Raw genomic sequence first — 114,936 nt, 5'->3', positions numbered from 1 at the left:
ACGGTGACGGCGCGGCTGGGGGAGTGGTTCCCGGGCCGGGTGCTCCCGGCCGGCCGCGACGGGGCCCGCGCCCGCAGCCTCGGCGGCGTACGGGCGGACGTGGCCGACCCGCACGAATTCCGGCGGCTACTGGCCGACATGGGTGACGTCACCGCGGTGGTGCTGTGCGTGGAGCCGCCGGACGCGGGTATCACGAGGATCTGCCTGGAACAGGGCATCCACGTGGTGGACGTGGGGGCCACGCCCCGCGTGCTGGAAGCGGCGGGCGCGCTGCACGAGGTGGCGCTCGGCACGGGGGCGACGGCCGTCCTGAGCGTGGGCGTGGCCCCGGGCCTGACGAACCTCCTCGCCCGCCGCGCCCACGAGGCGGTCGGCGGCGCCGCCCGCCTCGACGTCACCGTGCTCCTGGGCTCCGGCGCACGCCACGGCACGGACGCGGTGCGCTGGACGGTGGCGGGCCTGGCCGAGCAGGTGCCCGCCGGCGCGCGGCGAACGGGCCTGCCGGGCTACGGAGTACGCACCGCGCACCCGTTCCCGTTCTCCGACCAGCACACCCTGCGCCGTACGCTCGGCATCCCGGAGGCGACGACGCGCCTGTGCCTGGACTCCAGAACCCTCACCGCCCTCCTCTTCGCCCTGCGCCGCACGGGCGCACTGCGCGCCGCGCACCGCCCGGGGCTGGCGCGCCTGCTCACGGCGGCGTTCGGCAGGGTCCACCTGGGCGGCGACGGCTTCGCGCTACGGGCCGACGCCCACCGCGGCGACGCGCACGCGGCGCTCGCCCTCACCGGCAGCGAACAGAGCCACGTCACCGGCCTGGTGGCCGCGTACACCACCCGCGAACTGCTCACGGCCGGCCTGCCCGCGGGCGTGCACCACGTCGAGCAACTGCCGCCGCTGGCCGGTCTGCCGGAGCGGCTGGCGGGGGACGGGGTCAGGGTGTGGACGCGAGGCCGGAGATGAGCTGCCGGATGATCGACTTGATGACGGCGTCGTCGCGGGGCGAGTCCCCGCCGTGGGCGAGGTACTGGGCCGCTTCGTCCAGCGCCCCGACGAGGACGAGCGCCAGCGGCTGAACGGCCTCCGTACGGATCCGGCCGGCCGCGACGGCGACGGAGAGCGTCGACTCCAGCAGCCCGATGGTGTGCCGGAGTTCGATCTCCCGCCACCGCGCCCAGCCGAGCACGGCGGGCGCGTCGAGCAGCACGATGCGCTGCACCGCCGGATCCGCGGAGGCGTCGAGCCAGGCGAGGCAGCCGACGATCAGGTTGTCGATCGGATCGGTCGAACCCGAAGCGGAGACGGCCGCGCCGATCTCCACGACGAGCGCGCGCTCGGCGTCCTCGAAGACCGCCTCGAAGAGGTCCCGCTTGTCGGCGAACTGGTGGTACATCGCCCCCCGGCTCACCCCGGCGGCATCGGCGATCGCCACGGTGCTGACGGCTCCGTAGCCGAGCCGCCCGAAGAGTTCGCGCCCAGCCGCGACCAGCGCCTGCCGCGTCGCCACGGAGCGCTCTGCCTGGGTACGGCGATCACCGGCCATATCAGCGCCAGCCTATAAGGGCACGCGGCACCGTCCTTGACGGCCGCGCCGGCCCCCTGCCAAGCTAAAAACAAACAGCCTGTTTGTTTACGTCACGGAGGCCGGCCGATGGACACGAACGCCACCCGCGACCTGTTCGACCGCTACCACGCCTGCTGGGAAGCCCGCGACCCCGCCCGCATAGCGGCCCTCCACACCCCCGACTCGATCTTCCACCTCCACTCCAGCCAACCCCCCGCCCAGGGCCGAGAAGCCATCCGCACCGCAGCCGCCGAAACCTTCGCCCTCGTCCCCGACCTCACGTTCCACCTCCTCGCCCTGCGCGTGGGGGACGACTTCTGGGCAGCCCGCATGACGATGACCGGCACCTCCGCGGCGGGCAACGAGGTCGCAGTGGACCTGGCCGACTTCGTCCTGGTCCGCGACGGCGAGGTCCTCGAAAAGCACTCGTACGTAGACGGCCCGGCCATGACCGCAGCCCTCACACCCCCGTCGTAGGCCCCGCGGCCACAGACCGGCCCACTGGCCTCCGGGCGACGCTCTCAGCCGAGCGTGTGGCCACCGTTGACCTTGATGCGCTCGCCCGTGATGAAACCCGCCTCCGAAGAGGCGAGAAAGGACACGGCGGCGGCGACGTCCTCCGGCCGGCCCATGTGCCCCATGGGCACGTCGGCGGCGTACGCGGCCAGGGACGCGGGGGTCGCATCGGCGTGCCGCTCTACCGGGATCCAGCCCGGGGCAACGGTGTTGACGGTGATCCCGTGCGGCCCCAGAGCGCGGGCCCAGCACTCGGTCAGCGCATGCTGGGCGGCTTTGGCGGCCACGTACGCGGACATCTCCGGCAGGGCGCGCTCCAGCACGTCCGAGCCGATCTGAACGATCCTGCCACCACCGCGGTCCCGCATGGCCGGCAGCACGGCCTGCATCAGCAGCGTAGGACTCTTGACGAAGAAGGCGAGTTGGTCGAGGTGCGCCTCCCAGGCCACCTCGGTCGGATCCTGCTCGGGCTGCGGACCCGTCGCGTTGACGACAAGGGTGGCCACGGGCCCGAGGCCGACGGTGACGTCACGGACGAGATCCGCGACGGCCGTCTCGTCCGTGACGTCCGCGGGGAAAGCCTGGGCGATCCCGCCCGACGCACGGATGTCGGCCACCAACTGGCGAGCCGCCTCGGTGCCCGTCCGGCAGTTGACGGCGACCGGGTGCCCGTCGGCCGCGAGGCGGCGGGCGATGACGGCTCCCAGGCCCCGGGAGGCCCCGGTGATCAAGGCGGCGCCCGCACTCGCTGTAGGTGTCATGCGGATCAAGATAATTCGAGGGCGCATGTGCGACCAGATACGACGGCGGAGGTGCTGCCGCGCCGACTCGTGCGAGCACCGGGTTCGCCGCAGGTCTGGCAGGACTGGTCACCACGGCTGCCGGCCCGGCCGGCGGGCCACGGGCGAACCGTGGATCAGCGCTTGACGTCGTAGACCAGCTTCATGATCCCGTTCGAATAGCTCTCCGACTCCCGGAGCGTCAGCATCTGCTTGTCGCGGTCGGCCCGGCCGAACAGGCTCTTCCCGGCACCGAGCAGCACGGGGAAGACGAGCAGGTGGTACCGGTCGACCAGGCCCGCGTCCGACATCCGCCGGGCCAGCTCCGCGCTCCCGTGGATGAAGATCGCGCCGCCCTCGCCCTCCTTGAGCGCGGCGACGTCCTCGGTCGACCGCAGAATGGTCGTCGGCCCCCACCCGTCGACGAGGTCGTCGTCGGACAGGGTGGTCGACACCACATACTTGGGCAGCTCTTTGTAGTCGGCGTGGTCCTCCGAGGCGGGCCAGACCGGCGCGAACGCCTCGTAGCTGCGGCGACCGAACATCAACGCCGTCGTGTCGGCGAGTTCCTCGCCCTTCAGCGACCAGGCTTCCGGGACGAACTCGAGATCCTCGACCACCCAACCGCCGCTGCGGTGCTCTTCCCCCGGCCCGCCCCCGGGCGAGTCCACGACGCCGTCGAGCGATATGAAGGCGGTGTAGACCAGGTCACGCATGGCGCTGTCTCCTCATGATCGGGCGAGCTGCGGGGCCAGGCTAGATCGCGGCCGCAGCGGCCGTCTTGGACAGAAACGACAACACGCTCGGCGCAGGCGACCGGGTGCAGCGCGGCCCGGGCTGCCCGTCCTGGTGGGCGCAGTCCCACCCTCAGCCGCCCCAGCACCGGTCGAACGCAGCCAGTGACCGCGAAGTGGCCCTGGCGTCGAACGAGACCAACTGGTCAGCATCTGGAGCCATGCGTGCAGTTGTCTTCGATATGGACGGGACGCTCGTGGACAGCGTCCCCACGGTGTCCCGGGCCTACGCCGAAGCGATTCGATCGCTAGGCGGCCCGCCGGTCACGCCGGATGAGGTGGTGGCCGGCTGGCACGTCGGCCACACGGAACTGGTTCTGGCACACTTTCTCGGCCGCGCATGCGGCCCCGCCGAGGTGGAATGCTTCCACGCGCACCTGGACCCGGCGATCGCCGAGCTGCGCCCTTTCCCCGGCATCCCGGCCCTCCTCGACGACCTCACCGACGCGGGACTGCGGCTCGGCGTGTTCACCGCGGCCACGCGGCGAGTGGCGACGAGCATGCTCGCCGCCGCCGGGATCGACATGCGGTTCGAGGCGGTCGTCGCCGGCGATGAGGTAGACCGCCCCAAGCCTGCACCGGACGGGCTGTTGCTGGCACAGCGGCTGGACCCAGACCTGGTTCGGCTACGACGGTCTCGGCCGCGTCATCAAGGAGCAGCAGATCTCCGGCAACGGAGCCGACCACCCCCACCGGATCCTCGCCACCACGACCACCAGCTACCACGGCGACCGCACCACCGTCATCCCGCCGCAAGGCGGCACCGCCACCACCACGCTGACCGACGCCCGCGGCCAGACCACCGAACTGCGCCAGCACCACGCCCGCGCGGCCGAGGCCGCCTACGACACCACCCGCTACGCCTACACCCCCCGAGGCGAGCTGGCCACGTTCACCGACCCCGCCGGCAACGAATGGTCCTACAGCTACGACCAGCTCGGCCGGCAGACCACGACGAACGACCCCGACAAGGGCACCACCACCTCCACGTACGACGACCGCGGCCAGCTCACCACGACCACCGACGCCCGCGGGGTGAAACTCGCCCACATCTACGACGGTCTCGGCCGCAAGACCGAGCTGCGTAACGACTCACCGACGGGAACCCTGCGGTCCCAGTGGGTCTACGACACCATCGCCGGCGCCAAGGGACAGCTCGCCACCTCCACCCGCTACGAAGACGGCGCCGCCTACACCTCCCGGGTCACCGCCTACGACCACCTTTACCGGCCGTACAGAACCGCCGTCACCATCCCTGCCAAGGAAGGAGCCCTGGCAGGCACCTACCAGGCCGGCACCTCCTACCACCCCAACGGCCTCGTCCAGGGGGAAAGCTACTCCGCGGCCGGGTCACTGCCCGGCGGCGGCATGACTTTCGCGTACGACGACATCCTCCGGCCCACCAAGGCGTACGGGACCTGGGGCAGCTCGTCCATCACCGCCTACCGCAACACCGGTCAGCCGATGCAGTACGACCTGGCCGCCAGCGACGGCAGCCGGCGCGCCAGGATCACCAACACCTACGAGTGGGGCACCCAGCGCCTGAAGAACTCCCGCGTGGACCGGGAGAACGTCCCCGGTGTCGAGAAGTACGCCACCTACGCCTACGACGAGACCGGCAACATCACCTCGGTCTCGGACGTCAACCGCACCGGCACCGACAACCAGTGCTTCACCTACGACTACCTGCGCCGCATGACCGAAGCCTGGACCGAAGCCGACGAGAACTGCGAGACGGCACCGTCCCCGGGCATCGTGGGCGGCCCGGCGGCGTACTGGCAGTCCTTCACCTACGACAAGGCCGGCAACCGCACCACCCACACCGACCACACCGCACCCGGCGGCGCAGCCCAGGACACCGAGTACACCTACAGCTACCCCACCCCCGGCCAGCCGCAGCCCCACACCCTCACCGACGTGACCAGCACCGGCCCGTCGGGCACCAGCACCGACAGCTACACCTACGACGAAGCCGGCAACACGAAAACCCGCACCCTGGCCGGAAACACCCAGAACCTGACCTGGGACGCAGAGGGCCACCTGGCCTCGCTCTCCGAACCGGACGGTACCGGCGGCACGAAGAGCACCTCATACCTCTACGACGCCGACGGCAACCGCCTCATCGGCCGCACCCCCACCGAGACCACCCTCTACCTCGGCCACACCGAGGTCACCCTCCCCAAGGGCGCCACGAAGGCCCAGGCCACCCGCTATTACGAACTCGGCGACGGCCACCAAGCCGTCCAAGAAGACGACGGCAGCGTCTGGTTCACCATCGCCGACCACCACGGCACGGGCCAACTCGCCATCAACGCGGCGAATACGGACCTGCAACGCCGCCGGGAACTGCCCTTCGGCAACCCCCGCGGCCAGGAACCCGCCGACTGGCCCGGCAGCAAGGGCTTCGTCGGCGGCACCAACGACACCACCACCGGCCTGACCCACCTCGGCGCACGCGAATACGACCCGACAACCGGCAGATTCATCTCCGTCGACCCACTGATGGACCTCACCGACCCCCAGCAGTGGCACGGATACGCCTACGCCAACAACAACCCGATCACCCACGCCGACCCCACCGGCCTCTTCTGGAAAGGCATCATCGACCTCATCCAGGAGACGGTAGAACGCGCCGTCCAGCACAGGAACTCCAGCCGAAGCGGCGGTGGAGGCGGAAGCGGCGGAGGAGGCGGCACGCCCGCAGCCCAGGCAACCTTCACAGCCGCCCCGGCGTCGTGCGGGGGCGCCGACTGCATATCTCGAGCACTACCCGATTTCGGCCATTTCTTGGAGGAGCCACTAAGCGAGTTGTCCGACATGATCGAGCCGGATATTGGAGCTATAAAGCAATGTGCTAAAGATCTTGGGTTCAGCATGGCTTGCTTGGGTGCTGCCCTGGAGACTCCATGGACCAAGAGCTTCAAGGGCGTACTCAAATTCGGCAAGCAGATAACCGACAAGATTCGGGACGCGAAAAAGGCCAGGAAGGCCGACGAAGCGGACCCCAAAGCAGGCTCCAAGTCTCCTTCATGTGAAAGCAACATCTTTACCGCCGGCACACCGGTTCTGATGGCCGACGGCACCACGAAACCCATCGAAGACGTAAAGGTCGGAGACAAGGTACTCGCCACCGACCCGAAACCGGCGAGACCAGCATCGAAACCGTCACAGCAGAGATCATCGGCACCGGCTCCAAGAACCTGGTCGAGATCACCATCGACCTCGACGGAAAACAGGGGAAGAAAACCGCCACCGTCACCGCCACCGACGGCCACCCCTTCTGGGTACCCGAACTCGGCGAATGGATCGACGCCACCGACCTTGAGAACGGCCAGTGGCTGTGGACCAGCGCCGACACCCACATCCAGATCACAGCCATCAACCGCTGGACCACCCAGACCACCGTCTACAATCTGACCGTCAGCGACAAGCACACGTACTATGTGCTGGCGGGCGAGACGCCGGTCCTGGTGCACAATTCGAATGGCCTGTGTGGAACTGCGGCGCTGGAAAACGGCGACTGGCAGCACATCGTGGACCGTCACAGGCCTGGAGGTGCACTGGTGGACGATGCCGCTGGGATCTTCACCGGTAAGGCAAAGCACGTTCGCCAGCGAATAGCCGACACTATCAACCGGGGAACGCCGAAGCCCAATACGCCGGATCCTGTTACAGGCGAGGCGCGGCCTGGTCAAATCTACGAGTGGGATTTCGGAACCCCTGTCGGGAGGGCGGGCCCGGCGAATGGTGGAGGCGAGCTAACCGGTGTCCGCGTAATCGTTAACGACGGAAAAGTCGTGACGGCGTTTCCGTACTAAGTGAGTAGCAAGTGAGGAAAAGCGTGATTCAACTCTCCTTCTACCTCCCGGAGTCGGGTTCAGCCTGGACCAAGACCTGGGACGCTGCCAAGCAGGGCGATCCGGTCGCGATCAGCGAAATGGACCTCCGCTATAAGTGCTTCGGGGTGAATTTCGAACTGATGGTTGGCGACGTTGAGATCGTCTCAAAGAAGAGATTTGTGACTCTCGTCGATCTGGCCTTGTCTCTCTCTAGTGCGGTGAAGCGGATCTCGTCAGGTGAAGATGCCGCATTCGGTTTCACTGAAAGCGAAGAGGTGATTCATCTGCGTCAAGATGGCGATCTGGTTGCGGTGAGTTCATCGAAGCATCCAATGCACGGAGCCGTGGGACGTGAAGAGCTCGTGGGTGAAGTTCTTCGATTCCTTCGGGAAGCGCATTCGCGGTTGGTTGCAGAGATTCCTGAATTGTCGGAAAACCCAGTTATCCAGCGAATCTCGTCGGAGTAGGTAACCTGCCTTCGAAGGCGATAGGGATTGAAATGTAGAGGCCCCGCTGGAGTTTTCCAGCGGGGCCTCTACGGGCGTTTGACGGCAACGGTGACGGCAACGTCAGCGGACGACGGGTGGGAAGTCGGGGCCGTCGCTGCCAGGGCTGAGAGCTTCGCCGAGGCTGTCGATGGCTTGGCGCTGGAGGCGGAGTCGGACGTGGGCGTAGACGCCGGCCGTCACGCCGATGTGGGCGTGGCCGAGCAACTCCTTGATCACGAGAGGTCGATGCCCTGCTCCAGGAGGAGGGTGGCGGTCGAGTGCCGGAGGTCATGGAAGCGGATCACTCGAAGGCCGGCGCGTTCGAGGAGGTGGCGGAAGCGGCGTGTGAGGTTGGTGGGATCGAAGGGCCTGCCGACCGGGGTGGTGAAGACGAGACCGTTGTCCGCCCATCGTGATCCCGCAGCCTGACGATCTTCCTGCTGCCTCTCCTGGTGGATCTTGAGAGAGTTGATGCAGTCGGTGGGCAGTGCGATACGGCGTTCAGAGGCGCGGGTCTTGGTGTGCAGGATGGTCAGGCCGCCGGTGTGAGTGCGCTGGAGGGAGCGGTGGATGGCGGCGGTTCCCGCGTCGAGGTCGAGGTCTTCCCAGTGCAGGCCGAGGAGTTCGCCCTTGCGGAGGCCGGTGCGCAGGGCGAGTTCGTACAGCGCGTGAAGCCGGTCGCCGCTGGCGGCCTGGAGGAACTGCCGGGCCTCGCTCGCGGTGAAGGGCTTGAAGCGCCGGGGGCGGGGCGCGGGGGTCTTGATGTTTCGGGCGACGTTGCGGGGCAGGTCGTCTTCGCGGACGGCGTGCTCAAGTGCGGACTTGAGGACCGAGTGGACGTAGGTCACGGTCAGTGGCGAGAGCCTCTTGTCGCAGCATTGGCCGATGGCGCAGCAGGAGTGCCGGGCGGTGCCCCGTCCATGTACGCAGCACTGGCAGGCGACGCGGAGGTGGTCGAGGAAGGTGCGGACGTCGCGGGCGGTGAGCCGGGCGAGCTTCTTCGCGCCGAGGCCGGGGATGAGGTGGAGACGGATGCAGGCGGCGTAGCGGGTGTGGGTGTTCTCCCGGACCTGGTGGACGGCGATGCTGTTCAGCCAGTACGTCAGGTAGTCGCTCACGGTGCAGTCGGATACTGCGACGGGCAGCCCGAGGTTGCTCGCGGCGATCTTCTTGGTGAGCATGCCCAGGGCTTCCTTCCATGGACCTCACCGACTCCCTGCCAGGCACGGCCGTCCGCGAAGTCAAGGAAGAGAGCGGCCTCGACGTCGAGATCACCGGCCTGGTCGGCACCTACACCGACCCGAAACACATCATCGCCTACACCGACGGCGAGGTCCGCCGCCAGTTCAACGTCTGCTTCACCGCCCGCATCACCGGCGGCCGGCTGGCAATCTCCGACGAGTCCACCGAACTCCGGTTCGTACCGCCGGAAGAGATCGAGGAGTTGCCGATGCACCACACCCAACGACTCAGGCTCCAGCACTTCCTGGAACAGCGCGAGAAGCCGTACCTGGGCTGAACCGTCTGACGGCAGTAGCGACGGCAACAACCCCGGACAACCACGGACACCCACGCACTTCACCGGACCAGCAAACTGCGCTTGACCTGCATAAAAGCAGGTAGATGGAGCCACGCGGCACACGTACTATGTGCTGGCGGGGGCCACGCCGGTCCTCGTTCACAACAACAACTGCAATCTCTTTAATGGGGATGGGTGGCAACACGTGCTGGACGAGCACGTAGATGGAGGTCCAGGCGTGACACCGGGAAACACAACTTTCTCCAATTATGCGGATCTGGATGAAATTGGAGAGTTGATCGAGGATACTGCAAAAACGCCAGGACGGCGAAATACCCCCGATGCAGCCGGGCGCCCTCGCGACGGAACAATTCACACACGCGATTTCGGCTACCCTGTTGGATCCCGAGGTGAAGCTAGCGTCGAGGTTATCCTCAATCCAGACGGATCTCTACGTACCGCCTATCCTAGGTGATGGAAATGGAACAATTTTCTCTGCATTGGAAGATGGTGCGGACCGGCTCGGCCGACCTCGTTCTATGCTTTCCGCGAGAGACTATCGAAGTGCACACCACATACGTTGGAGATGGTCTCCGTTCTGTAATACAAGCGGCCGTCGACCTCCGACTGGGGTCAAGCTCGGCAACAGCCTTCCTTCCTGCCGAGCCCGCGGGTACCTTTCTGTTCCTTACGGGAGCAGACGAAGAGGCGTACTTGCAGGTCGTCCAATTCGCGGACATGGAATCAGAGTCTCGCCGCTGGAGCGGTGGCAGTCTGCGATGGCGCGGGCGGGTTGACGTCCGAGAATTTGTTCGCAGCGTCGTGGTCATGGCTGACGATGTGCTCGTTCGTTGTGGCAGCACTGCCGAATATTCAAAGGCTTGGGGTGGAATCGCCTTCCCGATTCGTGAACTGGAAACTCTCCGGCAAGGCTAGTGATCCTTGTACGCTCAGCAGCTAGATCTTAGAAGGGTCTGTGAGTGGGTGTTCTGAGAAAGTTCGGCATGCATTCGAGAGTGCGGTAGCGCTGCCCAGCTTCTAGATGTCGTGAGCGCAAATCTGAAGGCCCAACAGGTAGTGCCTGTTGGGCCTTCAGCAGATCTTGACGGCAGTAGTCGACGGCGACGTCAGCGGACGGGCGCGGCGCAACGGGGTGGCTCGTCGCCGTTGCCGGGTCGGGTGACGGACTCGGCGGGGCTGCGGAGGGAGTGACCGCTCTCGCAGGGTTCGAACCTGCGATCAGGAGCGGGTCGGTGCCCTCTGGGTGCGTATGCGCCTGGCCTGGGCTTTGTCGCGTACCTCAAGGGTGGGGCATTGCCTCGGGGCGTCATCCGTATGCGCCGTAGGCAGTGAGGCTTCCCTGCGCAGAGCCGTGCCGGGCTGCGGGTTCATGCGTCGCAGGTTGGTGCCCCCGGCAGGATTCGAACCTGCGACACCCGCTTTAGGAGAGCGGTGCTCTATCCCCTGAGCTACGGAGGCGGGGCGGGCCCGAAGGGTTGGGCCACCCGCGTCAGTGTAGCGGGTGGTGGGGTGGGGGCGGTTGCGGTGGGGAGGGGGGTGTGCGGGCTTCGGGTGGCGGTCCCGAGTGTGGCGGGTCGGAGGGTCCTTCGCCTGCCGGGGTGCGGGGCGCGTGCGTGCTGCGACGTGGTGTCTTTTCCGGGGTGGGTTGAACGCGTACGGTCAAGTTGTAGACCGCAACGAACCGGAGGACTCCTGCATGCGCCCACGCCGTGCCCTGCTCGTCCCCCTCTCCGCCGCGCTCGCCGCCCTGCTCGCCCTCCCCCTCACCGCCCACGCCGCCGCATCCCAGCCCACCCAGCGGATCGACATCGACGTGCTCTCCGGCCGCGCCGACTCCGTCACCGGCGGCGACGCGCTGCTCCGCGTCGAGGCTCCCGACCCGGGCGCCGTCCGGGTCCGGCTCAACGGCCGTGACGTCACCCCGCTCTTCGCCCCCGACGGACCCGGCGCCCCCCGCGCCGTCTCCGGCCTGGTCGGCGGCGTACGCGACGGGCGCAACACCGTCACCGCCTCCGCCCCCGGCCACCGCACCGCCCGGCTCACGCTCACCGGCCACCCCGCGCAGGGCCCCGTCTTCTCCGGTCCGCACCAGCAGCCGTTCGTCTGCGAGACCGACACCTTCCGGCTGCCCGTCGTCGGCGGCACCCTCGGCGCCCCGCTCGACGCCGACTGCTCCGTGCGGACCCGCGTCGACTACTTCTACCGGAACACCGCCGGCGTCTACACCGACTGGCCCGCCGGCGCCACCGCCTACCCGGCCGACCTCTCCCGGACCACCACCTCCACCGGCCGCACCGTCCCGTTCATCGTGCGCATGGAGACCGGCACCGCCAACCGCGGCATCTACCAGTCCACGATCCTCCACGACCCCCTCGCCGAGCCCGCCCCCGATCCCCGCACCCGCCCCGCCGGCTGGAACGGCCGCGCCGTCTACACCCTCGGCGGCGGCTGCATCGGCGGCTGGTACCGGCAGGGCAACACCACCGGCGGCGTCACCGACCCCTTCATGCTCGGCCGGGGGTACGCCGTCATGTCGTCGTCCCTCAACGTCTTCGGCGCCAACTGCCACGACCTCACCGCCGCCGAGACCGCCATGACCGTCAAGGAGCGCTTCACCGAGGCGTACGGGCCCGTCGACCACACCATCGGCTTCGGCTGCTCCGGCGGTTCGTACCAGGCGTACCAGATCGTCGACAACTACCCGGGCATCCTCGACGGCATCCTGCCCGCCTGCTCCTTCCCCGACGTCGGCTTCGCGATGACGAACCGCGTCACCGACACCCGCCTGCTCACCGAGTACTTCGCCGGGGACACCGGCCTGGCCTGGACCGAGGAGCAGAAGCGCGCCGTCACCGGCTTCGCCTCGTACGCCGTCGCCACCGGCACCCAGGGCGACGCCGCGCGCATCGACCCGCGCGGCAACTGCGGCGTGCTGCCCGAGGAACTGCGCTACGACCCCGAGACCAACCCCCGCGGCGCGCGCTGCGACCTCTACGACCACGCGATCAACGTCTACGGCCCCGACCCCCGCACCGGCTTCGCCCGCCGCCCGCTCGACAACGTCGGCGTGCAGTACGGCCTCGGCGCCCTCGCCGTCGGGACGATCGACAAGCGGCAGTTCCTGGAGCTCAACGAGCGGATCGGCGGCTACGACCACGACGCCCGCATCGTCGACGCCCGCACCACCGCCGACCCGGCCGCCACCCGCATCGCGTACCGCACCGGGCGGCTCACCAACGGCGGCGGCGGCCTCGCGGACGTGCCGATCATCGAGTACCGCGCCTACGTGGACGACGCCCCCCCGCGGCGACACCCACCTGCGCTACTACTCCCTGTCCATGCGCGAGCGGCTGGTGAAGGCCAACGGCACCGCCGCCAACATGGTCAGCCTGCTGGAGGACAACCGCTACGGCGGCCAGAGCACCGCCAGCCCGCTCGTCCGGCACTCCCTCACGATGATGGACCGCTGGCTCACCGACCTCGCCGCCGACACCTCCGCCGCCCCGCGCATCGACAAGATCACGGCAGCCCGGCCCGCGGACCTGCGCGAGGGCTGCCTGACCCGCGACGCCGAGCCCCGCTTCGTCGCCGAGGCGCTGGACCGCGACCCGGACAGCACCTGCGAGCGGCTCTACCCGTCGCACTCCTTCCCGCGCGAGGTCGCGGGCGAGGACATCGCCACGGACGTGATCAAGTGCCGTACGCAGCCGCCGCGGCGGCACGCGTACGCGAGCGAGTACGGCGTGACGTGGACCGACGCCGAGTGGCGGCGGCTGCGGGACGTCTTCGACCGGGGCGTCTGCGACTACTCCCGGGCGGGGGTGGGGCAGCAGGGCCTGGCCGGGACCTGGCTCTCCTTCTGACCTCCGCCTCCGCCTCCGCCCTATGCTTCCGGCCTTCGCCTGCGGCCTCCGCCCGGGTCTTCTTCTGAGGGTTTGAGCAGTTGGACGGGCAGAAGGTTCAGACCGCTCTCATCCGCTTCTCAGGGAGCCTCGATAACCTGCCTACATGACTGGATTGGCACCTGAAGGGTGGTATCCCGACCCGGACCGCAGCGACGCCGAGTCGCCGAGGGAGCGGAGGTGGGACGGTGAACGCTGGACGGACGAGGTCAGGCCCGCTGCTGTCGCCGCAGATGTCCCTGCGCAGACCCCCGAAGGGGCCACCGGAGCCGACGGGTCCGCCGGCGGGGCCAAGGGTCCGGACGGGCCCGCGGTCCCCGCGGCGCCCCCGGTCCCCGGGGCGCCCCCGCAGGACGCTCCGCCCGGCGGCATGCACGGGGCGCCCACGGAGGTCATATCCGGCGGCGCCGTAGGACCGCTCGGTGCCGAGGGTCCGGACGGCAGGAAGCGCTGGGCCGGGCGGCGACCGCTCGCGCTCGGCATCGCCATCGGTGTGGCCGCCGCGGCCCTCGTCGGCGGCGGCATAGCCGGCGGGTACGCGCTGTGGGGCGACGACGACGACGGCGACCGGGCAGGCGGGGGCGGGCCGGTGGTCTACGGACCGGACGGCGAGCGCCGTTCCCCCGGCCCCAGCGAGGGGCCCGACGGGGGCTCCGGCGGGGGCTCGGGCGGCGGGCCCGGCGAGTCGCCCCGGCCGCAGGACCCCGAGGACGGCGAGCAGGACCCCGGCAACCCCGACGGCGGCCAGCCGCCGATGGAGGTCCCCACCGAGGACGGCTTCGCCACCGACCTGGCCAGCGGCATCAAGATCCCGGTGCCGGACGGCTGGAAGGGGCAGTCCGGGCAGATCGGCGCCTCGGTGTCGGTGGGCGAGTACAAGTGCCCGACGTCGCCGAAGGACACCTGCGTACGCGGCGGGGTGAACTCCGCGCCCGCCCTCGCCCTCGGCATCGACGCGACCAGCCCGAAGAGCATCGCCGAGAAGGACATCGAGCCCAACGCGGAGGCGTCCTACGGCGACGAGGCGTACGGCGGCATCACCTCGCACGACGAGGTGGAGTCCGGCGAGGTCGAGGTCGCCGGCGAGAAGGGCTACCTGGTGCGCTGGAAGGTCGTGACGAAGGAGGGCGACGACGGCTACGTGCAGTCGCTCGCGTTCCCGTCCCCGGCCAACCCGGACACCCTCGTCCTCCTACGCGCCGGGTTCGACATCGGCGACAAGGCGCCGGCGCTGGACGAGCTGGAGGAGATCACCGAGGGCATCGAGGAGTCCGAGGGCGGCGCGGGCCTGCCCGGCGGGGGCGGCCAGCCGGCGAGCTTCGCCCGGCGGTGACCCGCGGCGGTCACCCGAACCGCGGTCGGGCCGCGGCGGTTGACCCGCCGCGGCCGACCCTGTCACGGTCGGGATACCGCGGCTCGGACGCCGCGACCGGGACCACGGCGGACACCTCCGGACCGCCGTGCGGCGCGCCCGGGGTCGTGCACGCACGACCCCGGGCACCGTCCGCGCCGGCGGCGCCGACGGGCCGTCCGCGCCGGCTTCATACGGCCCGGGCACCCTTCCACGAGCGCGCCCCCGCCGCACGTCCTACGAGCGCGCCCCCGCCGCGCCGCAACGCCGGGCCCGCGTCCCCGGCGCCCCGCCACCGGCCCCGCGCCCCGTCCCGCGCCGTCCCTTGGCCTCCCGCCGCCGGCCCCGCCGCCGCCCCCCTCACCCCTCGTACAGCCCTTCGATCTCCGCCCCGTACGCCCCCGCCACCGCGTGCCGCTTCACCTTCAGCGACGGCGTCAGCATCCCGTTCTCCTCCGTGAACTCCCCGGCCACGATCGCGAACCGGCGGATCGACTCCGCCCGCGACACCGCCTCGTTCGCGTAGTCCACCGCCCGCTGCACCTCCGCCCGCAGCTCCGGGTCGTCCCGCAGCTCCGCGACCGGGGTGTCCCGGGGCCGCTTGCGCACCGCCAGCCAGTGCTCCACCGCCGCCGGCTCCAGCGTCACCAGCGCCGCCACGTACGGCCGCTTGTCGCCGACGACCAGCACCTGCCCCACCGGCGGCCGGCTGCGCAGCCGGTCCTCCAGCACCGCGGGCGAGACGTTCTTGCCGCCGGTGGTGATGAGGATGTCCTTCTTCCGCCCGGTGATCGTGAGGTAGCCGTCGTCGTCCAGCGCGCCGAGGTCGCCGGTCGCGAACCAGTCGTCGGCCAGCACCTCCCCGGTCGCCGCCGCGTTCCGCCAGTACTCGCCGAAGACGATGCCGCCCTTGATCAGCACCTCCCCGTCGTCCGCGATCCGTATTGCCGTCCCCGGCAGCGGCCGGCCCACGGTGCCGGGGCGGGGGCGCAGCGGCGGGGTGATGGTGGCGGCGGCGGTGGTCTCGGTGAGGCCGTAGCCCTCGTAGATGACGATGCCCGCGGCGTAGAAGAAGAGGTTGAGGTTGCGGTCGAGCGGGGAGCCGCCGCTGATGGCGTAGTTGAGCTTTCCGCCCAGCTCCTTGCGGATGCGACGGTAGACCAGTAGCTCGTACAGGCCCCACGCCAGGGAGAGTCCGAGGCCGGGGCCCTTGCCGGCGCCGAGGAACCTGTTCAGGTGCGCCTCGCCGAAGCGCACCCCGATGCGGTCCGCGCGGTCGAAGGACGAGCCGCGGCCGAGCTTCTCGGCCATCTCCCGGCCGGTGTCGTGGATCTTCTCGAAGAGGTACGGGACGCCGACGAGGAACGTCGGCTTGAAGACCTTGAACTCCGGGCGCAGCTCGTCGGGTTTGATCGAGGGCCAGTGGCCGACCTCGATGCGCGCGGACAGGCAGGCGATCTGGATCGTACGGCCGAGGATGTGGGCCAGCGGCAGGAAGAGGAGCGTGGACGCGGTCCGCCCGGTGACCTCTTTGAAGATGGGGTGCAGCAGCTCGACGCTGTTGGCGGCCTCGGCGTGCAGGTTGCCGTGGGTGAGGACGCAGCCCTTGGGGCGGCCGGTGGTGCCGGAGGTGTAGCAGAGGGTGGCGATGGTGCCGGGGGTGAGGGCGGCGCGGCGCGCGGCCACCTCGCCGTCCGGTACGTCCCGGCCGAGCGCCTTCAGCTCGTCGAGCCCGCCCGCGTCGAGCTGCCAGACGCGCGTCTGGCCGGCGGCGGCGGTGCGTACGGTCTGCTCGTTGGCGGCGGTCTCGGCGACGAGGAAGCGGGTGCCGGAGTCGCGCAGGATCCACTCGACCTGGTCGGCCGAGGAGGTCGGGTACACGGGTACGGACTGGCCGCCGGCGGCCCAGACGGCGAAGTCCAGCACGCACCACTCGTAGCGCGTACGGGACATGATCGCGACCCGGCCGCCGGGTTCGAGCCCGGCGGCGACGAGGCCCTTGGCCACCGCCGTGACCTCGTCGGCGAACGCGCCGGCGGTGACCGGGACCCAACGCCCGCCGGTCTTGCGGCGGATGACGGCCGCGCCGGGGTCCTCGGCGGCGTTGGTGTACGGGATGTCGGCGATGGCGCTGCCGCGGGCGGGGGGCGGCGCGGCGAGCCGCGGGACGGCGGCCTGGCGGACGACGCCGTCCTCGGTGGTCACGTCGACGGGGGCGCGCTCGGCGAGGTCCGAGCGCTTCTGCGCGGTCCTGAGATCCTTTCGTACGCCCACTTTCGCTCCTTCTGGTAGCGGAGGTTCAGGCTTCGAGCAGGGCCGTGACGCCCTGGCCGCCGGCGGCGCAGACGGAGATCAGGCCGCGTACGGGCGCGGTGGCGCCGTCCGTACGCGCCGCCGCCCGCTCGTGCAGCAGCTTCGCCAGCGTCGCGACGATCCGGCCGCCGGTGGCGGCGAAGGGGTGCCCGGTGGCGAGCGAGGAGCCGGCGACGTTCAGCCGGTCCCGGTCGACGGCGCCGAGCGGTCCGTCCTGGCCCAGGCGCTCCTTGCAGAACGTGGGGTCCTCCCACGCGGCGAGGGTCGCGAGCACCTGGGAGGCGAACGCCTCGTGGATCTCGTACAGGTCGAGGTCCGCCAGCTCCAGCCCGGCGTCGGCCAGCAGCCGCGGCACGACGTACGCGGGCGCCATCAGCAGCCCGTCCGGGCCGTCGACGAAGTCGACCGCGCCGGTGCGCGCGTGCGTGAGGTACGCCAGCACGGGCAGCCCGCGCGCGGCGGCCCACTCCTCGCTCGCCAGCAGCACGGTGGCCGCGCCGTCGGTCAGCGGGGTGGAGTTGCCGGCGGTCATGGTGGCGTCGGGGTCCGCGGCGCCGAACACCGGCCCCAGCCGGGCCAGTTTCTCGGGGGTGGAGTCGGGGCGCATGTTCTGGTCGCGGTCCAGCCCCCGGAAGGGTGTGAGCAGGTCGGCGAAGAAGCCCGCGTCGTACGCCGCGGCGAGCCGGCGGTGGCTGGTGGCGGCCAGCTCGTCCTGCGCGGCGCGCGGCACCCGCCACTCGCGGGCGGTGCGGGCGGCGTGCTCGCCCATGGAAAGCCCGGTGCGCGGCTCGGCGTTGCGCGGGATGTCGGGGACGACGTGCCGCGGGCGGAGCCCGGCGAGGGCGGCGACGCGCCGGCCGAGGGTCTTCTGCCGCCGGGCGTGGAGCAGCACGCGGCGCAGGTCGTCGTGGAGGCCGAGGGGCGCGTCGCTCGCGGTGTCGACGCCGCCGGCGACGCCGGCGTCGATCTGGCCGAGGGCGATCTTGTTGGCGACGAGGATCACGGCCTCCAGGCCGGTGCCGCACGCCTGCTGGACGTCGTACGCAGGGGTGCGGTGGTCGAGCCTGCTGCCGAGCACGACCTCGCGGGCGAGGTTGAAGTCGCGGCTGTGCTTGAGCACGGCGCCGGCGACGAACTCGTCGAGCAGGGCGCCGCCGAGGCCGTACCGCTCGACCAGGCCGTCGAGGGCGGCGGAGAGCATCTCCTGGTTGGCCGCGGTGGCGTACGCGCCGTCCGCGCGGGCGAAGGGGATCCGGTTGCCGCCGACGATCGCGACGCGGCGCGCGCCCGCCCGGCCGCCACCGCCACCGCCGCCACTGGCACCGCCGCTGCCATCGCCGCCGCTGCCATCGCCACCGCGCCCGCCCGGCTTCGCTGGTGTCGTCATCGCTGCGCTCCATCCCCGGCTTCCCCGCGGCTTCTTGTGCTGCGGGGGGCTCAGTTCCTAGGCTTCCTTACTCCGGAGTAAACTTACTCAGGCGTAGGGAGAAATCCAATGGCCGATCGCTACCAGAAATTCACGAGCCGCGGCCCCGGGGCCTTCGTCGCCAGGCGGCTCGGCCTCCCGCGGCCCGCGCCGCTGGAGCGCTACCGGCCCGGGCAGCCCGCGGTGCGCGGGCCCGTCGTGCTCGGCGGCGCGGCGGGCGGCCGGATGCACAAGACCCTGCGGGAGCTGCTGGACGCGGCGGGCGCACAGGTGGTGGCCGAGGCGCCCGGACGTACCGGGGCGCTCGTCTTCGACGCCACCGGCATCCACTCCTCCGCCGGACTGCGCGCGCTCCACGACTTCTTCCACCCCCGGATACGCGAACTCGCCCCCTGCGGGCGCGTCGTGGTCACCGGCACGCCGCCGGAGGACACCGCCGCCCCCGGGGAGGCGGCGGCGCAGCAGGCGCTGGAGGGGTTCGTCAGATCGCTGGGCAAGGAGCTGCGGAACGGGGCGACGGCGCACCTGCTGCTGGTCGCGCCGGGCGCCGAGGGCGGGGCGGAGTCGACGCTGCGCTTCGCGCTGTCGGCGCGCTCGGCGTACGTCTCGGGGCAGGCGCTACGGGTCACGGGCACGGCGCCGGTGCCCGCGACGGCGGACTGGCAGCGGCCGCTGGCCGGGAGGACGGCGCTGGTCACGGGCGCGTCGCGGGGGATCGGCGCGGTGGTCGCCGAGACGCTGCACCGCGACGGGGCGCGGGTGGTCTGCCTGGACGTCCCCGCGCAGAGCGCGGAGTTGGCGCGCGTGGCGGCCCGGGTCGCCGGCGGGGCGCTGGAGCTGAACATCACCGCCCCGGACGCCGGGGACCGGCTCGCCGCGTACCTGGACGAGCACCACGGCGGCGTCGACGTCGTCGTGCACAACGCGGGCATCACCCGCGACAAGACGCTCGGGCGGATGGGCGCCGACCAGTGGGCGGCGGTCCTCGACGTCAACCTCACCGCCGTCGAGACCCTCACCGCCCGCCTCCTCGGCGACGGCCTGCTGCGCGCGGACGGCCGCGTCGTGTGCACCTCCTCGATCAGCGGCATCGCGGGCAACGTCGGCCAGACCAACTACGCCGCCGGCAAGGCGGGTCTCATCGGCTACGTCCGGGCCGCGGCCCCCGCGGCGGCCGAGCGCGGCGTGACGGTCAACGCGGTCGCACCCGGCTTCATCGAGACGCAGATGACCGCGGCGGTCCCGCTGGTCGTCCGGGAGGCGGGCCGCCGCATGAACAGCCTGAAGCAGGGCGGCCTGCCGGTGGACGTGGCGGAGGCGGTGGCGTACTTCGCGGCGCCCGGGAGCGGCGCGGTGACCGGACAGGTGCTGCGGGTGTGCGGCCAGTCGCTGCTGGGGGCGTGAGGTGGAGACCCGGGAGTTGAGCAGGGCGCCGCGGCTGCTGCCGCTGTACGCGCGGGCCGTGGTGCCGAAGCGGCGGGGGAGGGCGGCGTACGAACGGCGCCTCGTCCTGCCGGGCGTACGCCCCGACGCCGCGCGCCTGCGCCGCTACGCCGCCGTCTGCGGTTTCCCCGACGACGGGCGGCTCCCGGCCACGTACCCGCACGTCGTGGCCTTTCCGCTCGCCATGTCCCTCATGGCCGCCCGCGACTTCCCCTTCCCGCTGCTCGGCCTGGTCCACCTCGCCAACCGCGTCGAGCACCTGCGCCCCGTCGGCGCCGGCGAGCGGCTGACGTACGTCGTCGCGACGGGACCGGCGCAGTCGCACCCCAAGGGCACCGTGTTCACGGTCGCCGCCCACGCGCGGCTCGGCGGCGAGACGGTGTGGCGCTCCACGAGCACGTACCTGAGCCGCGGCCCCGGCACCGCGCAGCCGACCGCAGAGGACCCCGGGCCGCCCGGGCCCACGGTCGCGGCGCGGCGGGAGAGCTGGCACCTGCCGGGCTCGCTGGGCCGTTCGTACGCCGCCGCCTCCGGCGACCGCAACCCCATCCACCTGCACCCGCTGGCCGCCCGGCCGTTCGGCTTCCGGCGCGCGATCGCGCACGGGATGTGGACCAAGGCGCGCTGCCTGGCGGGGCTGGCGGACGAGCTGCCCGAGGCGTACGCGGTGGACGTGTCGTTCCGCGCGCCGGTGCTGCTGCCGGCGGAGGTCGGCTTCCGGGCGGAACGGCTAGAAGCGGCGGAACAGGCTGCACGGGCGGGCGGCGGCTGGGCGTTCGACGTACGCGGCGCGGACGGCGTCCGCGAGCATCTGCGCGGCGCCGTCTCACCCCTCGCCGGCTGACGGGTCCGGCGGCGTCCACGTCTCGCCGCCGAGCACGTTGCGCATGCCCACCCAGATCATGTTCATCAGCCGGCGCGTCATGCCCTCCGGGGACTCGGCGGGGTGCTCCGCCATCCAGTCGGTCAGCGCGTCCGCCGCGCCCACGATGGCGTGCGCGACGAACTCGGCGTCCTCGTCCCCCAGGAGGGCCGGCCCGCCGTTCTCCTCGATCCCCGTCCGCACCAGCGCGGTGACCTCCGCCATCACCGCCCGCCTGGCCTGCGCCGACTCCGCGGCGATGGCCGCGCTCAACTCGGCGGCGTGCCGGTGCAGTACGACCCAGCCGTCGCGGTGCTCGGAGACGAACGAGAAGAACGCCCGCAGCCCCGCGCGCAGCCGCAGCTCCGGTGTGAGCACCCCCTCGGCCGCCCCCTGGAACGCGGCCACCAGCCGCTCCGCCTCGCGCCGCAGGCAGGCGACGAAGAGCCCTTCCTTGGACTCCAGATAGAGGTAGACCATCGGCTTGGAGATGCCGGCCAGCTCAGCGATCTCGTCCACGGAGGCAGCGTGGTAGCCGCGCTTGGAGAAGACCCGTACGGCCACGTCGATGATCTGCTGCTCCCGCACCTGGCGGGGGAGCCGCTGCCTGCGCTTTTCGGTCACAGTTGCGAGCGTACTCTGCCGACTCCTATATTTAACTAGTCAGTAAGTCTACTGCTTGGTAAGAAAGATGGGGTGTGCAGATGGCCGACGACACGTCGGGTCTTCGGGACCTGAACCTCGCCGCGGTGTCTCCCGAGGAGTACGCGCGCATCGTCAGAGGGCTCTCGTCGCGGGAGATCGAGGAGCTGGCCCGGGACGAGGCGCTGCGCGCCAGGGTCGTCGGGGAGGTCTTCGGGCGGATGGCGCAGCAGTTCCAGCCGGAGAAGGCCGGGGAGCTGGAGGCGGTCATCCGGTGGAAGATCGAGGGCGTGACCGAGGTGGTGTACGAGGTCTTTGTCGCGGGCGGCGCCTGCTCGGTGCGGGAGGGGCGGGGCGACGCCCAGCCGCGCGTGACGCTGGAGATGGGCGACGAGGAGTTCCTGAAGGTCACCTCCGGCAACGCCGGGCCCGTCAAGCTGTTCATGACGCGGAAGCTGAAGGTCACCGGCGACGTGGCGCTCGCGCTCAAGCTGACGAGCATGTTCGACATCCCCAAGGCCGACTGAGCGCGGCGACCCCCGTCGCCCGCCCGTCCCGGCCCGGCGCCCTGCCCGGCGTGCCCCGGCCCGGCCCGCCGTCAGCCCGGCGGTTTGGTCGTACGTCCCGTGATCGGGCCGGTCGACGGCAGGTCCGCCTGGTCGCGCAGCCACAGCGCGCGCAGCGTCGCCTCCAGCGCGAACCGCCGGTCGGGCTCGGACAGTTGCGAGCCGAAGTGCTGCCCGAGCGACCGCATCCGGTAGCGCACGGTCTGCGGGTGGACGTGCAGTTGCTCGGCGATACGCCCCGCCGTGCCGCGCGTGGTCAGCCAGATCCGCAGCGTCTCCACCAGCCGTTCGCGCCGGCCGGTCGACACGGCGGCCAGCGGCTGGAGCTGGCGGCCGGCCATCTGCTCCACGAGGGCGGGGTCGGTCAGCAGCCACAGCGTGAGCAGGTGGTCCTCGACACGTACCGGCGAAGGCGCCCGGATCGCGCCCGACTCGACCATGTCGAGGGCCTGCCGCGCCCAGCGCAGCGAGTCCGCGGTCTTGTGCAGCGGCACGGTCAGGCCCACGGCCACGCCCACGGGGCCCAGCGCGACGTTCAGCGCCTCCCGGCGCTCCTCGTCGAACGGGCCGGGGATGAGCAGGTACGGGTGCGCGCCCGCCGTGTCCGCCAGGATGTCGTCGGGGAGCGCGGTCAGCGACGAGAGCCGCTCCGCGGGCATCAACGCGGCCGGCGTCACCTCGTCCGGCAGGTGCCAGCGGGCCTGCGCGGCGATGTCCTCGATCGTGTCGCGCGGCACCGGCGGCTCGGCGACCAGCGTCCGCAGCAGCCGCCGGCGCAGGCTCTTTTGCCGCTCCGCCGAGTCGGCCTCCGCCTGGAGGTAGCCCTCGCGGGCCAGCTCCGACAGCTCGTCGATGTAGGCGAAGAGCGCGTCGGCGAAGGCGTTCATGACGGGCGAGGCGAGGTGGTTGCGCTCGCCGACGACCATCGCGCGCCGCCACGCCAGCCGGCCGCCGATGCGGTACGCCGACTGGAGGGCGTCGAGGCTGCGGCCCTCCTGCGCCTCGTACCGGCCGAGTCTTCGGTGCACCTCGGCGAGGTTGACGGCCCGTTTGCGGGGCGTCGCGACGCGGTCGGTGAAGGTGTTCAGCGACTGGCGGACGCCGAGCCTGAGGGCGCGGTCGTACGCGTCGCCCTGCTGGAGCCCGTACTCGGGCACCGCGCGGCGGATGGCCGCGACGATCTCCCGGTAGAGGCTCGGTAACTCGGGCCGGATCAGCGCGGCCAGCTCCCGCGGCAGCGGCTCGGGCGGCTCGGCCAGTGCGATCGCCTGCACTTCGGACGGCATACGTCTACCCCTCACGCCGCCGGCGAGGCAGAGGACACCGACCCGGTGGGGGGTGTGCAAGTCAGATGCCCTCCGGTACGGGTGGTGCCGGCGGCTCACTGTTCGGATGAAGATCCGCGGGCGCCCGGGAGCGCGCCGGTGACCGCGGTGTTGCGCGTGGCGTGTCTCGTAACCGGAAACAACGTTGTAGCCCACACAGAGTGGATGCGGCACTACTCACCCGGCAAGCGCTTGTACGCATCTTTTGTACGGCGGTGATAGTTCCCCGGCCCCGCCCCGGGCGGCTCGCGCGGCGCTCAGGAGTCGTCGGCCCGCTGCCGCAGGTGCAGCGTCCGTACCGCGACCTCCACCGCGAACCGCTCGTCGTGGTCGTCCAGTTGCGCGCCGAAGAGCTGGTGGAGGCTGCGCAGCCGGTAGCGCACCGTCTGCGGGTGCACGTGCAGCAGCCGCGCCATCCGCGCCGCCGTGCCGCGGGTCGTCAGCCAGACCCGCAACGTGTCGACCAGCCGGTCCCGGCGGACCGGCGTGTGGCCGGCGAGCGGTGCCAACTGGCGGCGTGCCAGCTCCTCGGCGAGCGGCGGGTCGGCCATGAGCCACAGGGTCACCAGATGGTCGTCGCAGGCGAACACCGGCCCGTCGCGGACGATGCCGGTCTCCGCGTGCGCGAGCGCCTGCCGGGCCCAGCGCAGCGAGTCCGCGGACCTGCCGAGCGGCACCGTCACGCCGATGGCGGCCCGGCAGCCGGCCAGCGCCGCGTCGAGCACGGTCCTGCGCTGCTCGGTCAGGCGCCCAGGGACGAGCAGGTGCGGCTGCGGGTCGGAGAGTTCGACCAGCACGTCGGGCGGGAGCGACGCCGGGTCCGGGCGGCGGTCCGCGGCCACCGCCACGGGCGTCGCCACCTCCGGCAGCGGCCAGCCGACGCCCTCGGCGAGTTCGGTGACCGCGGGGTGGGCCAGGGGCGGCGTGCCGCCGGCGAGCAGCAGCCGCAGCAGCCGCCGCCGGCGCGCCTCGGCGTCCTCGGGCCCCGACTGCGCCTCCAGATAGCCCTCGCGGCACAGCTCCTCGATCGAGTCGACGTGGGCGAAGACGGCGTCCGCGAACATCGCCATCAGCGTGGGGGACATGTTGTAGCGGGCGCCCACCGACTTGGCGCGGCGCAGCGCCACCCGCGCGCCGATGCGCAGCGCCGAGCGCAGGTACTGGAAGCTGCGGCCCTCGTACGCCTCGAACCGGCCCAGCCTTCTGCACATGTCGTCCCTGCGGGACGTCGAAGATTTCGGGTTCGCCACCTGCTCGACGAATGTGGAGAGATTCTGTTCGACGCCCTGCTGCAATACCTCGCCGTACGGGCCGACCAACAACTGGTCGTATTCCGGGATGGCTCTCCTGATCTCCTGCGAGATTTCCTCGACAAGGCTCGGCAGTTCCGGTCGCATGATCGCGGCGAACTCGGGCGGCAGCGGCTCGGGCGGCTCGACGAGTCCGGCGGCGGGTCCTGCGTCTGGCATCTGCATGACTCCTCCCACCCCGGGGCGGAGCGCCGGTCGGCCGGGCTCCGTTGCGGGCGGTGCGTGAGACGGGGTGGTGCGACAAGTGGCGCGTCGGGGCGGTGCGGCAGGGCGGTGGAACGCGGGCGTAGCGACGGGGCGTTGGGGCGGTGCCGTGCCACGCGCGCGGCCGGGGTCGCCGGACGGCGCTGGTCAGCGGGCTGCCGGCGGGACGGCGTCCGGGATCGGCGCGGCCTGCGCGGGGTGCGGGAGGCGGTCGGCCCGGGGGCGCGGCGCTCGGCGGGGCGGGACCGGTCGGCGGCGCACACGTGCCGCGCACCAGCATGCGGGGCGGGGCGGCCGGGCGGGAGGGGAACGGCCGCGATTGCGCACTCGGCGACAAACTCCGGTGGCCCGATGCTGCGTAGCTGACAAGAAAATACGCTGCCGTAACAAAGTTCCCCGATTCCCGAGCCGAGGTATTGCGTTCACTTGTTACTCGTGCGTAGCGTACCCATCTGCAAGGCGCTGGTCGGGGCATCCTTTGTGGTCCGCAAGCCGGGCCGGATCGCTCCACGGTTTCGATTTGCCGCGCGCCGTCCGCTCCCGGGAGGCGGATGGCACAGCGGCGCAGAACCGTCACTTCAACTCACGAGGGGAATCGCAGTGCGAAGACTCACGAGAAGCGCCGCAGTCGCAGCAACAGCCGTCGTGGCCGCTGCCGGCTTCACCGTCAGCTCCGCCTCCGCGACCGCGCAGGCGACCTGGACGGTCGCTCCGGGAGGGCCGTTCACCGCCCACTCGGGCAACACGCAGCTCGCCGTGCCCAACGCCGTTCTCACGTGCAGCGACTCGGACGCGGTCGGCACGCTGAAGAGCGGGTCGGGGCTCGACGGCGCCGGTATCGGCGACATCGACAACCTGACGTTCACGAACTGCTCCGTGGCCGGCATCCTGTTCACGGTCGACACGTCGAGCGCACTTCCCTGGAAGCTGAACGTCACGGGCGTCGACCCCAACAACTCCAACCGGGTGCTGGGGTCGATCTCCGGGATCGTCGCGAAGATCGCCGACCCGGACGGCATCTGCACGGCGACCTTCGCCGGACCCTCCGGGCCCACGGCCCCGGGGACGGTCACCGGGTACTACGACAACGGGACCGACCAGCTCGTGATCCAGGACGGCAACCTCACCGCCCACAACGCGAACTGCCTCGGCATCATCAACAACGGCGACCACGCCGCGTTCACCGGCAACTACGACGTCTCGCCGGCCCAGAACATCACGCAGGACTGACGCCCGTCCGGCCTGCCGGCCCGGGGCAGCGGCCGACCGGAGTTCCCGGTCGGCCGCCGCCCCGGGCCCACGGCGTTCCCCTCCACGTCAGAAGGAGTCCGATGAGTCCACGTACCGGGCGGCTCACCGTGATCGCTGCCGGTGCACTCGTCGCCGGGCTGCTCCCGGCCGCCGGCTCGGCGGCGCAGGAGGGGACCGTCACGGTCTCCGTCGGCTACGTGTGCGAGCCGGCCGGTGGCGCGGCCGCCGACCTCCCGGTCGAGTTCACGGGCTCCTTCCCGGCGTCCGTACGCTCCGGAGAGGCCATCCGCCCCGGCGACCTGACGATGTCGGCGACGCTGGGCGGCGGCCTGCTGGACGGGCTGCCGGCCGACGAGGGCGCGACCGTCGCCGGCTCCGCGGCGGTCGCCATGAGCGTGGCCCAGGGGCAGGAGTCCGCCGACTACCCGTGGGCGGGAGCGACCGCGGAGCCCGCGGAGGTGGCGGCCGACGGCACGGCCACCGTGTCGTTCTCCGGCGGGATGTCGTCGGCGACGGCCGGCGGCTCCGGCGATGTGGTCTTCACCCTGGGCTCGTTGACGCTGGAACTCCAGGTGACCCCGCCGGCGCCGGACGACACCTCCCCGCCGCCCGCCGATCCCGCGTCCCCGCCGGACAGCACGGGCGGCACGGGCGGCACCGGCGATCCCACCGACCCGGCAGACCCGGCCGCGACGACCCTCACCTGCGTCCTCGCGGACGGCCAGGACGCCACCCTGGCGACGGTCGCCGGCCCGGACGGCGCGGGCACCCCGGGCGGCGAGGACGGCGGCGGCAACGGCGGCGACGGGCAGGGCACCCCCGGTGACGCGGGCGGGCGGCCCGGCGGCGCGGGCCCCGACGCGGAAGCGGCGCCCGGGGAAGACCCCGCCGAGACAGGCGCGGTCACGCCGTGTCCCCCGGGCCAGCCGCCGACCGCGGAGCTGGACCCGGACCGGCTGATCGAGCCTCCGCCCGGCACGACGCTCCTCACCCTGCCGGGCGTCTACACCTGCACCGCCGCGGCCGGCATCGTGAACTCCAAAAAGCTGGACGGCGCGCTCATCGCCAACGATCCGAACGCCCCCACGCTCGACAGCGTTCGCGTGCTGCTGAACAAGCAGATGATTATCTCGCCCGGAAACTTCTACAACGGCACCCGGAACGTCGCCGAGTTCACCCTGCCCGATACCGAGGCGACGTTCCTCACCTTCGGCTTCATGCCCGTCACGGGGAAGGTCGAGTTCACGAACGAGCCCATGACCATCGTCACAGAGCAGGGCTCCTCGATCGACACCAACAAGACCACGGCGGGCTTCTACCAGGCGCTCAGGGTGTACGACGTGAAGGTGAACGGGGTGCCGCTCGACGTGGGCGACGACTGCCGTACGAGCGAACCCCTCGACGTCGTACTGAAAGGCATGTACCCGGAATACCGGGTCTTCACTGGAGGCACGCTGAGAAGCCTCGTCACGGTGCCGCCTTTCACCGGCTGCGGCACCGGCGGGGAGGATCTGGACCCCGTCTTCACCTCGGCCCTGTCGGGCCCTGGAAACTACGTAGAACTGAAGCAGTCGCCGCTGTGCACGATGCCGTGTACGCCGGCGGTCCCCGAACTGCCCGCCCACGGCTGAAACACGAGACCCGCCCGGGTTCCTTCCGCGAAGGAATCCGGGCGGGCCGTCGTGGCCGGGCGTCAGCCCGTCGGCGCCTGCGCGGCACCGAGTTTCAGGCTGATGGTGTTCCCCTCGCTCGGGATGATCGCGTTGATCACGGGGGTGGCGAGCAGGCAGTGCTCGAAGTCGGGAATCGTGTACGTGCCGCTGAGCGTGCCGCCGCGGAACGCGTTGAATCCCGGCTCCGACTTGAGGGCTATCTCGGCGGGCACCTCGGTCTGGCAGCGGCTGCCGACCCAGATGGGCAGCCCGGCGACCTTGAGTTCGGTGATCCGCAGCGTGAGCTTCGAGACCGTGTTGACCTCGCCGGTCGCGTTGTCGATGGTGCCGGCGGTGGGCTCGGTCTCGATGAACTCGGTGGTCGCCGTCGCCGGGATCAGATCGAGCGTCTTGAAGGAGCCGGTGGCCGGCGGGAGCTTGGTGTTGGCGCTGAGCGCACCGGTGGACAGGTCCACGGTGGTCTCCAGCTTGCCCGGGCCCAGTTCGAGGTCCGAGTCGGTGCCCGCGAGGTGCGTCGTGCCGGTCAGCGGATAGTCGAGCCGGACGGGCGCGGCGTTCGCCGTGCCCGAGGTGGCGACGGTGAAGCCCGCCGCCGCGAGCAGCGCCAGCACCGCGCGGCTCAGATTCCGCTGCCCTCTCGATAGAGTCAACCGTCTGGCCATCGAGAATCTCCTCAATGTCGTTTGGGGGAGCCCGGGTTGGTTACTGCCGACTGTCGGCGTGGGAATGCTACGCGCCAGTAATAAGGCTGGCAATGAGCCCGGTGCGGAGATCTCGGAATTGCCGGACTCATTGTCATCCGGTGAGAATCCAGGCCGGGTGATGTGTTGCCGGGTGAGTGTCGGCGGGCGCAACGGGCGCGTTTGTCATCCGGTGATAAAGCGGCGGGCCCGATTGCTCAGCCGACGACAAGAAAATACCGGCTGGTAAGGAGGCGGGTACTTTCCCTGCCACGGCTATTGATTCGCCGGTTACCCGTGCGTAGCGTCTCTCCCCGCAGGTGCTTGTGCAGCCCGTCCCCCAGCAAGGCCGCACCGCAGAAGTCGTGTCCGCCGCAGCGCGGATCTCGTAGGCGCAGAGGCCGCACCGGCTGCTGCGGGACCCCTCATGGAGTGATGCACGCATGTGCACGGCAGAACACGCGTCGCGCAGCAGCCGGGCCCGTCCCGCCGCTCCTTGCTCACTCGGAGACAAGGCCGCCCCCCGGGATTGTCAACGGATGCCAGTCGTCGCCTGCGACCGGCGCCCGCGGACGCCGGCTGTGCTGTGCTGTGCCCGCACCGGAGTTGACGGGACCGGCCGGGGTGTACACGGCCGCCGCCGCGCACCCGCCAGGGGGCTGTGATGGGAATCGAAGTGGTCGTCGACGGCCTGACGAAGTCCTTCGGCCGCCAGAACATCTGGCGCGACGTGACGCTGACGCTGCCCGCCGGCGAGGTCAGCGTGATGCTGGGGCCGTCCGGCACCGGCAAGACCGTGTTCCTGAAGTCGCTCATCGGCCTGCTCAAGCCCGAGCGGGGGCACGTGCTGGTCGACGGCGTCGACATGGTCAACAGCCGCGAGCGCGACGTCTTCGAGGCCCGCAAGAAGTTCGGGCTGATGTTCCAGGACGGCGCGCTCTTCGGCTCGATGAGCCTCTTCGACAACGTCGCCTTCCCCCTGCGCGAGCACACGCGCAAGAAGGAGTCCGAGATCCGCCGCATCGTCATGGAGCGGATGGACCTGGTCGGCCTCGGCGGCGCGGAGGGCAAGCTCCCGGGCGAGATATCCGGCGGCATGCGCAAGCGGGCCGGGCTGGCCCGCGCGCTCGTCCTCGACCCGGAGATCGTGCTGTGCGACGAGCCGGACTCCGGTCTGGACCCGGTGCGTACGGCGTTCATCTCGCAACTGCTCATCGACGTCAACGCGCAGATCGACGCGACGATGCTGATCGTCACGCACAACATCGACATCGCCTCCACCGTCCCCGACAACATCGGGATGCTCTTCCGCCGCAACCTCGTCACCTTCGGGCCCCGCGAGGTGCTGCTCACCAGCGAGGAGCCGGTCGTCTCGCAGTTCCTCAGCGGCAGCCGGCTCGGCCCCATCGGCATGTCGGAGGAGAAGGACGCGGCGACCCTGGCCGCCGAGGGCTTCGACGCCGCCGCCTCGGGTACGGGTCCGCGCGAGATCGTGCCGCAGCTCGAACCGTCGCCCGGGATGCCGCCCCGGCAGGCGGTGGACCGGCACCGCGAGCGGGTCCTCGGCATGCTGGCCCAACTGCCGTCCGCCGCACGCCAGGCCATCGTCGCGGGCATCGGGTCCTCGGTCGCGCACGCGCAGACGCTGACCATGCCCGCGCCCCCGCGGGAGCGGCCATGACCGCGACCCTGCCGCCCCCACCGCACCCGCCGGACCCGCCGGACCCGGATCCCGGCGAGCCGCCCGAGCCCGCCGCGCCGCCGGAGCCGGTGCGCCCGGCCTGGTCCGTGCCCGGCGCGGGTGCGCTGCGCGAGACGGGCAAGCTCTTCGCGCTGGCGCTGTCGGTCGCCCGGCTGGCGTTCAAGAGGCCGTTCCAGTTCCGCGAGTTCGTCGAGCAGTTCTGGTTCATCGCCAGCGTGACGATCCTGCCCGCGGCCCTGGTGTCGATCCCCTTCGGCGCCGTGATCGCCCTCCAGGTCGGCTCGCTCACCCAGCAGTTCGGCGCGCAGTCCTTCACCGGCGGCGCCAGCGTCCTGGCGGTCATCCAGCAGGCGTCGCCGCTCATCGTGGCGCTGCTGATCTCCGGCGCCGGCGGCTCGGCGATCTGCGCCGACCTCGGCTCCCGGAAGATCCGCGAGGAGCTGGACGCGATGGAGGTCATGGGCGTCTCGCCCGTCCAGCGGCTCGTGGTGCCCCGGGTGCTGGCCACGATGGGCGTCGCGGTCCTCCTCAACGGCCTGGTCTCGGTCGTCGGCACCCTCGGCGGCTACTTCTTCAACGTCATCCTCCAGGGCGGCACCCCCGGCGCGTACCTCTCCAGCTTCTCCGCCCTCGCACAGCTTCCCGACCTCTACATCAGCGAGATCAAGGCGCTGATCTTCGGGTTCATCGCCGGCATCGTCGCCGCCTACCGCGGCCTCAACCCCCGCGGCGGCCCGAAGGGCGTGGGCGACGCGGTCAACCAGTCCGTCGTCATCACCTTCCTGCTGCTGTTCTTCGTCAACACGATCCTGACGTCGATCTACCTCCAGGTCGTCCCCCCGAAGGGAGGCTGAGCGATGGCCTTGGCCCAGAAGGACGACACGGCGGGGGAGCACGACCCGGCCCCCCGGCGCCTGCGCCCCGGCAGAATCCTGGACCGCGGGCTCTCCTGGCTCGACCAGGCCGGCGACCAGCTCATCTTCTACGTACGCGCCCTGCTGTGGACCCCGCGCGCCGCCCGCCGCTACCTCAAGGAGGTGCAGCGGCTGCTGGCCGAGGTCGCCTTCGGCAGCGGCGGCCTCGGCGTCATCGGCGGCACCATCGGCGTGATGTTCGCGATGACCCTGTTCACCGGCACGGTCGTCGGCCTCCAGGGCTACGCGGCCCTCAACCAGATCGGCACCGCCGCCTTCACCGGCTTCGTCTCCGCGTACTTCAACACCCGCGAGATCGCCCCGCTCGTCGCCGGCCTCGCGCTGTCCGCCACGGTCGGCGCCGGCTTCACCGCCCAGCTCGGCGCGATGCGGATCAACGAGGAGGTGGACGCGCTGGAGGGCATGGGCGTGCGCTCCATGCCGTACCTCGTCACCACGCGCATCATCGCCGGGGTCGTGGCGATCATCCCGCTCTACGGGATCGGGCTGCTCAGCTCCTACCTCGCCTCGCGCGCCGTGACGGTCCTCTACAACGGGCAGGCCGCGGGCACGTACGACCACTACTTCAACCTCTTCCTGTCCCCGACCGACGTGCTCCTGTCGTTCATGAAAGTGCTGATCTTCAGCGTGATGGTGATCCTCGCGCACTGCTACTACGGCTTCCGCGCCACCGGCGGCCCCGCCGGCGTCGGCGTCGCCGTGGGGCGCTCGGTGCGTACCGCGATCGTGCTCATCGCCGTCACCGACTTCTTCCTCAGCCTGGCGATCTGGGGCACCACGACCACGGTGAAGGTGTCCGGATGAGCGGCGCGCTGGAGACGACGGGCCGCAGGGCCGCAGGGCTGGTGTTCCTGCTGGTGATGGCGCTGCTGGTGTGGCTGTCGGTGGCCGTCTACAACAAGGAGTTCACCGAGACCGCGACCGTCACGGTCGAGACCGGCAGCGTCGGCAACGAGATGCACCCGTACGCCGAGGTGAAGATGCGCGGCGTCGTCGTCGGCGAGGTGCGGGAGATCTCCGCGGCCGACGGCGGGCGGACCGCCCGGCTGACGCTCGCCCTCAAGCCCGGGCAACTGGACCGCATCCCCGCGGACGTCTCCGCCCGGATGCTGCCCACCACGCTGTTCGGCGAGCGGTTCGTCTCCCTGGTCCCGTCCGGGGACATGGGCGGGGAGGAGGACGGGCCCGGCGGCGGGCAGGAGGCCGGGGCCGCGCCGGCGGCCGGGACGCTGGCGGCGGGCAGCGTCATCCCGCAGGACCGCAGCGAGAACGCCATCGAGCTGGAGCAGGTCCTCGACAACGTGCTGCCGCTGCTCACCGCCGTGAAGCCGGCCAAGCTGTCCGCCACCCTCACCGCGATGTCCGACGCGCTCGACGGCCGCGGCGAGAAGCTCGGCGACACCCTCGTCGAGCTGGACGCCCACCTGAAGGAACTCAACCCGCACCTGCCGACGCTCAACCGGGACATCCGCGAACTGGTCGAGTTCGGCCACCTCTACGCGGACACCGCCCCCGAGCTGATCAACGCGCTCCAGGACGCGACGACCACCAGCGGCACCATCGCCGAGAAGGCCAAGGACCTCAGCGCCCTCTACGGCACGGTGACGACCACCTCGCAGGATCTCGACACCTTCCTGGAGCAGAACCGGGAGAACATCATCCGGCTGTCCGCCGAGGGGCGGCCCACGGTGGAGAAGATCGCCGAGTACTCGCCGTCGTTCCCCTGCACGCTGCGTACGCTCGCCGACTTCGTGCCCGTCATGGACAAGGCGCTCGGCAAGGGCACCGACCGGCCCGGCCTGCACGTCGACGTCGAGGTGCTGCCCGAACGCGGCAAGTACGTGCCCGGCCGGGACACCCCGCGCTTCGACGCCGGCGGCGGCCCGCGGTGCTACGGCGTCCCGTACACCGGCGCGCCCGCACGGAGCGGCGCCGCGGCGGGCAGGCCGCAGTCCGCGAAGACGCTCACCACCGACGACGACGCCCTCGGCCTGCCCAACTCCCCGGCGGAGAACCAGCTCGTCAACGAACTCCTCGCGGCCGGCACGAAGAGCGCGCCCGCCGACCTGCCCGACTGGTCCAGCGTGCTCGCCGGCCCCGTCTTCCGCGGCACGGAGGTGCGGCTGAAGTGAACAGAAGCAGCCTCGCGGGACCCCTGGTCAAGTCGCTCGTCTTCATCGTGGTCACCGCGCTCGCCACCACCGCGCTCGCCTTCTCGGTCGCCAACACCGGCGTCGGCCCCACCGACGGCTACAGCGCCCGCTTCACCGACGTCACCGGCCTCGTCGAGGGCGACAGCGTGCGGGTGGCGGGCGTGAAGGTCGGCGAGGTCGAGTCGATCGAGCTGAGCGGACGGCGGCACGCGCGGGTGGAGTTCACCGTACGGGAGGGACGGGAGCTGCCCGCCTCCGTCAACGCCTCGGTCAAGTACCTCAACATGGTCGGCCAGCGCTACATCGATCTGGAGCAGGGCGAGGGGCCGGTCGGCGCGTCGCTCGCCCCCGGCGGCACCATCCCGCTGGCGCGCACCCGGCCCGCGCTCGACCTCACCCAGCTCTTCAACGGCTTCCAGCCGCTCTTCCAGGGGCTGTCGCCCGAGGACACCAACAAGCTCGCGCAGGAGATCGTCCAGGTGCTCCAGGGCCAGGGCGGGACGGTCGACAGCCTCGTCGAGACGGTCGCCTCGCTGACCACCACCCTGGCCGCGAAGGACAAGGTGATCGGCGAGGTCATCGACAACCTCACCGAGGTGGTGGAGACCGTCAACACCCGCGAACAGGACTTCAACGACCTGCTCGTCACCCTCCAGGAACTCGTCTCCGGCTTCTCCGACGACCGCAAGCCGCTCTTCCGCGCCGTGGACGCCATGGGCGACCTGACGACCAGCACCGCCGGCCTCGTCCGCGACGGCCGCGCCCCGCTGAAGGAGGACATCCGCCAGCTCGGCCGGGTCTCGGACCGGCTGGCCGACAACGCCCCGCTGGTCGCCGACTTCCTGGAGCAGACGCCGGTCAAGATGGGCACGCTGGGGCGGCTGGCCTCGTACGGCTCCTGGTTCAACCTCTATCTCTGCGAGGCGAAGGTCGCCGGCGTGAGCACGTACGACGGCAGCGATCCGCCGACCGGGATCTCCGTGACCCAGCCGAGGTGCGAGCGATGAGACTGCCCGGCCTGAAACCCGTACGCGAACGCAATCCCGTCGCGGTGGCGCTGGTGGGACTGCTGGTCCTCGCCCTGGGCGGGCTCGCGGCGTACCGCGCCGACGCGCTGCCCGGCGTCGGCGGCGGCACCACCTACACGGCCCACTTCTCCGAGGCCGCCGGGCTGCGCGCCGGCGACGAGGTGCGGGTCGCGGGCGTGAAGGTCGGCGAGGTGGACGACGTCGGGCTCGACGGGGCCCGGGTCGCGGTCGACTTCACGGTGCGCGACGCCTGGATCGGCAACCGGACCACCGCCGCCATCGCCATCGAGACGCTGCTCGGCGAGAAGTACCTGGCCGTGGACCCGCTGGGCGACGCCCGGCAGGACGCCGACCAGCCGATCCCGGTCAGCCGCACCACGTCCCCGTACGACGTCACGCAGGCGTTCCAGGACCTGTCGTCCACCGTCGGCGAACTGGACACCGACGCGCTCTCCGAGAGCTTCCGGGTGCTGTCCGAGACGTTCGAGGACACCCCGCCCAACGTGCGCAAGGCGGCGACCGGCCTGGCCGACCTTTCGAAGACGATCTCCTCCCGGGACGCCGAGCTGGCCCGGCTGCTGACCGGCAGCAACCAGATCACCAAGACGCTGGAGAACCAGAACGACACGTTCGAGACGCTGCTGAAGGACGGCAACGACCTGCTCGCCGAGGTACGCGCCCGGCGCGACGCGATCCACGCCCTCTTCACCGGCACCCGCGACCTGGCGAAGGAGCTGGACGGGCTGGTGGAGGACAACGAGAAGCAGCTCGGCCCGACGCTCGACGCCCTCGACCGGATCACCGGCGTCCTTCAGGACAACGAGAAGAACCTCGACAAGGCGCTGGCCACGGCCGGCCCGTACTACCGGCTGGTCGGCAACACCCTCGGCAACGGGCGCTGGTTCGACAGCTACCTGTGCGGGCTGGTGCCCAAGGACTACGCGCCGGACGTCGTGCCGGACGCCGGGTGCAAGCCGCCCAAGCCGAAGGGGGGCCGCTGATGCGACGGCCGGGAACGGGCGCGGCCGGGCGGATACGCGCCGCCGCGGGCCGGCTGCGGGGCCGCAGGGCGCTCGCGCTGGTGGTGACCGCGGCGCTGCTGGCGGCCGCGGGCACCTGGGGCGTACGGGCACTCACGGGCCCCGAAGGCAAGGCGGTCACCGCCTACTTCGACTCCGGAGTCGGCCTCTACGGCGGCTCGGACTTGAGGATCCTGGGCGTCAAGGTCGGCACCGTGGACTCCGTCGAGCCCGCGGGCGACCGGGTGCGCGTCGAGCTGACCCTCGACCACGACGTCAAGGCGCCCGCGAACGCGCAGGCGGCGGTCATCGCGCCGAGCGTGGTCTCCGGCCGCTACGTGCAGCTCAGCCCCGCCTACTCCGGCGGGCCCGAGCTGGCCGACGGCGACGAGATCCCCGTCGAACGCACCGCCACCCCCGTGGAGATCGACGAGCTGTACGCCTCCCTCACCGAGCTGAGCGACGCCCTCGGCCCCGACGGCGCCAACGCCGCCGGCGAGCTGAGCGACCTGATCGGCACCGGCGCCCGCAATTTGGACGGCAACGGCAAGGAGATCGGCGACAGCATCGACCAGTTCGGCGACGCCACCCAGACGCTCTCCGGCCGCAGCGACGAGCTCTTCGCCACCATCGAGAACCTCCAGGGCTTCACCTCGATGCTCAAGCGCAACGACAAGCAGGTGCGCGACGCCGAGCAGCAGCTCGCCGACGTCGGCACCTTCCTCGCCGAGGACAAGGACGAACTGGCCGCCGCGCTGAAGGAACTCGGCACGGCCCTCGGCCGGGTGCAGGGCTTCATCGAGGACAACCGCGGCCGGATCAAGGACAACGTCGGCAAGCTCGCCTCCCTCACCCGCACCCTCGTGGACAACCGGGCCTCGCTCGCCGAGGCGCTGGACACCGCGCCGCTGGCCACGGACAACCTGCTGCGCGCCTACAACCCCGGCAAGCGCACCATCGACGGCCGCGGCAACCTCAACGAGCTGAGCATGGGCGGCACCCCGGACGCCGGGGCCGCGAACCCCGGCACCGGCACCGAGGGGCTGGTGCCGGCGCCCGCGGAGCGGCGCGCGGAGCTGCCCGGGCTGCCGCTGCCCGCCGTCGGCGACGTCTACGGCACGCCGGAGCAGGGAGGCGCGCGATGAGATGGCACGTCAAGCCGGTCGTCGGGCTCGTCGCCGCGGCGCTCGTCCTCGCCTCGCCGCTGGTGGTGATGCGGGTCTACGAGAACGCCGACGTCGAGTTCACCGGCATCCAGGATCTGCCGCTGCCCGGCGGCGCCGACCTCGGCGACCACCCGTACGAGGTCACCGCCGAGTTCGAGGACGTGCTGAGCCTCGTGCCGCAGTCCGCGGTACGGGTCAACGACGTGGCCGTCGGCCGGGTCACCGACATCGAGGTGGCCGACGACGGCTGGACTGCCATGGTCACGATGAAGGTCAACGGGGACGTGCGGCTGCCGCAGGGCGCGTACGCCCGTATCGAGCAGTCGAGCCTGCTGGGCGAGAAGTACGTCCAACTGATCGCGCCGCCCGAGAAGAAGCAGGTCGACGCGCAGCCGGCGGGCGCGCTCGGCACCGCCCCCGGCGACGCGACCACGGCCGTGCTCCCCGACGACACGAAGGCCGACATCCCGCTGGCGCGCACCAACCGCAACCCCGAGGTCGAGGAGGTCTTCGGCGCCCTGTCGATGCTCCTCAACGGCGGCGGCATCGAGCAGTTGCGCACCATCAGCCGGGAGCTGAACGACGCGCTCGACGGCAACGAGCCGCAGGTCCGCTCCATGCTCAAGCGCGTCGACACCCTGATGACCAGCCTCGACGACAACAAGGACGGCATCACCGACGCCCTCGACAGCGTCAACCGGCTCTCCGCCACCCTCGCCACCCGCAAGACCGCGATCGGCACCGTGCTCGAAGACCTCAGCCCCGGCATGAAGGTGCTGGAGGAACAGCGCGGCGCGCTGGTCACCATGCTGCGCGAGCTGGACGGGCTCTCCGACGTCGCCGTGCAGACCATCGACGCCAGCAAAGAGGACATGATCGCCGACCTCAAGGCCCTCGGCCCGGTGCTGAAGAACCTCGCCGACGCCGGGCAGGCGCTGCCGGCCTCGCTGGAGGTGCTGTTCACCTACCCCTTCACCGACGAGGTGCTCAACGGCGTCAAGGGCGACTACCTCAACATCTACCTCGCGGTGACCGCACCCTCCGGTACGCAGATCATCCCGCCGCTCACCGAGGACCCCATGCCCCACTCCGCCGACCCGGGCGGCGCCCCCGCCGGCTCGGCCCTGTCCCTGCCGCTGCCGTCCGTGCCGCCCACGTCGCCCGGAGCCGGGACCTCGTCCCCGGACCCGGACGACCCGGCACCCGGCGACACCGGATCGCCGGACCCGGGATCCGCGACGCCCGGCGGCGGCGACCCGTCGAACGGCTCCGGCACGCCGCCGGATTCGTCGTCCGGCAGCCCGCCCGCCACGGAGCCGGAGTCGCCGGCGTCCGGCAGCAGGTCGCCCGGGGGTGAGAGCCGGTGATCACCCGGTCCGTCATCGTCAAGAACATCGTCTTCGCCGTCGTCGCGGTCCTCGTCATCGGGTACGTGGGCGTGCGCTACGCCGACCTCGGACGCTACGTCGGCATGCGCGACCACTACACCGTGCGCGTCGAACTCGCGGAGACCGGCGGGCTGTTCACCCATGCGGAGGTCACCTACCGCGGGGTGTCGGTCGGGCGCGTCGGGCCGATCGAGCTGACCGACACGGGTGTCGAGGCCGAACTCCACATCCGCGAGTCGGCGCCCCCGATCCCCACCGACCTGACCGCCGTCGTCGCCAACTACTCCGCCGTCGGCGAGCAGTACATCGACCTCAAGCCCGCCGGCGACTCCGGCCCGTACCTCGCGGACGGCGCGGTCGTCGGCCGCCAGCACACCGCGACGCCCGAACCCGTCACCAACCTCCTCACCAGCGTCGACTCCTTCGCCACCTCCGTCGACACCGCCGAGCTGCGCACCGTCGTGGACGAACTCGGCGACGCCTTCGCCGGCCAGGGCGAGAACCTGCGGCGGCTGCTGGACACCGGCAGCGAGTTCGTCCGCGCCGCCGACCGGGCGCTCCCTTACAGCACCCAGCTCATGATCGACGGCGAGACGGTGCTGCGCACGCAGAACGAGTCCGGCGAGGCGCTGAAGGAGTTCGCGGACGGCGCCGAGGAGCTGACCGCGCAACTGGAGCGCTCCGACGGCGACCTGCGCCGCGTCGTCGAGGCCGGCCCGGGTGCCGCGACCCAGATCACCGGGCTGCTGCGCGACCTCGACCCGAGCCTGAGCGTGCTGCTCGCGAACCTCCTGACCACCTCGGAGATCGCGGTCACCCGGCAGGACGGCCTGGAGCAACTGCTCGTCCAACTGCCGCAGGTGGCCGCCGCCGGCTCCACCGCCATCACCCCCGACGGGGCGCGCTTCGGCCTCGCCCTCAGCTTCTTCGACCCGCTGCCCTGCACCCAGGGGTACGGATCCACGACGTACCGCAACGGGCTCAAGACCAGCCCGGCGGGGTTCAACACCGCCGCCCGCTGCACCGCCCCGGCGTCCAGCGGCTCCGGCGTCCGCGGCTCCGCGCACTCCCCGGGCGGCGGCGCGGTGCCGAAGCCCGCCGAGCCCGGATCGGGCCTGGCCGACGACCGGCCGGGCACCCGCGCCGCGCCCGGCACCCTGCCCGGCGCGCTCGGCCTCCCCGCGGTCGGGGACGGGCCCACCGACATGGCCGGGCTGCTCGGCCTTCAGGAGGCGCGATGAGCCCGCAACGCCCGTACGCCCGGACCGCGCCGCACCCGCGGACGCTCGCCGCCGCGCTCGTCGTCGCGCTGGTCCTGGCCTTCGCCGGGTTCTCCGCCTGGCGCTACGCCGCCGCCGCGACCCGCGACGACCTGGACTTCGGCCGCGAGCGCGACCGCGTGCTCGCGGCGAGCCAGGAGCACGTCGGGACGCTCAACAGCATCGACGGAGCCGACCCCGAGGCGGGCCTGGCGCGCTGGCTGGACGCCACCACCGGGCCGCTGCACGAGGACCTGCGCCGGTCGCAGGCCGCGAGCGCCGACGCCTTCGAACGCTCCGGCGTCACGGCCCGCGCCACGGTCACCGACGCCGCCGTCACCGAGCTGGACACGCGCGCGGGCACAGCGAAGGCCCTGGCCACGCTGCGGGTGGAGACGCGCGGCGGGGCGGACGGGGTGCGTACGGACCGCAAGCGGTTCGAGGCGGGGCTGGAGCGTACGGCGGACGGCTGGAAGATCGCGTCGCTCACCGCGATCACCGTGGAGGGGAGCGGGACATGAGCCGGGACAGCACGGCGGGGACCGCGGTCACCGCGCGCGAGCCGGAGCCGGAGGAGCCCCAGGAGCACAAGGAGTCGCAGGAGCCGGAAGGGCCCGCGGAGTCCGGGGGTCGGGAGCGTACGGACCGTACGGGACCCGGCGCGGCCCGGCGGCGGTGGCGGGCGGCCGGCGTCGCGGCGCTGGTCGTGCTGCTCCTCGCCGGCACCGGGCTCCTCGTCCAGGCCGCCCGGCTGGACGGCGACGACGCGCTGGCCAACCGGGCGCTGACCGACGCCGCCGGCACCGCCGCCGTCACCGGCGACGTCAGCAACACGCTCAGCAAGGTCTTCTCGTACACACCCGAAGACCCCGGCGTCACCGCCAGGGACGCCGACGAACTCCTCGCCGGCCGGGCCCGCGAGCAGTACCGGCAGCTCTTCGGCCGGATCCAGCGGCGCGTCGTCTCCCAGGAGCTGACGCTGACCACCCACGTCGTACGCGCCGGGGTGGTCCGGCTCGACGGCGACGACGCCACGCTCCTCGTCCTGCTCGACCAGATCACCGAACGCAAGGGCAAGGACCCGACGAGCGCCGGCGCGCAGCTCTCCGTGACCGCCGAGCGGCAGGACGGGCACTGGCGCATCACCGACCTGAAGTCCCGCTAGCGAAAGGGCGGACCGACGTGAGCCTGAGGAAGAACCCCCTGCTGACGCTGGCGCTCGTGGCGGCGGCGCTGGCGGCGGTGCTCGCGGCGTGGGCGGGGACCTCCTGGTACGCGGCCGCGAACGACGACACCGCGGACTTCGCCGCCTCCCGGGACGACGCGCTGGCCGCCGCCCGGCAGGCCGTGACGAACCTCAACACTCTCGACCACCGCGAGCTGGACAAGGGCCTCGACCGCTGGGAGGACTCCGCCACCGGCGAACTCCTCGCCCAGCTCCAGAAGGGGCGCGAGGGGTTCGAGGAACAGGTGCGCAAGGCGGAGACCGTGACCACGGCGGAAGTGCTGTCGGCGGCGCTGACCGAGCTGGACGACCGTACCGGCCGGGCCGACGTGCTCCTCGCCGTCCGCATCACGGTCGCCGCGCCCGGCGAGAAGCCGCAGGCCAAGGAGAGCCGGATGCTCGGCGAGGTCACCCGCACCGGCGACGGCTGGAAGCTCAGCGCGCTCGGCCAGGCGCCGGCGGGCGACTCCGCGGGCGGCGACGCGGGCGAGGGCTCGGGCGACGGCTCCGGCCAAGGAGCCGACCAGGGCTCGGACTCGGGCCCGGACCAGGGCTCGGACCCGGGCCGCGCCGGCGAAGCCGGACAGTGAACTTCCGGAGAGGACCGCACAGATGTCGACCACCCGCCACCTGATCAACCGGCGCCGCCGCACCGCGGCCCCCGCCGAGGAGCCCCCGGCCCCGGGCCGCCGGCAGGCCCCGCCCGCGGTACGGGCCAGGACCCGGCCCCGGCCCGCGGCCCGGCCGGCGGAGGGCGCAGGGAAGCAGAGCCCGGCCCCGTCCCGCCGGCCGCCGCGCGGCGCGGGCGGCAGGGACCGTAGCCCCGGCTCCCGGTCCGGCGCCGCGACCCGGTCCGGCTCCGCGTCCGGGCCGGCAACGGCGCGGCGCGGCGGCCGGCTTGCCGCGGCGCTGGGCGCCGCGGCCGTGCTGCTCGGCTGCTTCGCCGCGTTCGCGGCCGTGCAGGCGAGCGGGGGCGACGACCCGGCCGCCGAGAACGCCGCGCTCGTGGACGCGCCGCTGACCAGCGAGGTCAAGGGCGCTGTCGGGGAGGCCGTGGAGGCGGTCTTCTCCGTCGACTACACCGACCTCGGCGAGAACACGAAGGCCGCCCGTACGTACCTCACCGGCAGGGCCGTCGACCAGCACCGGCAGATGCTCGCGGACGTACGCGAGCAGGCCCCGTCGCAGAAGCTCGTCCTCACCACCACGGTGACCGACTCGGCGGTGGAGCTGGCCGGCGACGGCGGGGCCCGCGTGCTGGTCTTCGCCGACCAGCGCAACACCCGTACGGACACCGACGAGACGTCGTACGGCGCCGCCATGGTCGCCGTGGACGCGGTGAAGGACGGCGACAGGTGGCGGATCTCGAACATCGACACCTTCGGCTGACGGCACGACGACCACGGCACGCCCCGCAACCCTCGACTTCCGCCGGGAGGCAGGTCCATGGCTTCACTCAGCAGGATGCGCCACAGCGTGGCGACGGCGGCGCTCGCGGCGGCGGCGACGGTCGCGCTCACCGCCTCGCAGGCGCCGGGCGGCGAGATCGGCCGGTCGTCCGGCGGCGGGGCGGAACACCGGCTCGACACCGTGCCCGTGCTGCCGCCCGGCACCCCGGGCGACGGGCAGTACCACACCGAGATCCCGCCGCTCCAGGGCATGGACCCGGTCGTCAGCACGCAGCCGACGCCGCCCGCGGTGATCGAGCAGCAGTCGGGCATCCCGGCCACCGTGCTCGCCGCCTACCGGCAGGCGGAGCGGCGGCTCGCGGTCGACGACCCCGGGTGCGGGCTGCCGTGGCAACTGCTCGCCGCCATCGGCAAGGTGGAGTCCGGCCACGCCCGCGGCGGCGCGGTCGACGCGGACGGCACCACCCTGACGCCCATCCTCGGGCCGGTCCTCGACGGCAACGGCTTCGCGAACATCTCCGACACCGACGGCGGCCGGTACGACGGCGACACCGGCTACGACCGGGCCGTGGGTCCGATGCAGTTCATCCCGTCGACCTGGGCGGGGTGGGCCGCGGACGGCAACGGCGACGGGCGGACCGACCCGAACAACGTCCACGACGCGACGCTGGCGGCCGGCCACTACCTGTGCGCGGGCGCGCGCGACCTCACGGTGGCGGCCGATCTGGACCGGGCGATCCTCAGCTACAACTACTCGCGGGACTACCTGAACACGGTGCTGGCCTGGCTGGGCTTCTACCGCTCGGGCGTGCACGCCGTACCGGACGGCAGCGGCGTGCTGCCGGCCAGCTCCGGTGCGGGCAACCCGGATTCGGTGCCGCCGAAGGGCAGCCGCAAGGCGCCGGGCGGGTCCGGCGGCGGCATCGTCGTCGGCCCGCGGCCGAGTCCGTCGGACGGCGGCCCGGGGGGCTCGGAGGATTCGGGCGGCGGGTCGGGCGGCTCCGGCGGTCCGGGTGACAGCGGCGGCACCGGCGACCCCGGCGACACGGTCGGCGGCGGCGACTCCGGGGGAGACTCCGGCGGCGACCCGAGCCCGGGCCCCAGCCCCAGCGACCCGGACGACAGCGGCGGCACCGGCGACCCCGGCGGCAGCGGCGACCCGGGCGGCGACCCCGGCGGCGGCACGGGCGACCCCGGCGACCCGGACCCGAGCGACAGTTGCTCCGCCGACCCGGACGAGTCGCCCTCGCCCAGCCCCGACGAGCCCGGTCCTTCCCCGTGCCCGGACGACTCCACCTCGCCCGACCCGTCGGGCACGACCTGACCGGGCGCTACGGGCGGCCCTCGGCGCCCGGCTCCCGGGTGGCGGAGGCCGGCGTGCAGGGCCGCGTACTCCCGCCCGGGGAGCCGCGGGCGGCTCGCCCGGCCGGTGGGCGCCATGGCGCCGGCCGGGCGATCCGCCCCGATGTCGTCGCCGGCACGGCCGGGACGGCGTGCGGTCGGCTCAGGGCACCAGCGTGGCGTTGAGCGTGATGTTCTTGACGCCCGCCAGCGCCTGGCTGACCGGGCAGTTCTTCTTGGCGTCCTCGGCGGCGGTCTGGAAGTCCTCCTCGGACAGCCCCGGCACCTTCGCCTGCACGGTCAGCACGATGCCGGTGATGCCCTCGCCGGGCTGGAACGTCACGTCGGCGCTGGTGTCGAGGGACTCGACGGTGTGGCCCTTGCCCGCCAGGCCGTGTGAGAAGGCCATGGAGTAGCACGCCGAGTGCGCCGCCGCGATCAGCTCCTCGGGGCTGGTCTTGCCGCCGGGCTCGGCGGAGCGCGCCGGCCAGCTCACGTCGTACGTGCCGATCTTGGAGGACTCAAGGGCGACGGTGCCCTTGCCCTCCAGCAGGTTGCCCTCCCAGTGGGTCTTCGCGGTGCGGGTGGTTGCCATGGCGGTCAGCCTCCGAGTCTGGAGCGAAAGACGGTACGTGCCCCAAGTTATCGGTGCCGGGGCGCCCGGGCGCGTCCGGGCCGCGGCCGGGGGCACGCGTGGCGCAGATCACACTCGGACCGGGAAATAGCGGGGAGTGCCTCCCCGTTTAGCTGGTGTCCGAGAGAAACGGGGAGTCAGTCCCCGGAAGCCACCAGGGAGGCCACCATGGGTACGGGCAAAGGCGCCACGCTCCCCGAGCAGCGGCAGCCGCGCATGCGTGCCGACGCCTCCCGCAACCGCGAACGGATCATCGGCGCCGCCCGGGAGGCGTTCGTGGAGTGGGGCCCTGACGTCCCGCTCGACGAGATCGCCCGCCGTGCCGGCGTCGGCAACGCCACCGTCTACCGGCACTTCGCCGACCGCCGCGAGCTGATCCTCCAGGTGACCCTGGAGTCCATGCGCCGCGTCACGGAGCTGGCGGAGGCCGCGCTCACCGACGACGCCGAGGCGTTCGACGCGCTGCGGGCCTTCGTGCACCGGGGCGCCGACGAGCGGATCGGGTCCCTGTGCCCGCTGCTCGCGGAGGGCTTCGACCACACGGCACCCGAGGTGGTCGCCACCCGCGAACGGCTCGATACCGCACTGGAGAACCTGATGGCGCGGGCCCGCGCCGAGGGCACGCTCCGGGCGGACGTGGGCGTCGGCGACCTGATGGTCGCGCTCGCCCAGCTCACCCGGCCGCTTCCCGGTCTGGAGTGCGGTGTGGGCTTCGACACGTACGTGCACCGCCACCTCGACCTCTTCCTCGACGGGCTGATGAATCCTGCCAGGTCAACGCTGTCCGGCAGCGCCGCCACCTTCGAGGCACTGCGTCGGAGAGGCTCGTGAAAATGAGGTGATCCGCGAGCGATGAGTCTGTTCTGATCATCGAGACTCTTCTTCCGCCGCCTGTGGCGATTCGCACCTGTTCGCACCTACTTCGTACCTAATCGCGCAAAGATCAACCCCTGAACTCGAATGGTGGGTACCCCCATGCCAGAAACGGCACTACAGCCGGATCCGAGGCGCTGGAAAGCCCTCGCGTTCATCGCTGTGGCCCAGTTGATGGTCGTGCTCGACGCGACCATCGTGAACATCGCGCTGCCCTCCGCGCAGGAGGACCTCGGCATCTCCGACGGCAACCGCCAGTGGGTCATCACGGCCTACGCGCTCGCCTTCGGCGGCCTGCTGCTCTTCGGCGGCCGTATCGCCGACATCTGGGGCCGCAAGCGCACCTTCATCACCGGCCTCGTCGGCTTCGCCGTCGCCTCCGCACTGGGCGGCGCCGCGACCGGCCAGGCCATGATGTTCGGCGCCCGCGCCCTCCAGGGCGTCTTCGGCGCCCTGCTCGCGCCCGCCGCGCTGTCCCTGCTCGCCGTCCTGTTCACCGAGGGCAAGGAGCGGGCCAAGGCGTTCGGCATCTACGGCGCCATCGCCGGTGGCGGCGGCGCCGTCGGCCTGATACTCGGCGGCGTGCTGACCGACTACCTGAACTGGCGCTGGACGTTCTTCGTGAACATCCCGTTCGCCGTGGTCGCCGTCCTCGGCGCCATGGCCGTCATCCACGACCCGAAGGGCAGCCGGAACCGCTCCTCGCTCGACATCCCGGGCGTGCTGCTGGCGACCACCGGTCTGGTGGCGCTGGTGTACGGCTTCACCCGGGCCGAGTCGCACGGCTGGACCGACGCCCTGACGATCGTCATGTTCGTCGCGTCCGTGGTGCTGCTGGCCGCGTTCGTGGCGGTGGAGTCCCGGGTCAGGAACCCGCTGCTGCCCCTGCGCGTCCTGCTGGAACGCAACCGCGGCGGCGTCTACCTGTCGCTCGGCCTCGCGGTCATCGCGATGTTCGGCGTCTTCCTGTTCCTCACCTACTACCTCCAGATCGTCAAGGGCTACAGCCCGGTCAAGACCGGCCTGGCGTTCCTTCCGATGATCGTGGGCATGATCATCGGCTCGACGCAGATCGGCGCCCGGCTGATGACCCGCGTGCAGCCGCGGCTGCTGCTCGTGCCCGGCTTCCTCGTCGGCGCGCTCGGCATGCTGCTGCTGGCCCAGATGGAGCCCGGCAGCTCGTACGCCGCGGTCGTCCTGCCCGGCCTCATCCTGCTCGGCCTCGGCCTCGGCACGGCGTTCATGCCGGCCATGTCCCTGGCCACCTTCGGGGTGGAGCCGCGGGACTCCGGCATCGCCTCGGCGATGGTCAACACCTCGCAGCAGGTCGGCGGCGCCATCGGCACCGCGCTGCTGAACACGATCGCGGCCAGCGCCACGACCGACTGGATCTCCTCGCACGGCTCCGAGGCCCGCACCCTGGGCCGCGAGGGCTTCGCGAACTCCGCGGCCGTGCACGGCTACTCCACCGCGATCTGGTGGGCGGTCGGCATCCTGGTGGTCTCCGCCGCCATCGCGTACACCCTCGTCACCGCCCGGGCCCAGTCGGGCCACGAGACGGTCAGCGGCGGCAAGGGTGCGGAGGACGAGGTGCCGGCGCCGGTGATGGTCCACTGACGGCGCGGACGCACTGACTCAAAGGAGAGTTCAGGGCTGAGCCAAGGCCCCTTTCCGTTCCTCGGGGGGACGGGAAGGGGCCTTTGCCGTGCCCTCAGCCGAACTGGGCGTGCCCTCAGCCGAACTGCCGTGCTCTCAGCCGAACTGGAGGGAGCGCTTCGCCAGCCCCATCCAGAAGCCGTCGATGACGCTGCGCTGGGTGGGCAGGTCGTCCTCGGCGGCGCCGAGGGTGACGAACAGCGGCGCGAAGTGCTCGGTACGGGGGTGGGCCAGCCGCCCCGCGGGCGACTTGTGCGCGAAGTCCAGCAGCGCGTCGACGTCCTGCGCCGCCAGCGCCTCGCGCCCCCAGGCGTCGAACTCCGCCGACCACGCCGGCGGGCCGTCGCCGGTGTGCCGCAGCGCGGCCAGGTTGTGCGTGAAGAAGCCGCTGCCGACGATCAGCACGCCCTCCGCGCGCAGCGGCGCGAGCCGGCGGCCGAGCGCGAGCAGCCGCCCGGGGTCGAGGGTGGGCAGGGAGACCTGGAGCACGGGGATGTCGGCGTCCGGGTACATCTCCACCAGCGGCACGTACGCGCCGTGGTCGAGGCCGCGGTCGGGGAAGTCCTGCACGCCGTCGCCGGGGGTGCGCAGCAGCTTGCGTACGGACTCGGCCAGCTCGGGGGCGCCGGGGGCGGGGTAGCGGACGCGGTAGTAGCGCTCGGGGAAGCCCCCGAAGTCGTAGACCAGCGGGACGGTGGCGGTGGCGCCGAGGGCGAGCGGGGCCTCCTCCCAGTGCGCGGAGACCACGAGGATCGCGCGCGGGCGGGGCAGGCCGGCGGCCCAGGCGGCCAGCTCGGCCGGCCAGACGGGGTCGTCGGCCAGCGGCGGGGCGCCGTGGGAGAGGTAGAGCGCGGGCATGGTGGGCATGGTGGGTTCGCCGCCTTCCGGTCCCCGTGGGGCCCTGGGGTGCCGGAGCCCGTGCGCTCCGGCGTCCCCGGGCCCCGGCCCTGCTGAAGTTTAGACTTCAACCATACCCGTGCTCGCGCGCGCCCCCGTCAGAACACCGGGTCGATGAGCGCGACCGACTGAAGCGCGGCCACCCGCGCGGTGTCGTCCCCGACGTCCAGCGCGGTGTCCACGAACTTGATCGTGTGCTCGTCGCCGTGCGCCGCCGCCCGGGTCAGCAGCTCGTCCGCCGCCGTCGCCGCGTCCCCCGCCGGCGGCGCGGGGATGCGCTCCGGCGGCAGCGGGGCCGCCGGGCCGTACGACGCGGTGACCGCGGCGCTCGCCGCCCACGCGGCCGCGTAGCTGGGCACCCACAGGTCGCGGGGGAGCGCCGGCAGGGCGCGGAGCACGGCGTTCGGGGCGGTCGCCGCGTGCACCAGCATCACCGGCTCCCCGTGGCCGTACGCCGCATAGCGGTGGACCGCCGCCCGCACCAGCCCGGCCAGCGCCTCGCGGGCCTCCTCCGGGCTACGCGCCGGGGCCAGGGCACCCACCGCAGCCGGCCAGCCGGGCGTCGACTCCGGCGTGAGCTGCGCCAGCCGCTCGCGGATCCCGCCGGCCTGCGCGGGCACCGCGGGCACCGCCGCCAGCGCGGCCTCCGCGGTCGCGGTGCCGGCGGGCACGGGCGCGCTGGGCAGCCGGGCGTAGCGGGCGGCCCAGTAGCCCAGGGCGTGCGCCAGCTCGGTGACGCGGGGCCCGGTGGGGGCCCGGCCGGCGGCCTCGGTGTCCTGGAGGGTACGTACCGCATGACCCGCGCGGATCACGGTGTGCGTGGCGGCGCCGGCCAGCCCGGGCAGCAGCCGCGGCCACCATTCGGCCAGCACCTCGCGCCACGGGCGGGCGTCCAGCTCCCGCGCGAAGTACGCCGGCCAGTCACCCAGCCGCGCCGGGTCGCCCAGCGCCTCCCGCCAGGCGGCGGGGTCGATCGGCCGCGCCTGCGGCGGCATGTCCTCCAGCTTGTCGCGGTACCGGTCCAGCCAGCGGTGCACCGTCGCGGCCCGGTCGCCGTGCACCAGGGCCTCCACGGCCATCGGCCCGTGGTTCGTCAGCCAGCCCTGCCGCTCGGGGCCGGCGGCGTGCAGCCGCTCCAGGGCCTCGTCCAGCACCCCGCTCCCGTCCCCGCGGGTGCTCTTCGGGCCGGTCTCCGTCTGCGCGTCCGCGCGGCTCGTCTCCATGCCGGCGACGCTACGTCCGGCCCCGCCCGGTCCGTAACGGCCGCCGGCCCTAGGTCCCCGTAGGTCTCCGGGCCCAGGCACACCAACCGCTCTTTCCGGCCGCAGGAGCAACCAGAAGGCCCCGCGCGCCGTCTCCTCCAGGGGAGGGCAGCCCAGGACGGTGCTGCCCAGGGGGGAAGGTCACGATGTCGGATGTGACGGGGATCTCACGGAGCAACGGCGGCCGACGCCGGTGAAGGGCGCCGCAGCCCGCCGCCCGCAGGGCCTGACCAGGATCTCTCCGGCTCCGTACGACGCTTCGTACGGCACCTGAGCCTGCCTTGAGGCGGGGCAGGATACTGCAAGATCCCGAAAATCCGGGCACCCGATGGGAATTCTGTCCTGATTCCCCTCGTTGGACAAGGTGGAACAGGGACACCCGGTAGGTGTCGGACCACCGGTAGGAACTCACTCGCAAGGGAGCACGCATGGCAACCCGTGCCGTCGCCCGCCGCCAGGCCGAGACCCCGGCCGGCGGGAAAAGCAGCGCTCGCGGCACTCGCGCCACGAGCGGCGAGATCGCCGACCGCGACCTCGTCGGGATGTATCTCGACGAGATCGCACGGACGCCGCTGCTCGACGCCGCGAAGGAAGTCGAGCTGTCCCTGGACATCGAGGCCGGCGTCTACGCCGAGAAGCTGCTCGCCGGCGAGGCGAAGCCCGAGGCGGTGGACGCACCGAGCGCCGCGGCGAACCGCGAGGAACTCGAAGCGATCGTGGCCCAGGGCGAGCGCGCCAAGGACCTCTTCATCCGCTCGAACCTCCGCCTGGTCGTCGCCGTCGCCCGCCGCTACCCGCGCAGCGGGCTGCCGCTCCTCGACCTGATCCAGGAGGGGAACGCCGGCCTGGTGCGCGCAGTCGAGAAGTTCGACTACAAGAAGGGCTTCAAGTTCTCCACGTACGCGACGTGGTGGATCCGCCAGGCCATCACCCGCTCCATCGCCGACCAGTCCCGCACGATCCGGCTGCCCGTCCACCTCGTGGAGGAGCTGGGCCGGATCCGGCGCGTACAGCGGGAGTTCAACCGCGAGCACGGCCGCGAGCCGGAGCCCGCCGAGGTCGCCGCCGAGCTGGGCTCGACGCCCGAGCGCGTGACGGACGTCCTGGACTGGGCCCGCGACCCGGTCAGCCTCAACATGTCGGTGGACGACGAGGGCGAGACCCAGTTCGGCGACCTGCTGGAGGACACCGGCGCGGACTCGCCGGAGGACTCCGTGCTGGTGATGATGCGCCGCGAGGAGCTGGAAGACCTCATCAGCCGGCTGGAGCCGCGTACGGCGTCGATCATCAAGGCGCGGTACGGCATCGAGGACGGGCGCGAGCGCACGCTCACCGAGGTCGGCAAGCAGCACGGCCTGACCCGCGAGCGGATCAGGCAGATCGAGAAGCACGCGCTGGTCGAGCTGAAGAAGCTCGCCCGCGACACGGGCTTCGACGCGGCGGCGTAACGCCGCCGCACCCCCGAGCGGCCCCCGGTGTCTCCCCCCGGCACCGGGGGCTTCGGCCTGCCCGCTCACCGGTTCACCCCCCGAGCGCGGCGTCGGTCATGTAGGCGGCGGAGGCCAGCGCGAGCAGCAGATAGACCCCCGGGAACGCGATGTTGTGGAAGACGCGCGCCCTGACGTGCGCGGCGACCGCGCCGACGAAGAACAGGGTCAGGCCGGCGCCGGCGGCGACACCGAGCCAGGGCGCCGCCGCCAGCCCGACGACGAGCCCGGCCGCGCCGGCGAGCTTCAGCGTCGCGAGGTAGGGCAGCGCGCGGGCGGGCGTGCGCACGGCGGCGGAGTTCTCCAGCACGAACCCCGCACCGGCGTAGTCGGCGACGGCGATGAACGTGTTGGCCGCGATGCACGCGACCACGGCGGCGAACAGCACGCTCATGCTTCGTACCCGGTCCGGAACGGGATGGTCTGTACGCTCATGGGTGGGCGACTTCCTCGGTGGTGGGCCTGCGGGACGTGAGAGTGGTGGTCTCGTCCGTCCCGACGTCTCCCGCCCCGGAAAGGTGACACCCCCGTGCTCTCGGTTGCGGAGTTCGAAGCGGCCCGGCCGCAGTTGACCGCGGTGGCGTTCCGGCTGCTCGGATCCGTACACGACGCGGAAGACGCCGTACAGACCACCTGGCTCAAGGCATCGACCGCCGCCCCCGGTGACCTGCGCAACCCGGCCGCGTGGCTGACGACCGTGCTCACCCGGGTCTGCCTCGACCACCTGCGCACGCGGCAGCGCCGCCGCGAGGAACCCCTGCTCGCGGAGGCGATCCCCGACGCGGAACTCGCGGCGGACGAGCGCTGCCTGCGGCGGGAGCAGGTCTCCCGCGCGCTGCTGGTGGTCCTCGACCGCCTGACGCCTCCGCAGCGCGTCGCCTACGTCCTGCACGACCTGTTCGACGTGCCGTTCCGTGAGGTGGCGGAGATCCTGGGCACCAGCCCGGCCAACGCGAAGAAGCACGCCAGCCGGGCCCGCGGACGCATCAAGGGCCCGCCGCCCGAGCCCGAGTCCGAGTCCGTCACCGCATCCGCGGGGGGAACCACGGCCGGGGACGCCGCCGTTGTCGACGCGTTCCTCGCCGCGGCGGCCGGCGGCGCCATCGACCGGCTGCTCGCGCTGATGACCGACGACTGCGTACGCACCGCAGACCCCGCCCTCCTGCCGCCCGGCGCCCCGCCCGCGGTCACCGGCGCCACCGCGGTGGCCCGGGAGACGAGGCACTTCGCCGACAGAATCCGCGTCGCCGTGCGCATGCTGGTCGCCGGCAGGCTGGCCCACGTCATCGCCCCGGGCGGTCACGCACTCGCGGTCGTCGACATCGCCACCCGGGACGGACTGGTCACGCGGATCGACATCGGCCGCGTCCCGCCGGGGACCCCGTTCGCACTACCGCCGGGAGGGTCCTGACGCGGAGGGGCGCCGGGAGGGCGGCCCGCGCGCAGGGCCGCCGTGCGGCGGCCGGCCCGCGAGGTGCGCCGCTAGGCGGTGCCGTAGAGGTCGCTGTACGACGGGAAGACGCCGCCCGGGCCGTCGACACTCTCGGCGGCGCGCAGCGCCTTGGCCATGGCGCGGGTCAGGACGTCCGCGCCGGCCGCGAACACCTCGTTGAGAGCACCCGCTTCCTGGTGCACCGCGAAGGCGGGGTCGGCGGCGACGTCGTCGGGGGCCAGCAGCGGCCGGGCGCCGGTGGCGAGGGCGAAGACGGTATCGCCGTCGGAGAGCAGGTGCGCGGGTCGTACGGCCCGGGCGAGACCGTCGTGCGCGGTGCCGGCCAGCTTCTGCGCGTGCGCCTTGCCGAGGGCGGCGTCCGTGGCGACGACGGCCAGCGTCGTGTTCAGCGGCGGCCGGGCCGACGCGGCGAACCGCCGCGCGGTCTCCTCCCGAGCCGCCTCCAACCGCCGCAACGCGGCCACATGCACCTCCGCCGCCGACGCCCCGGCCACGGAGCCCCCGGAAGCGTGCGCCGCGCCCGGCGCACCCGGGGAGACGTCCCCGGGAACCCCGGAGCCTTCGGAGGCCCCGGCTCCCCCGGGAACCCCGGAGCCCTCGGAAACCTCGGGGGGGACCCCCCGCCCCCCATCCCCACCCCTGGTCCTGCCGGGCGTCGCGGGACCGCCCGTGGCGCCGCCGGCGCCGTTCAGCTCGGCGTAGAGCGCGCCCGTGTCCGGGTGCACACCGGAGCCGGCCGCGTTGACGACCGCCAGCGCGGCGACCGTGATGCCGGACGGCAGCACGGCGCTCGCCGAGCCGACCCCGCCCTTCATCGCCCCGCACACCGCGCCCGTGCCCGCGCCGACGTTGCCCTCCACGACCGGGGCACCGGGCGCCGAGGCCGCTGCCCGGGCGGCGGCCTCCCAGCCCATGGCCGCGTCGGGGCGGGCCCGGAAGTCGCCGCCGCGGCCCAGGTCGAACAGCGCGGCCGTCGGCACCACCGGAACCACCTGCGCCGGGTCGGGCCCCACCCGGAAACCGCGGCCCTGCTCCTCCAGCCAGGCCATCACTCCGGAGGCGGCGCCCAGCCCGTACGCGCTGCCGCCCGTCAGTACCACCGCTTCCACGTGCGGCACGATGTTGCGCGGGTCGAGGGCGTCGGTCTCGCGCGTGCCCGGACCGCCACCGCGTACGTCGACCGACGCGACGGCGCCGCCCTCGGGAGCGAGCACCACCGTCGTCCCGGTCAGCCACCCGTTCCCGGTCCGCGACGCATGCCCGACGCGCACCCCCGCCACGTCCGTGATCCCGTCCACGCCCATGCGACGCACCCTAGCCGCCCCCGCGCCCGGGGAGCCTGCTCAGCTCCGGCACCGCGCCCGTATGGCCCGTCCGGCACTCACAGCCGCCCGTCACTCACGCACGTCACGCCCGCACGCACGTCACGCAGGTCCGTCCGTCACGCAGGCCCGTCCGCCGACCGGGCCCCTCCGCGCCCCGACAGCCGCCCGCGCGGCCGGGTCTTGTGACGCCGCCGGCCCGGACCCCGCGGCGCGCTGCCGCGTACCCTGGGGCGTATGAGCACCGAGCCCAAGAACCCGCTCGTCTTCGACGACCCGCTGACGGAGCCGAGTCGCGACGACACCGACGAGGGCTGGGGGGAGCGGCCCGCCGCCGAGGGGAGCGCCGCCGACCTGGCCCGCTTCCTCGACGAGAAGCCGCCGCACCACATCTGACCCCGCACGGGCCCTCCGCGGCGCCGCCCGGACCCGGCCCGGGATCGGCCCCGCCCGACGACCGCCCGCGGCCCTATCTCTGCGTCGGGAACGTCCCGGCTTCCGGGCTCGGCGACCCGCCGTCCCGGCTCGGGAAAGAGCCGTTCCGCTGGGCCACCAGCTCGTCGCGGATCTGCGCCAGCAGCTCGATCTCCGTGGCCTCCGCCGGCGTCTCCGCCACCGCTCCCTTGGCCGCCTGCCGGTCCCTGAGCTTGTTCATCGGCAGGATCATCGCGAAGTACACGACGGCCGCCGTGATGACGAACGTCAGCGTGGCGCTCAGCACCGGTCCCCACAGGATCGAGACGCCCTTGGTGACCTCGCCCTCCGGGCTCGTGGTGCAGACGTCGCTGAAGCAGGAGTGGTACTTGTCGAGGTTCTTCGAGCCGAAGATGCCGACGACGGGGTTGACGACGCCCTTCACCACCGCGTTCACCACGTTCGTGAAGGCGGCGCCGACGACGACGGCGACCGCGAGTTCGATCACGTTCCCGCGCATCAGGAACTGCTTGAACCCGGCGATGACGCCCTGACTGTCCGAGGTGCTCCCGGCACCCTGCGTGCTCAATGCCCTTCCTCGCTTCACTCTCGACGGGTCGGCCGACCCAGCAAGGTATGGCAGAGATACTGGAGGATTGTCCAATCCTCCCCCTCGCACCGGTGACGATCCGCGCAAGTGTCGTCATCGCAGCGTCACCGCCAGCCCTTCGTCGGCAGCGGTGCCGGCCAGCGCCGCGGCCACGGACCGCGGCACGGAGAGCACCACCAGCCCGTCCCCCCACCCCGTCAACCCCGCCGCGCCGGCCCCATGCTCCGCATCCGATACCGTCGCCGCCCCCGGGATCTCCGCCACCCGGGCAGCCCGCGCCACGACCCGCGCCGGGCCGCCGTCCTCGCCGCCGACGGCCAGCACGTCCACCACATCGCCCGGCGCCAGCAGCCCGACCACCCCGGAGTCCGCGATCCGCACCGGCGCCAGCACGTCCCCGCCGACCGCTCCGGCGGACCCTCCGCCGCCCCGGTCCCCGGCGGCCGAGCCGGTGGCGACGCCCGATACCCCGCTTTCCGTGCCGTCCGGCGCGGCGGTGGGCGGCGGGCCCTCCGCGTCGCTGCGCGGCGCCGCGGCCAGCGCCGCTGCCGCCATCGCGAGCAGGGCGGCCAGCAGTCGCCTGCGGTTCGCCACCGCCCGCCGCAGCCGGGCTCCGCGCGCCGGGCGCAGCGGCTCGAACTCCGGCACCCCGCGCGGCGGCGGCGCTCCTCGCGGCAGCGGGCCCGGTCCCGCCGCGAATCCGCCGCCCCCGCTCGAAGCGACCGCCCCGGCCGGGCCGTTGCCACCGGTGTCCGCCGCGCCGTACCGCAAGCCGGTGCCGCGACCGGCGCCGGCATCCGAGCCGGACCAGGCGCCGGAGTCGGAGTCGCGCGGAAGAGGAGGAATAGGAGGAAGGGGAGGAAGGGCCGTAGGGGAGCCGGGACGTGTGCGGGTCAGGGCAGACATGGGGGCCACCACCTGTACGTGACGAGTCGATCGCGTTTCGTGACGCCCCCGACTCTGCCCGATCCCCGCCCGCCCCGCTCCAGCCTGTGGATAACTCCCCGGTTGTGGACAACTTCCGGCGCCCCAGGCGCCCCAGGCGCCCAAGACCTGCCGAGGAAGAGACCCCGAGACGTCGGGCAACCGGCCCCTACGGCAGCTTGACCCCCGGGTCCATCCCCGCCAGCGCCCTCGCGCACAGGCAGTCCCGGTCCGCCGTCGCCGGCAGCCGCCCCACCGCGTCGAACAGCACGTCCCGAAGCCGTCCCACGTTCGCCGCGAAGACCTCCAGCACCTCTTCGTGGGAGACGCCCTCGCCCGTCTCCGCGCCCGCGTCGAGGTCCGTCACCAGCGTCATCGAGGTGTAGCAAAGTTCCAGTTCACGGGCCAGGACCGCCTCCGGGTGCCCGGTCATCCCGACCACGGCCCACCCCTGGGCCCGGTGCCACACCGACTCCGCCCGGGTGGAGAACCGCGGCCCCTCGATGACCACGAGCGTCCCCCCGTCGACCGCCTCCCAGCCGCCCTCGTGCGCCGCCTTCAGCGCGGCCCGGCGCCCCGTGGGGCAGTACGGGTCGGCGAGGCTCACGTGTACGACGTTCGGGGTGGCGCCGTCCGGCAGTTGCTCGCCGTCGAAGTACGTCTGCGCGCGCGACTTCGTACGGTCCACCATCTGGTCCGGCACGAGGAGCGTGCCCGGCCCGTGCTCCGGCTGGAGCCCGCCCACGGCGCACGGCCCCAGCACCTGGCGTACGCCCAGGGAGCGCAACGCCCACAGGTTGGCCCGGTAGTTGATCCGGTGCGGCGGGATGTGGTGCTTGCGGCCGTGCCGGGGCAGGAACGCGACGCGCCGCCCCGCGATCTCGCCGAGGAACAGCGAGTCGCTCGGCGGCCCGTACGGGGTCTCTACCGCGATCTCGGTGACGTCTTCGAGGAACGAGTAGAACCCGGAGCCCCCGATGACGCCGATCTCTGCCTGCACTGCCGCTGCCTCAGCCATGCCGCAACGATAGCCGCAGCCGGCGCCGCGCCCCTCAGGCCGCGGACGTGCCGCTCGACGACTTGGACGCCTTGGACGACGACGAGGAACCCGACGACGAGGACGAGGACGAGGACGAATCCGAAGAAGAAGAGGAGGAAGAAGACGAGGACGACGAGGAGGAGGACGAAGTCGAGGACTCCGAACCCTTCTTCTCACCCGACGACCCCGAACCGGACCCGGACCCGCCGGAACCCGAGCCGCTCGACGAACCGCTGCGGCTGTCCGTCCGGTAGAACCCGGAGCCCTTGAAGACGACGCCGACCGCGGAGAACACCTTGCGCAGCCGCCCCTGGCAGGCGGGGCACACCGTCAGCGCGTCATCGGTGAACTTCTGCACCGCTTCGAGGCCCTCGCCGCACTCGGTGCACTGGTACTGGTAGGTCGGCACGTGCTTCCTCCTGGCACTCTCAACTGTTGAGTGCTAACGACGCTTCATCATGCAGCATTCCCGCCCGTCAGTCCACCGGCGCAGGTGCCGGCCGGCCGGAGCCACGGACGGTGATCATCCCGTGGCTGTCCGCAGGCCGCAACCGCCGCCGGAGCAGCAGCAGTGCGGCGCACGCGAGCGCGGTCGCCGCCAGCGGTACGAGGAACCCGGCGCTCGGCCCCGGCCCGTCGACCAGCCGGCCGGCCGCGGTCGTCGCGGCGGCCTGCCCCAGCGCGACGGCGCCCGCCAGCCACGTGAAAGCCTCCGTACGCGCCTCCTTGGGCACCAGCGCGTCCGCCAGCGTGAAGCCCGTGATCAGCGCGGGCGCGATGCACACGCCGACCGCCAGGCCCAGGCCGCCGAGCGCCACCGCCGACTCCAGCCCGGCGACCGCCCACAGCCCGGAGGCGGTGGCCACCAGCAGCGGGTACGCGACGAGCAGGCGCCGCCGCGCGGGGCCGCGCCAGTGGACCATGCCGACGACCACGCCGGCCAGCATGTTGCCGGCGGCGAAGACCCCGTACAGGACCCCGCTCAGACCGGGGCGGCCGATCGACTCGCTGAACGCCGTCAGCGACACCTGCATCCCGCCGAAGACCGCGCCGATCCCGAAGAACGCCGCGACCAGCACCGGCAGCGCCGGCGCCCGCAGCGCGGAAGCCCGCCGCTCCGGCCCCCGACCCCTACCCCGGCCCAGGTCCCGGCCCCGGCCCCGGCCCCGAGGCAGGTCCCCGCGCCCCACCGGCGGCGCCGTCCGCCGCTGCGCGGCGAACAGCAGCCCGCCGGCCAGCGTCAGCACCCCCTCGGCCAGCAGCCCCGCCGCCGGGTGCACGCCCGTGCACAGCGCCGCGGCGAGCACCGGACCGACGACGAACGTGAACTCGTCCGTCACCGACTCGAAGGCCGTCGCCGTGTGCTGGAGCGGGCTGCGCGGATCCGGCCCGGCGGCGAAGAGATGCGACCAACGGGCCCGTACCATCGGGCCGATCTGCGGTATGGAGGCGCCCGTCGGCACCGCCGCGGCCACCAGCGCCCACCCCGGCGCACCGGCCAGGGCGAGGACGCTCAGCACGACCACCGAGGCGGCGTGCAGCAGCACGCTCGGCAGCAGTACTGCGGGCTGTCCGAAGCGGTCGGCGAGTCTGCCGCCGACGGGCGCGCAGAACGCCATGGCCAGACCCGCCGTGGCGGCCACCGTGCCGGCCAGGGTGTACGAGCCCGAGGTGTGCTCGACCAGCAGCACGATGCTCATGGTCAGCATGGCGAACGGCTGCCGCGCGGCGAAGCCGGGGAGGACGAAGCTCCTGGCGCCCGGCGTACGCAACAACTGACGGTAGCCGGGGCGCGAACCGGGACGCGAAGGCGGACCCGAAAGGGATTCCTGGGGCGGAGGCTGAGACGGGCGCGACACGGCCCGGTCCTTCCTGCTGCCTGGTAGTGCGCCGACCGCGTCGATCACGCCGGGCCGCCCGCCCGGGACCGGGCGGGGGGTGCATTCGTCGGCACGCACCGAGGGCCGTCCGCTGTGCGCACCCGTCGGGCGCGCCGGCCCTGCATCAGACAGAGACATCTGTTCGTACGAATTCCACCCCGACCCTACCGAACGCACCCGCCACCGGACACCGCACGCCCGGGCCCCCACCGCCTCCGGGAGCACTCAGCGAGACCCCAGGGGCCCGGGAAACCCCGGGGAGCCGGGAAACCCCAAAGGGCCCGGGAGGGACCCCGCGAGGCCCGGGGAACCCCGGGAGACCCCGGAGGGCCCCCGGGGGAGACACCCGGCGCCCCGCCTACCCCGTCTCCCGCTCGTCCGCCGCCAGCCACCGCGCCAGCTTGCCGCCCCGCCCCACGTCCCGCAGCCGCTGCTCCGCCGCGTCCCGCACCTCGTCCGTCGCGACCACCAGCAGCTCGTCCCCCTGCCGCAGTATGTCCGTCGGCGACGGTACGAAGCTCGCCCCGTCCCGCACCACCAGCGTCACCGCCGCCCCCGGCGGCAGCCGCAGCTCGCCGACCTCCACGCCGTGCATCCGCGACCGCTCCGGCACCGACAGCGCCAGCAGGTGCCCCCGCACCCGCTCCAGCGGCGCCGACTCGATGCCCAGGTCGTACGCCGCGTCCACGTCCCCGAGCCGCAGCCACCGCGCCACCAGCGGCAGCGTCGGCCCCTGCACCACCGTGTAGACGATGACGAGCACGAAGACGATGTTGAACACGCGCCCCGAGTCGGGGACGTCGTTCACCATGGGGATCGTTGCCAGGACGATCGGCACCGCGCCGCGCAGCCCGCCCCACGACATCAGTGCCTGTTCCCGCCACGGGATGCGGAACGGCAGCAGGCTCACGATCACCGCCGCGGGCCGCGCCACCATCGTCAGCACCAGCCCGACGATCACCGCGGGCAGGATGTCGTCGCCCAGCTCGTGCGGTGTCACCAGCAGCCCGAGCAGTACGAACATCCCGATCTGCGCCAGCCAGCCGACCCCGTCGGCGAAGCCGCGGGTGGCGGACCAGTGCGGCAGTTTCGCGTTCCCCAGCACCATCGCCGCCAGGTAGACCGCCAGGAAGCCGCTGCCGTGCGCCAGGGCGCCGACGGCGTACGCGACTATGGCCAGGGCCATCACCGCGATCGGGTACAGGCCGGAGGCCGGCAGCGCCACGTGCCGCAGGGCCATGGAGCCCAGCCAGCCGATCGCGAGCCCCAGCGCCGCCCCGATGGCCAGCTCCAGCAGGATCTCGCCGAGGAGCACGTACCAGCTCTCGATGTGCCCGGAGGTGGAGAAGGCGACGACCAGGATGACCACGGGGGCGTCGTTGAAGCCGGACTCGGCCTCCATCACGCCCGTGACCCGTTTCGGCAGCGGCACCTTGCGCAGCACGGAGAACACCGCCGCGGCGTCCGTGGAGGAGACGACGGCGCCCATGATGAGCGCCTGCTTCCACTCCAGGCCGACCAGGTAGTGCGCGCCGGCCGCCGTCACGCCGACGCTGGCGGCGACGCCGACGGTGGACAGTGCTGCCGCCGCGGGCAGGGCGGGTTTGATCTCACTCCACTTCGTGCTGAGGCCGCCTTCGGCGAGGATCAGCGCGAGGGCCGCGTAGCCGAAGACCTGGGTGAGTTCGGCGTCGTCGAAGCCGTAGCCGAACAGTCCGTCCTCGCCGACGAGGACACCGATGCCCATGTACAGCAGGAGGCTGGGCAGGCCGCTGCGGGACGCGAGCCGGACCGCCGCGACCGCGACCAGCAGAACCAGTGCGGCGACGAGCGCGAGCTTGTTGAGTTCTTCGACTGACAGCTTTCTCCCTCTCGTCGATTCGTCCTTGACGGAGAATTTACCCGGAGTGACCGTCCGTCTGCTGCTTCGGGGGACAGCCCAGGGGCCGTACAGAGCCCCTTGACCGGACGCCTAAGGTTGCTCCAGCAAGTGCTCCGCTGGCTCCAGAAGGACAGGCATGCCCGTCAACGAGAACGGCCGCACGGCAGGCAAGAGGCGCCGCCTCATCTACGTCGCGATCGGTCTCGCCACCGTGCTCGTGCTGGGCGTCGGCGCCGCCGCGTTCTGGACCGTCAGCACGGTGCGCGACTCCTTCCCGCAGACCACCGGATCGCTCAAACTGCCGGGCCTGGCCTCCCCGGTCACGGTCAAGCGCGACGCCCGCGGGGTGCCGACGCTCTACGGGGACACCGCCGAGGACCTCTTCCGGGCGCAGGGTTTCGTGCACGCCCAGGACCGTTTCTGGGAGATGGACGTCCGCCGGCACATGACGTCGGGCCGGCTGTCGGAGATGTTCGGCAAGGAGCAGGTCGACACCGACGAGTTCCTGCGCACGCTGGGCTGGCGGGAGGTGGCGCAGAAGGAGTACGACGAGAAGCTCTCGGCCGACACCAAGAAGAACCTGCGGGCCTACGCCGACGGGGTCAACGCCTACCTCGCGGACCACAGCGGCTCCAGCCTGTCCGTGGAGTACGCCGCCCTGGGGTTCGTCAACGACTACGAGCCGGAGAAGTGGACCCCCGTCGACTCCGTCGCCTGGCTGAAGGCGATGGCGTGGGACCTGCGGGCCAACGTCGAGGACGAGATAGACCGCTCGCTGCTCTCCCAGCGCTTCGACGAGGGCGAGATCGCCGACCTGTACCCGCCGTACCCGTACAAGCGCAACAAGCCCATCGTGGAGGGCGGCTCCGCCTCCGCCGGCGGCTTCGACCCGCAGGGCGCCGGGGACGCCGAAGGGGCGCAGAACACGTACAGCGCCGCCTCGCAGGGCCTCAGCAGCCAGATGGGCTCGCTGGCGAAGACCATGGACGACATCCCCGCCCTCCTCGGCCCCAGCGGCAGCGGCATCGGCTCCAACTCCTGGGTGGTCTCCGGCGACCTGACCACCACCGAGAAGCCGCTCCTCGCGAACGACCCGCACCTGTCCGCGCAGCTTCCGTCCGTCTGGTATCAGATGGGCCTTCAGTGCACGAGGGTCAGCGACGACTGCCCGTACGAGGTCAGCGGCTTCTCCTTCTCCGGCATGCCCGGCGTCGTCATAGGCCGCAACGCCGACATCTCCTGGGGGCTGACCAACCTCGGTGCCGACGTCGCCGACCTGTATCTGGAGAAGGTCGAGGACGACGGCTACCTGTACGACGGCGAGTCGCGCGAGTTCGGCACCCGCGAGGAGCTGATCAAGGTCGCGGGCGGCGAGGACAAGCGCATCACCGTACGGACCACGCGCAACGGCCCGGTGATCTCCGACCGCAGCGACGAGATGGCCGAGGTCGGCAAGGAAGCCCCCGTGGGCAACTCCGCGCCCGACCGCGGCGACGGCTACGCCGTCTCGCTGCGCTGGACCGCACTGGAGCCGTCCAGCACCATGGACGCCGTCTTCGGCATCAACAGGGCCGCGGACTTCGAGGAGTTCCGCGACGCCGCCCGCGACTTCGCGGTGCCCTCGCAGAACCTCGTCTACGCCGACACCGACGGCAACATCGGCTACCAGGCGCCCGGCAAGATCCCGCGGCGCGGCAGCGGCGACGGCAGCCTGCCCGCGCCCGGCTGGGACCCGGCGTACTCCTGGGACGGCTACATCCCCTTCGACGCGCTGCCCTGGGAGCTGAACCCCGAGCGCGGCTACGTCGTCACCGCCAACCAGGCCGTCGTCGACGAGAACGACTACCCGTACCTGCTGACGACCGACCCCGGCTACGGCACCCGCAGCCAGCGCATCTCCGACCTCATCGAGGGGAAGATCAAGGACGGCGGGAAGATCTCCCCGGACGACATGCGCACCATGCAGCTCGACAACCACAGTGAGATCGCCGCACTCCTCACCCCGCTGCTGCTGGACATCGAGATCGACGACCCGATGGTGCGCGAGGCCCAGGACCTGCTGAAGGACTGGGACTACAGCCAGGACACCGACTCCTCCGCCGCCGCGTACTTCAACGCCACCTGGCGCAGCATCCTCAAGCTCGCCTTCGGCGACAAGATGCCCAAGGAGCTGCGCCCGGACGGCGAGTGCCTGAGCGTGCCGCCCGCCAACCCGGCGGCCGACCCCGACGGTCCCGCCACCGTGCGCGAGTGCGGCGAGCGCGACGCGGACGCCGCCCAGCCGGACGGCGGCGACCGGTGGTTCGAGGTCGTACGGACCATCCTCAAGGACGAGGACAACCGCTGGTGGAAGACCACCGGCAGCGACGGCGAACCCCTCGACGAGAACCGCGACGAGCTGCTTGAGCACGCCATGAACGACGCCCGCTGGGAGCTGACCGCCGAGCTGGGCAAGGACATCGACACCTGGTCCTGGGGCCGGCTGCATCAACTGATGCTGCGCAACCAGACGCTGGGCACCGAGGGTCCCGGCGTCGTGCAGTGGCTGCTCAACCGCGGCCCGTGGAACCTCAGCGGCGGCGAGGCCGCCGTCAACGCCACCGGCTGGAACGCGGCCGGCGGGTACGACGTGCTGTGGGTGCCGTCGATGCGGATGGTGGTGGACCTGGCGGACCTCGACGGCTCGGGCTGGGTCAACCTCTCCGGCGCCTCGGGGCACGCCTTCCACCCGCACTACACGGACCAGACGACGGCGTGGGCCAAGGGCGAGCTGTACGACTGGGCCTTCACCGACGAGGCGGTGGAGAAGGCCGCGGAGGACACGATGACGCTGTCGCCGTGAGGGGTACGTCCCCGGTCCCCGGTCCCCGGCCCTCGGTCCGCGGCGCGGCTACGACGGCGGGAAGCGGTGCACCGCGGAGGGCGTGACGGCGGCGGTCACGGGGCGGTCGTGGGGCTCGGCGGGTACGTGGTCGAGGACTTCGCCCTCGTAGAGGAGCACGACGAGAGCGGGCCCGGCGCCGGGGGGCGTGGGGGCGGTGGGCCCGGCGGCTGACGGCGTGTCGGCGGTGGGCGTGGCGGCGGACGGCATGTCGGCGGTGGGCCCGGCCGCGTACGGCGCGGTGGCGGCCAGCCGCGCCAGCACCCGGTCGTACGACCCGCCGCCCCGCCCCAGCCGCATCCCCCGGCCGTCGACGGCCAGCCCCGGCAGCAGCACCGCCTCCGCCGCCCGCACCGCCGCCGGCCCCAGCCGCGGCCCGGCCGGCTCCAGCAGCCCGCGCCCGGCGGGCCGCAGCGCGTCCGGGCCGCCGTACTCGGCCCAGTCGAGGTCGTCGTCCGCCAGCAGCACCGGCAGCAGCACCGCCGTGCCGCGCCCCCGCAGCGCCTCCAGCAGCTCCCGCGTCGCCGGCTCGCGCCCCACCGACACGTACGCCGCGACCGTCCGCGCCTCCGCCAGCTCCGGCAGCTCCAGCGCCCGCCGGGCCAGCCGCCGCCCCGCCGCCTCGGCCTCACCCGGCGGCACGGCGGCGCGTGCCGCGAGTAGGGTGCGGCGCAACGCCGCCTTTCTGGCCTGGTCGCTGCCCACTTGTCCGTACCTACCCTTATGGTGCTGAACATGGATTCTTCGCGTACTCGGATCACCAAGGCTGTCATCCCGGCCGCCGGTCTCGGCACCCGCTTCCTGCCGGCGACCAAGGCGACGCCGAAAGAGATGCTGCCTGTCGTCGACAAGCCCGCGATCCAGTACGTCGTCGAGGAGGCCGTCTCGGCCGGACTCACCGACGTTCTCATGATCACCGGGCGGAACAAGCGCCCCCTCGAAGACCACTTCGACCGCAACCACGAGCTGGAAGAGGCCCTGCGCAAGAAGGGCGACGAGGCGCGCCTGGCCAAGGTCGCGGAGTCCAACGACCTGGCCAACATCCACTACGTCCGCCAGGGCGACCCCCGCGGCCTCGGGCACGCGGTGCTGTGCGCCGCCGAGCACGTGGGCGACCAGCCGTTCGCCGTCCTCCTCGGCGACGACCTCATCGACCCGCGCGACCCGCTGCTGGCCCGCATGGTGCGCGCCCGGGCCGACCACGGCGGCAGCGTCATCGCGCTGATGGAGGTCGATCCGCAGCAGATCCACCTCTACGGCTGCGCGGCCGTGGAGACCACCGCGGACAGCGACGTCGTGCGCGTCACCAACCTCGTCGAGAAGCCCGCCGTCGCCGACGCGCCCAGCAACTACGCGGTCATCGGGCGCTATGTGCTCGACCCCGCGATCTTCGACGTGCTGCGCACGACGGAGCCCGGCCGGAGCAACGAGATCCAGCTCACCGACGCGCTCCAGCGGCTGGCGACGGACGAGGAGCTGGACAGCCCGGTGTACGGCGTGGTGTTCAAGGGCCGGCGGTACGACACGGGCGACCGCGGCGACTACCTCCGGGCCATCGTCCGCCTCGCGTGCGAGCGCGAGGACCTGGGCGCCGACCTGCGCGCGTGGCTGCGGAAGTACGTCGCCGAGGAGATGGCGGATTGAGCGAGGCCGTGCAGGGAGCGACGGACGCGGGTGTGACGGGGCAGCCGCGGACGGGCGGCGTGACGCAGCAGACGGAGGCTGTGGCGCAACAGACTGATGCCGGGGCGCAGCAGACTGACGCCGGCGCGCCGGACACCGACGCCGGGGCGCAGGCCGCCGACGCCGCCCGGACGGGGCGCCCGTCCGCCGGGATGTGGTCCGTCGAGGAGCACATCGACGACATACTGCGGCAGGTCCGCCCGTTGGAGCCGCTGGAGATGCAGTTGCTCGACGCGCAGGACTGCGTCCTCGTCGAGGACGTGACGGCCGCCGTCGCGCTCCCGCCGTTCGACAACAGCTCCATGGACGGCTACGCGGTGCGCACCGTCGACGTCGAGCGCGCGAGCGACGAGTTCCCCGCCGTCCTGCGCGTCATCGGCGACGTCCCGGCGGGCGGCGGCGGCGGCGACTTGCCGCACGTCGGCGCCGGCGAGGCCGCCCGCATCATGACCGGCGCCCCGCTGCCGCCCGGCACGCAGGCCGTCGTCCCGGTGGAGTGGACCGACGGCGGCACGGGCCGCGGCCGGGTCGACGCCATGCGCCCGCACAGCGAGTCGCCCGCGGGCGCCGGCGGCGAGGTGCGGATCTACGCCCCCGCCGAGACCGGCCGGTTCGTACGCACCCGCGGCAGCGACGTCCTCGCCGGCGACCTGGTGCTGCGCGCCGGCACGGTGCTCGGCCCGGCGCAGATCGGGCTGCTCGCCGCCATCGGCCGTGGCACGGTGCGGGTCCGCCCGCGCCCGCGGGTCGTCGTGCTCTCCACCGGCAGCGAGTTGGTGCCTCCGGGCGAACGGCTCGCCCCGGGACGTATCCACGACTCCAACAGCTACGCGCTGACCGCCGCCGCCCGCGACGCGGGCGCCATCGCCTACCGCGTCGGCGCCGTCGCCGACGACGCCGAGACGCTGCGCGCCACCGTCGAGGACCAGCTCATCCGCGCGGACGCGCTGGTCACCAGCGGCGGCGTCAGCGTCGGGGCGTACGACGTGGTGAAGGAGGCGCTTGCCGAGCTGGACGGCGCGGCGGGCGGCGGCGTGGAGTTCCGGCGGCTGGCGATGCAGCCGGGCAAGCCGCAGGGCTTCGGCCGCGTCGGCGCGGACCGCACCCCGCTGTTCGCCCTCCCGGGCAACCCGGTGAGCGCGTACATCTCCTTCGAGATGTTCGTGCGGCCCGTGATCCGCAGGCTGATGGGCGTGGAGCCGGTGCACCGCCCGGTGGTACGGGCCAGGCTGACCGCCGGCGAGCCGCTGAGGTCGCCGGCGGGCCGCCGGCAGTACCTCCGCGCCTGGTACGAGCCGGCGCGGGCGGACGGCGGCGCGGACGCCGGGTCCGCGGACGCGGGCGGTGCGGACGACGGCAGCGCCGACGCCGGGGGCGCGGAGGTCACCCCCGTGGGCGGTTCCGGGTCGCACCTCGTCGCGGCGCTGGCGCGGGCGAACGCGCTCGTCGTCGTACCGGAGGAGACCACGGAGGTGGCGCCGGGCTCGACCGTGGACGTCGTCCTCCTCGGCTGAGCCCCGGCCGGGAAAAGCGCGGAGCCGAACGGCAGGCCGTGGAGGTACGGTGGCTCCGCGCGAATTCACCCCGGGAGCTCCTGACGCCATGAGCCAGCCAAGCCGCCTGACCCACCTCGACGACACGGGCGCCGCCCGCATGGTCGACGTGTCCGCCAAGGACGTCACCGCGCGCACCGCCCGCGCCACAGGTCGCGTCCTCGTCTCGCCGCGCGTCGTCGAACTGCTCCGCGGCACCGCACCCGGCGAGACGCTTCCCAAGGGCGACGCCCTGGCCACCGCCCGGCTCGCCGGCATCATGGGCGCCAAACGCACCCCCGACCTGGTCCCCCTCTGCCACCCGCTGTCCCTCTCCGGCGTCACCGTCGACCTGGATGTCGCGGACGACGCGGTGGAGATCGCGGCGACCGTGCGCACCACGGACCGTACGGGCGTGGAGATGGAGGCGCTGACCGCGGTGTCGGTCGCCGCGCTGACCGTTGTCGACATGGTCAAGGCCGTCGACAAGGAGGCGGTCATCACGGACGTCCGGGTCGAGTCGAAGACCGGCGGCAGGTCCGGCGACTGGAGCCGGTCGTGAGGGCCCTGGCGGTCACGGTGTCCAACCGGGCGGCGGCCGGGGTGTACACGGACACCGGCGGCCCGCTGCTCGTCGCGGGCCTGACGGAGATGGGCTTCGCCGCGGACGGCCCGCGGGTGGTGCCGGACGGCGAGCCCGTGGAGACGGTGCTGCGCGAGGCGGTCGCCGCCGGCTACGACGTCGTCCTGACCACCGGCGGCACGGGCGTCTCGCCCACCGACCGCACCCCGGAGATGACCGCCCGGGTGCTGGACCGCCAACTGCCGGGCGTACCGGAGGCGATCAGGGCGTACGGGTACGGGAAGGTGCCCACGGCCGCGCTGTCCCGCGGCCTCGCCGGGGTCGCGGACCGTACGGTCATCGTCAACCTCCCGGGCTCCTCCGGCGGCGTACGCGACGGGCTCGCGGTGCTCGCGCGGCTGCTGCCGCACGCGGTCGACCAGGTGCACGGTGGCGACCACGCACGCGGCGGCGACCACGCGCGCGGGGACGCCGACGGCGGCACGGACATGGATGCGGACAACCGCCCCAGACACCCCGGCGGTGCCCACTGAGCGCGTCCTGGCCCGCGGTGCTGGCGGAGGGACCGGTGACCCTCCGCCCCATCCGCGTGCGCGACCAGCGCGCCTGGCGGGAGATCAACCAGCGCAACCGCGACTGGCTGCGCCCCTGGGAGGCCACCGTCCCGCCGCCGCCCCCCGGCACCCCGCACACCCGCCGCCCCACCTTCCGGCAGATGGTCCGGCATCTGCGCAGCGAGGCGAGTGCGGGCCGGATGCTGCCCTTCGTCATCGAATACGAGGGCACGCTGTGCGGGCAGTTGACCGTGGCGGGTGTCACGTGGGGCTCGATGCGTTCCGGGCACGTCGGTTACTGGATCGACCGGGATTACGCGGGGCGCGGTGTGATGCCGACGTCCGTGGCGCTCGCCGTGGACCACTGTTTCCGGACCGTGGGGCTGCACCGCATCGAGGTGTGCATCCGTCCGGAGAACATGCCGAGCCGTCGTGTGGTGGAAAAGCTGGGCTTTCGCGAAGAAGGTGTACGTCCCCGCTACCTGCACATCGACGGCGCCTGGCGCGACCATCTGGTGTACGTGCTGACCGCGGAGGAAGTGCCGGAGGGGCTGGTCAACCGGTGGCGAGGGCTGCGTCACTCGGAGAAATGAAACAAAGATTCGATAGCGCGCGGGGTAAAAAGTCAGAAGAAAAGGTCGAGATATCAGCCAGATGGTGCGACACACCGAGCCAATTGGCCCATGCGCTGTCGCCGCGGCCTCTACCGTGTAAGGCGTGAGCAGCAGCGGCCTCATCTACGCAATGATCGTCGGGGCCTGGGCCGCCTACTTGGTGCCGATGTGGCTTCGTAGGCAGGACGAGCTGAACGAAGCCCGTCCGACGGAACGCTTCAGCACCGCCATCCGGCTGCTGACCGGACGGGGCGGGGCGGACCGTACCCAGGACCAGGACGACACGGGCTCCGGCCCGGTCCCCGGCCCCGGTCCCGAGGACGCCGGAGACGACGACGAGAGCCCGGACGCCGCGCCCGCCGCCGGCGGCGTGGTCGACGTCCGGGCCGCTGCCGTGCCCCTGACCGACCCCCGCGCCGCCGCCCCGCGCCCGCGCCGTACCCGCAAGGAGACCCCCGCGGCCCCCGTGGCGCGCCCGGGGGTGGCGGCGCAGGCGAGGGTGGAGGAGGAGCCGGAGGGGCGTACGGACGCGCAGGCGGGCAAGAGCGCGAGCCCGCACGCCCCCGAAGCCGACCCCGCCCCGGTGTCTGGGACCAAACCTGCACCCGCCTCCGCCTCTGCTCCCGCCCCCGCGCGCAGCCAGCCGCCGCAGTCCACCCCGGAACGCCGGGCGCGGGCACGGGTGCTGGCCCGCCGGAGGCGCACGCTGACGCTGCTGTTCGTCGCGCTGACCGCGGGCGCCGTGGCGGCCTCGGTGGGCGGCCCGCGGTTCCTGTGGGCCGTCGTGGTCCCGCTGCTGCTGCTCACGGCGTACGTCGTCCGCGTACGCACCCAGGAGCGCCGCCGCCACACGTTCACCGCGGACCAGGCCCGCGGCGAGGCGGCGGCCCGCCGCCTGCGCGAGGACCGCGAGGCCGCGGCCCGCCGGACGTACGACGACGCCGACGACACCCCCGCCGCGGACGCCGGCGACGACGGCGGCACCGACGCCGACGACCCCTCCGCCACGGCTCCCTTCGACGCCCCGGCGGCGGCATACGAGGCGGACCGCAGGGCGCTCGTGGAGCAGACCGACCACGCCGAGTGGGTCGACCAGCAGCGCGAGCGCGACCGCCCCGCGGACGCCGGCTGGGACCCCGTACCGGTACCGCTGCCCACGTACGTCACGGCCCCCGTGGCACCCCGCGCCACCCGGGGCCTGGACTTCGACGCCCCGGACACCTGGAGCTCGGCCCGCTCCAGCCCCGCCGAACCCCCGGACCCCCAGCCGGAAACCCCGGACGACCCCACCCCGGACACCCCCCACCGCCCCCGCCCCACCAACCGCACACCCCTCTTCGACCAGTACGCCGACCCACCCCGCCCACGCGCGGCGAACGAGTAGCCGCGCGCCCTGTCACGACCGGAACCGATTTCCTGGCCAGGGGCCCGGGATGCTAAGGTTCCTTCCGTTGTGAGGGCCTGTAGCGCAGTCCGGTAGCGCACCTCGTTCGCATCGAGGGGGTCTGGGGTTCAAATCCCCACAGGTCCACTTCAACTTCAGGCCGTTCTTGAGTCTGCTCAGGTCCGGTTGACGAGATCCCGCCGATCATCGTGATCGAGCGGGATCTTTGCGTTTCAACGGACCGCGACGAGGCGGCGACGTGGTCTCGTATGGCGGCTGCGGTTCACACGGGGAGGTCGTTGGTGGGGTCTCCCCGTGCTACCCCGACGGACGCCTCGTAGCGCCGGCGCAGGATCCACTGTTCGGCCATGATCTCACCTCAGGGTGCCTGGATGCCGCCGTTGCCGATGGCGTCGATGCCGATCACCCTGTTTCGGTGCCCTCGGGGGTGAAGCCGGTGGCCTCCCAGGGGATGGTGATGGCCGTGTCGATCTCTCAGGTGTAGCTGGAGGCCGGCCTTTCCTTCACTTGCAGACGAAGTTCGACGATGGACGGCCGGTGGCCGTGGCCGGCTTCTGCGCGCGGAGTGCGAAGGCCCGTAGGACGAGCGCCGTCTCCATCCCGCACAGGGCCACGCCGAGGGCGGCGTGAGCGGCGAGTGAGCTTTCCAGGCCCAGAAAGGTCTGGACGAAGGCGGCCGCCAGGATGCCGGTGGCCGCCAAGAGCGGCCACCTCAGCCAGCGGTTGCGGCGCCACAACAGCACGGCGGCCACGACCTGAAGGAACACCAGGATCTCGAACACATAGGCGTTGAAGCCATGCGCGTCGATCGAACCGACGTCGCCGTTCAGGAGCAATCCGGCCAGCAGGCCCTGCACCAAGGTCTCAAGACAGGCAAGAGCCGCCACGGTCCGCAGCAGCATGACCGCTCCACGACCATCCACCCCCGTGGCCGCCGTGGCCGGCATGGCCGGCCCGACGTGGGAGGGCGCATCCGCGGCAGAGGCGTCATTCATCGAAGTCCCCATTTCGTTCGGCTTCTTGGCGTTGATCGGACACCTTGAGCGGCCCCCGGACGCGGCTCTCGATCGTCACCACCACCGGTATCTCTCCGGCCGGGCCAGCCGCGCGGGAGCCCGCGTCGGCGGCCTGGCGCCCGCGCACGTGGTCGGCTGGGGCAGCCGTGTCCTTGTCGCAGGACAGGTGTCGTACTGTCCGGGATCAGGAGTGTGCGGGCAGCAGCCCGGTGCCCTGGGAGTCCTGGGCGCCTGCCGCGTCTGTGGCGTCCGTGGCCGGGAGCTTGGGGCGCGGGGTGTTCATCAGGAAGGCGACGATCACTGCACCGGCCAGGATGATTCCTGCGGCCCACGTGCCGGCCGTCGCGAAGCCCTCCAGCGCTGCCTGCCTGGCGACGGCCGGGCTGCGGCCCTGCGAGGCGTGCGACGCCAGGTAGTCCGCGGTCGCGCTGGAGGCGATCGTGTTGAGCAGGGCGGTCCCGGTCGAACTGCCGACCTGCTGCGCGGCGTTGAGGCTGGCCGAAGCGACGCCCGCGTCGCCTGGGTCGATGCCGTGGGTGGCGTAGTTGAAGGCCACCGGCATGATCATGCCCGCCCCGACGCCGAGCAGGAGCCCTCCGACCAGCACGCCCTCGACGTAGGAGGTGTCGGTCTCCATGGTGAGGATCCACAGCATGCCGGAGGAGACGAGAAGCATGCCGGGTACGATCAGCGCCCGCGGCGGGAGTCTGGGCAGCAGGCGGGCGGTGAGCCCGCCGGCCGACACCAGGACCGCCGTGGTCATCGGGAGGAAGGCCATGCCCGTTCTGATCGGCGAGTATCCCTTGACGGCCTGTAGGCAGTACGTCATGAAGAGGAACGCTCCGAACATGCCCACCATGGCAAGGCCCGCCCCCAGGTAGGCGCCGCCGCGGGTGCGGCTGGCGATCAGGCGCATCGGCAGCAGCGGCTGCGGCACCCGGCTCTCGGCGAGGGCGAACGCGGCGAGCAGCACCACGCCGGCGGCCAGCAGGCCGATGACCGGCGCGGAGTCCCAGCCGTCGGACTCGGCCCTGCTGGTGCCGTAGACGATCGCGACAAGGCCGCTGGTCACCAGCAGCACGCCGGGGATGTCGAACCGGGTTCTGCCCGGGCGCCGCGACTCGGTCAGGATCCCGTACCCGCCGATCGCCGCGATGAGGGCGATGGGGATGTTGACGTACAGGCACCAGCGCCAGTCCAGGTAGTCGGTGAGCGCCCCGCCCGCCAGCAGCCCGATCGCGCCGCCCGCGCCGGTGATGGCTCCCCAGACCCCGAAAGCCTTGGCGCGGTCCTTCGGCTGTGTGAACATCACCGTCAGCAGCGACAGCGCGGAAGGACCGAGCAGTGCGGCGAAGCCGCCCTGCATGGCGCGGGCGGTGAGCAGCATCTCGAAGTTCGACGCCGCGCCGCCGAACGCCGACGCGCCGGCGAAGCCGAGCAGTCCGATCAGGAAGGTCCGCTTGCGGCCGGTGTAGTCGGCGATCCGGCCGCCGAGGAGCAGCAAGCTGCCGAACGCCAGCGTGTACGCGGTGATGATCCACTGCCGGTCGCCGTCGGAGATCCCCAGATCGCTCTGGAGCGACGGCAGCGCGATGTTCACCACCGTGGCGTCCAGAACGATCATGAGCTGGGCCAGCCCGATGAAGCACAGCGCGGCCCAGCGGCGCGACGTGACCTCCGGGCCCGGTGCCTTCGCGGTTGCCATTGACTTCGTCCTCACTCGTGCCGATGCGGGCCGCGCGGATCGTCCGTACGGCGTCCTGACGAACATGGGTCGTCGGCAGCCGGACCCCTGTGACGGTGCGGTCGTGTGACCTGCGCCACCGGCCCCGGGTGTCACAACGCGGAGCGGAGCGGCGACTCGTGCGTGAGGCATGATCGAGAGCCAACAGACAGGAGCCGTTCATGAGCCGGCACAGCGAGCACGCAGCGGAGACGCGCGCTCGGGGCGACCGGGTGGATCCGGCCACCGCGGCGTTCGTCTCCCACCGCAACCTGCTGTTCACCGTCGCCTACGAGATGCTCGGCTCGGCCGCCGACAGCGAGGACGTGCTCCAGGAGACCTGGCTACAGTGGGCGGACGTCGACCTCGACACGGTGCGGGACCAGCGGGCGTTCCTGATGCGGATCACCACGCGCCGGGCACTGGACCGGCTGCGTACGCTGGCGCGGCGCAAGGAGTCCTACGTCGGGCCCTGGCTGCCCGAGCCGCTGCTGACCTCGCCTGACGTGGCCGAGGACGTCGAGCTGGCCGACAGTGTCTCGATGGCGATGCTGCTGGTGCTGGAGACCCTGGGGCCGACCGAGCGGGCGGTGTTCGTGCTGCGCGAGGTCTTCGATCTGCCCTACGGCGAGATCGCCGAGGCCGTCGAGAAGAGCGAGGCCGCGGTCCGTCAGATCGCCCACCGGGCACGGGCCCACGTCGCCGCGCGCCGACCGCGCACCGTCGTATCCGCAGCCGAGACCCGGGATGCGCTCACGGCGTTCCAGAGGGCGCTCGAATCGGGCGATCTACAGGGCCTGCTCGACAAGCTCGCGCCGGATGTCGTGTACCTGGGCGACAGCGGCGGAGCCGCGCCGTCCGCGGGAGCGCCCGTCGTCGGGGCCGTCCAGGTGGCCTCCTTGCTGACCACATCCAGGCTGGGCCAGCTTGCCACCGTGAAGCCGGCACAGGTCAACGGATACCCGGCGCTGCTCCTCCAACTGGACGAGGAGACGACCGCCGTCCTGGCCGTACGCATCGATGAGGGCAGCATCACCGGGCTCTACGTGGTACGCAACCCCGAGAAGCTCTCGCACATGGCACATGTGACCGCCTTGAGCCGCTGAGCCGGCTCCTCCCCGGGGCGCATCGCCGCGTGTATCCGGTCGGTCGCCTCGGCGCCGAGCGAGACGCCCTCGCCCTCGGGGCCGGCCCTCCGCGCCCAGGCGCATGGACGGGGAACGATCACTCCGCCGATGGGGAAAGATCTTCGCGGACCTCTGCACAAGCAGGCCGATCCCACTCGTGAACGGCCGACTTACTTCAGGGGCCGCCTCTCCGGCAGGTGAAGAACGCCGTGCAGTGGCATCCCGGGACCGGATTTGAGGTCTGTCCGAATTCTCGATGACAACCGGGAAATCGCGGATGGGGGTGACGCTCGCCGTCGCCTTTGCCTCGGGCGTAGGGGCCGGTTGTGCTTCAGCGGCCCCTACGAGGACAGCCGGGAGTCCCGGCTCACCGTCCGGGGAGGTGGGCGATGGCGTCGATGTCGACGAGGAAGCCCAGGGGCGGCGGGGACTGCATCGTCATCCGGGCCGGCAGGTAGTCGTCGAAGTACGTCTCGTAGACCGCGTTCATCTTGGCCCAGTCGTCGACGTCCTTCATGTGGATCGTGACCTTCACGAGGTCGTCCAATGTGCCGCCGGCCGCTTCCAGTATCAACCGGATGCTGCCCATGACGTGCGCCGTCTGCTCCTCGATGCCGCCCTCGACGACCTGCCCGGCGGCAGAGTCATAGGGGACCGTGCCGGAGATGAACAGGAAGTCGCCGGCCTGGACGGCCTGGGGGAACGGGCCGACGGGGAGTACCGCGTTCGGCGTGTGGATGACGCGCTTGGCGGGTGTGTGCTGTGTGTCGTTCACGAACCACCTCCGGGTCGGGTCGGGCGGCGCTCGACCGCCTCGCTGCCTGGCTGTTCGGTATGTCTTTGGGCTGCGTCCGCGCCGCCGTACCGCGCGGGCGGATAGCTCATGACCGAGAGCACGCGGGCCCCTTCGCGGGAGAAGTACCGGTGCGTCGTATCACCCGGGAACCAGAGGGCCTCGCCTGGCGACAGTTCCGTCTCCTGGCCCTGTGGGCCCGCCTCCAGTGAGCCCTCGATGCAGTACACGAGTTCCTCGGTGCCGGGCGGATGCAGGCTGGTGTACGGGGTCCCGGCCAGGACGCGGACGTCGTAGATCTCGCTGCGGTGACTGCGGCCCTCGGCGAGGATGAGACGCGCTACCAGGCCGCTTTCGGATGTCATGGACGGGCCGTCGTCGGCGCGGATGAGCCGGGTCTGCGGCAGGTTCTCTTCGCCGAGCAGTGTGCCGAGGGTGATGTCGAAGGCGCGTGCGAGGCGCCACATCGTCTCCAGCGACGGGTTGCCGGCGCCGGATTCGAGCGTCGACAACAGAGTTTTCGACAGGCCGGTCCGGCCCGCCAGCGCCCCGAGGGACCAGCCGCGGGCCTCGCGGTGAGACCTGACGGTCCGGGCCACGCCGCCGCTCGTGGAGGCGAACGCACTGTCCATCATAGTTTCCGAACGTACAGTTTAATTGCCGCCTCGTAAAGACTCCGGACCGCGGTGGGTCTTGCCCGACCGAGTTGTCCGGGCCCGGCTCGCAGTTCCCGTGCAGGGGCGTCCGGAGTTCCGCCTTCCGGTGCCGCGTGGTCGGGCAGCGCCGGTGCGCGGGACGTGGATGCGCTCCGGTGAGGGGCGCGTACGGACGGACCCGTTCCGCCGTCGAGCGTGGCTTTCGCGGCGCTTCAGTGCCGTTCCGCCTCGTGGGCAGCAGGCTGCCGGCCGGTCCGTCAGTCGGGCTGCTTCTCCATATGGGCGAGGACTCGGTTCGAGATGTGGGCGAGCGTGGCGAGTTCTTCGCGGGTGAGGGCGTCGATGAACAGTCGGCGGACGTGTTCGACGTGCATCGGCGCGGCGTCTTCGATCGCCGCGTAGCCGGCCGGTGTGGCGACGATGAACGCTCCGCGTCCGTCGTCGGGGCAATCCTCCTTGGCGACCAGTCCGCGTTTCGCCATCCGGCCGACCTGGTGGGACATCCGGCTCTTCTCCCACTCCACCAGCTTCACCAGGTCCATGAAGCGCATCCGCCCCTCGCCGGTTTCGGTGAGTTTGACCAGCACGAGGTAGTCGGAGGCCGACATGCCGGAGTCGGCCTGGACCCGGCGGGAGAGGCGCCCGATGAGCTTCTCCTGCATGCGGATGAAGCTGTCCCAGGCGGCGGTCTGCTCCGAGGTCAGCCAGCCAGACGATGCGTCCATGGGGGGAGCGTAACGAGGCCGCCGGCCCCATTCCTTCCCCAGGCCGGGCCGATTCCGCATCCCTGGTCGCCGCAGTCGTTCTCACCGGCGGCATCACGGCCCTCGTCATCGATCGTCATCAGCCGGGTGGGCTTGCGACCCCGCTGGGGAGAGGCTGTTCGGCCCAGATGGTCTTGCCGTCCGTCGTGTAGCGGGTTCCCCAGCCCTGGCTGTACTGGGCCACCAGGAAGAGCCCGCGTCCGCCTTCGTCGTCGGTCTGGGCCTGGCGCATGTGGGGGGAGGTGTTGCTGCCGTCGGAGACTTCGAGGATCAGGTTCACGTCGCGGACGAGGCGCAGGTCGACGGGGCCGGAGGCGTGGCGGATGGCGTTGGTCACCAGCTCGCTGACGATCAGCTCGGCGGTGAAGGCGAGTTCTTCCAGGTGCCAGGCGTCGAGTTGCTCGGTGGTGAGGGACCGGGCCTGGCCGACCGCGGTGAGTTCGCGGGGAAGGCGCCAGGTCGCGACGTTCTCCTCGCCGATGGATCGTGGGCGTGCGACGAGGAAGGCGACGTCGTCACGGGGGCCGTCCGGGAGCAGCAGGCGCTCCATGACGTCGCAGATCTCTTCCAGCGGGTGGTCGGGGTAGGCCAGCGCGAAGGCCAGCCGTGTGAAGCCGAGATCGATGTCGCGGTCGGAGGAGGCGGTGATGAGGCCGTCCGTGTAGAAGGCGAGGACGCTTCCCTCCGGGATCTTGAGGTGCGTGGATTCGAAGGGCAGGCCGCCGAGCCCGAGCGGGGGTCCTGCCGGGATGTCCAGGAACTCGACGGCTTTGTCGGGGTGGGCGATGGCCGGTGGGGGATGTCCCGCGCGGGTGATGTCCGCGGTGCGGGAGATGGGGTCGTACACGCAGTACACGCAGGTGGCCCCGATCACGCCGGGGATGTGGCGGTCTCCGGTCTCCGCTTCGTCGAGGTGGGCGACCAGGTCGTCGAGGTGGGCGACGAGTTCGTCGGGCGGCAGGTCGAGGGCGGCGAGGGTCTGGACGGCGGTGCGCAGGCGTCCCATGGTGGCTGCCGCGGTCATCCCATGGCCTACGACATCGCCGACGACCAGTCCGATGCGTGCACCGGAAAGGGGCAGCACGTCGAACCAGTCTCCGCCGACGCCCGCGTGGGTGTCGGCCGGCAGGTAGCGGTACGCGACTTCCACGCCGGTCGGGGTCGGCAGGTCCTTGGGGAGGAGGTGGCGCTGGAGGGACAGGGCGGCGCGGTGTTCGCGGCCGAAGCGCCGGGCGTTGTCGATGCAGACGGCCGCGTGGGCGGCGAGTTCCTCGACGAGCAGCAGATCGTCGGCGTTGAAGGCTTCGGGGTTCTTCCAGCGCACCAACGTGGCCACCCCGATGGTGATGCCGCGGGCGCGCAGGGGCACCACCAGGTGGGAGTGGATGCCGACTTCCCTCAGTTTGTCCGAACGCGCCGCGTCCTGGGACAGCCAGGGGGTCGACAGATCCACGGTGGGGTCCAGCACGGGACGGCCCGTGGCAATGCACCGCTGCTGGGGGGACGTCTCGGAGTAGGCGACCGGTGCCCCCAGCGGCGCCACGGATTCCGGGAGGTCCTCTCGGACGGACTGCTGAGCGCGCCGGATCAGTTCGGCGGAGCCGGGGATCAGGACCGGATCGGGCTCGTGGCCGTGGATGACGGCGGCGGAGAGGTCGACGGCGACGAAGTCGGCGACCTGCGGCACCAGCACCTCGGCGAGTTCCTGGGCGGTCCGTTCGAGATCCAGCGTGCTGCCGATGCGGATACCGGCCTCGCTGATCAGGGTGAGGTGCCGTCGCACCTGGTAGTAGCTGGTGACATCGAGTACCGCCTGGCCCATCCCCAGGGTGTGGCCCGCGGGGTCCTGAAGCCTGAAGGAGGAGCGGGAGCGGACGTGCGGCAGGCGGGAAGAGGAGTCGTCCGGGGGATCGACGTGGGAGACGGCGACCTGCGGCTCACCCGTGTCCAGAACCTTCTGGGCGCGGGCTTCTGTTACCGGGCCGACCCCTTCGGGAACGGTGTCGCCCAGTGCGCGGCCCACCTGTTGCCGTGCGGGGACGCCCTCCATGCGTTCCAGGGCGGGGTTGACCATGACGAGCTTCAGTTGCGGGTCCACGACGGCCAGCCCGAACGGGGACTGGGTGAAAAGCCCGCGCAGGATCGCGTGCTCGCGCTCCCGCGCCTGCGCGGTGGCGAGGGCGGTGGCGACGATGAGCCAACTCGCCCGGTGATCGAGCCCCAGCGGACAGACCTGCGCCCTGACCGGGAAGTGGCTGCCGTCGCGGTGGTGGGCCGTGAAGGAGCCCGTCCATCCTTTTCCGGCCGGGTTCCGTTCGGCTATTTCCCAGCGCTCGTCCCACGGAATCTCCAGGAATTCCGTGACAGGCTGTGCGACCGCGTCCGCCGTAGCGTAGCCGAACAGCGCTTCCGCGCCATCGTTCCAGTGCTGGACCAATCCCTGTGAGTCAACCACGACCGCGGCATCGGTGATGTCGAACCGATAGCCTTCTGTTCCGCCGCCAGACGCTTGCGGCCTGTCGGCTTTCGGTGATCCCACATTTCCATGGTGCATCCGTTTGACCGAGTGCACCACCGTCGGCGGCGGTGCGTTCGGGACGGGGGACTGAGGGTTACCCGGCGCTGGGAGAGATGTCGCCGGGAAGCGTCGCTTGGTGAATCCGCGCGTAGCCCTTTCCACCTGGGAGCGGTCCGTTCCGCCTTCGTCGCCGCGTGCCCGACTCCCGCGTCCGCGACGGCCGTCAGGGCCGGTCCGCACCGGGTCGGCGGCCGGGCCGGTAGTTGACGCATCAACTACTGGCCGCCTAATGTAGGTGACGCATCAACCAACTGGGTGGGGTCGGCAGCCGGGCGGCCCGCGGACGCGAAGCTCCAGAAGGGGAATCCCATGAGCACCGAGAACAGGGCCGGACTCGACGCGCTGCTGACGCCCGAGGAGGGCGTCCTCGTGCTGATCGACCACCAGCCGTTCCAGTTCGCCACCTCAACAGCCACGAGCCGACGATGCTCGTGAACAACGTCGTCGGACTCGCCAAGGCCGCCAAGGTGTACGGCGTCCCCACCATCCTGACGACGGTGCTGGAGGAGCGCGGCGGCCGTCTCGTGCAGGGCCTCCAGGATGGGTTCCCGGAGCGGCAGCGCGACTGGGCCCGCGAGGCGACGGTCCCGGGGGCCGCCGAGGTCCAGCGGCAGCACGGCGGTGCCACCGGGGTGGCCTACGCCTGGGAGATGCAGCTCCTCGCCACGCCCGCCGGAAGCGGGGCCTGACACCGCCACCTGCCTTGCGTGTACGGGTCGCCGGACAGGGCGGCGACCCGTATCCGAACGGGGGTGGAGCACTGAGCACGATTGCCGATTCATGTAAACGGGCGTGGAAAAAGGCCCACGCGGAAGGCACATGGAGGACACATGGCAGTGGAAGTGAGTGACGTTCCCGAGGCCAAGCGGTACGAGGCCAGGGTCGAGGGTGAGTCCGAGGTCGCGGGAATCGCGGACTACATCCGTACGGCGGAACTCGTCGCGTTCGTACACACCGAGGTCTCGCCGGAGTACGAGGGCAGGGGAGTCGGGGGAGCACTGGTACGTACCGCCCTCGACGAGGCGCGCGCCGCGAACCTGCGGGTGCTGGCCGTCTGCCCGTTCTTCGCGGGGTGGATCGCCCGGCACCCCGACTACGGGGACCTGCTCTATCAGTCCCGCAGCAAAGTCAGCGACTGAACAACGGGCTTGGCAGCGAGGGAGGCCGTATGAGCGGCGGAACCGAGAAGAAGTCGTACGAAGGACATTCGATCACCGTGACCTTCGAGGCCAGGCGCTGCCTGCACGCCGCCGAATGCGTCAACGGTCTGCCGGAGGTCTTCGACCCGGGCGCCCGCCCCTGGATCCGGCCGGACGGCGCCGGGGCCGAGCGCCTGGCCGACGTGGTGCGGCGCTGCCCCTCGGGTGCGCTGCAATACGAACTCGCGAACGGAGAGGCGGAGACCCCGGACCGGCCCACGCGGATCTCGCGCAACTCCGTCGGGCAACTCGTCGCGCGCGGCGAGTTGAGCACGGAGACGGCGGCGGGCCCGCGCGCGGAGACCAGGGCCGTTCTGTGCGGCTGCGGGCAGAGCCGCCTTCAGCCGTACTGCGACCACGCCGGGGCATGCGGTCGGACGGCATAGCCCTGCTCGGGTCCCGCTCACTCGGAGAAAGGCATGAGATCCAATGACGTCGGACTCGATCCCGACGTGACAGCGTAGAAGTCGCCCATCTGCTTGGAGGAGGACGAATGCGGTCGGTCATTCCCGACTATCTGACCGAGGCACTCGGAGACGTCGAGTCGGACTCTTCCGGGGAGTCGGCGGGATACATTCCCGAGCTTGCGACAGCGGACCCCGAACGCCTCGGCGCGGTTTTCGCCACCGTGGACGGCGAGGTGTACGGAGCCGGCGACATCGATACCGAGTTCACGATCCAGTCGATCTCCAAACCGTTCACGTACGCGCTGGCACTGGCGGATCGCGGCTTCGACGCCGTGCTCGCCAAAGTCGGTGTCGAGCCCTCGGGGGAGGCGTTCAACCAGATCTCCCTCGAAAGCGACACCGGGCGCCCTCTCAACCCCATGATCAACGCCGGTGCGATCACCGCCCACTCGCTCGCCGGCTCGCCGGACATGGACCCGGCACAGCGCGTGGAGCGCGTGGTCCACGGCCTGTCGGCGTTCGCCGGCCGCCGGCTGACGACGGACGAGGCGGTGTGCGCGTCGGAGATGGAGCACGCGCACCGCAACCTCGCCATCGCCCACATGCTCCGCAGCCACGGCATCCTCACCGAGGACCCGAGGGCGGTCGTCGACGGCTACGTCCGCCAGTGCTCCGTGCTCGTCACCGCGCGGGATCTGGCCATGATGGCCGCGACGTTGGCCAACCGCGGGGTGAATCCCCTCTCGGGTGAGCGGGTGATTCGCGAGCGGGTGGTGCGTCAGGTGCTGAGCGTCATGTTCACCTGCGGAATGTACGACGCGGCCGGTGACTGGGCGACCCAGGTCGGCATTCCGGCGAAGAGCGGCGTGGCCGGTGGCCTGATCGGGGCGCTTCCCGGCCAGATCGGCATCGCCACGTTCTCGCCGCGACTGGACCCTCATGGGAACAGCGTCCGGGGGGTGTCACTGTTCGAACGGTTCTCCTCCGATATGGGTCTGCACGTCATGGAGGTCCCGCCCGCCGCGCGTGCGGTCGTACGGTCCAACCACCTCGTCGGCAGCGGACCGAATGCGATCCGGGTCCTCCAACTGCAAGGTGGGGTCGGCTTTGCCGGAGCCGAGAAAATCGTTCGGGAAACCCTGGACACCGCGCCCCGGGAAGTCAGGGTGGCCTTCGATCTCACCAGGGTCTATTCGATCGATGACGTAGCCCGGCGCATGTTGCTGGAGGTCGTGCGCCGGCTCACGCTCGACGGCCACGACGTCTACCTCGTCGACCCGGAATCGATCGTGCCCGATCCGGATCCCGGCGACGGCGGCCGGGTCACGGTCGTGGGCAGCGTGGAACAAGCCGAGGCTCCGCCGCACGAGGAGGCCCAGAGAGGGAGCGTGTGAACCGGGTGGTGGAGCGGGGCGAAGGTCTGCTCGACGGCGTGGCGATACGTTGGCCGCATGACACTCCTGCATCTCTCCGAGCACGGTCCGGCCGCTGACGTGGGCGCTCTCTCGTGATGCCGGGTCTTGACGAGGTACGCGGTGCCGCCCACGGGCTGCGCGGGCGGATCCACCGCACACCGATGATCGAGTCGTCGGCCCTGGACGAGCTGTTCGGTGCCACGGTCACCCTGAAGGCGGAGCTCTTCCAGAAGACCGGCAGCTTCAAGGTCCGCGGGATACTCCACAAGCTTCTGCGGCTGACGGCCGAGGAACGGGAGCGCGGGGTCATCACCGTCTCGGCCGGCAACGCCGCCGGAGCACTCGCCTGGGCCGCGCGGGACGCCGGCCTGCCGGCCACCGTCGTGATGGCGAGGACCGCGGTGCCCGCGAAGATCGAGGCGGCCCGCGCGTACGGTGCCCGGGTGGAACTCGTCGACGGCGATCTCGTCGGGGCCTACGAGGCGATCCGCGACGAGCGGAAACTGACCGGCGTGCACCCCTTCGACGACCTCGACGTGATCACGGGCCACGGCAGTCTCGGCCTCGAAGTGCTGGAAGACCGACCCGATGTCGACACCGTGCTCGTACCGGTCGGCGGAGGCGGCCTGATCTCCGGTGTCGCGCTCGCCGCCAAACTGCTGCGCCCCGGCATCCGGGTCATCGGCGTCGAGCCGGAAACCGCCGACGTGGTCAGCCGCAGCCTCGAAGCCGGAGCGCCGCAGCGGCAGCCCACCGCCAGGAGCGTCGCCGACGGCCTCGCCGCTCCGGTCTGCGGAACCCACAACTACGCTTTCATCAGGGACTACGTCGACGAGATGGTCCGCGTCAGCGACAGTGCGATCGTGGAGACCACCCGGCTCGTCATGTCACGGACGAAACTGGCGCTGGAGCCCGCCGCGGCGGCCCCGCTCGCGGCCCTGTACGAGGGCAAGGTCGTGCCTCGGGGGCTGACCGCGAGCGTGGTCAGCGGCGGCAACCTGGACGTGTCGAGAATCCTCCAGGCGTGAGACGGCCGAGTCCTCTTCGGAGGGCGGCCCGGGCAGGGTGCCCGCCCGGCTGCAACGGCACAGGCGGGGAACGACGTCCCCCTGTCCGGGACGGCCGCCAACTGCGCAGCCGGCCGAGGGCTGATACGTGGGCCGTGGTTTCCGAAGGCGGAGCCTGGGTGTGGGGGGCCCAGGATGGGGGGGCCTGGGATCGGGACCTGTCGGGAGCCGGGCGTGGTGTGGCCGAGGATGCGGAGAACAGTTCCGCATTCCCGGAAAGGACTGACGTGCCATGCACCTTCGCATGCGTCCCCTCCTCCTCGGCCTGGCCGCCGTCCTGACTCTCGGCTTCGTCGGCACCGCCCCCGCGGCGTCTGAGCCGGAGCCTCCCGACCGCTACGTCATCCCCGGTGACCGCGCCTTCCCCGTCGGTCTCGCCTACGACCCGGACACCGGGCACTACTACACCGGCAGCGCCGCCGACGGCACCCTCTACCGCGGGCACGTGGACGAGGGGGCGGCCGAGGTCTGGTCGCCGGACGGGGCCGACGGGCGTACCGTCACCGCCGGGATGACCATGGACGGCAAGGGCCGGCTCTACGTGGGCGGTGCGGACACCGGCATGGTCCGCGTCTACGATCCGGAGGACGGTGAACTGCTCGCCGAACTCTCCGGCCGCGACGGCGGCTTCGTCAACGAGATCGCCATCGCCGACGACGGCTCGGCCTTCGTCACCGACTCCCGGCTCCCGGTGATCTACCGGATCACCGAACGGCGCGGGCAGTGGAAGATGAAGCCCTGGCTGGAGCTGGCGGACTCGCCCATCGACTGGGTGGACGGCGAGCACAACCTCAACGGCATCCTCGCCGTGGGCCACCGTCACCTGCTGGCGATGCAGAGCAACACCGGCCAGGTGTGGCGCATCGACCGGCGCACCGGCAAGGTCACCGAGGTGGACCTCGGCGGGGAGTCGCTGCCCAGCGGGGACGTGCTGATCTCCGACGACGGTCGCCGCGTCTACGTCACCCAGGGCAACCTCTACGCCGAGGGCAACCGCGAACCGCGCGTCGCCGTCGTGCAGTTCGCCCGCGACCTCACCCGCGCCGAGATCACCGACAGCCTCATTCCGCCGGGCGGCCTGCTGCACCCGGCCCAGGCCGCGCTCACCGGGCACGGGCGGCTGCTGGTGGTCAACACCCAGTACAACCGCTTCATCCAGGGGCTGCCGCCGGAGTCGCTGCCCTTCACCATCTCCAGCATTCCCGTGCCGGAGCGGGGCCGGGAGTCCGGCCCGGCGTGATCGGGGTCGGGGCCCGGGCCGGGAGCGGGCCCGGGCCCCGTTCCGGGCCGGGCTGTTTACGCTGGTGGGCATGGACCGCCGCGAGCAGCTCCGTGAATTCCTCCGAGGCCGTCGGGCCCGGCTCACCCCCGCCGACGTCGGCCTGCCCCACGCCGGGCGGCGGCGTACGCCGGGCCTGCGCCGCGAGGAGGTGGCGGTCCTCGCCGGGGTCGGGGTCTCCTGGTACACGTGGCTGGAGCAGGGGCGGGACATCAAGGTGTCCGCGCAGGTGCTCGACGCCATCGGCGGGGCCCTGCTGCTGACCCCCGACGAGCGCTCGTACCTCTTCCGGCTGGCCGGCCTCAGTCCGCCGCCCGCCGAGCCCGGGCCCGCGCCCCGCGCCGCGATCAACGCGGAGCTGCACCGCATGCTGGAAGCCTGGTTGCCCCGCCCCGCCTACATCCTGGACCGCCACTGGGGGCTGGCGGCCGTGAACAGCGTGGCGCGCGAGGTGTTCGGGCTCGGCGAGCGCGACTACAACTGCCTCGTGGCGTTCTTCACCAGCGCCCGCTACCGCGCCGCCTTCTCCCGCTGGGAGGAGGCGGCGCCGGACGTCGTGGCCCGGTTCCGGGCGGAGGCGGCCCGCCACCCGGACGACCCGGAGTTCGACCGGCTCGCCGCCGATCTGAGCGCGGTCAGCGGGGAGTTCGCCGCGCTGTGGGCCCGGCACGAGGTCACCGAGTCGGTGCACGGCACCAAGACCCTCACCCATCCCCGCTGCGGCGAGCTGGTTTTCGAGTACCGCCGCCTCCCCCTCCCGGACCATCCCGGGCACGAGCTGGTGCTGCACAACCCCGCGCCGGGCACGGGCACGCTGGAGCGCATGGAGCAGTTGGCCGCCGCGGTCGAGGCGGCCTGACGCCGGAGCCGTCCGCGCCCGCCGTTCCTGGTGGTACGGGACCCGGGATCGCTCCGCTCTGTCTCGCCGGCCGGGCCGGGCGCAAGCTCGGGCCATGAGTGAATCCACCACAGCCCGCTACACCGGCAAGACCGTCCTCATCACCGGCGGCACCAGCGGCATGGGGCTGGCGACCGCACGCCGGCTGCGCGACGAGGGCGCCCGGGTCGTCATCACCGGCCGCGACCGGGGCCGGCTCGACGCCGCCGTCGAGGAGTTGGGCGGCGACGCGGTCCTCGGGGTCACCGCCGACGCCGCCGACCTCACGGCCCTGGACGCCCTGATGGAGACGGTACGGGCCCGCCACGGCGGCCTCGACGTCGTCTTCGCCAACGCCGGGGTGGGCGTCTTCAAGCCCAGCGCCGAGATCACCGAGGCGGACTTCGACCTCGCCGTGGACGTCAACTTCAAGGGCGTCTTCTTCACCGTCCAGCGGGCCGTGCCGCTGCTGCCGCCGGGCGGGAGCGTGATCATCAACGCCTCCTGGACCCTGCACCGCGGCGGGAGCCTGCTCTCCCTGTACTCCGCCACCAAGGCCGCCGTGCACAACCTGGCCCGTACGCTCGCCGCCGACCTCGCCCCGCGCGGCATCCGCGTCAACTCCATCAGCCCCGGCTACATCGACACCCCGATGTACCCCGAGGCCGACCTCCCCGCGGACGTGGCCGCCGCCAGCCGCGCCCGGGTCCCGGCGCACCGCTTCGGCCGCCCGGCGGAGGTCGCCGCGGCCGTGGCCTTCCTCGGCTCCGCCGAGGCCGCGTACGTCAACGGCCAGGACCTCGTCGTCGACGGGGGTCTGGTCGCCGCCATCCCGGACTGAGCCCGTCCGCGCGCAGGGGCGAGCCCGTGGTGCCCACCACGGCAACCACGGCCGCCCCGGGCCGTTGCAACGTTACAAGCAGGGCACTCCAGCCGCTTCGCCGTGTGGTTTACAACGTTGCATCTTGATGCTGAGATGTCAGGGACGGCCCGCCGTCCGACCTGACGTCCCCCCTCAGGAGAGCCTTCGCCATGCCCGATTCGTACGCGCCCGCCCCCGCGGGGACTCCCCGGCCCGAGTACCCCCGGCCCAGCTTCGTCCGGGCGGACTGGCTCAGCCTCAACGGCATCTGGCAGTTCGCCCGCGACCCCGGTGACAGCGGGCTGGAGCGGGGGCTCGTCGGGGCCGAGCTGCCCGAGCGCATCGTCGTTCCGTTCTGCCCCGAGTCGGAGCTGTCCGGGATCGGGGACACCGACTTCCACCACGCCGTCTGGTACCGCCGCACCGTGCGGATACCCGACGCCTGGGCCGGACGCCGGGTGGTGCTGCACTTCGGGGCCGTCGACCACGACGCCACCGTGTGGGTCAACGGCCGCGAAGTCGTCCGGCACAGCGGGGGGTTCACCCCGTTCAGCGCCGACCTCGGCGGTGTCGTACGGGCCGGCGAGGACGCCGTCGTCGTCGTACGGGCGCGGGACGCCGCGCGGGGGCCGCAGGCGCGGGGCAAGCAGTCGACCGCGTACGACAACCACGCCTGCTTCTACACCCGTACCACCGGCATCTGGCAGACCGTCTGGCTGGAGCCCGTCGCGGACACCCACCTCCGGCGGCCCCGCATCACCCCCGACCTCGCCGCCGGCGGCTTCCACGTCGAGGTCCCCCTCGCCGGCCGCCGCACCGGCCACCGCGTGCGCGCCCTGCTGCGCGACGGGCACGGCGTCGTCGCCGAGGCCGAGGTCGCGGCCGACTTCGACCTCGCGCCGCGCCTCGTCGTGCCCGTACCCGACGACCGGCGCCGCCTCTGGTCCCCCGAGGATCCGCATCTGTACGAACTGACGCTGGAACTGACCGGTCCCGACGGCAACGTGATCGACACCGCCGTCTGCACCGCCGGTCTGCGCGCGGTGACGGTCGACGGGAAGCGGATCCTGATCAACGGCAAGCCCGTCTTCCAGCGCCTCGTGCTCGACCAGGGCTGGTACCCGGACGGGCTCATGACCGCCCCCGACGACGCCGCCCTCGTCCGCGACATCGAACTCTCCCTCGCCGCCGGCTTCAACGGCGCCCGCCTGCACCAGAAGGTCTTCGAGGAGCGCTTCCTGCACCACGCCGACCGCCTCGGCTACCTGGTCTGGGGCGAGTTCGGCGACTGGGGCGCCGGTACCGGGGGCCCCGTCGGCCCCGACAACCAGCAGCCCACCGCCGGCTTCGTCGCCCAGTGGCTGGAGGCCGTCGAACGCGACTACTCCCATCCCTCCGTCATCGGCTGGTGCCCGCTCAACGAGACCCGCCAGGAGCTGACCGACCGGCAGAGCGTCCTCGACGACGTCACCCGCGCCATGTTCCTCGCCACCAAGGCCGCCGACACCTCCCGGCCCGTACTCGACGCCTCCGGTTACGCCCACCGCGTACCGGAGACCGACGTCTACGACTCGCACTGCTACGAGCAAGACCCCAAGGTCTTCGGCGAGCTGATGGCGGGGCTGAGCGCGGGCACCCCCCTCGTCAACCCGCAGGACGAGGCGCCGGGCCGGACCTGGTCGCTGCCGTACGGCGGACAGCCCTACTTCTGTAGCGAGTTCGGCGGCATCTGGTGGAACCCCGAGGACGCGGCGTCGGCGGGGGAGGACCGGCTGGTGTCGTGGGGGTACGGGCAGCGCCCGCGCGACGAGGAGGCGTTCCACGAGCGCTTCGCCGGGCTGACGGGGGTGCTGCTGGGGGACCCGGACATGTTCGGCTACTGCTACACGCAGTTGACCGACGTCTTCCAGGAGCAGAACGGGATCTACCGGTTCGACCGGTCGGAGAAGCTCGACGTGCGGCGGGTACGGGAGGCGCAGCTCAGGCCGGCGGCGTTCGAGGGGGAGGCGGGGGCGTAACGCCTGCTCGCGTGACGGTGGCGGGTGCGGTGGCGGGGTCTGGGGCGGGGGCGAGGGCCGCGGCGGGGCCTGGCGCTGGGGCGGGGCGTGTGCGTCTGCGCGTACGCCCCCTCCTCACGCGCTCCGCCTGACCTCCAGCCGGTGCGCCGCCACCACCTGCCGCGCCGGCCGCCTCCCGTCCGCGATCCGGTCCAGCAGCAGCCCCAGCGCCGTCCGCGCGATCTCCGCCTTGTCCGGCGCGATCGTCGTCAGCGTCGGGTTGCTGTACCGGCCGTCGTCGATGTCGTCCACCCCGACGACCGCCACGTCCTCCGGCACCCGCAGCCCGCGCTCGTGCAGCGTGTGGATCGCGCCGAGCGCGAGGAGGTCGGTGTAGCAGAACACCGCGTCGGGGCGGGCGCCGCGGTCCAGGGCGGCGGCCATCGCCAGCGCCCCGTCGCGGCGGTGGTACGAGGGCGTGTGGACGACGAGCGCCGGGTCGTACGGGACGCCCGCAGCCGTCAGCGCCCGGCGGTAGCCCTCCGTCCGCCGCGGTGCCGTGCCGCCGCCGTGCGGCTCCTGGTGCCCGAGCGCGGCGACGCGCCGCCGGCCGCGGCCGAGGAGGTACGCGGTGGCGTCGGCCGCCGCGGCGACGTTGTCGATCGCCACGTGGTCGACGCCGGTGCCGGTGATGCGCTCGCCCAGGAGCACCAGCGGGGTGCTGCCGCGGCGGTGGTCGAACTCGTGGCGCTCGATGCCGAGAGGGCTGAAGAGTACGCCGTCGACCATGCCCGGGTTCATGCCGCTGAGCACGAAGCGCTCGGCTTCGAGGCGGCCCTCGGTCTGGTCGATGAGCACGGTGTACCCGCTCTCCCGGGCGGCCTGCACGACGTGCCGGGTCAGCTCGGCGAAGTACGGGATGTCGATCTCGGGTACGGCGACGGCGATCAGGCCGGCGCGGCGCAGCCGCAGGTTGCGGGCGGAGAGGTTGGGGCGGTAGCCGAGCTGGTCGATCGCCCAGTGCACGCGCTCGCGGGTGGCGGCGCTGACGGGACGGTTGCCGGACAGCACGTTGGACACCGTGGTGGGCGACACCCGCGCGAGCGCGGCCACGTCGCGCACGCCGATGGCGGCGTTGCGCTGGGGCGATGCTTCCGGGGGCGGCGGGGTCGGCATGGGGCCATCTTCTCAGGGCGGCGGGGCGGGGGCCCGCGGGGAACTCTGGGGTGCGGACGATCCGTTGTGGGAGGAGTTCGCAGAGTTACCGAGGTGCGCACACCCCTGCCGTCCACTGTCACGGAAGGCCCGCAACCATGGCTCCGAACCACCCCCGCATCTCCCGCCGCCTGCTCCTCGCCGCCGCCGGCGCGACGCTCACGGCCGCGACGGCGGCGGCCGGCACGGGCACGGCGGCCGGCACGAGCGCGTCGTACGGGACGGGCAGGACGTACGGCACGGGCGGGTCGTACGGCACGGGCGGGTCGTACGGTCCGCGGACGCCGTCCGGTACCGGCGGCTGGCCGACCGAGTTCCCGCTCCCCGACGGCTGGCTCCCCGAGGGCATCACCATAGGCAGCCGCCCGTACGCCTACATGGGCTCCCGCGCCAACGGCGCCATCCTCCGCGCCGACCTGCGCACCGGCGCGCTCAAGGTCGTCCACGCCGGCGCCCCCGGCACGGCGTCCATCGGCCTGAAGCTGGACCGCGACGGCCTCCTGTACGTGGCGGGCGGCGCCGGCGGCACGGCCGCCGTCATCGACGCCCGCACCGGCACCGTGGTCGCGACCCACCGACTGACGCCCCCGACCGGCCACTTCGTCAACGACACCGTCCTCCTCGGCCGCACCGCCTGGTTCACCGACTCCAACGAGGCGGTCCTCTACGGCGTCCCCCGCGGGCGCCGCGGCAAGGTCCGGGCGCTCCCGCTGACCGGCGACTGGGTGCAGACGCCGAACGTCTTCAACGCCAACGGCATCGTCGACACCCCGGACGGCCGCGGCGTGATCGTCGTCAGCAGCAGCCCCGGCCGCCTGTACCACGTCGATGTGCGGACCGGGCGTGCCACGGAGGTCGCGGTGCGCGGCGCGGCGGACGTCGTGAACGGGGACGGCCTGGCCCGCGTCGGCCACACGCTGTACGTGGTCCAGAACCGCAACAACCTGGTCGCGGCCTTCCGCCTCGACCGCGCGGTCCGCACCGCCACGCTGCACCACACGATCACGGACCCCCGCTTCGACGTCCCCACCACGGCGGCCCGCCACGGCAACCGCCTCTACCTGGTCAACGCCCGCTTCACGTCCCCCCAGGAACCGGACACCACCTTCAACGCGGTCGCGGTCCCCCTCTGAGGCGCCGGAGTGCCCGACCCCGGCCGGCTCAGCGCGCGGCAGATCGGTGACATCACCGCGTACGTGGACGTCGCCGCCGGCTGGTGGCGCGACGGTGCGGCGGGTGGCCGACGGGAGCTTCAGCGGGGTGGTGCGGGTGGGCGGGGCCTGGCGGCGGCGGGGTGCTGCCGGAGGGGCGATCGTGTCGAATTAGTTCGATTCTGTGCGCATCTTGACCTCTCTTCGGTGGCGGTCGCATTCTGGGAGCGCTCCCACGCGGCGTCGCGGCCCACTCGTGGAGAGGACCCCCCAACGTGCGCAGGATCAGCAACCTCAGACTCGCCGGACCGTTCGCGCTCGCCGCGGCGCTGCTCGTCACCGGGCCCGCCGCAGCCGAGCCGTTCGCCGAAACCGGCGCCCGCCCGGGCGGCGGCGGCCGGACCGCCGCCGACGTTCCGTACGACTGGCGCAACGCCCGTATCGACGGCGGCGGGTTCGTCCCCGGCATCGTCTTCAACCGCACCGAGCCCGGCCTCGCCTACGCCCGCACCGACATCGGCGGCGCCTACCGGCAGGAGGCCGACCGGTCCTGGACGCCCCTGCTCGACTCCGTCGGCTGGGACGACTGGGGCCACACCGGCGTCGTCAGCATCGCCTCCGACGCCGTCGAGCCCGACAACGTGTACGCCGCCGTCGGCACGTACACCAACGACTGGGACCCCGGCAACGGCGCCGTGTACCGCTCCGCCGACCGCGGCGCCACCTGGCGCAAGGCCGCCCTGCCCTTCAAGCTCGGCGGCAACATGCCCGGCCGCGGCATGGGCGAGCGCCTGGCCGTCGACCCGCACGACAACGACGTGCTCTACCTCGGCGCCCCCAGCGGCCACGGTCTGTGGCGCTCCACCGACGCCGGCGTGACCTGGGCCGAGGTCACCGCCTTCCCCAACCCCGGCAACTACGTCGAGAACCCGGACGACTCCTCCGGCTACGCCTCCGACAACCAGGGCGTCGTCTGGGTCACCTTCGACGAGTCCACCGGCACCCCCGGCAGCCCCACCGGCACCGTCTACGTCGGCGTCGCCGACACCCAGAACTCCGTCTACCGCTCCACCGACGCCGGCGCCACCTGGGAGCGCCTGCCCGGCCAGCCCACCGGCCACCTCGCCCACAAGGGCGTCCTCGACGCCGACAACGGCCACCTCTACCTCGCGTACAGCGACAAGGGCGGCCCGTACGACGGCGGGGCCGGCCAGGTCTGGCGCCACACCACCGCCACCGGCGAGTGGCGCGACATCAGCCCCGCCCCCGCCGCCGACACCTACTTCGGCTACAGCGGCCTGTCCGTCGACCGGCAGGACCCCGGCACCGTCATGGTCACCGGCTACAGCTCATGGTGGCCCGACACCCAGATCTTCCGCTCCACCGACAGCGGTGCGAGCTGGACGCGGGCCTGGGACTTCACCTCGTACCCCAACCGCGAGAACCGCTACACCATGGACGTCTCCTCCGTCCCCTGGCTGTCCTGGGGCGCCGGCCCGCAGCCGCCGGAGCAGACGCCGAAGCTCGGCTGGATGACCGAGGCGCTGGAGATCGACCCGTTCGACTCCGACCGGATGATGTACGGCACGGGCGCCACGATCTACGGCACAGAGAACCTCACCGCCTGGGACACGGGCGCGAAGTTCACCGTCACGCCCGTGGTCCGCGGCCTGGAGGAGACCGCCGTCAACGACCTGATCTCGCCGCCCTCCGGCGCCCCGCTGCTCAGTGCGCTGGGCGACGTCGGCGGCTTCCGGCACACCGATCTGACCAAGGTGCCGGAACTGATGTACACCCAGCCGAACTTCACCACCACGACCAGCCTCGACTACGCCGGGACCCGCCCCGACACGGTCGTACGCACCGGAAACGCCGACTCGGGCCCGCACGTCGCGTTCTCCACCGACAACGGCGCCCACTGGTTCGCCGGCCAGGACCCCGGCGGCGTCACCGGCGGCGGCACGGTCGCGGCGGCGGCCGACGGCAGCCGGTTCGTCTGGAGCCCCGAGGGCGCCGGAGTGCACACCACCTCCGGCTTCGGCACCTCCTGGACCCCCGCCACCGGCATTCCCGCGGGCGCCACCGTGGAGGCCGACCGCGTCGACCCGCGGAAGTTCTACGGATTCGCAGCCGGCACGTTCTACGTCAGCACGGACGGCGGCGCGACGTTCACCGCCCGGCCGTCCACCGGCCTGCCGGCCGCGGGCGACGTGCGCTTCCAGGCCGTCCCCGGCCGCCGGGGCGACATCTGGCTCGCCGGCGGCGGCGGCGACACCTACGGCCTGTGGCACTCCACCGACGCCGGCGCGACCTTCGCTCGCGTGGCCGGTGTCGAGGAGGCCGACACGATCGGCTTCGGCAAGGCCGCGCCGGGCGCGAAGTACCAGGCGCTCTACGCGAGCGCCAAGGTCGGCGGCGTACGCGGGATCTTCCGCTCCACCGACGCCGGCGCCACCTGGGCGCGCATCAACGACGACGCCCACCAGTGGGGCTGGACCGGCGCCGCCATCACCGGAGACCCGCGGGTCTACGGGCGCGTGCACGTGTCCACCAACGGACGGGGGGTCGTCTACGGCGACGCCTCCTCGAAGTAGGCGTCGAGGGCCTGTTCCAGGTCGGTGGCCCACGCCTTGAGCGTCGCCTTGTCCGGGGCCTCCACCTCGGCCGGGCAGATGCCGCGGCTGTCGTGGACGCTCAGGACGAGGCGGCGGCCGAACCGGGAGGTCTTGTACTCGACCGCGCCGATCTCGGGCCAGGTGAACTCGGCCTCGGTGTCGTCGAGCTGGAAGCGCACACCGGTGCTGTCCACGGTGACGGAGCCACGGCGGTCGGCGGCCTCGAAGACGGGGCCGTCGCCGTCGTCGGCTTTCTTGTCGGTGTCGGCGTCCGTGTCGGTGTCTTCGTCGGCGTCGCCGTCCGCGGTGTCGGCGGCGGCGCCTTCGGCCTCCTCAGAGGCTTCGGTGTCCGCGGAGGCTTCGGCGTCGGCGGCGTCCTCCGCGTCCTCGGCTCCCTTGCTTCCCCTGCTTTCCTTGGCGTCCTCGGGGGCGTCCTCCTTCTCGACGTCCGCTTCGGCCGCGGTCGCTTCTTCCTTCTCCGTCGTCTCCTTCTTGTCCTTCTCCTCCTCCGAGTCGTCCGGCGGCGGCAAGACGAGGCCGGGCAGAGCGGCCGGGTCCGTCGCGGCGGCGTTGACGGGTGTGACGTTCAGACCTTTGTTCTCCTCCACGGTCCCAAAGTATGGCCGCTGGCCCCCCTCGCGGTCTCCGGGTCCGGTCACCTGCACCGGGATAACCGGTTCGTCACCGGGCGGCGGCTTCGTACCATGGCCGCCATGGAGATCATCACCGTGCCCTACGACCACCCCGACGCGGTCGCGCTCAACGACCGGGTCCAGATCGAGTACGCCGAGCGGTACGGCGAGGGCGACCACACGGTGATGGACCCGTCGCAGTTCGCGCCCCCGCGCGGGCTGTACCTGCTGGCGTACGACACCGACGGCACCCCGCTCGCCACGGGCGGCTGGCGGGCCATGGACGCGACGCCGGAGGGACACCGCGAGGGCGACGCGGAGCTGAAGCGGATGTACGTGGTCCCGGAGGCCCGCGGGCGCGGGATAGCCCGGCGCATACTCGCGGCGCTGGAGGAGAGCGCGCGGTCCGCGGGGCGGACGCGGATGGTGCTGGAGACGGGGATGAAGCAGCCGGAGGCCATCACGCTGTACCTGTCGGAGGGGTACGAGCCGACGGAGAAGTTCGGCTACTACCGCTACGAGCCGGAGAGCCGCTGCTTCGCCAAGCCGCTGCGGACCGTGCCGGCGGCGCGGGACGGCGAGCGGGCGGACGGCGAGCAGGCGGACGGCGAGTGGACGGGCGGCCGGCAGGCGGAGGGCGAGCAGGCGGAGGGCGCCGCGGCCCGCTGAGCGGCGATAGCGGCGGCGGACGCCGCGCTACGGGCCACGCCCCGGGTCGGCACGCGCGTCCCGCACGGCGGCCACGCCCCCGCCCCGTACGACCGCATCCCCGGGCCGTGCCCGCTACCCCTCCCGCTCGTCCACCACCCGGCGGAGCTTGCCCACCGACCGCTCCAGCGTCTCCGGCTCCACGACCTCCACCTCCACGCCGACCCCCACGCCCTCCCGCACCCGGCGCGCGATCGCCTCGCCAGCCGCCGCCCGCTGCTCCACCGGCGCTCCGGGCCTGGCCTCGGCCCGTACCGTCATCCGGTCGAGCCGGCCCTGGCGGGTCAGCCTCAACTGGAAGTGCGGGGCCACGCCCGGCGTGCGGAGCACGATCTCCTCGATCTGGCTCGGGAAGATGTTGACGCCGCGCAGGATGATCATGTCGTCGCAGCGTCCGGTGACCTTCTCCATCCGCCGGAACGCCGGCCGCGCGGTGCCCGGCAGCAACCGGCTGAGGTCGCGGGTGCGGTAGCGGACGACGGGCATGGCCTCCTTCGTCAGCGACGTGAACACCAGCTCGCCGCCCTCGCCCGCCGCCTTCACCTCGTCGGTGAGCGGGTCGACGACCTCCGGCAGGAAGTGGTCCTCCCACACGTGCAGCCCGTCCTTGGTCTCCACGCACTCCTGCGCGACGCCGGGCCCGATGACCTCCGAGAGCCCGTAGATGTCCACCGCGTCCAGCCCGGCACGCTCCTCGATCTCGTGGCGCATCTCCTCCGTCCACGGCTCGGCGCCGAAGATGCCGACGCGCAGCGAGCTGGTGCGCGGGTCGATGCCCTGGCGCTCGAACTCGTCGATGATCGTGAGCATGTAGGAGGGCGTGACCATGATGATCTCGGGCTCGAAGTCGCGGATGAGCTGCACCTGCCGCGCGGTCATCCCGCCGGAGGCGGGGATGACGGTGCAGCCGAGGCGTTCGGCGCCGTAGTGGGCGCCGAGGCCGCCGGTGAAGAGGCCGTAGCCGTACGCGACGTGCACCCGGTGGCCGGGCCGGCCGCCCGCGGCGCGGATGGAGCGGGCGACGAGGTCGGACCAGGTGTCGAGGTCGGCCGCCGTGTAGCCGACGACGGTGGGCAGGCCGGTGGTGCCGCTGGAGGCGTGCAGGCGGCGGACGTCGGCGACGGGGACGGCGAACATCCCGAAGGGGTAGTCCTCGCGGAGGTCGTCCTTGGTGGTGAAGGGGAAGCGGGCGAGGTCGGCGAGGGTGCGGCAGTCGTCGGGGGTGACGCCGGCGGCGTCGAACTTGCGGCGGTAGAGGGGGACGTTGTCGTACGCGCGGCGGAGCGTGGCGCGGAGGCGGTCGAGCTGGTACGCGCGGAGCGCGTCGGGGGCCATGCGCTCGCCGGCGTCGAGCAGGGGGGTGGGGGTGTCGGTTGTCGTGTCGCTCACGCTCGTCCCTTCGCGTCGCTCCCGTCGTCCGGGCCTGTCGACGGGTCGCGGACGATACGGCTCCGGCCCCGGAACTCCGCGATCACCTCGGCGCCGCGCAGCACGCTCACGTCGTAGACCCCGTTCCGCCCGAAGCGCACCCGCTCCTCCGCCCGCGCCACCAGCACGTCGCCGATCTGCGCGGGCGCGGCGTACGTGATGTCGGCGCCCGCCGCGACGGCGACGCCGCGGCTGTTGCAGGCGCACGCGAAGGCGGTGTCGGCGAGGAGGAAGACGTAGCCGCCGTGGGCGATGCCGTGGCCGTTGGCCATCTCCGCCGTGACCGCCATCCGCAGCGTCGCCGCGCCCGGGGCGGCCTCCAGCAGCTCGATGCCGTGGCGCCGGGCGGCCACGTCGGCCGCGAACACCGTCGTGCCGTCGTGCGGCGAGGTCATGTGCTGCACCACCTGGCTCCCCTTGTGGCCCGACCGATCATTCGGTTAGCTTGCGGAGCGGCCGGATCCCAGTCAAGAGGTACGACAGGACGTACGAGATGACGCAGCAGAACACGCCGCCGGACGAGCCCGGGGTGGAATCGTCGGGTGCGGCTGAGCCCGGCGCGGACGGGTCCGGCGCCGCCGGGGCCCGGGGCGCCGCGCCGCGCGCCGTGGCGGTCGTCGGCGGCGGCCGGATGGGCGCCGGGATCGCGCAGTCGTTCGCGGTCGCCGGGTCGCGCGTCGTGATCGTGGAGAGCGGCGCGGACGCCGCCGCGGCTGCGGTGGCGCGGGTCGCGGGCGGGCTGCGGCGGGCCGCCGAGCGGGGCCGGCTGGCGGCGGGAGTGGTTCCGGACGAGGTGGTGGCGCGGGTGCGGGCCGTCGCGTCGGTCGCGGAGTTGTCGGCGGATGCGGGGTCGTCGGCGGACGCGGGGCCGGAGTTGGTGGTCGAGGCGGTGCCGGAGGACGCCGGGCTGAAGGCGCGGGTGCTGGCCGCCGCCGAGCGGGCGGTGGGCCCGGACGCCGTGCTGGCCACGAACACCAGCTCGCTGTCCGTCACGGAGCTGGCCGCCGCCCTCGGCCGCCCGGACCGGTTCCTCGGCATGCACTTCTTCAACCCCGTGCCCGCCTCGGAGCTGGTGGAGCTGGTGACCGCGCCGGAGACGGCTCCCGCGACGCTGGCCGCGGCGCGCGGCTGGGCGGGGGCGCTGGGCAAGACGGCGGTGGTCGTACGGGACTCGCCGGGCTTCGCCAGCAGCAGGCTCGGGGTGGCCCTGGGGCTGGAGGCGATCCGCATGGTCGAGGAGGGCGTGGCGGCGCCCGCGGACATCGACACCGCGATGGAGCTGGGCTACCGGCACCCGATGGGCCCGCTGCGCCTGACGGACCTGGTCGGGCTCGACGTCCGGCTGGCCATCGCCGAGCACCTGCGGCGGACGCTGGGGGAGCGGTTCGCGCCGCCGGAGCTGCTGCGGGCGAAGGTCGCGCGGGGCGAGTTGGGGCGTAAGACGGGGCAGGGGTTCTACGCCTGGCCCTGAGCGGTCCCGGCGGCGCCCGGCCGGGTCCCCCGTGCCCGTAGCGCGTCCTGGGACGCCGTCCCGGCGCAGGCCCGCCCGCACGCGCTTTCGGGTCGGACCGTCATCCCGGAAGAGGGTCGTGTACGACCTGAGACACCGGCGTGTAAGACCCCGGTGGGGTTGCGTGCGCGGGTCGTACTGCTCCGGCAGTACGACTCAGAGCATCCGCCAGGATGACGACTTTCGCCACCGATCGCGGGATCGTTGGTATATGAGCCCACTCATGCTGTCGGTGCTGCTTTCGCTGGTGTCAGCGTTGGCGTACGCCGGCGCCGCCCTCGTCCAGGAGCGTGTCGCGGCCACCACGACCGACGCCGACGGCGCCGGCGGGGCGTTCGCGCCGCTGCACCGCGGGACCTGGTGGGCTTCCGTCGTGCTCAACGCCTCGGGCGCCCTGCTGCACGTGGTGGCGCTCGCGTACGGGCCGCTGAGCCTGGTCCAGCCGCTGGGCGCGCTGACGATCGTCTTCGCGCTGCCGATGGCGGCGATGTTCTTCGGCCGGCGCGCCGGCCGGGCCGCCTGGCGCGGTGCGCTGCTGTCGACCGTGGGGCTCGTGGTGCTGCTGGCGCTGGTCGGCCCCGTGGAGTCGCGCGAGCTGGACGGTACGACGGCGCTGGCGCTGGCCGTGGCGACGGTGAGCGTGCTCGCCGTGCTCACGCTGGCGGCCACCCGGATACGGCGGGTGGCGGCCCGCAGCGTCACGCTGGCGGTGGCCTCGGGCGCGGCGTTCGGCATGGCGTCGGTGTTCACCAAGGACGTCACCGCGGACTACACCGACCCGCTGGCCATCGGCATGATCGCGATCCTGGCCCCGGCCGGGTTGCTGCTGTCGCAGGCGGCGTACCGCGGCGCGGGCCTGTCGGCGCCGCTGGCGACGCTGACCGTGGTCAACCCCGTGATAGCGGCGGCGGTCGGCGTCACGGCGCTGGGCGAGACGGTGCGGTACGGGGCGCTGGGCGCCCTGCTCGCCGTCGGGGCCGGCGCGGTCGCGGCGGCGGGGCTGATAGAGCTGACGGTGCAGGCGCACCGCACACCGGCGGACGAGGCGGCGAAGGAGCGGCCGGCGATCGGGCCGGCGCCGGTCACCGCCCCGGGTCCGGGTCCGGGTCCGGAGGACGACGCCGCGGCGCCGGTCACCGGCAAGGTGCCCGCGCCCGCCGCGCCGCCCGAGCCGGTCGCCCCGGCTCCGGCTGCGGCCGAGCCCGGGGCCGCGCCCGGTTCCGTACCCGCGCCCACACCGGCGTACCACGCGGGCGCGGCAGCGGCGGCGGCGCACTACGAGACCGCCCCGGCCGCGGAGTCCGGGACGGAGGGGCGGACGACGGATGCGCCCGGGAGAGGTGCGTCCAGGTCGGACGTCCCCGAAAGCCACGGCACCGGGACCCGCGGCACCGAGACACGTACGCCCGGGACGCGTGCGCCCGAGAGCCGTGCGGTCGACGCCCGTGCGCCCGACGCCCCCGCGCCCGAGCCCTCCACTCCCGAGGCCGGCGCCCCCCGCACCCCCGCGCCCGAGACTCCCGCACCCCGGGACCCGGCGTCGGAGAACGCCGCCCCCGCGGGCCTGTCTCCCGCCGTGGCGGCGCTCATCGCCGCCGGTGCCGCCTCCGGCGGCGCCGCCCTCTCGCCGCACCACGTGGGCTGCTCCGCGTTAGCCGTCCTGCCCGGCCCCAGCCCCGCCACCGCCACCGCCGCCGACGACACCGACGCCGCCCCGCCCCCGTGGTGCGCGAAGGCTGTGCCAAGGTGGCCCCATGCGCCGCATCGCCGTGACCGTCTCCGCTCTCCTCGCCGCGGCGCTGGCCGCGTGCTCGACGGGGGAGCCCGAGGCGGCGGCTAGTGGGGGCACCCCCGCCAGTGGGGGAGGGAGCGGCACGAGCCCGGCGCCCACGGATCCGGGCGTTCAGGAGCTACGGGTACGGGTGCTGGAGCGCCTGCCGCATGACCCCGAGGCGTTCACGCAGGGCCTGGAGCTGCGCGGGGACGTCCTGTACGAGGGCACCGGCCTGGCGGGCAGCTCCTCCGTACGCCGCGGCCCTGCGGGCGGCGAGCCCGACGTCCGCCGCGATCTGCCCGCCCCCCTCTTCGGCGAGGGCCTGACCCTCGTCGGCCCCCGGCTCTGGCAGCTCACCTGGCAGAACGGCATCGCCATCGAGCGCGACGCGGACACCCTCAGGGAGCGGCGCCGCGTGCGCTACGCCGGCGAGGGCTGGGGCCTGTGCCACGACGGTACGGGCGGCAGCGGCGGCCGGCTCGTGATGAGCGACGGCACCTCCCGGCTCACGTTCCGCGACCCCGGTACGTTCGAGCCCACCGGACACGTGGACGTCACCCGCGACGGCGCCCCCGTCGACCGGCTCAACGAGCTGGAGTGCACCCCCGACGGCAGCGTCTACGCGAACGTCTACCAGACCGACACCCTCGTCCGTATCGACCCGGACACCGGCGCCGTCACCGCCGACATCGACGCCTCGGGCCTCCTTCGGCCGGCCGAGCAGCGGGACGGGGCGCTCCAGCTCAACGGGATCGCCGCCGTCCCCGGCGGCGAGGAGTTCCTGCTCACCGGCAAGCTCTGGCCGCGGATGTTCCGGGTCGAGTTCGTGCCGCGCTGAAGCCGCGGAAAAAAAACTTTGCGCGCGTGTCGATCCGGCAGGGTGTCGTTCGACGCATGGGCAGAAGGACGGCACACGGCCGCCCGCGACGAGAACGAGGAGACGCGCGATGCGCTACATGATGCTGATCCAGCCGGACCTGGAGAACAGCCCCGCGGACGGGATGCCCAGCCAGGCGGTCATGGACGAGATGGGCAAGCTGCTGGAGGAGATGACCAAGTCCGGCGTGCTGCTCGACACCGCCGGGCTGAAGCCCAACGAGGAGGCCGTGCGGGTCGTCTCCGACCACGGGAAGCTGTCCGTGGTCGACGGGCCGTTCACCGAGTCCAAGGAGATGGTCGGCGGCTACCTGGTCGTCCAGGTCAAGTCGAAGGACGAGGCCCTGGAGTGGGCGAACCGCTTCCTGAAGGCGCACGGCGAGGAGTGGGCCATCGCCGTCGAGGTGCGGGAGATCATGGAGGACGTCTAGCCGATCGTGACCGCCCAGGTCAGGGCGGTGACGAGTTGCCTTCGGCCGGGGCGGGCTGTTCTGATGTGGAGCTGTGACGGCTTCGCAGGACGCCCGCGCCCGGCGGGAGGGCAGCGCCCGGGAGGACGGGCCCCCGCCGCCCGCCGCCGCGCGGGCCGGTGAGGGGCACCCCGCCGACCGCGCCGTGGCCGCGGTCTGGCGGATCGAGTCCGCGCGGATCATCGCGGGCGTGGCCCGTATCGTGCGCGACATCGGCGTGGCGGAGGAACTGGCGCAGGACGCGCTGGTCGCCGCCCTGGAGCAGTGGCCCGAGTCGGGCGTCCCGGACAACCCCGGTGCCTGGCTCATGTCGACGGCCAAGCGGCGGGCCATCGACCTCGTCCGCCGCAAGGAGCGCTACGCGCGCAAGCTGGCGGAGATCGGCCACGACCTGGAGAGCCGCCGCCCGGAGGGCGAGGCGCGGCTCGCCGCGGTCGATGACGACGACATCGAGGACGACCTGCTGCGGCTGGTGTTCACGGCCTGCCACCCGGTGCTGTCCACGCCCGCGCGGGTCGCGCTCACGCTGCGGCTGCTGGGCGGGCTGACGACGGACGAGATCGCGCGGGCGTTCCTGGTCACGGAGCCGACGGTGGCGCAGCGCATCGTACGGGCCAAACGGACGCTGGCGAAGGCGGAGGTGCCGTTCGAGCAGCCGCAGGGCCCGGAGCGGGCGGAGCGGCTGGCGTCGGTGCTGGAGGTCATCTACCTCGTCTTCAACGAGGGGTATTCGGCGACCGCCGGCGACGACTGGATGCGCCCGGGGCTGTGCGAGGACGCGCTGCGGCTGGCGCGGGTGCTGGCGGGGCTGATGCCGAAGGAGCCGGACGTGCACGGGCTGGCGGCGCTGCTGGAGATCCAGGCGTCGCGGGCGGGGGCGCGCACGGGGCCCGACGGTGCGCCGGTGCTGCTGCTGGAGCAGAACCGCAGGCGGTGGGACCAACTGCTGATCCGGCGCGGGTTCGCGGCGCTGGCGCGGGCGCAGTCGCTGGTCACGGCCGGGGCGCCGGGGCCCGGTCCGTACGCGCTCCAGGCGGCGATCGCCGCCTGCCACGCGCGGGCGCTCCGGGCGGAGGACACGGACTGGGGGCAGATCGTCCGGCTGTACGAGGCGCTGGCGCGGGTGGCGCCGTCGCCGGTGGTGGAGCTGAACCGGGCGGTGGCGGTGTCCATGGCGTACGGGCCGGAAGACGCGCTGCGGATCGTCGACGGCCTCGCGGACGAGCCGGCGCTGAAGGACTACCACCTGCTGCCGAGCGTCCGCGGCGACCTGCTGCGGCGGCTGGGGCGGGCGGAGGAGGCCCGCGAGGAGTTCGCGCGGGCGGCGGAGCTGACGCGCAACACGCAGGAGCGCACGCTGCTCCAGACCCGCGCGGAGTCCGCGCCGGACGGGCCGGACACGCCGGACGGGCCGGAGCGAACGAGCCGTAGCTGACGGGCCCAGAGCGCACGGGCCGCCCTGGCGCACGGGGCGCCTGCGCCCGCCCCGCACCGGACACGGCGGTCGGCGGGCCGGGTGGCCGGGCCGTGCGCGGACGGCCCGGCTCGTCAGCCCTCCAGCACCAGGGGCAGGCCGAAGAGCGGGAACAGCCGGTCCACGCCCAGGAAGTTGTTCATCCCGGTGACCTTGCCGTCCTCGATCTCCAGGACCTGGATCGCCCAGGCGCGGAAGCCACCGGTCTCGGGGTCCGGGTGGTACTGCGCGAAGGCCGGCATGCCGTTCGCCGAGCAGGGGAGCAGCCGCGAGCCGCGGCAGACCGAGCCGGTCCCCAGGAACCAGGTGCGGATGTCCTCCGGGCCCCGGAGCCACAGCGGCAGCGGGGGCATGGAGAGGATGACGTCCTCGCGCATCAGCGCGGTGAGCGCCTCCAGGTCATACCGCTCGAAGGCTTCCACGTAGCGCTCTAGGAAGCGCTGCTGGTCGGCGTCCAGCGGCTTGGCCGGCTCGCTGTCGGCCGGGGGCTCGGCGGCCAGGGTGGCGCGGGCGCGCTGGAGCGCGCTGTTCACCGACGCCACCGAGGTCTCCAGCAGCTCCGAGACCTCGCTCGCCTTCCAGGCCAGCACGTCCCGCAGGATCAGCACGACGCGCTGGCGCGGCGGCAGGTGCTGGAGCGCGGCGACGAAGGCGAGGCGCACGGAGTCGCGCTGGGCCGCCACCTCGGCGGGGTCACCGCCCTCGGGGAGGACCTTCGTGTCCGGCATCGGCTCCAGCCACGTGGCCTCCGGGAGGGCCGAGCCGAGGGCGACCTCCGGGGACGTGGTCGCCGCGCCGGGCGAGGAGAGGTCCATCGGACGGGCGCGGCGCTGCGGGCTGCCGTGCATGTCGAAACAGACATTCGTCGCAATGCGATACAGCCATGACCGCATCGACGCGCGGCCCTCGAAGCGCTCGAAACCCTTCCAGGCGCGCACCATCGTCTCCTGGACCGCGTCCTCCGCCTCGAAGGCGGAGCCCAGCATCCGGTAGCAATACCCGGTCAGCTCGACGCGGTGGGACTCCAGGCGATTCTCCACCGGCTCTTCTGCGGCGGGGTCCGCCACGTCTTGTCTGGTCACGTTTGACATCGTACGGGCGGGCACTGACAACGGTCATCGGGTGCGACAGATGCACAGAATTCACCAACGAGCCATCGCAAGGGCTTACTTCCCGCCACCCGGCGTGGCACTGTGCGGATGATGTTGATCAGAGCAACCCGTCAGGAGTGCCCATGACCGGCAGACCCACTCGTCGTACGGCCCTGCTCACCGCGCTCGGCGCGGGCGCGGCCGCCGCGCTTCCCGCCGCCGCCGCGCACGCGGCCGGCGGCAGGCCGACACCCCCCGTCGTCGTCACCGACCAGAAGTCCCGCCGTGTCCTCGTCCTCGACTCCCGGGTGCCCTGGGACTCGGCGGACGCCGTCCGCTGGGCCTTCTCGCCGGAGGGCGACGAGAGGTACGCGGACCTGGTGCCGCAGGCGAGCTGGACGTACGTGGACGAGGCCAAGGCCCGCCGCCGCAGGGGCCGTACGTACCTGCTCACCACCGCCTCCTTCGGCTTCGCCGCCGTCGTGGAGGTGCCTACCGGCCGCCGCTACTGGGCCGGCGCCCTCGCCGGCGGCACGGACACGGTCAACCCGCACAGCATCGAGCTGCTCCCGGACGGCAACGTCGCCGTCGCCGGCAGCACAGGCGACACCATCCGCCTCTACGCCGCGTCGCAGGGCCCGGCGGCCGACACGTACGCCGAGTACCGCTTCGACGACGCGCACGGGCTCCAGTGGGACGACAGGCGCGGCGTGCTGTGGGCCATCGGCTACGACGAGCTGATCGCCCTCAAGGTCGGCGGCACCCCCGCCGCGCCCACCCTCACCCGCGTCGGCGGCGCCGCCCTGCCGCATCCCGAGGGCGTCCGGGCCGGCGGGCACGACCTCGGCCTGGTCGCGAGCCGCCCCGGGCGGCTGTGGCTGACCACGAACCACGCGGTGTACCAGTACGACATCGCCCGGCGCGAGTTCCGCCAGGACTTCGCCGGCGCCGCGCAGATCAGCCGGCGCAGCGTGAAGGCCGTCAGCGACGTGCGGGGCAGCGGCCGGGTGGCCACGACCGTGCCGGAGCCGGGCCTCGGCGAGACCTGGTGGACGACGACGGTGTCGGCGCACAACCCGGAGGGCGCGTACAAGCTCCCGGACGGCGGGATCTACAAGGCGCGTTGGTGGCAGTCGGAACCCCGGTGAACCCGGCCCGACCGGGCCCGGCCGCACCGCACCGGCGCCGCAGCTCCGGACCTGACCTCCGGTGACGTGCCGCCGCCGCCCTGAAGGCCGGTGTCCTGAAGCCGTGTCCTGACAGCCGGTGTTCCGGAAGCCGGTCCCCCGGAAGCCGGTCCCCCGGAATCCGGTGGCCCGGGAGCCGGTGGCCTGACAGCCGGTGCCGGCCGGCCGGTTCAGTCCTCCGGCTCCTCGGCGGTGGACCCGGCGCGCGTGCGCTTCCACTCCTCGAACTCCCTGCGCACCCGCCGGTCCATCGCCATGGCCACCTCCGCCTCCAGCACCTCCATCGACACCGGTCGCAACTGCTCCAGCGCGTCCGTCAGCCGCTCGATCTGCCCGGCCGTCAGCTCGCCCGCCGGCGTCTCCAGGACGTCGGGCAGCACGTGGGTGCGTATGAGCGCGGTGAACAGCTCGGCCAGGTCGTCGGCGTGCGCGCGCACCTCGCGGGCGGCGGCGAGCACGGCGGCCAGCGGCACGCCCTTGGCCACCAGCTCGGAGGAGGCGTCCAGCAGCCGCCTGCTGACGTGGATGAACTCCTCGCCCTCCACGGCGACATAGCCCATGTCGATGGACGTCGCCAGGTTCTCCGGCGAGACCTCGCCCGCGAACCGGTCGGCCAGCTCCTCCGGCGTGACGCGCACCGGGGTCTCCTCCGACCACGGCTTGGTCAGCGTCGCCTCCAGGCCCAGCAGCTCGGCGGCGCCGTGCACGTCCCGGCCGCTCTCGAAGGCGGCGATCAGCTCCGCTATGCCGCCGAGGGTGTGGCCGCGGTCCAGCAGGGCGGCGATCGTGCGCAGCCGGGACAGGTGGCCCTCCCCGTACCAGGCGATACGGCCCTCGCGGCGCGGCGGTTGGAGGAGCTTGCGCTCGCGGTAGAAGCGCAGGGTGCGGACGGTGATGCCGGCGCGCTCGGCCAGCTCCTCCGTCCGGTATTCGCGTCCCACCGTCTCGCTCCTCCGCCGCTCTGCCGTCGGTCCTGCTTCGGTCCTTCGCCGGTTCCCGCAGGTCTGTGCGGTACGCCCCGACCCCCAGGGTAGGACCTCGCGCCGACACCCCGCCCGCGGGCGGAAGTCGATCACGCCGGCCCCCTACCCATCGGTAAGAAGAGGCCCTAGTCTCTCATCGTGCCAGTGAATGCTGGCGCAATCGCGACTCCGGCTGGGAGGACGACGGCGATGACGCGCGAACACGTGAGGGTGGCGGTGATCGGTTCCGGCTTCGGCGGTCTCGGCGCCGCCGTACGGCTGCGCCGGGAAGGGATCACGGACTTCGTCGTGCTGGAGCGCGCGAGCGCGCTCGGCGGCACCTGGCGGGACAACAGCTATCCGGGCTGCGCCTGCGACGTCCCCTCGCACCTGTACTCGTTCTCCTTCGCGCCCAACGCCGAGTGGCCGCGCACCTTCTCCGGCCAGGAGCACATCCGGGAGTACCTGGAGCAGGTCGCCGACATCTTCGGCGTACGGCAGCACATCCGCTTCGACCACGAGGTACGCAGCATCCGCTGGGACGACGACGAGCTGCTCTGGGAGATCGACACCGCGCACGGCGAACTCGCCGCCGACGTCGTGGTCTCCGCCACCGGCCCGCTGTCCGACCCCAAGATCCCGGACATCCCCGGCCTCGACACCTTCCCCGGCAAGGTCTTCCACTCGGCGCGCTGGGACCACGACGTACCCCTGGGCGGCAAGCGCGTCGCGATGGTCGGCACCGGTGCCTCCGCCATCCAGATCGTGCCGTCCATACAGCCCGAGGTCTCCCGGCTCACCGTCTTCCAGCGCACCCCGCCGTGGGTGCTGCCGCGCGTGGACCGCGCCATCAGCGCCCCCGAGCGCTGGCTGCACGCGCGCGTCCCCGCGACCACCAAGCTGCGCCGCGGCCTCCTGTGGGGCATCCGCGAACTTCAGGTGCAGGCGTTCACCAAACACCCCAACGAGCTGGGTTTCCTGGAGGGCCTGGCCAAGCGCAACATGGGCCGGGCGATCAAGGACCCCGCGCTGCGCCGCAAGCTGATCCCGGACTACCGCATCGGCTGCAAGCGGATCCTGCTCTCCAACGACTACTATCCGGCGCTCGCCCAGCCCAACGTCGACCTCGTCGCCTCCGGCCTGAAGGAGGTGCGCGGCTCGACCCTGGTGGCCGCCGACGGCACCGAGACCGAGGCCGACGCGATCGTCTTCGGCACCGGCTTCCACGTCACGGACATGCCCATCGCCGACCGCATCAAGGGCCGCGACGGCACGACGCTCGCGGAGGCGTGGGGCGGCGGGATGGAGGCGCTGCGCGGCGCCAGCGCGGCCGGTTTCCCCAACCTGTTGACGATCATCGGCCCCAACACCGGCCTCGGGAACAGCTCGATGATCCTCATCATCGAAGCGCAGCTCACGTACATGGCCGAGTTCGTACGCCGCCTCGACCGCCTCCGCCGCCCCGGCGGCCGGGTCGCGCTCGACGCGCGGCCGTCCGCGGTGCGGGACTGGAACGAGCGGGTGCAGGAGCGGATGAAGCGCACGGTGTGGAACACCGGCGGCTGCGATAGCTGGTACCTGGACGCCGGCGGGCGCAACACGACCGTCTGGCCGGGCACGACGGGCGAGTTCCGGAAGGTGACGAGCAAGGTGCACGCGGAGGAGTACGAGGTGCTGCGCACCGGGGAAGGAGTGCTGCGCACCGGGGAAGGAGTGCTGCGCACCGGGGAAGGAGTGCTGCGCACCGGGGAAGGGGCGCGGCGTGCCCCGGAGGCCGCCGCCGCGCGGGGCGAGGGGGGCGTCCGGTGACCCGGCTCATGCACGCCACCTTCGGCCCGTACGCCCCGCCCGTACCCCGCCGCGAGCTGACCGCACTCTGCGCCGACGGCACCCGGCTGCACGTCGAGGAGCACGGCGCGAAGGACGCGCCCGCCGTCGTCCTCGCGCACGGCTGGTGCTGCTCGACCGCCTTCTGGGCGCCGGTGATCCGGCAGCTCGCACCCGACCACCGCGTCATCGCGTACGACCAGCGCGGCCACGGCCGCAGCCCCGCCGGCAGCTACGGCTCGTACCACACCGCCACCCTCGCCGACGACCTCGGCGCCGTGCTCGACGCGGCACTGGCGCCCGGCGAGAAGGCCGTGATCGGCGGCCACTCGATGGGCGGCATGACGCTGATGGCCGCCGCGGGCCGCCCGTACCTGCGCGAGCGGGCCGCCGCCGTGCTGCTGTGCAGCACGGGCAGCGCGCAACTGGTGCCCGAGGCGCGGGTGGTGCGGCTACGGGCCCGTGCGCTGCGCTCCGCCGTGCAGCGCGCGCTGCTGGTCTCGCGGCTGCCGATGGGGCCGGTGACGCCGCTGTCGAAGAAGGTGCTGGGCCCGGCGATCCTGGGCCGCGGCGCCACTCCGGCGCAGATCGAGGCGAGCGCCCGCATCGTCTTCGCCACCCCGCGCAAGGCGCGCGGCGTGTGGGGGCGGGTGCTGGCGACGCTCGACCTGGACGCCGAGGTGGCGCGGCTGCCGGTGCCGGCCGCGGTGGTGCACGGCAGCGCCGACCGGCTCACGCCGGTGCGGCTGGCGCGGAAGGTCGCCGACCTGCTGCCGGACTGCGCGGGGTTCACCGAGCTGGACGGGCTGGGGCACATGACGCCGATCGAGGCGCCGTACGCGGTGGCCGACGTGCTGCGCGGGCTCGTACGCGACCACCTGGCGGGCTCGCCGGCGGGGGCGCAGGCTGAAGGTGCCGCCGACACGGCGGCAGGGCCGGCCGCCGACACCGCCGCCGGGACGGCCATCGAGAAGGAGGAGGCGGGCGCATGAGCCGGGCGCGCGGACTTGAGGGCAGGACCGTCGTCGTCACCGGTGCCGCCCGCGGCGTCGGCGCCCTGCTGGCGCGCCGGCTGGCGGCGCGCGGCGCCCGGCTCGCGCTGGTGGGGCTGGAGCCGGACGAGCTGAAGAAGGTCGCCGACTCGCTGCCGGGCGACGCCGCCCACTGGCACGCGGACGTCACCGACCACGACGCGATGGCCGGCGCCGCCGCCGAGGTCGAGGAGCACTTCGGCGGCATCGACGTCGTCGTCGCCAACGCGGGCGTCGCCACCGGCGGCCCGTTCCTCGACTCCGACGCGCGTTCCTTCGACCGCGTCATCGAGGTAAATCTGCTGGGCAGCGTGGCCACCGCCCGCGCCTTTCTGCCGGCGCTGGTCCGTTCGCGCGGCTACCTCCTCCAGATCGCCTCGCTCGCCGCCGTGACGCCCGCGCCGATGATGGCGGCGTACTGCGCGTCGAAGTCCGGCGTGGAGGCGTTCGCGCACTGCCTGCGCGGCGAGGTCGGCCACCAGGGCGTGGACGTCGGGGTCGGCTATCTGAGCTGGACCGACACGGACATGGTGCGCGGCGCCGACGAGGACGAGGTGCTGCGCGACATGCGCGCGCGGCTGCCGTGGCCGTCGAACAAGACGTATCCGCTCGCACCCGCCGTCGAGCGGCTGGTCGCGGGCGTCGAGCGGCGCTCGCCGCACGTCTACGGGCAGTGGTGGCTGCGCGGCATGCAGTCGGTGCGCGGCGCGCTGCCGTCGATCGTCACCGGGCCGCTGGGGCGGCGGGAGATGCGCAGGCTGGCGCCGCGGCTCGCGGCGACGCGGGAGGGGCGCGGCGGGCTGGTCGGCGCGGGCGGCGCGGCGGACGAGCGGACGCGGGAGCTGCGGGAGACGCGGGAGGCGTAGCGCGGGCGGAGGGCCGGCGCGTCGTACGGAGGCGGGAGGTCCGGCGCGTACGGCAGAGGGTCGGCGCGTACGGCAGCAGGTGCGAACGCCCGTGGCCTGCCCGCCCGTACGCGCTGACCGCGGCCCCCCGCGCTCCTACGCGCCCGGCGCGGAACGACGGCGGAGGGGCGCGCCCGTGACGGGCGCGCCCCTCGTGCGTGGCTCAACTGCCCCGCGTCAGCGCTGGTCCTGCGCGTCGTCGCGGCCTTCCTGCATCCGGTCGCGGCCCTGCTCCGTACCCTCCTGGGCACGCTGCGAAGGGTCCTGGTCGGACTCCTTCCCGCGCTCGCGGCTCTCCTGCGCCTTCCGCGCGGCTTCCTTGGCCTTGTCGGCCGCGTCGCCGGCCTTGTCCTTCGCCTTGTCGAATGCGCCCATACTTTTCACTCCTAGTGAGAGGGGGGTTCGGGCCTCCCTCAGGCTTACATAAGTGGTGTAATGCCGCATTTCGGGGCCAAGTGCCGTTACGCCTCCCGCGTCTTCTGCGGGCGCGGCGGCAGCGGCGGCCGGCTCCGGTCCGGTACGTCCGTGTAGTCCGGCGGCGCCGCCGCGGGGTGCTCGTCGAGCAGGTCCAGCGCGGTGGCCACCGCGACGTTCAGCTCGGACGTGCGGCCCTCCGCCCAGTCCAGCGGCGTCCGTTCGGCGACCACGTCGGGCGCGACGCCGGCGTTCTCCACGCCCCAGCCGTACTCGTCGAACCAGGCCGCGTTCATCGGCACCGTGATCACCGTGCCGTCACCCAGCCGGTGCCGGCCCGTCATCCCGACCACCCCGCCCCACGTCCGCAGCCCCACCACCGGGCCGAGGCCCAGCAGTTTGAACGCCGCCGTGATCATGTCGCCGTCCGACGACGTGGCCTCGTCCGCCAGCGCCACCATCGGCCCGCGCGGCGCGGTCGAGGTGTACGAGACGGGCTGCGCGCCCCGCGTCAGGTCCCAGCCCATGATCGGGCGGGTCAGCTTCTCCAGCACCAGCTCGCTGATGTGCCCGCCCGCGTTGCCCCGTACGTCCACGATCAGCGACTCGCGGTTCATCTCCATCCGCACGTCCCGGTTGAACTGCGCCCAGCCGCTGGCGACCAGGTCGGGAATGTGCAGGTAGCCGCAGCGCCCGCCGCTCAGCTCGTGCACCACCGCGCGCCGCGCCGCGACCCAGTCCTGGTAGCGCAGCGGCCGGTCGTCGACGAGCGGCACCACGGCCACCCGGCGCAGCCTCCCCCTGCGCCCGGGGGGCGTGGGGGTGTCCCCACCGCTCCCCTCGATCGCGAACGTCAGCTCCACCGTCGTCCCGCCCGCCCCCGCCAGCAGCGGGTACGGGCCCGTGACCGGGTCGACCGCCCGGCCGTCGACGTGCGTGAGGACCGAGCCGTCCGGGATGCCGGTGCCGGCCAGCGGGGAGCGGGCGCGGGTGTCGGAGGAGTCGCCGGGCAGGATGCGGGCCAGCGCCCAGCCGAGGCCGTCGCGGGTGCGGACGAAGTTCACGCCGAGGAAGCCGATGGGCCGCTGGTAGTGCGGCGGGCCCTCGTTGCGGCGGGCGGGCGTGACGTACGCGTGCGACGTGCCCAGCTCGCCCAGCACCTCGCGCAGCAGGTCGGCGAACTCGTCGGGCGAGGCCACGCGGTCCACCAGCGGGCGGTACTGCGCCAGCACCGCGTCCCAGTCGATGCCGCACATGTGCGGCTCCCAGAAGTACGCCCGGATGATCCGGCCGGCCTCGTCGTACGCCTGGTGCCACTCGGCCACCGGGTCGGCGGTGTGCAGCACCCGCCGCAGGTCGATGTGGACGGTGGCGTCCGGGTCCGCCCGGTCGTGCGCCGGGATGGCGCGCAGCGAGCCGCCGTCGTTGACCACCAGCCGGCTGCCGTCGCCGCTCACCGCGATCTCCGTCACCATCGACGTCAGCTCGGTGAGCCGGGCGTTGGCGATGTCGAAGTACTCCAGCGTCGGCCTGCCCGAGGTGTCCGCGGGGTTGGCGAACGTCTCGCCCAGCGCGCCGGAGATCGGCCAGCGCAGCCACACCAGCCCGCCGCCCGCGACCGGCACGAGCGAGGAGTACTTGGAGGCCGGCACCGGAAACGGCGTCACCCGGCTCTCCAGCCCCTCCGGGTCCACCAGCACCGTGGAGTTGCCGCCCGCGTCCGGCGCCGGCCCGGCCCGGTCCATCCCGCCCGCCGCGGGCCGGCCCTCGGCGGACAGCGCGAACGGCGACGGCGTCGCGGGATGCAGCGGTACGAGGTAAGGGCGGGAGCCCAGCGGGAACGACAGGTCGCCGGTGTGCACGTCGTACACCGGGTCGAAGCCGCGCCAGGACAGGAACGCCAGATAGCGTCCGTCGCGCGTGAACACCGGCTCCTCATCCTCGAACCGGCCGTCCGTCACGTCCACGACCGTCCGGTCCGCGATCCGGGCGATCTTGATCTGCCGCAGCGAGCGGCCGATCCCCGGGTGCGCCCAGGCGACCCACTTGGAGTCCGGCGAGAACGCCAGGTCGCGTACGGGCCCGTTGACCGACCGGATCAGTTCGGTGACCTGGCAGTCGCCCGCCGCCTCCGCCGGCGACAGCTCCTCCGCGGCCCGTACCGCCTCCGCGAACTGCTCCGCCACCTCCGCCGACATCCGCTCGTCCGCGTGCACCCGCTCCGGCACCCGCACCAGCAGCAGCCGCCCGTCGTGCGAGGCGATAGCGAGGTGCCGCCCGTCCGGCGACGGCACCAGCGCCAGCACCCGGCCCAGCCGCCCCGCCGCCAGCCGCAGCGGCTCGCCGACGGCGCCGGTGCGCGGCAGGTCGGCGATCTCGACGGCGTCGTCGCCGGCGGCGTCCGTGACGTACGCGACGCGGTTGGTGTCGCCCAGCATCTCCGGCAGCCTGATCCGCACGCCGGGGGTCTCGGTGATGGTGCGCGCCGGGCCGTCGCGGTGGGTCAGCCAGTACAGCGCGCCGCGCACCGCGACCGCGCTGGCCCGCCCGGTGGTGTCGACGGTCAGCGCCCGGACGTTGTTCTGCGCGGCCACCTGGTACGGGCGCCGCCCGACCCGCGGGCTGCCGAGCCGGACGTCGAGGCGGCGCGGCCGGCCGGCGGGGCCGAAGTCCTCGGCGAGCCACAGCTCGCCGGCGCACTGGTAGACGACCCGCTGGCCGTCGGTGGCGGCGTTCCTGGCGTAGAACTCGGCGTGGTCGCTGTGCCGGCGCAGGTCCGTGCCGTCGGGGAGGCAGGAGTAGAGGTTGCCGCTGCCCTCGTGGTCGGAGAGGAACGCGATCCGCGCGGCGGCCGGCGGGCCGACGAACATCACGCACTCCACGTGCCCGCCGAGGTCCGCGAGCAGCCGCTCGCCGTGCAGGTAGATGCGGCCGGTGGCGCCGCCGCGGTAGCGCTTCCAGGCGGCGGGCTCGTGCGGCGGGCGGCCGGTCAGCAGCAGCGTCCTGCGGGAGCCGGACAGCTCGGCGACGGCGATGTCGTCGACCGGCCCCCACGGCAGCCGGCGCCCCGGGGCGCCGTTGGTCGGCACCAGGTAGGACCAGGTCTGGTACGACAGCGGCTGGCCCTGCGAGGACACCGCGAGGATCTGCGGAGGACCGCCGTCGCCCTCGCCGCCGCCCGGCGGCGTCCAGCCGCACACCCGGGTGTCCGGGCTGCCCCAGTACGTCAGCCGCCGCGCCCCGCCGCCCTCCGCGGCCACGATGTGGATCTCGGCGTCGAGGCTGTGCCAACTGGTGAACGCGATGGACCGCCCGTCCGGCGAGAAGCGCGGATGGCCCACGCGGGTGCGGTCGACGGTCAGCCGCCAGCCCCGCTCGGGCTTGGCGCCGGGGGCGGGCAGCGGGGCGATCCACAGGTCGTCCTCGGCGGCGAAGCAGAGGAGGTCGCCGTGCAGGTGGGGGAAGCGGAGGTAGGGCAGGCCGGAGTCGTGCGCGGGGGTGCTCTGGGAGCCGGCTGTCACAATCTCCATGTTTCGGGGCGTACGGGGGCACGGCAACTCGGGCGGCGACTGTCGCGAGCCGGATGCTGTTGCAAGGACTTTGCGATTGATTTGTATGACCGGGTGCCGTTGTGCCGATACATAGGGAGGCGGAGCCGGGAATCGACGGAGGGACGCCACCATGCATGTGCCCGACGGATTCATCGACGCGCCCGTCTCGCTGGCCGCCGGCGCGGTCGCCGCGGGGGCCGTGGCCGTCAGCCTGCGCGGCGCGCGGCACGAGCTGGCCGAGCGTACGGCGCCGCTGGCGGGGCTCGTCGCGGCGTTCGTCTTCGCCGTGCAGATGCTGAACTTCCCGGTCGCCGGGGGCACCAGCGGGCACCTGCTGGGAGGTGCGCTGGCGGCGATACTCGTGGGGCCGTGGACGGCGGTGCTGTGCATAGCCGTGGTGCTGCTGATGCAGGGGCTGCTCTTCGCGGACGGCGGGCTGACCGCGCTGGGCGTGAACATCACGCTGATGGGCGTGGTGACGGTGGCCGTCTCGTACGCCGTCTTCCGGGCGCTGTTCGCGGTGCTGCCGCGCGGCGGGGGCGGCCGGGCCGGGCTCGGGGTGGCGACGTTCGTGGCGGCGGCGCTGTCGGTGCCGGCCTCCGCGCTCGCGTTCACCGGGCTCTACGCGCTGGGCGGCACGGCGGACGTGTCGCTGACGAAGGTGGCCACGGCGATGGTCGGCGTCCACCTCCTCATCGGCCTCGGCGAGGCGGCGATCACCACGGCGACGGTCGCCTCGGTGGCGGCGGTCCGGCCGGACCTGATCCACGGCGCGCAGGGGCTGCGGCGCCCGCTGGAGCTGCGCACGGCGGCGGTGGCACGGCCGGGCACGGGTGCGGGTGCGGCGGCTACGGGCACGGCGGGTGCGGGCACGGCTGGTGCGGATGCGGCGGTGCCGGGGGCGGCGGCCTCCGCCGCGCCGGTGGCGGGGCAGCCTGGGCAGGCCGGCCCGGCCGCGGAGCCGGGCAGGCCCGGGCGGTCCACCCGGCGGGTCTGGGCCGTCGGACTGGCCGCGTCGCTGGTCCTCGCCGGGATCGTCTCCTTCTACGCCTCCTCCGAGCCGGACGGCCTGGAGAAGGTCGCGGGGGACAAGGGCATCGCGGAGGAGGAGAAGGAGCACGCGCTGTCCGACTCCCCGCTCGCCGAGTACGGCGTCGAGGACGTCACCGACACCCGCCTCTCCGGCGGCCTCGCGGGAGTCATCGGCGTCACCCTGACCCTGGCGGTGGGCAGCGGCGTGTTCGTCGTGATCCGCCGCCGCCGGGACGGCTCCGCCGCGGCCGGGACGGAAAGCGGCGAAGGCCGTGCGGACCAGGTCCGCGAGGGGGCGCCGGTGGCGGGATCCGCCGACGTCAGGCCGGCGGCCGGCGCCGCCGCGCGCCCGGCCCCGGGCGCCCCGCGCGACGCCGCCGGACCGGCCACGGACGGGGGCGCCCACCCGGGTCCCGGCGGGGCGGGCACGCGGCCACAGGCCCGGCCGGAGGGCTGACCCTTGGGGGCGGGGCACGCGCACAAGCTGTACCGGCACGGGGACTCGCCCGTGCACCGGCTGCCCGCGCACGTCAAGCTCGTCGCCGCGTTCTGCTTCGTCCTCGTCGTCGTCGCCACCCCCCGCGAAGCCGTCTGGGCCTTCGGCGCGTACGCCCTGCTGCTCGCCGGCGCCGTCGCCGCCGCGCGCGTGCCCCCGGGCTTCGTGCTGGTGCGCCTCGTCCTGGAGGTGCCCTTCGTCGCCTTCGCCGTCCTCCTCCCCTTCGTTGCCGAGGGCCCGCACACCGAGGTCCTCGGGCTCTCCCTCAGCGAGTCCGGCCTCTGGGGCGCCTGGAACGTCCTCGCCAAGGGCACCCTCGGCGTCGCCGTGTCCGTGCTGCTCGCCGCCACCACAGAACTGCGCGCGCTGCTCCTCGGGCTGCAACGGCTGCGCATGCCGCCGCTGCTGGTGCAGATCGCGTCGTTCATGGTCCGCTACGGCGACGTGATCGCCGACGAACTGCGCCGGATGCGCATCGCCCGCGAGTCCCGCGGGTTCACCGCCCGCGGCCCGCGCCACTGGGGCGTGCTCGCCCGCACGGCCGGCGCCCTGTTCATCCGCTCCTACGAGCGCGGCGAGCGCGTCCACCTCGCCATGGTCAGCCGCGGCTACACGGGCACCATGCCCGTCACCGACCGGGCCGGTGCCACCCGCGCCCAGTGGTCGGCCGCCGCCGCGCTGCCCCTCGCCGCCCTCGCCGTGTGCCTGCTGGGATGGAACCTCGTATGACGCAGCCGCCCGCGCTGGAAGTCACCGGCCTCGCCTACGCCTACCCCGACGGCCACCAGGCCCTCTTCGGCGTGGACCTCACCGTCGAGCGCGGCGAGCGCGTCGCCGTCCTCGGGCCCAACGGCGCCGGCAAGACCACCTTCGTGCTCCATCTGAACGGCATCCTCGGCGGCGGCGCCGGCACCGTGCGCGTCGCCGGACTGCCCGTGGAGAAGCCGAACTTCGCCGAGATACGCCGCCGCGTCGGCATCGTCTTCCAGGACCCCGACGACCAGTTGTTCATGCCCACCGTCCGCGACGACGTCGCCTTCGGGCCGGCCGCCGGCGGCATGCGCGGGCCCGAGCTGGAGGCGTGCGTGCAGCGCGCGCTGGCGCGGGTCGGCATGGCGGAGTACGCCGACCGGCCGCCGCACCACCTGTCCTTCGGCCAGCGCCGCCGGGTCGCCGTCGCCACCGTGCTGGCCATGGAGCCGGACGTGCTGGTGCTCGACGAGCCGTCGTCCAACCTCGACCCCGCCGCCCGCCGCGAACTGGCCGAGATCGTACGGTCCCTCGACGTCACCGTGCTGATGGTCACCCACGACCTTCCCTACGCCCTCGAACTGTGCCCCCGCTCCGTCATCCTCGGCGGAGGGCTGATCGTCGCCGACGGCGCGACCAAGGAACTCCTTCTCGACGCGGAGCTGCTGGCCGCGTACCGCCTGGAAATACCCTTCGGCTTCGACCCGGGCCGGGCATAGGGTCCGGAGCATGCCCGAACTCCCGCCCGCGATACCGGCTCCGACGCCCGCCCCCGAACAGTCCGACGCCACCGTCGCCATGCTCCGGCGCTTCCCGGTCAAGTCCATGCTCGGCGAACGGCTGCCGGAACTCGTCATCGACGAGCGCGGCACGGTCGGCGACCGCCTCTGGGCCGTCACCCACGGCGACGGCAAGCTCGGCAGCGGCAAGAACTCCCGCCGCTTCCGCCGCACCGAGGGCCTGCTCCACTTCTCCGCCTCCTACCCCGCCGCGCACGGCACCGGCCGCCCGCACGTCGTCACGCCCGACGGCACGGACCTGCGCGACGACGCACACCTCGCCGAACTGCTCGGCGCCGACGTGCGGCTGGCCCGCGAGGACGCCGTGTCGCACTTCGACGACTGCGGCGTGACGCTGATCGGCACCGCCTCCCTGCACGCGCTGGGCCAGATCCTCGGCGACACCGAACCGGCCGACGCCCGCCGCTTCCGCAAGAACATCCTGCTGGACACCGACGACCCCTGGATCGAGGAGGACTGGGTGGGCCGGGAGGTGGCCGTCGGCGACGAGGTGCGGCTGCGGGTCGTCCAGCGCATGAAGCGGTGCGTGATGACGACGATGGCGCAGCGCGACCTGCCGGAGGACCGCCGGGTGCTCAAGACGCTGACCGCGGACCGCG

At 72.8% G+C, this 114,936-nt stretch carries 97 protein-coding genes, 2 tRNA genes and 7 pseudogenes (2 of these 106 cut by a window edge); 69 read left to right on the top strand and 37 right to left on the bottom strand.

Features of this window, described 5'->3' with window-relative positions; genetic code table 11:
- Positions 1-963, top strand: partial view of a saccharopine dehydrogenase gene (locus tag QBL21_RS30690; RefSeq protein ID WP_407565482.1) — the 3' portion only. Its footprint begins 69 nt before the window's first position; the window shows 963 of its 1,032 coding nt (coding positions 70-1,032); its start codon lies off the left edge, out of view; the stop codon is at positions 961-963.
- Here QBL21_RS30690 and QBL21_RS30685 read toward each other — a convergent pair.
- A complete protein-coding gene (locus QBL21_RS30685) occupies positions 935-1,507 on the bottom strand; it encodes a TetR/AcrR family transcriptional regulator (protein ID WP_407565481.1) in 573 nt (190 codons plus the stop codon). The genes QBL21_RS30690 and QBL21_RS30685 overlap by 29 nt on opposite strands.
- A gap of 144 nt (positions 1,508-1,651) precedes the next feature.
- On the opposite strand from QBL21_RS30685, the gene QBL21_RS30680 reads away from it, so the two are divergent.
- Positions 1,652-2,041, top strand: coding sequence for an ester cyclase (locus tag QBL21_RS30680; RefSeq protein WP_407565480.1), 390 nt, complete (start codon positions 1,652-1,654; stop codon positions 2,039-2,041).
- Between the two features lie 44 nt (positions 2,042-2,085).
- Here the strand turns inward: QBL21_RS30680 and QBL21_RS30675 are convergent, their stop codons facing one another.
- Positions 2,086-2,841, bottom strand: a complete 756-nt coding sequence (locus QBL21_RS30675; RefSeq protein WP_407565479.1) for an SDR family NAD(P)-dependent oxidoreductase — start codon at positions 2,839-2,841, stop codon at positions 2,086-2,088.
- Between the two features lie 155 nt (positions 2,842-2,996).
- Positions 2,997-3,575 (bottom strand): dihydrofolate reductase family protein, encoded by a 579-nt coding sequence (locus tag QBL21_RS30670; RefSeq protein WP_407565478.1) that lies wholly within the window; start codon positions 3,573-3,575, stop codon positions 2,997-2,999.
- Positions 3,576-3,814: 239 nt separating this feature from the next.
- Here QBL21_RS30670 and QBL21_RS30665 point away from each other — a divergent pair, with 239 nt between their 5' ends.
- The 4 genes and pseudogenes from QBL21_RS30665 to QBL21_RS30650 all read left to right on the top strand — a co-directional run bounded on the left by QBL21_RS30665 (position 3,815) and on the right by QBL21_RS30650 (position 7,959).
- The gene (locus QBL21_RS30665; protein ID WP_407565477.1) at positions 3,815-4,741 is read left to right on the top strand and encodes an HAD family hydrolase; all 927 of its coding nucleotides are present in this window, start codon (positions 3,815-3,817) and stop codon (positions 4,739-4,741) included.
- Positions 4,742-5,021: 280 nt separating this feature from the next.
- A pseudogene (locus QBL21_RS30660) lies at positions 5,022-6,752 on the top strand (RHS repeat domain-containing protein); the annotation flags it as partial.
- Positions 6,753-6,808: 56 nt separating this feature from the next.
- The gene (locus tag QBL21_RS30655; RefSeq protein ID WP_407566618.1) at positions 6,809-7,471 is read left to right on the top strand and encodes a polymorphic toxin-type HINT domain-containing protein; all 663 of its coding nucleotides are present in this window, start codon (positions 6,809-6,811) and stop codon (positions 7,469-7,471) included.
- A gap of 23 nt (positions 7,472-7,494) precedes the next feature.
- Positions 7,495-7,959 carry a hypothetical protein gene (locus tag QBL21_RS30650; protein ID WP_407565476.1) on the top strand — a complete coding sequence of 155 codons (465 nt, stop codon included), beginning with the start codon at positions 7,495-7,497 and terminating at the stop codon, positions 7,957-7,959.
- 102 nt (positions 7,960-8,061) lie between these two features.
- Here QBL21_RS30650 and QBL21_RS30645 read toward each other — a convergent pair.
- Positions 8,062-9,176, bottom strand: a pseudogene (locus QBL21_RS30645) (tyrosine-type recombinase/integrase); the annotation flags it as partial.
- On the opposite strand from QBL21_RS30645, the pseudogene QBL21_RS30640 reads away from it, so the two are divergent.
- Positions 9,158-9,499: pseudogene (locus QBL21_RS30640) on the top strand (NUDIX hydrolase); the annotation flags it as partial. The pseudogenes QBL21_RS30645 and QBL21_RS30640 overlap by 19 nt on opposite strands.
- A 1,403-nt stretch (positions 9,500-10,902) precedes the next feature.
- Here the strand turns inward: QBL21_RS30640 and QBL21_RS30635 are convergent.
- Positions 10,903-10,978 (bottom strand) — tRNA-Arg (locus tag QBL21_RS30635).
- Between the two features lie 238 nt (positions 10,979-11,216).
- On the opposite strand from QBL21_RS30635, the pseudogene QBL21_RS30630 reads away from it, so the two are divergent.
- The 4 genes and pseudogenes from QBL21_RS30630 to QBL21_RS30615 all read left to right on the top strand — a co-directional run.
- A pseudogene (locus QBL21_RS30630) lies at positions 11,217-12,773 on the top strand (DUF6351 family protein); the annotation flags it as partial.
- A gap of 85 nt (positions 12,774-12,858) precedes the next feature.
- Positions 12,859-13,383, top strand: a complete 525-nt coding sequence (locus QBL21_RS30625; protein WP_407566617.1) for a DUF6351 family protein — start codon at positions 12,859-12,861, stop codon at positions 13,381-13,383.
- 145 nt (positions 13,384-13,528) lie between these two features.
- Positions 13,529-13,642: pseudogene (locus QBL21_RS30620) on the top strand (DUF2510 domain-containing protein); the annotation flags it as partial.
- 150 nt (positions 13,643-13,792) lie between these two features.
- Positions 13,793-14,755 (top strand): hypothetical protein, encoded by a 963-nt coding sequence (locus QBL21_RS30615; RefSeq protein WP_407566616.1) that lies wholly within the window; start codon positions 13,793-13,795, stop codon positions 14,753-14,755.
- A gap of 378 nt (positions 14,756-15,133) precedes the next feature.
- Here the strand turns inward: QBL21_RS30615 and QBL21_RS30610 are convergent, their stop codons facing one another.
- Together QBL21_RS30610 and QBL21_RS30605 are read right to left on the bottom strand one after the other, a co-directional pair.
- Positions 15,134-17,047: an AMP-dependent synthetase/ligase gene (locus QBL21_RS30610; RefSeq protein WP_407565475.1), complete on the bottom strand. Its 1,914-nt coding sequence runs from the start codon at positions 17,045-17,047 to the stop codon at positions 15,134-15,136.
- 25 nt (positions 17,048-17,072) lie between these two features.
- Positions 17,073-18,473: an acetyl-CoA C-acetyltransferase gene (locus QBL21_RS30605; protein WP_407565474.1), complete on the bottom strand. Its 1,401-nt coding sequence runs from the start codon at positions 18,471-18,473 to the stop codon at positions 17,073-17,075.
- Between the two features lie 108 nt (positions 18,474-18,581).
- Here QBL21_RS30605 and QBL21_RS30600 point away from each other — a divergent pair, with 108 nt between their 5' ends.
- On the top strand, positions 18,582-19,916 hold the full coding sequence (locus QBL21_RS30600) for a 3-oxoacyl-ACP reductase (RefSeq protein WP_407565473.1): 1,335 nt from the start codon (positions 18,582-18,584) through the stop codon (positions 19,914-19,916).
- 16 nt (positions 19,917-19,932) lie between these two features.
- Entirely contained in the window at positions 19,933-20,799 is an 867-nt protein-coding gene (locus tag QBL21_RS30595; RefSeq protein WP_407565472.1) for a MaoC family dehydratase, read from the top strand.
- Here the strand turns inward: QBL21_RS30595 and QBL21_RS30590 are convergent.
- Entirely contained in the window at positions 20,782-21,441 is a 660-nt protein-coding gene (locus QBL21_RS30590) for a TetR/AcrR family transcriptional regulator (protein WP_407565471.1), read from the bottom strand. The two genes, QBL21_RS30595 and QBL21_RS30590, sit on opposite strands and share 18 nt — an antisense overlap.
- Before the next feature lie 80 nt (positions 21,442-21,521).
- On the opposite strand from QBL21_RS30590, the gene QBL21_RS30585 reads away from it, so the two are divergent.
- Positions 21,522-21,986 carry an SCP2 sterol-binding domain-containing protein gene (locus QBL21_RS30585; RefSeq protein ID WP_407565470.1) on the top strand — a complete coding sequence of 155 codons (465 nt, stop codon included), beginning with the start codon at positions 21,522-21,524 and terminating at the stop codon, positions 21,984-21,986.
- A gap of 71 nt (positions 21,987-22,057) precedes the next feature.
- On the opposite strand, the gene QBL21_RS30580 is transcribed toward QBL21_RS30585, so the two are convergent.
- Positions 22,058-23,311, bottom strand: a complete 1,254-nt coding sequence (locus QBL21_RS30580; RefSeq protein ID WP_407565469.1) for a helix-turn-helix domain-containing protein — start codon at positions 23,309-23,311, stop codon at positions 22,058-22,060.
- Between the two features lie 296 nt (positions 23,312-23,607).
- Positions 23,608-24,819 carry a helix-turn-helix domain-containing protein gene (locus tag QBL21_RS30575; RefSeq protein ID WP_407565468.1) on the bottom strand — a complete coding sequence of 404 codons (1,212 nt, stop codon included), beginning with the start codon at positions 24,817-24,819 and terminating at the stop codon, positions 23,608-23,610.
- A 690-nt stretch (positions 24,820-25,509) separates the two neighbouring features.
- Here QBL21_RS30575 and QBL21_RS30570 point away from each other — a divergent pair.
- Together QBL21_RS30570 and QBL21_RS30565 are read left to right on the top strand one after the other, a co-directional pair.
- Positions 25,510-26,094 carry a hypothetical protein gene (locus tag QBL21_RS30570; protein ID WP_407565467.1) on the top strand — a complete coding sequence of 195 codons (585 nt, stop codon included), beginning with the start codon at positions 25,510-25,512 and terminating at the stop codon, positions 26,092-26,094.
- 101 nt (positions 26,095-26,195) lie between these two features.
- A complete protein-coding gene (locus tag QBL21_RS30565) occupies positions 26,196-27,746 on the top strand; it encodes a DUF6801 domain-containing protein (RefSeq protein ID WP_407565466.1) in 1,551 nt (516 codons plus the stop codon).
- A 62-nt stretch (positions 27,747-27,808) separates the two neighbouring features.
- Here QBL21_RS30565 and QBL21_RS30560 read toward each other — a convergent pair whose 3' ends face one another.
- Positions 27,809-28,399 (bottom strand): hypothetical protein, encoded by a 591-nt coding sequence (locus QBL21_RS30560; protein ID WP_407566615.1) that lies wholly within the window; start codon positions 28,397-28,399, stop codon positions 27,809-27,811.
- A gap of 733 nt (positions 28,400-29,132) precedes the next feature.
- Between QBL21_RS30560 and QBL21_RS30555 the strand changes: the two genes are divergently transcribed.
- The 14 genes from QBL21_RS30555 to QBL21_RS30490 are packed head-to-tail and all read left to right on the top strand — an operon-like array spanning position 29,133 to position 43,076.
- Complete coding sequence (locus tag QBL21_RS30555; protein WP_407565465.1) at positions 29,133-30,149, top strand: ABC transporter ATP-binding protein; 1,017 nt, start codon at positions 29,133-29,135, stop codon at positions 30,147-30,149.
- Complete coding sequence (locus QBL21_RS30550; protein ID WP_407565464.1) at positions 30,146-31,024, top strand: MlaE family ABC transporter permease; 879 nt, start codon at positions 30,146-30,148, stop codon at positions 31,022-31,024. The genes QBL21_RS30555 and QBL21_RS30550 overlap by 4 nt, the downstream gene beginning before the upstream one ends.
- Positions 31,025-31,027: 3 nt before the next feature.
- A complete protein-coding gene (locus QBL21_RS30545) occupies positions 31,028-31,909 on the top strand; it encodes an MlaE family ABC transporter permease (protein WP_407565463.1) in 882 nt (293 codons plus the stop codon).
- On the top strand, positions 31,906-33,237 hold the full coding sequence (locus QBL21_RS30540; protein WP_407565462.1) for an MCE family protein: 1,332 nt from the start codon (positions 31,906-31,908) through the stop codon (positions 33,235-33,237). Before QBL21_RS30545 ends, QBL21_RS30540 begins: the two co-directional genes overlap by 4 nt.
- The gene (locus QBL21_RS30535; protein WP_407565461.1) at positions 33,234-34,265 is read left to right on the top strand and encodes an MCE family protein; all 1,032 of its coding nucleotides are present in this window, start codon (positions 33,234-33,236) and stop codon (positions 34,263-34,265) included. The genes QBL21_RS30540 and QBL21_RS30535 overlap by 4 nt, the downstream gene beginning before the upstream one ends.
- Entirely contained in the window at positions 34,262-35,287 is a 1,026-nt protein-coding gene (locus QBL21_RS30530; RefSeq protein WP_407565460.1) for an MCE family protein, read from the top strand. Before QBL21_RS30535 ends, QBL21_RS30530 begins: the two co-directional genes overlap by 4 nt.
- Positions 35,287-36,450 carry an MCE family protein gene (locus QBL21_RS30525; RefSeq protein ID WP_407565459.1) on the top strand — a complete coding sequence of 388 codons (1,164 nt, stop codon included), beginning with the start codon at positions 35,287-35,289 and terminating at the stop codon, positions 36,448-36,450. The genes QBL21_RS30530 and QBL21_RS30525 overlap by 1 nt, the downstream gene beginning before the upstream one ends.
- Entirely contained in the window at positions 36,447-37,838 is a 1,392-nt protein-coding gene (locus tag QBL21_RS30520) for an MlaD family protein (RefSeq protein WP_407565458.1), read from the top strand. Before QBL21_RS30525 ends, QBL21_RS30520 begins: the two co-directional genes overlap by 4 nt.
- Complete coding sequence (locus QBL21_RS30515) at positions 37,835-39,100, top strand: MCE family protein (protein WP_407565457.1); 1,266 nt, start codon at positions 37,835-37,837, stop codon at positions 39,098-39,100. The genes QBL21_RS30520 and QBL21_RS30515 overlap by 4 nt, the downstream gene beginning before the upstream one ends.
- The gene (locus QBL21_RS30510) at positions 39,097-39,639 is read left to right on the top strand and encodes a hypothetical protein (protein ID WP_407565456.1); all 543 of its coding nucleotides are present in this window, start codon (positions 39,097-39,099) and stop codon (positions 39,637-39,639) included. The genes QBL21_RS30515 and QBL21_RS30510 overlap by 4 nt, the downstream gene beginning before the upstream one ends.
- On the top strand, positions 39,636-40,283 hold the full coding sequence (locus tag QBL21_RS30505) for a hypothetical protein (RefSeq protein WP_407565455.1): 648 nt from the start codon (positions 39,636-39,638) through the stop codon (positions 40,281-40,283). Before QBL21_RS30510 ends, QBL21_RS30505 begins: the two co-directional genes overlap by 4 nt.
- A gap of 17 nt (positions 40,284-40,300) precedes the next feature.
- Complete coding sequence (locus tag QBL21_RS30500; protein ID WP_407565454.1) at positions 40,301-40,933, top strand: hypothetical protein; 633 nt, start codon at positions 40,301-40,303, stop codon at positions 40,931-40,933.
- 22 nt (positions 40,934-40,955) lie between these two features.
- Positions 40,956-41,732 (top strand): hypothetical protein, encoded by a 777-nt coding sequence (locus QBL21_RS30495; protein WP_407565453.1) that lies wholly within the window; start codon positions 40,956-40,958, stop codon positions 41,730-41,732.
- Positions 41,733-41,789: 57 nt separating this feature from the next.
- Positions 41,790-43,076, top strand: coding sequence for a lytic transglycosylase domain-containing protein (locus tag QBL21_RS30490; protein ID WP_407565452.1), 1,287 nt, complete (start codon positions 41,790-41,792; stop codon positions 43,074-43,076).
- A gap of 180 nt (positions 43,077-43,256) precedes the next feature.
- Here the strand turns inward: QBL21_RS30490 and QBL21_RS30485 are convergent, their stop codons facing one another.
- On the bottom strand, positions 43,257-43,688 hold the full coding sequence (locus QBL21_RS30485) for an OsmC family protein (protein ID WP_407565451.1): 432 nt from the start codon (positions 43,686-43,688) through the stop codon (positions 43,257-43,259).
- Between the two features lie 207 nt (positions 43,689-43,895).
- Here QBL21_RS30485 and QBL21_RS30480 point away from each other — a divergent pair, with 207 nt between their 5' ends.
- Together QBL21_RS30480 and QBL21_RS30475 are read left to right on the top strand one after the other, a co-directional pair.
- Positions 43,896-44,558 carry a TetR/AcrR family transcriptional regulator gene (locus QBL21_RS30480; protein ID WP_407565450.1) on the top strand — a complete coding sequence of 221 codons (663 nt, stop codon included), beginning with the start codon at positions 43,896-43,898 and terminating at the stop codon, positions 44,556-44,558.
- Between the two features lie 144 nt (positions 44,559-44,702).
- Positions 44,703-46,217, top strand: a complete 1,515-nt coding sequence (locus QBL21_RS30475) for an MFS transporter (RefSeq protein ID WP_407565449.1) — start codon at positions 44,703-44,705, stop codon at positions 46,215-46,217.
- A gap of 135 nt (positions 46,218-46,352) precedes the next feature.
- On the opposite strand, the gene QBL21_RS30470 is transcribed toward QBL21_RS30475, so the two are convergent.
- Positions 46,353-47,123 (bottom strand): dioxygenase, encoded by a 771-nt coding sequence (locus QBL21_RS30470; protein ID WP_407565448.1) that lies wholly within the window; start codon positions 47,121-47,123, stop codon positions 46,353-46,355.
- 128 nt (positions 47,124-47,251) lie between these two features.
- Positions 47,252-48,376: a questin oxidase family protein gene (locus QBL21_RS30465; protein ID WP_407565447.1), complete on the bottom strand. Its 1,125-nt coding sequence runs from the start codon at positions 48,374-48,376 to the stop codon at positions 47,252-47,254.
- Positions 48,377-48,843: 467 nt separating this feature from the next.
- Between QBL21_RS30465 and QBL21_RS30460 the strand changes: the two genes are divergently transcribed.
- Positions 48,844-49,863 carry an RNA polymerase sigma factor RpoD/SigA gene (locus tag QBL21_RS30460; RefSeq protein ID WP_407565446.1) on the top strand — a complete coding sequence of 340 codons (1,020 nt, stop codon included), beginning with the start codon at positions 48,844-48,846 and terminating at the stop codon, positions 49,861-49,863.
- A 73-nt stretch (positions 49,864-49,936) separates the two neighbouring features.
- Here the strand turns inward: QBL21_RS30460 and QBL21_RS30455 are convergent, their stop codons facing one another.
- The gene (locus tag QBL21_RS30455) at positions 49,937-50,296 is read right to left on the bottom strand and encodes a DoxX family protein (RefSeq protein ID WP_407565445.1); all 360 of its coding nucleotides are present in this window, start codon (positions 50,294-50,296) and stop codon (positions 49,937-49,939) included.
- Between the two features lie 135 nt (positions 50,297-50,431).
- Between QBL21_RS30455 and QBL21_RS30450 the strand changes: the two genes are divergently transcribed.
- The gene (locus tag QBL21_RS30450; RefSeq protein WP_407565444.1) at positions 50,432-51,313 is read left to right on the top strand and encodes a sigma-70 family RNA polymerase sigma factor; all 882 of its coding nucleotides are present in this window, start codon (positions 50,432-50,434) and stop codon (positions 51,311-51,313) included.
- A 71-nt stretch (positions 51,314-51,384) separates the two neighbouring features.
- Here QBL21_RS30450 and QBL21_RS30445 read toward each other — a convergent pair whose 3' ends face one another.
- A complete protein-coding gene (locus QBL21_RS30445) occupies positions 51,385-52,659 on the bottom strand; it encodes a P1 family peptidase (RefSeq protein ID WP_407565443.1) in 1,275 nt (424 codons plus the stop codon).
- Positions 52,660-52,914: 255 nt separating this feature from the next.
- On the opposite strand from QBL21_RS30445, the gene QBL21_RS30440 reads away from it, so the two are divergent.
- Positions 52,915-53,073, top strand: coding sequence for a hypothetical protein (locus QBL21_RS30440; RefSeq protein WP_407565442.1), 159 nt, complete (start codon positions 52,915-52,917; stop codon positions 53,071-53,073).
- Between the two features lie 73 nt (positions 53,074-53,146).
- On the opposite strand, the gene mscL is transcribed toward QBL21_RS30440, so the two are convergent.
- From mscL to QBL21_RS30410, 6 genes are all read right to left on the bottom strand, one after another.
- Positions 53,147-53,680 carry a large conductance mechanosensitive channel protein MscL gene (gene mscL, locus QBL21_RS30435; protein WP_407565441.1) on the bottom strand — a complete coding sequence of 178 codons (534 nt, stop codon included), beginning with the start codon at positions 53,678-53,680 and terminating at the stop codon, positions 53,147-53,149.
- A 114-nt stretch (positions 53,681-53,794) separates the two neighbouring features.
- A complete protein-coding gene (locus tag QBL21_RS30430; RefSeq protein ID WP_407565440.1) occupies positions 53,795-54,349 on the bottom strand; it encodes a hypothetical protein in 555 nt (184 codons plus the stop codon).
- 445 nt (positions 54,350-54,794) lie between these two features.
- Complete coding sequence (locus tag QBL21_RS30425) at positions 54,795-55,643, bottom strand: S-methyl-5'-thioadenosine phosphorylase (protein WP_407565439.1); 849 nt, start codon at positions 55,641-55,643, stop codon at positions 54,795-54,797.
- 34 nt (positions 55,644-55,677) lie between these two features.
- Positions 55,678-56,073 carry an FmdB family zinc ribbon protein gene (locus QBL21_RS30420; protein WP_407565438.1) on the bottom strand — a complete coding sequence of 132 codons (396 nt, stop codon included), beginning with the start codon at positions 56,071-56,073 and terminating at the stop codon, positions 55,678-55,680.
- A gap of 67 nt (positions 56,074-56,140) precedes the next feature.
- A complete protein-coding gene (locus QBL21_RS30415) occupies positions 56,141-57,439 on the bottom strand; it encodes an MFS transporter (protein ID WP_407565437.1) in 1,299 nt (432 codons plus the stop codon).
- Positions 57,440-57,902: 463 nt separating this feature from the next.
- Entirely contained in the window at positions 57,903-59,405 is a 1,503-nt protein-coding gene (locus tag QBL21_RS30410) for a potassium/proton antiporter (protein ID WP_407566614.1), read from the bottom strand.
- Between the two features lie 157 nt (positions 59,406-59,562).
- Here QBL21_RS30410 and QBL21_RS30405 point away from each other — a divergent pair, with 157 nt between their 5' ends.
- A complete protein-coding gene (locus tag QBL21_RS30405; protein ID WP_407565436.1) occupies positions 59,563-62,268 on the top strand; it encodes a penicillin acylase family protein in 2,706 nt (901 codons plus the stop codon).
- A gap of 48 nt (positions 62,269-62,316) precedes the next feature.
- On the opposite strand, the gene QBL21_RS30400 is transcribed toward QBL21_RS30405, so the two are convergent.
- Entirely contained in the window at positions 62,317-63,012 is a 696-nt protein-coding gene (locus tag QBL21_RS30400) for a 5-formyltetrahydrofolate cyclo-ligase (protein ID WP_407565435.1), read from the bottom strand.
- Positions 63,013-63,042: 30 nt separating this feature from the next.
- Here QBL21_RS30400 and galU point away from each other — a divergent pair, with 30 nt between their 5' ends.
- From galU to QBL21_RS30365, 7 genes are all read left to right on the top strand, one after another.
- Positions 63,043-63,951 (top strand): UTP--glucose-1-phosphate uridylyltransferase GalU, encoded by a 909-nt coding sequence (galU, locus tag QBL21_RS30395; RefSeq protein WP_407565434.1) that lies wholly within the window; start codon positions 63,043-63,045, stop codon positions 63,949-63,951.
- A 191-nt stretch (positions 63,952-64,142) separates the two neighbouring features.
- Entirely contained in the window at positions 64,143-65,504 is a 1,362-nt protein-coding gene (gene glp, locus QBL21_RS30390; protein ID WP_407566613.1) for a gephyrin-like molybdotransferase Glp, read from the top strand.
- Between the two features lie 88 nt (positions 65,505-65,592).
- Positions 65,593-66,084 carry a cyclic pyranopterin monophosphate synthase MoaC gene (moaC, locus tag QBL21_RS30385; RefSeq protein WP_407565433.1) on the top strand — a complete coding sequence of 164 codons (492 nt, stop codon included), beginning with the start codon at positions 65,593-65,595 and terminating at the stop codon, positions 66,082-66,084.
- Positions 66,081-66,638 (top strand): molybdenum cofactor biosynthesis protein B, encoded by a 558-nt coding sequence (locus QBL21_RS30380; RefSeq protein ID WP_407565432.1) that lies wholly within the window; start codon positions 66,081-66,083, stop codon positions 66,636-66,638. Before moaC ends, QBL21_RS30380 begins: the two co-directional genes overlap by 4 nt.
- A 35-nt stretch (positions 66,639-66,673) precedes the next feature.
- Positions 66,674-67,252, top strand: a complete 579-nt coding sequence (locus QBL21_RS30375; RefSeq protein WP_407565431.1) for a GNAT family N-acetyltransferase — start codon at positions 66,674-66,676, stop codon at positions 67,250-67,252.
- A 124-nt stretch (positions 67,253-67,376) separates the two neighbouring features.
- Complete coding sequence (glpR, locus tag QBL21_RS30370) at positions 67,377-68,657, top strand: gephyrin-like molybdotransferase receptor GlpR (RefSeq protein ID WP_407565430.1); 1,281 nt, start codon at positions 67,377-67,379, stop codon at positions 68,655-68,657.
- Between the two features lie 73 nt (positions 68,658-68,730).
- Positions 68,731-68,804, top strand: a tRNA-Ala gene (locus QBL21_RS30365).
- A 377-nt stretch (positions 68,805-69,181) separates the two neighbouring features.
- Here QBL21_RS30365 and QBL21_RS30360 read toward each other — a convergent pair.
- On the bottom strand, positions 69,182-69,580 hold the full coding sequence (locus tag QBL21_RS30360; RefSeq protein WP_407565429.1) for a hypothetical protein: 399 nt from the start codon (positions 69,578-69,580) through the stop codon (positions 69,182-69,184).
- A gap of 298 nt (positions 69,581-69,878) precedes the next feature.
- On the bottom strand, positions 69,879-71,399 hold the full coding sequence (locus QBL21_RS30355) for an MFS transporter (RefSeq protein WP_407565428.1): 1,521 nt from the start codon (positions 71,397-71,399) through the stop codon (positions 69,879-69,881).
- A 200-nt stretch (positions 71,400-71,599) separates the two neighbouring features.
- Between QBL21_RS30355 and QBL21_RS30350 the strand changes: the two genes are divergently transcribed.
- Positions 71,600-72,523, top strand: a complete 924-nt coding sequence (locus tag QBL21_RS30350) for an RNA polymerase sigma-70 factor (RefSeq protein ID WP_407565427.1) — start codon at positions 71,600-71,602, stop codon at positions 72,521-72,523.
- Between the two features lie 388 nt (positions 72,524-72,911).
- Here QBL21_RS30350 and QBL21_RS30345 read toward each other — a convergent pair whose 3' ends face one another.
- The 4 genes from QBL21_RS30345 to QBL21_RS30330 form a co-directional block, all read right to left on the bottom strand.
- Positions 72,912-73,319, bottom strand: coding sequence for a RidA family protein (locus QBL21_RS30345; RefSeq protein ID WP_407565426.1), 408 nt, complete (start codon positions 73,317-73,319; stop codon positions 72,912-72,914).
- Entirely contained in the window at positions 73,316-73,936 is a 621-nt protein-coding gene (locus QBL21_RS30340; protein ID WP_407565425.1) for a helix-turn-helix domain-containing protein, read from the bottom strand. Before QBL21_RS30340 ends, QBL21_RS30345 begins: the two co-directional genes overlap by 4 nt.
- 314 nt (positions 73,937-74,250) lie before the next feature.
- Positions 74,251-74,718, bottom strand: coding sequence for a MarR family winged helix-turn-helix transcriptional regulator (locus QBL21_RS30335; RefSeq protein WP_407565424.1), 468 nt, complete (start codon positions 74,716-74,718; stop codon positions 74,251-74,253).
- Positions 74,719-74,836: 118 nt separating this feature from the next.
- Positions 74,837-77,311: a SpoIIE family protein phosphatase gene (locus QBL21_RS30330; protein ID WP_407565423.1), complete on the bottom strand. Its 2,475-nt coding sequence runs from the start codon at positions 77,309-77,311 to the stop codon at positions 74,837-74,839.
- A gap of 333 nt (positions 77,312-77,644) precedes the next feature.
- Between QBL21_RS30330 and QBL21_RS30325 the strand changes: the two are divergent.
- From QBL21_RS30325 to QBL21_RS30285, 9 genes and pseudogenes are all read left to right on the top strand, one after another.
- Positions 77,645-78,024 (top strand): annotated as a pseudogene (locus tag QBL21_RS30325) (hypothetical protein).
- Positions 78,025-78,165: 141 nt separating this feature from the next.
- On the top strand, positions 78,166-78,474 hold the full coding sequence (locus QBL21_RS30320) for a GNAT family N-acetyltransferase (protein WP_407565422.1): 309 nt from the start codon (positions 78,166-78,168) through the stop codon (positions 78,472-78,474).
- A 29-nt stretch (positions 78,475-78,503) separates the two neighbouring features.
- A complete protein-coding gene (locus QBL21_RS30315; protein ID WP_407565421.1) occupies positions 78,504-78,920 on the top strand; it encodes a (4Fe-4S)-binding protein in 417 nt (138 codons plus the stop codon).
- A gap of 107 nt (positions 78,921-79,027) precedes the next feature.
- Entirely contained in the window at positions 79,028-80,335 is a 1,308-nt protein-coding gene (locus QBL21_RS30310; protein WP_407565420.1) for a glutaminase, read from the top strand.
- A 116-nt stretch (positions 80,336-80,451) separates the two neighbouring features.
- Entirely contained in the window at positions 80,452-81,384 is a 933-nt protein-coding gene (locus tag QBL21_RS30305) for a threonine/serine dehydratase (RefSeq protein ID WP_407565419.1), read from the top strand.
- A 283-nt stretch (positions 81,385-81,667) separates the two neighbouring features.
- The gene (locus QBL21_RS30300) at positions 81,668-82,663 is read left to right on the top strand and encodes a hypothetical protein (RefSeq protein WP_407565418.1); all 996 of its coding nucleotides are present in this window, start codon (positions 81,668-81,670) and stop codon (positions 82,661-82,663) included.
- 70 nt (positions 82,664-82,733) lie between these two features.
- Positions 82,734-83,561: a helix-turn-helix transcriptional regulator gene (locus tag QBL21_RS30295; protein WP_407565417.1), complete on the top strand. Its 828-nt coding sequence runs from the start codon at positions 82,734-82,736 to the stop codon at positions 83,559-83,561.
- Between the two features lie 94 nt (positions 83,562-83,655).
- Positions 83,656-84,420 carry an SDR family NAD(P)-dependent oxidoreductase gene (locus QBL21_RS30290; protein WP_407565416.1) on the top strand — a complete coding sequence of 255 codons (765 nt, stop codon included), beginning with the start codon at positions 83,656-83,658 and terminating at the stop codon, positions 84,418-84,420.
- A 191-nt stretch (positions 84,421-84,611) separates the two neighbouring features.
- A complete protein-coding gene (locus tag QBL21_RS30285; RefSeq protein ID WP_407565415.1) occupies positions 84,612-86,459 on the top strand; it encodes a glycoside hydrolase family 2 protein in 1,848 nt (615 codons plus the stop codon).
- Between the two features lie 114 nt (positions 86,460-86,573).
- On the opposite strand, the gene QBL21_RS30280 is transcribed toward QBL21_RS30285, so the two are convergent.
- Positions 86,574-87,614 (bottom strand): LacI family DNA-binding transcriptional regulator, encoded by a 1,041-nt coding sequence (locus tag QBL21_RS30280; protein WP_407565414.1) that lies wholly within the window; start codon positions 87,612-87,614, stop codon positions 86,574-86,576.
- 137 nt (positions 87,615-87,751) lie between these two features.
- On the opposite strand from QBL21_RS30280, the gene QBL21_RS30275 reads away from it, so the two are divergent.
- Positions 87,752-88,786: an SMP-30/gluconolactonase/LRE family protein gene (locus QBL21_RS30275; RefSeq protein ID WP_407565413.1), complete on the top strand. Its 1,035-nt coding sequence runs from the start codon at positions 87,752-87,754 to the stop codon at positions 88,784-88,786.
- 293 nt (positions 88,787-89,079) lie between these two features.
- The gene (locus QBL21_RS30270) at positions 89,080-91,398 is read left to right on the top strand and encodes a WD40/YVTN/BNR-like repeat-containing protein (RefSeq protein WP_407565412.1); all 2,319 of its coding nucleotides are present in this window, start codon (positions 89,080-89,082) and stop codon (positions 91,396-91,398) included.
- Here the strand turns inward: QBL21_RS30270 and QBL21_RS30265 are convergent.
- Complete coding sequence (locus QBL21_RS30265; protein WP_407565411.1) at positions 91,374-92,027, bottom strand: hypothetical protein; 654 nt, start codon at positions 92,025-92,027, stop codon at positions 91,374-91,376. The two genes, QBL21_RS30270 and QBL21_RS30265, sit on opposite strands and share 25 nt — an antisense overlap.
- 96 nt (positions 92,028-92,123) lie before the next feature.
- On the opposite strand from QBL21_RS30265, the pseudogene QBL21_RS30260 reads away from it, so the two are divergent.
- Positions 92,124-92,645, top strand: a pseudogene (locus QBL21_RS30260) (GNAT family N-acetyltransferase); the annotation flags it as partial.
- Positions 92,646-92,834: 189 nt separating this feature from the next.
- Here QBL21_RS30260 and paaK read toward each other — a convergent pair.
- Positions 92,835-94,094: a phenylacetate--CoA ligase PaaK gene (paaK, locus tag QBL21_RS30255; protein WP_407566612.1), complete on the bottom strand. Its 1,260-nt coding sequence runs from the start codon at positions 94,092-94,094 to the stop codon at positions 92,835-92,837.
- A 50-nt stretch (positions 94,095-94,144) separates the two neighbouring features.
- Positions 94,145-94,594, bottom strand: coding sequence for a hydroxyphenylacetyl-CoA thioesterase PaaI (gene paaI / locus QBL21_RS30250; protein WP_407565410.1), 450 nt, complete (start codon positions 94,592-94,594; stop codon positions 94,145-94,147).
- An 86-nt stretch (positions 94,595-94,680) separates the two neighbouring features.
- Between paaI and QBL21_RS30245 the strand changes: the two genes are divergently transcribed.
- The 5 genes from QBL21_RS30245 to QBL21_RS30225 all read left to right on the top strand — a co-directional run bounded on the left by QBL21_RS30245 (position 94,681) and on the right by QBL21_RS30225 (position 100,252).
- Positions 94,681-95,658 carry a 3-hydroxyacyl-CoA dehydrogenase family protein gene (locus QBL21_RS30245; protein WP_407565409.1) on the top strand — a complete coding sequence of 326 codons (978 nt, stop codon included), beginning with the start codon at positions 94,681-94,683 and terminating at the stop codon, positions 95,656-95,658.
- 250 nt (positions 95,659-95,908) lie between these two features.
- Entirely contained in the window at positions 95,909-97,537 is a 1,629-nt protein-coding gene (locus QBL21_RS30240; RefSeq protein WP_407565408.1) for a DMT family transporter, read from the top strand.
- Positions 97,452-98,309, top strand: coding sequence for a glutaminyl-peptide cyclotransferase (locus QBL21_RS30235; protein WP_407565407.1), 858 nt, complete (start codon positions 97,452-97,454; stop codon positions 98,307-98,309). Before QBL21_RS30240 ends, QBL21_RS30235 begins: the two co-directional genes overlap by 86 nt.
- Positions 98,310-98,418: 109 nt before the next feature.
- The gene (locus QBL21_RS30230) at positions 98,419-98,778 is read left to right on the top strand and encodes a YciI family protein (RefSeq protein ID WP_407565406.1); all 360 of its coding nucleotides are present in this window, start codon (positions 98,419-98,421) and stop codon (positions 98,776-98,778) included.
- 73 nt (positions 98,779-98,851) lie between these two features.
- Complete coding sequence (locus QBL21_RS30225; protein WP_407565405.1) at positions 98,852-100,252, top strand: RNA polymerase sigma factor; 1,401 nt, start codon at positions 98,852-98,854, stop codon at positions 100,250-100,252.
- 113 nt (positions 100,253-100,365) lie between these two features.
- Here the strand turns inward: QBL21_RS30225 and QBL21_RS30220 are convergent, their stop codons facing one another.
- A complete protein-coding gene (locus tag QBL21_RS30220; protein WP_407565404.1) occupies positions 100,366-101,382 on the bottom strand; it encodes a sigma-70 family RNA polymerase sigma factor in 1,017 nt (338 codons plus the stop codon).
- 143 nt (positions 101,383-101,525) lie between these two features.
- Here QBL21_RS30220 and QBL21_RS30215 point away from each other — a divergent pair, with 143 nt between their 5' ends.
- On the top strand, positions 101,526-102,530 hold the full coding sequence (locus QBL21_RS30215) for a DUF6528 family protein (protein ID WP_407565403.1): 1,005 nt from the start codon (positions 101,526-101,528) through the stop codon (positions 102,528-102,530).
- Positions 102,531-102,739: 209 nt separating this feature from the next.
- On the opposite strand, the gene QBL21_RS30210 is transcribed toward QBL21_RS30215, so the two are convergent.
- Positions 102,740-103,510, bottom strand: a complete 771-nt coding sequence (locus QBL21_RS30210; protein WP_407565402.1) for a MerR family transcriptional regulator — start codon at positions 103,508-103,510, stop codon at positions 102,740-102,742.
- Between the two features lie 231 nt (positions 103,511-103,741).
- On the opposite strand from QBL21_RS30210, the gene QBL21_RS30205 reads away from it, so the two are divergent.
- Genes QBL21_RS30205 through QBL21_RS30195 form a run of 3 tightly spaced genes read left to right on the top strand, consistent with a single transcriptional unit; the run spans position 103,742 to position 107,255 of the window.
- Positions 103,742-105,340: a flavin-containing monooxygenase gene (locus tag QBL21_RS30205; RefSeq protein ID WP_407565401.1), complete on the top strand. Its 1,599-nt coding sequence runs from the start codon at positions 103,742-103,744 to the stop codon at positions 105,338-105,340.
- Complete coding sequence (locus QBL21_RS30200; RefSeq protein WP_407565400.1) at positions 105,337-106,350, top strand: alpha/beta fold hydrolase; 1,014 nt, start codon at positions 105,337-105,339, stop codon at positions 106,348-106,350. Before QBL21_RS30205 ends, QBL21_RS30200 begins: the two co-directional genes overlap by 4 nt.
- The gene (locus tag QBL21_RS30195; protein WP_407565399.1) at positions 106,347-107,255 is read left to right on the top strand and encodes an SDR family oxidoreductase; all 909 of its coding nucleotides are present in this window, start codon (positions 106,347-106,349) and stop codon (positions 107,253-107,255) included. The genes QBL21_RS30200 and QBL21_RS30195 overlap by 4 nt, the downstream gene beginning before the upstream one ends.
- A 216-nt stretch (positions 107,256-107,471) precedes the next feature.
- Here QBL21_RS30195 and QBL21_RS30190 read toward each other — a convergent pair whose 3' ends face one another.
- The gene (locus tag QBL21_RS30190) at positions 107,472-107,669 is read right to left on the bottom strand and encodes a hypothetical protein (RefSeq protein ID WP_407565398.1); all 198 of its coding nucleotides are present in this window, start codon (positions 107,667-107,669) and stop codon (positions 107,472-107,474) included.
- Positions 107,670-107,755: 86 nt separating this feature from the next.
- Positions 107,756-111,238 carry a S41 family peptidase gene (locus QBL21_RS30185; RefSeq protein ID WP_407565397.1) on the bottom strand — a complete coding sequence of 1,161 codons (3,483 nt, stop codon included), beginning with the start codon at positions 111,236-111,238 and terminating at the stop codon, positions 107,756-107,758.
- A gap of 151 nt (positions 111,239-111,389) precedes the next feature.
- Here QBL21_RS30185 and QBL21_RS30180 point away from each other — a divergent pair, with 151 nt between their 5' ends.
- The 4 genes in view from QBL21_RS30180 to QBL21_RS30165 are tightly spaced (at most 10 nt apart) and all read left to right on the top strand, a layout consistent with a single transcriptional unit that may run on beyond the window.
- Positions 111,390-112,748 (top strand): energy-coupling factor ABC transporter permease, encoded by a 1,359-nt coding sequence (locus QBL21_RS30180; protein WP_407565396.1) that lies wholly within the window; start codon positions 111,390-111,392, stop codon positions 112,746-112,748.
- A 3-nt stretch (positions 112,749-112,751) separates the two neighbouring features.
- Positions 112,752-113,516 carry a cobalt ECF transporter T component CbiQ gene (gene cbiQ / locus QBL21_RS30175; RefSeq protein ID WP_407565395.1) on the top strand — a complete coding sequence of 255 codons (765 nt, stop codon included), beginning with the start codon at positions 112,752-112,754 and terminating at the stop codon, positions 113,514-113,516.
- Positions 113,513-114,256 (top strand): energy-coupling factor ABC transporter ATP-binding protein, encoded by a 744-nt coding sequence (locus QBL21_RS30170; protein ID WP_407565394.1) that lies wholly within the window; start codon positions 113,513-113,515, stop codon positions 114,254-114,256. Before cbiQ ends, QBL21_RS30170 begins: the two co-directional genes overlap by 4 nt.
- Before the next feature lie 10 nt (positions 114,257-114,266).
- On the top strand, positions 114,267-114,936 hold the 5' portion of the coding sequence (locus QBL21_RS30165; protein WP_407565393.1) for an MOSC domain-containing protein. 77 nt of this gene lie beyond the right edge of the window; the window shows 670 of its 747 coding nt (coding positions 1-670); the start codon lies at positions 114,267-114,269; its stop codon lies off the right edge, out of view.

Origin of the sequence: Streptomyces sp. 184, from assembly GCF_045781775.1 — a bacterium.
Lineage (GTDB): Bacteria > Actinomycetota > Actinomycetes > Streptomycetales > Streptomycetaceae > Streptomyces.
The sequence above is the reverse complement of the archived record's forward strand: the minus strand, read 5'-3'. Positions and strand labels throughout refer to the sequence as shown.

Coding starts and splice junctions, on each gene's coding strand:
- QBL21_RS30680 (WP_407565480.1), top strand. CDS start 1,652: ATGGACACGAACGCCACCCGCGACCTGTTCGACCGCTACCACGCCTGC.
- QBL21_RS30675 (WP_407565479.1), bottom strand. CDS start 2,841: ATGACACCTACAGCGAGTGCGGGCGCCGCCTTGATCACCGGGGCCTCC.
- QBL21_RS30670 (WP_407565478.1), bottom strand. CDS start 3,575: ATGCGTGACCTGGTCTACACCGCCTTCATATCGCTCGACGGCGTCGTG.
- QBL21_RS30665 (WP_407565477.1), top strand. CDS start 3,815: ATGCGTGCAGTTGTCTTCGATATGGACGGGACGCTCGTGGACAGCGTC.
- QBL21_RS30625 (WP_407566617.1), top strand. CDS start 12,859: ATGCGCGAGCGGCTGGTGAAGGCCAACGGCACCGCCGCCAACATGGTC.
- QBL21_RS30615 (WP_407566616.1), top strand. CDS start 13,793: ATGCACGGGGCGCCCACGGAGGTCATATCCGGCGGCGCCGTAGGACCG.
- QBL21_RS30605 (WP_407565474.1), bottom strand. CDS start 18,473: ATGACGACACCAGCGAAGCCGGGCGGGCGCGGTGGCGATGGCAGCGGC.
- QBL21_RS30600 (WP_407565473.1), top strand. CDS start 18,582: ATGGCCGATCGCTACCAGAAATTCACGAGCCGCGGCCCCGGGGCCTTC.
- QBL21_RS30585 (WP_407565470.1), top strand. CDS start 21,522: ATGGCCGACGACACGTCGGGTCTTCGGGACCTGAACCTCGCCGCGGTG.
- QBL21_RS30580 (WP_407565469.1), bottom strand. CDS start 23,311: ATGCCGTCCGAAGTGCAGGCGATCGCACTGGCCGAGCCGCCCGAGCCG.
- QBL21_RS30575 (WP_407565468.1), bottom strand. CDS start 24,819: ATGCCAGACGCAGGACCCGCCGCCGGACTCGTCGAGCCGCCCGAGCCG.
- QBL21_RS30565 (WP_407565466.1), top strand. CDS start 26,196: ATGAGTCCACGTACCGGGCGGCTCACCGTGATCGCTGCCGGTGCACTC.
- QBL21_RS30555 (WP_407565465.1), top strand. CDS start 29,133: ATGGGAATCGAAGTGGTCGTCGACGGCCTGACGAAGTCCTTCGGCCGC.
- QBL21_RS30550 (WP_407565464.1), top strand. CDS start 30,146: ATGACCGCGACCCTGCCGCCCCCACCGCACCCGCCGGACCCGCCGGAC.
- QBL21_RS30545 (WP_407565463.1), top strand. CDS start 31,028: ATGGCCTTGGCCCAGAAGGACGACACGGCGGGGGAGCACGACCCGGCC.
- QBL21_RS30540 (WP_407565462.1), top strand. CDS start 31,906: ATGAGCGGCGCGCTGGAGACGACGGGCCGCAGGGCCGCAGGGCTGGTG.
- QBL21_RS30530 (WP_407565460.1), top strand. CDS start 34,262: ATGAGACTGCCCGGCCTGAAACCCGTACGCGAACGCAATCCCGTCGCG.
- QBL21_RS30525 (WP_407565459.1), top strand. CDS start 35,287: ATGCGACGGCCGGGAACGGGCGCGGCCGGGCGGATACGCGCCGCCGCG.
- QBL21_RS30520 (WP_407565458.1), top strand. CDS start 36,447: ATGAGATGGCACGTCAAGCCGGTCGTCGGGCTCGTCGCCGCGGCGCTC.
- QBL21_RS30510 (WP_407565456.1), top strand. CDS start 39,097: ATGAGCCCGCAACGCCCGTACGCCCGGACCGCGCCGCACCCGCGGACG.
- QBL21_RS30505 (WP_407565455.1), top strand. CDS start 39,636: ATGAGCCGGGACAGCACGGCGGGGACCGCGGTCACCGCGCGCGAGCCG.
- QBL21_RS30495 (WP_407565453.1), top strand. CDS start 40,956: ATGTCGACCACCCGCCACCTGATCAACCGGCGCCGCCGCACCGCGGCC.
- QBL21_RS30490 (WP_407565452.1), top strand. CDS start 41,790: ATGGCTTCACTCAGCAGGATGCGCCACAGCGTGGCGACGGCGGCGCTC.
- QBL21_RS30485 (WP_407565451.1), bottom strand. CDS start 43,688: ATGGCAACCACCCGCACCGCGAAGACCCACTGGGAGGGCAACCTGCTG.
- QBL21_RS30480 (WP_407565450.1), top strand. CDS start 43,896: ATGGGTACGGGCAAAGGCGCCACGCTCCCCGAGCAGCGGCAGCCGCGC.
- QBL21_RS30475 (WP_407565449.1), top strand. CDS start 44,703: ATGCCAGAAACGGCACTACAGCCGGATCCGAGGCGCTGGAAAGCCCTC.
- QBL21_RS30470 (WP_407565448.1), bottom strand. CDS start 47,123: ATGCCCACCATGCCCGCGCTCTACCTCTCCCACGGCGCCCCGCCGCTG.
- QBL21_RS30465 (WP_407565447.1), bottom strand. CDS start 48,376: ATGGAGACGAGCCGCGCGGACGCGCAGACGGAGACCGGCCCGAAGAGC.
- QBL21_RS30460 (WP_407565446.1), top strand. CDS start 48,844: ATGGCAACCCGTGCCGTCGCCCGCCGCCAGGCCGAGACCCCGGCCGGC.
- QBL21_RS30455 (WP_407565445.1), bottom strand. CDS start 50,296: ATGAGCGTGCTGTTCGCCGCCGTGGTCGCGTGCATCGCGGCCAACACG.
- QBL21_RS30445 (WP_407565443.1), bottom strand. CDS start 52,659: ATGGGCGTGGACGGGATCACGGACGTGGCGGGGGTGCGCGTCGGGCAT.
- QBL21_RS30440 (WP_407565442.1), top strand. CDS start 52,915: ATGAGCACCGAGCCCAAGAACCCGCTCGTCTTCGACGACCCGCTGACG.
- QBL21_RS30425 (WP_407565439.1), bottom strand. CDS start 55,643: ATGGCTGAGGCAGCGGCAGTGCAGGCAGAGATCGGCGTCATCGGGGGC.
- QBL21_RS30405 (WP_407565436.1), top strand. CDS start 59,563: ATGCCCGTCAACGAGAACGGCCGCACGGCAGGCAAGAGGCGCCGCCTC.
- galU (WP_407565434.1), top strand. CDS start 63,043: ATGGATTCTTCGCGTACTCGGATCACCAAGGCTGTCATCCCGGCCGCC.
- glp (WP_407566613.1), top strand. CDS start 64,143: ATGTGGTCCGTCGAGGAGCACATCGACGACATACTGCGGCAGGTCCGC.
- moaC (WP_407565433.1), top strand. CDS start 65,593: ATGAGCCAGCCAAGCCGCCTGACCCACCTCGACGACACGGGCGCCGCC.
- QBL21_RS30360 (WP_407565429.1), bottom strand. CDS start 69,580: ATGCTGCTGCGGACCGTGGCGGCTCTTGCCTGTCTTGAGACCTTGGTG.
- QBL21_RS30355 (WP_407565428.1), bottom strand. CDS start 71,399: ATGGCAACCGCGAAGGCACCGGGCCCGGAGGTCACGTCGCGCCGCTGG.
- QBL21_RS30350 (WP_407565427.1), top strand. CDS start 71,600: ATGAGCCGGCACAGCGAGCACGCAGCGGAGACGCGCGCTCGGGGCGAC.
- QBL21_RS30335 (WP_407565424.1), bottom strand. CDS start 74,718: ATGGACGCATCGTCTGGCTGGCTGACCTCGGAGCAGACCGCCGCCTGG.
- QBL21_RS30330 (WP_407565423.1), bottom strand. CDS start 77,311: ATGCACCATGGAAATGTGGGATCACCGAAAGCCGACAGGCCGCAAGCG.
- QBL21_RS30320 (WP_407565422.1), top strand. CDS start 78,166: ATGGCAGTGGAAGTGAGTGACGTTCCCGAGGCCAAGCGGTACGAGGCC.
- QBL21_RS30315 (WP_407565421.1), top strand. CDS start 78,504: ATGAGCGGCGGAACCGAGAAGAAGTCGTACGAAGGACATTCGATCACC.
- QBL21_RS30310 (WP_407565420.1), top strand. CDS start 79,028: ATGCGGTCGGTCATTCCCGACTATCTGACCGAGGCACTCGGAGACGTC.
- QBL21_RS30305 (WP_407565419.1), top strand. CDS start 80,452: ATGCCGGGTCTTGACGAGGTACGCGGTGCCGCCCACGGGCTGCGCGGG.
- QBL21_RS30300 (WP_407565418.1), top strand. CDS start 81,668: ATGCGTCCCCTCCTCCTCGGCCTGGCCGCCGTCCTGACTCTCGGCTTC.
- QBL21_RS30295 (WP_407565417.1), top strand. CDS start 82,734: ATGGACCGCCGCGAGCAGCTCCGTGAATTCCTCCGAGGCCGTCGGGCC.
- QBL21_RS30290 (WP_407565416.1), top strand. CDS start 83,656: ATGAGTGAATCCACCACAGCCCGCTACACCGGCAAGACCGTCCTCATC.
- QBL21_RS30285 (WP_407565415.1), top strand. CDS start 84,612: ATGCCCGATTCGTACGCGCCCGCCCCCGCGGGGACTCCCCGGCCCGAG.
- QBL21_RS30280 (WP_407565414.1), bottom strand. CDS start 87,614: ATGCCGACCCCGCCGCCCCCGGAAGCATCGCCCCAGCGCAACGCCGCC.
- QBL21_RS30275 (WP_407565413.1), top strand. CDS start 87,752: ATGGCTCCGAACCACCCCCGCATCTCCCGCCGCCTGCTCCTCGCCGCC.
- paaK (WP_407566612.1), bottom strand. CDS start 94,094: ATGGCCCCCGACGCGCTCCGCGCGTACCAGCTCGACCGCCTCCGCGCC.
- QBL21_RS30245 (WP_407565409.1), top strand. CDS start 94,681: ATGACGCAGCAGAACACGCCGCCGGACGAGCCCGGGGTGGAATCGTCG.
- QBL21_RS30240 (WP_407565408.1), top strand. CDS start 95,909: ATGAGCCCACTCATGCTGTCGGTGCTGCTTTCGCTGGTGTCAGCGTTG.
- QBL21_RS30235 (WP_407565407.1), top strand. CDS start 97,452: ATGCGCCGCATCGCCGTGACCGTCTCCGCTCTCCTCGCCGCGGCGCTG.
- QBL21_RS30230 (WP_407565406.1), top strand. CDS start 98,419: ATGCGCTACATGATGCTGATCCAGCCGGACCTGGAGAACAGCCCCGCG.
- QBL21_RS30220 (WP_407565404.1), bottom strand. CDS start 101,382: ATGTCAAACGTGACCAGACAAGACGTGGCGGACCCCGCCGCAGAAGAG.
- QBL21_RS30215 (WP_407565403.1), top strand. CDS start 101,526: ATGACCGGCAGACCCACTCGTCGTACGGCCCTGCTCACCGCGCTCGGC.
- QBL21_RS30205 (WP_407565401.1), top strand. CDS start 103,742: ATGACGCGCGAACACGTGAGGGTGGCGGTGATCGGTTCCGGCTTCGGC.
- QBL21_RS30195 (WP_407565399.1), top strand. CDS start 106,347: ATGAGCCGGGCGCGCGGACTTGAGGGCAGGACCGTCGTCGTCACCGGT.
- QBL21_RS30190 (WP_407565398.1), bottom strand. CDS start 107,669: ATGGGCGCATTCGACAAGGCGAAGGACAAGGCCGGCGACGCGGCCGAC.
- QBL21_RS30185 (WP_407565397.1), bottom strand. CDS start 111,238: ATGGAGATTGTGACAGCCGGCTCCCAGAGCACCCCCGCGCACGACTCC.
- QBL21_RS30180 (WP_407565396.1), top strand. CDS start 111,390: ATGCATGTGCCCGACGGATTCATCGACGCGCCCGTCTCGCTGGCCGCC.
- QBL21_RS30170 (WP_407565394.1), top strand. CDS start 113,513: ATGACGCAGCCGCCCGCGCTGGAAGTCACCGGCCTCGCCTACGCCTAC.